Raw genomic sequence first — 114,569 nt, 5'->3', positions numbered from 1 at the left:
TCGCCACCAAACGAAAGATTACGCACCTGATGATGTCACGATCCCAATCGAGGACGGAAAGATACTTGTGTCGGGATCGCGCCTTCTTTTCGTAAGCACCGATAGCAGCAGTATTGACGAAGATTTCAACGATCTACAGGCAATGGAGTTCGCGCCTGAAAACTATCAATCTCCAAATCTTGAATCGGCATTCTTTCCAATCCAGGAGAGCGATGCGTGGAACGGAAATTCCGACACTCAATTCTACCTGTTTGGTTATCCTACGGAGTACCGAAGCGTTGACTACGAGATCCCGCATGTACATCTAAAACAGGTAGTCACCACCGGAAACTACATCGGAGCGAGCCATGCCCGGCATGTGCATCGTATAAAGATCACAGGCAAGACGCCTTTTTCTCAAGACGGCTTGAGTGGCGGCCCCATCTATCATATCGCACGAGACAGGAATTCCTACTTCGTAGGACTTGCTGGAATAATGATACGCGGTGGAAATCAGCACGTTTACTTCATCGACGTCCGGTTTATTTTGTCGCTTCTCCGATCGGCTTGGCCAGCATGATCAGGAGCAAGCACAGCCGGACGAACGTTGCGACACCAAGGTTTATCTCTGAAGCTCGTGTGTTCCCGGATCGCGCCATGTATTTTCAGCCGCAGGTGTGACGCGAGCAGCCGCCACAAACTCCACCGTCGTCCCCGCGAACGCGGGGACCCATAATCCGCGGCGGTCCTTGCTTAGAACGACTGGTCCCACATCTCGCCAACGACATCTTCCTGTGGTTATGGGTCCCGGATCGGCGCGTGCTGCGCACGCTTGTCCGGGACGACAGCGGAGCGCTTGGTGACGGCTCGCCCATCGACGATCCGAAGGGCGGCTTAGCCGAGGGCGTAAGCCGCCGCGCTGTCTCGGGTGGCGATGGCGGATTACGCTGCGCTAATCCGCCCTACTCGTCCGACGCCGGAGCTACACACCGTGCTCCCATCACGCCGCCTGCAACGACCCCAGGAACCTGCTCACCTCCCGCTTCAACCGTCCGCTCTCCGCCGACAGCGACCGTGCTGCCGCCAGCACCTGCGACGACGCTGACCCCGTCTCCGACGCGCCGCGCTGCACGTCGTCGATATTCCGCGACACGCGCTGGGTGCCGTTGGCGGCGTGCTGGACGTTGCGGGAGATTTCCTGGGTGGCGGCGCCCTGCTCTTCCACCGCGGCGGAGACGGCGGCCGAGATTTCCGACAGGCGGCCGATGGTGCTGCCGATCTCCTTGATCGAGCCGACCGACTCCGCGGTGGCGGCCTGGATGCCGGAGACCTGCTGGGCGATCTCGCCGGTGGCCTTGGCGGTCTGCTCGGCCAGCGCCTTGACCTCGGCCGCGACGACCGCGAAGCCGCGGCCGGCTTCGCCCGCGCGCGCCGCCTCGATGGTGGCGTTGAGCGCCAGCAGATTGGTCTGGCCGGCGATGCTACTGATCAGCTCGAGCACGTCGCCGATGCGGGTCGCGGCCTTCGACAGGGTGCCGACGCGCTCGTTGGTGCGGTTGGCCTGCGCCACGGCCTCGCTGGCGATGCGCGCGGATTCCTGCACCTGACGGGAGATCTCGCTGACCGAGGACGACAGCTCCTCGGCGGCGGAGGCCACCGTCTGCACGTTGGATGACGCCTCCTGCGAGGCAGCGGCGACGTCCGTCGACAAATCCTGGCCGCGTGCCGCGGTGCTGGTCAGCGTGCCGGCGGAGGCTTCGAGCTCGCTGGAGGCATGCGACACGGCATCGACGATCTCGCCGACGGCCTGCTCGAACTGGCGGGCGAGCTTCGCCATGTCGTCCCGGCGCTGCTGCTCCTGCCGCGCTTCGGCGTCCGCATGCTCGGCGCGCAGACGCTCGGTCTCGGCCATGCTGTCCTTGAACACCTGGATCGCCGTCGCCATGGCGCCGATCTCGTCGCTGGCGCCGCGGCCGGGAATTTCGACGGCGACATCGCCGCTCGCGAGCCGTCCCATCGCCCGCGTCATCGCCCCCAGCGGGCCGACGATGCTGCGCGCGATCAGGAAGGCGACGAGGCAGCCGAACAGGATGGCGGCGGCGCCGACCAGCATCTGCAGCGAGATGGTGCTGTCGATGGCGCCCTCGGCGCGCGCGCGAGAAGCGTGATAGTCGGCATTCACGCCCGTTTCGGCGGCCTTGAGCGTGTCGATGCTCCGGGCGATCAGCGGCTCGATCGCGTTGGCGTAGATGTCCTCGGACTTCAGTGCCGCGGCGGCGGTGGCCTCGAACGCGGTCTTGTTCAGCTCCAGCGAGGCCTTCACCGGCGCGATCGCGGCCAGCACGCCCGCCGGCGGCGACGCGCTCTCCAGCGTGGCGAGCCGCTGCTCGACATTGTCGACGCCGGCGCGGAAGGCGGAGGCGGACTTGGTGTCGCGCAGCGCCAGGAAGCGCCAGGTCGCGATGCGGACGAGCTGCAGGCGGGCGTCGATGTCGGCGACCGCAGTCATGACCTCCGGTTCTTTCGAGATGCGCGCCGCGATCGACAGCTTGGCGGCCTTGGCGGCGAGGTCCTCGCCGCCCGGCAGCAGCGCGGCGCGGCCGCTCTTCACCTGCTTGACGGCCTCGCTGAGCGCGGCGCGCTGGGTCTGCATCTGCGCGATCTCGCCGGTGAGATCGCCATAGAGCCTGCGCCGCTCCGCGGACAGCGGGCCGGCGGTGGCCGCCTCCAGCAGCGCCGTCGCCGCCGCCTCGCGCTCGGCCGCCTCCTTGAGCGCCGGCTCGTTGGCGTCGTGGATGTAGCGCAGGTTGGCGCGCTGGATCGCCTGCAAATGGTTGGAGATCTGCAGGATGCGCGCGGTCGCGTCCGACAGCGCCGACATGCTCGCGACCTGGTCGCGCACGGCCCACAGGTTCCACACCGCCACGGCCGCCATCACGGCACCGGCGACGATGAGCGCCGCAAAGCCGGCGTAGAGACGCCCCCTGATCTTCAAGCTCATCATGTCCTCGTCCGCTCCCCCAAGAGCGGCAGGCGGGCGAACTGACGTCGCCAGGCGCCTGCCCCGCAGCATCGGCCGCCTGGCTGGCGACTCACAGCTATGCTGTATGCACGATGGGGGATATTTACTAATAGCGGGTTAGACGGCCGCGGCTCGCAGCTGCCGGTGTGACGCGAGCGGCCTCCACCAACTCCGATGTCGTCCCTGCGAACGCAGGGACCCATACTCCGCGGCGGTTGTCGTGAAACAAGACTGGTCCGACATCCCGCACAACAGCATCTCCCTGTGGCTATGGGTCCCTGCGTTCGCAGGGACGACAGCGGAGGGCTGGGCGACGGCTTCGCGTCATGGCGGGGACGACGCTCTCGCCGCCGTCATTCCGGGGCGCGCGTGAGCGCGAGCCCGGAATCCATAGCCACGACTCGCAGTTGGTGGAGCAATACGCCGAAACGGCCCGTCGCCACCACAACCGCTCGTGGTTATGGATTCCGGGCTCATTCGCGTGCCGCGAATGCCCCGGAATGACGGCGGAGATGATGGCTGGCTGTTGTCGTGCGGCGCTGGCCGGCTGATCAGCTCGCCTTGACGCTCACGATGAACGCACTCCGCGGCGGTTGTCGTGAAACAAGACTGGTCCGACATCCCGCACAACAGCATCTCCCTGTGGCTATGGGTCCCTGCGTTCGCAGGGACGACAGCGGAGGGCTGGGCGACGGCTTCGCGTCATGGCGGGGACGACGCTCTCGCCGCCGTCATTCCGGGGCGCGCGTGAGCGCGAGCCCGGAATCCATAGCCACGACTCGCAGTTGGTGGAGCAATACGCCGAAACGGCCCGTCGCCACCACAACCGCTCGTGGTTATGGATTCCGGGCTCATTCGCGTGCCGCGAATGCCCCGGAATGACGGCGGAGATGATGGCTGGCTGTTGTCGTGCGGCGCTAGCCGCCCGATCAGCTCGCCTTCACGCTCACGATGAACGCATCCACCTCGCGCTTCAGCGTCTCGGCCTGTTGCGACAGCTCGCCGGCGGCGTCGCGGGCCTCAGAGGCGAGGCGGCCGGTTTCGGCTGACGTGGAGCTGATCTGGGCGATGTGGTTGGAGACGTCGAGGGTGCCGCGGGCGGCTTCCTGGACGCTCCGGGAGATGTCCTGGGTGGCGTTGCGCTGCTGCGAGGTGTCGACCTCGATGCCGGACATGATGGCGCTGATCTCGCTGAGCGTGGTCGAGATGCCGTCGATGGCGCCGCGGGTCTCGGCGGTGATGCCCTGGATGCTGGCGACGTGCGCCGAGATCTCGTCGGTCGCCTTGCTGGTCTGGTTGGCGAGGTTCTTCACCTCCGACGCGACGACCGAGAAGCCTCGGCCGGCCTCGCCGGCACGGGCGGCCTCGATGGTGGCGTTCAGCGCCAAGAGGTTGGTCTGCGAGGCGATCGCCTGCACGAGCTGGACGACGGCGCCGATCTTCTCGGCGGCGTCCGACAGCGCGTGGATGGTGTTCTTGCTCTTCTCGGCCTGCGAGGCCGCGCCCTCGGCGCGCTGGGTGGCGTCGGAGACGCGGCGGCTGATGGTGCCGATCGAGCTCGTCATCTCCTCGGTCGAGCCGGCCACGGTCTGGACGCTGCGATTGGCGTGGTTGGCGGCGGCCTCGACCGCATTGGCCTTGGCCGAGGTATCGTTGGCGGCGCGCGACAGGGTCTCGGCATTGCTCTTAAGCCGGATGGCCGAGGACGCCACGCTGCTGACGACGCTGGCGACGAGGTCGTTGAAGGAATGGATGCGGCCGTCGAGAAAGCGCGAGCGCTCGCCCTGGCGCTGCGCCTCCTGCAGCTCGCGCGCGGTAAGGCGCTGGCGCTCGATGCCGTTGGTCTTGAACACCTCGAGCGCGCCGGCGAGCTGGCCGATCTCGTTGCTGAGGCCGAGGCCGGGAATCGACGTGTCGTATTTCTGGTCGGCGACGTCGCGCATGGCCGAGACCATCGCGGCGAGCGGGCGCAGGATGCCGTTCTGCACGGCGGCATAGGTCATCAGGCAGACGGCGCTGGCGAACACGGCGATGGCCGCGCAGGCCATCAGGAAGTAGGAGAACGCCGACTGCGCCTGCTGATAGATCAGCATCGCATGATCACGGGCGGGACCGCTGAGATTGGCGAAGTCCGACGACAGGCTGGTGATCTGGTTGTTGAGATAGAGCACCGCGATGAAGCCGGTGCCGCCGCCGATCGCCAACAGCATGAGGAGAGAGGCGACGACGCCTCCCACGAGGAAGCGGATCGTCAGATTGCTGTTGGAGAACATCGGCTTTGCCCGGGTACGTCAGACGGAATGTCAACGCACACTTCCAGACAAAGGTAAAATAAGCTGAAAGCGCGGGTAGGTGCGGAGCACGGGAAAGCACGGGGGTTTTGCGGATCGACGGCGCGTTCTCATTTGCTGCGCACGCTTCTTACTCGCGACAGCCGGCCTTCGCACCACGCGCGCTTTCAGCCCGCCTCTCTCCGTCGTCATGGCCGGGCTTGACCCGGCCATCCACGTCGTCCGGCACTCTGGGATCCACGTGGATGCCCGGGTCAAGCCCGGGCATGACGGAGTAACTAACTGGCAGGGGATCGTGGCGTTAGCGGATCATCACGTCGCCGGCGGCTGCTCGGCGGCCATCAGCGCGGCGAGGCGCGCCTCCTCCTCGGCCGTCAGCTTCGGCGTGCCCTCCGCGCCGCGCTGGCCGCGGCGGCGGACCTGCCACCACAGCGCCAGGCCGCCGCCGAGCAGCAGCGCCGGCGGCAGCAGCCACAGCAGGAGGGTCTGGCGCTCGAAGCGCGGCTTCAGCAGCACGAACTGGCCGTAGCGCGCGACCAGGAAATCCAGCACCTGATTGTCACTGTCACCGGCGGCGAGGCGCTCGCGCACCAGCAGGCGCAGGTCGCGCGCCAGCGGCGCATCGGAATCGTCGATCGACTGGTTCTGGCAGACCATGCAGCGCAGCTCGCGCGACAGCGCGCGGGCGCGCTGCTCCTTGGCGGTGTCCGACATGACCTCGTCGGGCTGCACGGCATGCGCGACCGGTGCGGCAAGCAGCAGCAGCGCGAGCGCGAGGAAGCCGAGACTGCGTCGCATCCGCCCTACTCCGCCGGCTGCAGCGCGCGCGCGGCGCGCGCCGGCCGCGGCGCGCCGACGCGCAGGCGCCGGTCGGACAGCGACAGCAGGCCGCCGAACGCCATCAGCACCGGACCGAACCAGATCAAGAGCACCAGCGGCTTGTGATAGATGCGCACGGCCAGCCCGCCGTCGGCGGTGGCATCGCCGAGCGAGACGTAGAGCTGGCTGACGCCGCGGGTCATCAGCGCGGCTTCCGTCGTCGACATGCCGCGGGTGGCGAAGCTGCGCTTGCTAGGCGTCAGGACGCTGAGCTGCCTGCCGTCCTCGCTGATGACGAAGGTGCTGACGACCTCGCTGAAATTCGGGCCCTGGCGCTGGCTCATGCCGTCGAACTTGATCTGGTAGCCGGCGAGATTGCGGACGTCGCCCGGACGCAGCGTGCTGATCAGCTCGCTGTTCCAGGTGGTCTCGCAGACGATGCCGAGCAGCGCGACGCCAAGGCCGGCATGCGCGAACGCCGTGCCCCACACCGAGCGCGGCAGGCCGGCCGTCCGGTGCAGCGCGGTCCTGAACGGCACGCGGGCCACGCCGCTGCGCTCGACCAGATCGACGACCGAGCCGGTGATGACGAACACGCCGAGACCGATGCCGAGCGGCGCCAGCGCGCTGCCGCCGCGCGCCCAGGCCCAGACGATCGCGATCGTCACCAGCGCCGTGACGCCGGCCGCGAGCAGCCGTTGGGCCGCCGCGACGAGGTCGCCGCGCTTCCACGCCAGCATCGGGCCGAACGGCACCATCAGCAGCAACAGCGCGAACAAGGGGCCGAAGGTGATGTTGTAGAACGGCGCGCCGACCGAGAGCTTGAAGTCGAGCGCCTCCATGATCACCGGGTATAGCGTGCCGAACAGCACGGTGGCGCAGGACACGGTGAGCAGCAGATTGTTCAAGACCAGCGCGCCTTCGCGCGAGATCGGCGCGAACAGCCCGCCCTGCTTCAGCGCGGTGGCGCGGCCGGCGAACAGCGTCAGGCTGCCGCCGATGAACAGCACGAGGATGCCGAGGATGAACACGCCACGCGTCGGATCGCTGGCGAAGGCGTGCACCGAGGTGATGACGCCGGAGCGCACCAGGAAGGTGCCGAGCAGGGACAGCGAGAAGGTCAGGATCGACAGCAGGATGGTCCAGACCTTGAGCGCGTTGCGCTTCTCCATGACGACAGCGGAGTGCAGCAGCGCGGTGCCGGCGAGCCAGGGCATCAGCGAGGCGTTCTCGACCGGGTCCCAGAACCACCAGCCGCCCCAGCCGAGCTCGTAATAGGCCCAGTACGAGCCCATGGCGATGCCGAGCGTCAGAAAGATCCAGGCCATCAGGGTCCACGGCCGCACCCAGCGCGCCCAGGCGGCATCGATGCGGCCTTCGAGCAGGGCTGCGATTGCGAACGAGAACGAGATCGAGAAGCCGACATAGCCGAGATAGAGCATCGGCGGATGCACGGCGAGGCCGATGTCCTGCAGCACCGGATTGAGATCGCGGCCCTCGATCGGCGGGTTGGCGAGCCGCGCGAACGGATTCGATGTGGTCAGGATGAACAGATAGAACGCGGTCGCCACCCAGGCCTGCACCGCGAGCACGCGGGCGCGCAAGGACAGCGGCAGATTGTTGCCGAAGGCCGCGACCATGGCGCCGAACAGCGCCAGGATCGACACCCACAGCAGCATCGAGCCTTCGTGGTTGCCCCACACGCCGGTGATCTTGTAGAGCAGCGGCTTCATCGAGTGCGAGTTCTCGAACACGTTGGCGACGGAGAAATCCGAGGTCACGTGCAACGTGATCAGCGCGATGAAGGAGAGACCGGCGAACAGCAATTGCGCCAGCGCGGCCGAGCGGCCGACATTCATCAGGGCGACGTCACGCTGATACGCGCCGAGCATCGGCACGGTGGACTGAATCAGCGCCAGCGCAAGCGCCAGCACCAGGGCGTAATGTCCGCTCTCTGCAATCACTGCGTCGCTCCTGCCGCGCTCTTGTCAGTGCCCTCGCGCATCGACACCGGGCCCGGTTTGGCGCCGCCTTTCGGCTTGCCGTAATCGTCCTTCCAATGGCCCTGCTTCTTCAGGGCATCGGCCACTTCCTTCGGCATGTAGGTCTCGTCGTGCTTGGCGAGCACGGTATCGGCCTTGAACACGCCGTCGGCATCGAGCGCGCCCTCGGCGACGACGCCCTGCCCTTCGCGGAACAGATCCGGCAGGATGCCCTTGTAGGCGACCGGCAGCTTGGCGCCGCCATCGGCGACCTCGAAGCTGACGGCGAGATCGTCGCCGCGCTTCAGCGAGCCCGGCTGCACCAGGCCGCCGAGCCGGAAGCGCTTGCCCGGGCCGATATGCTTCTCTGCGACCATGGTCGGGGTCGAGAAGAACACGATGGAGTCGCGCAGCGCGTTGAGCACCAGCCCTGCGGCGACCGCGAGCACGAACAGCGCCCCGCCGATGATCGTCAAACGCCTCTGCTTGCGTGTCATCCCTTGATCCCGTTGGCGGCGGAAGCGCCGCTCATCCATCCAAGCCGAAAGTCTTCACGCCCTCGTTGAGCTGCCGCAACCGCTCGGCATCGCCGGACACCGCCTGCCGCGCATCCGACAACGCCCCCTTGGCCTTGTCGAGATCGCCCATCACGACATAGGCGCGCACCAGGCGCAACCAGCCCTCGACGTCGTCGCCATTCTGCTTCAGCCGCGCCGCCAGCCGGTCGACCATGCCGCGGATCATCGTCTCGCGGTCACCGTCGCTCATGCTCTTGGCCGCGGCCATCGCCTCGCTCGGCAGCGCCGGCACCTCGCCGCCGCCGACCCGGCCGAGCGCCGCCGTCACCAGCGGCCGCCACGGCGCATCCGCCGGCGCCTTGCCCAGCATCGCCCGCCAGATGTTGGCCGCATCGTCCTTGCGGCCGTCCTGCTCGGCGGCGAGACCGAGATAGTAGTTCGACTTCGGCTCGTCGGCCTCGAGCGCGTGAGCCCGCTCGAACTCCGCCTTGGCCTCGGCAGTGACGACGCCGCCAGCGGCGGCCGTGATCATCTCGCCGAGATCGGCGCGCTTGGCCGCGCCGTCGCCGGCATAGGTGATCATGTTGCGATAGGCCCGAATCGCGTCATCGGTGCGGCCGAGCCGCGCCAGCACCGGGGCGAGCACGGTCCAGCCGCGGCCGTCGGTCGGGTTCTTCTGCAGGTGCTGCTCGACCTGCGCCACCAGCGTTTCCAGCGGCTGCGTCCCGTTGGGCGGCGCCGCGCGTGCGGTGAGCGGGAAATCCGGCAGTTGCGGCGAGCCGAGCGGCAGGTAGACCGCGAGCGCCACGATCGGCACCCCGATCAGCGCCAGCACGGCCGACGCGCGGCGCAGGCCGAGGCTCGGCTTCCCCGCGGCCTCGCCCTCCTGGTCCGCGGCGGCCAGAAGGCGGCGGCCGATCTCGACCCGCGCGGCTTCCGCCTCGACCTTGCCGATCAGCCCGGTTTCGACGTCGCGCTCGATCTCGGCCAGCTGATCCTTGTAGACGACGACCTCGCGACCGCCAGACGCGGCCCGCGCGCCCAGGCCGAGCGGCAGCAGGACGGCGAAGATCGCCGCGGCCGTCATCACGGCGAACACGAACCAGAGAGTCATCGGACAGAGTTCCAGTCAGCGCCCACCGGCAGGCGCGCCTCGCGCCGCTTTTAACCAGCACCGTTCCCGGCGGCAATTCACATTTGCCGCCGTGGTAGCGCAGCCGTCCGCGCCAAAAAACTCAGGAGGATTACGTAATTAGGGGACCTCGAACTCAGCGCTCTTGGCGAGATAGCTGCCGTGCCCGTTCAGGGCCATAAGGAAATAGGTGCCCGGCCGGACATGGTCGGTGAGCCTGATCCGCAGCGACCCGACCGGGACCGGAGAGGCGATGGTGGTGACGGGATCGGGAAGTGGCGCCCCGCTCGTCTTGTCGACGAGCACGACCTTGGCCTTGATCATGAGGTTGCGATAGGTCGCGCGGACGACGCGGTTCTCGACCTCGACGAAGTTGATGACGGAAATCATGGTCTTGATGAAAATGGATGGAACTTGGCGGAACCTATGCGTGGCCCCGGGGCGAGGTCAACCTGAAATTGCAAAATCAAAAACGTCGACAGACTAGCAGAAAATCTCAACCGGCGCGCGAGGATTTTCGCTCGCCGTTCATCGCGTTCTCGGCCGACCTGCTCATCAATTGGGCGTAGTCGTTGCCGAACAGGACGTGACAGAAGCGGATCGCCGCCGACACCTGCGACTGCCGATAGGCGCGCGCCCGCGCGTCGCCCGAGCGCAGCGACTGCACCAGCGCTTCGGTGGCCTTCTCGACATATTGCTGCAGATCGGAATAGGTCCGCAGCGTCACCTCGTTGATCGCGAGCTCGCTGGCATAGTTGCGGCAGACGGCAACGAACTCGATCAGTGCCGCCACCTCCTCGACCTCGCTGCCATCGACGCCGGCGCCGGCCGGAATGTCCTTGTCGGCGCGCTGGCGCAGGATGCGGCGGACGCGGCCAGGCACGCTGTCGATCTCCGATTGCAGGGCATTGGAGATGTCGGCGCGGATCGCGGTGAGCTGCTTGCCCCAGTTCGAATCCGAGCGCAGGTCGAGCTCGGTGCGCAGGCCGCGAACGCCGTCATGCAGCGTCTTCAGCGTATCGCCGAGATCGGAGAAATGACCGCGCCGGATGTCGGCGCGCAGCACCGAGGCGAGACCGGCGAGATCGTTGAGCGCGATGGTGACGGCGACGCCGAACGGGGTCGCGGCGACCCTGATCTCGTCATCGGAGGCGGCGATCTTGGTGGCGAGACGGATGATCTGCCAGGGCGCGGCGAGCCGCTGCATCACCAGCGACAGTGCGAACGGCAGCATCGAGGGCGTCTGCAGCGACGGCACGTTGATGGCTTCGGTGACGGAGGCAATCTGCGAATCGCCGAGCACGCGGATGATGCCGGGCAGCCGGCCGTTGAGGCCGTCGAGCGCCTCGCGGTTCTGCAGCACCAGCGCGATCGGCAGCAGATCCTCGATCACGCTGGGGGCGCCGATGCGGGCCAGCGCGCGCTGGCGGTCGCCGGTCGCGTTGGGGCCGACGAGGTTCATCAGCGCCTCGGCGGCGGCGCGCTGCAGCTTGCGTGCGGCCATCTCGACCTCGCGCGAACTGTCGCCGGAGACCGACATCGCGGCCTCGAATTCGGCGTAGCGCTCCGGCGCGCCTTCGCGACCGAGCCACTGCCAGACCGGCAGCAGCGAGGCACGGCGGATCTGGCCGGGACGGAGAGGACCGGTGGAATCGGTGAGGAACGGGTCGAGCGGCCGGAACAGCCGACGCGGGCCATCGCCGCTCTGGCGGCGCTCGTCGCGGCCTTGCGGACGGGCGACCTCGATGGCGGGTTGGGGCCGCGCCGGGTCGGCTGCTGGAGCGGGAGCCGGCGGCGCGACGGGCCGCACCACCTTGCGCAGCTGCTCGAGCACCAGGGTCGCCACGGCGACGTCCTGGCCGCGCTCGATGGCGCGCTCGAATTCGCGCATCAGGAGCGACTGCGCGTTCGGCGGCAGCTGCCCGAGATATTCCCTTAACCGCTCGTGAGCTGTCTGACCCATGCGCCGGCGTGCAAATTTCCACGGCGAGAGCGCACATCGCGCACCCCTGCCCGAACCATAGCGTCCGCGATATTAAGAACACCTTTAGGATGGCGAAATTCGCCGCCCCGTCAAACGCCGGGCAGTCGCAGCTCCGCCCGCAGTCCCCCGGTCGGGGCATCGCCCAGGGTCAGGCGGCCGCCATAGAGCGCAGCCAGATCGGTGACGATCGACAGCCCGAGCCCCGACCCCGGCTTGGATTCGTCCAGCCGCTGGCCGCGCCGCAGCACCTGGGCGCGCTCGGCCGCCGAAAGGCCGCGGCCATCGTCATCGACCACGATCCGCAGCATCGGCGAGGCCCCGGACTGGGCCGGCGGCTCCACGGTGAGCTCGACCGAGACCCGCGAAGCCGCCCATTTGCAGGCATTGTCGACCAGATTGCCGACCATCTCCTCGAGATCCTGGCGCTCGCCGCGAAACCGCGCGGCGGGATCGGCGGTCGCCTCGACCACGATGCTGCGGTCGCGGTAGATCTTTTCCATGGTGCGGCGCAGCGCCTCGATGGCCGGCGCCACCTCCGTCACGGTGGACACGATGGTGACGCGCGCGGCGATCCGCGCCCGCTCGAGGTGGTGGGCGACCTGGTCGCGCATGACGTCCGCCTGCTCCATCACCTTGGCCGCGAAGGGGTCCGCCGCATGGGTCGCCGCTTCGTTCACGATGACCGAGAGCGGCGTCTTGATGGCATGGGCGAGATTGCCGACATGCGTGCGCGCCCGCTCGACGATCTCGCGATTGGCGTCGATCAGCGCATTGGTCTCGCGGGCCAGCGGCGCGATCTCCACCGGAAACTCCCCTTCCAGCCGCTCGGCGCGCCCGGACCGGATGTCGGCGATCGATTCGGAGATGCGTTTCAGCGGCGCGAGGCCATAGCGGACCTGGAAGATGGTCGTGAGCAGCAGCACGATCCCGAGCGCGGTGAAGGTGCCGCCGAGGTAGTAGTCGAAGCTGCGGGTCTCGTCGAAGATCTCCGAGGCATCGCCGGCGACGCTGACCAGGAACTTGCCGTCGGAGCCGAGATCCACCGGACGCTCGACCATGCGCAGGTCCTGGTTCTCCGGCCCTTCGACATATCCGATCCGGATCCCGGCCGCCGTCAGCTCGATCCCCTGCTCCTCCAGCTTGGGCAGCTTCTTGTCCCACAGCGAGCGCGAGGCCCGTACCTCCGGCTTCTCGGCGTCGGTACGGGTGATCTGCCAGTACCAGCCGGACAGCGGCAGCTCGAACAGCGGCTCGCCCAAGGACTGGAATTGGCGGTCCGGCGGATCGTCGGGGGTGGCGACCTCGGCGATCAGGGTGCGGAGATAGAGGTTGAGCCGGCGATCGAAGGCGCGCTCGGTCGCATTGCGATACACCGAGGACAGCACGATGCCGGTGATGGCGAGGATGACCACGAGCCACGCGGTCGCGGACAGGAACAACCGGGTGGCAAGTGAACTCTGGCGCATGACCGCAAACTAGCGAAACGGCCGGCGCCCGGCCACCTCGAATGGCTGGCTCCGGAAACGGATCAGGCGCCTGCGGCCGGCGGCGGGGTCAGCAGGTAGCCGAGGCCGCGCACGGTCTGGATGACGTCGCAGTCGAGCTTCTTCCTGATGCGGCCGACGAACACCTCGATGGTGTTCGAGTCGCGGTCGAAGTCCTGGTCGTAGAGATGCTCGACCAGCTCGCTGCGCGAGACGACGCGGCCGGAATGATGCATCAGATAGGACAGCAGGCGGTATTCGTGTGAGGTCATCTTGACGGGGTTGCCCGACACGCTGACCTTGCCAGTGCGGGTGTCGAGGGTGACCGGCCCGCAGGTCAGCTCGCTCTGGGCGTGGCCGGCCGAGCGGCGCAGCAGCGCGCGGATGCGCGCCAGAACCTCTTCCAGGTGGAAGGGCTTGGCCACGTAGTCGTCGGCACCGGCGTCGAAGCCCTGGACCTTGTCGCTCCAGCGGTCGCGCGCGGTGAGAATCAAGACCGGCATCGCCCGGCCATTGCGCCGCCACGCCTCCAGCACCGAAATGCCGTCCATCTTGGGCAGGCCGATGTCCAGCACGACAGCGTCGTAGGGCTCGCTGTCGCCCAGATAGTGCCCTTCCTCCCCATCGAACGCACGGTCCACGACGTAGCCGGCGTCGCTCAGGGCCGTGGTGAGCTGACGGTTGAGATCCGGATCGTCCTCGACAACGAGCAGACGCACGCTTGCCTCCAAAGCTGAACTGCACGATTTCCGCCCTCAAGATGAACCGGAAGGCCGTGAACCGTGCATGAACGGAACCCGAGCGACCAGGTTACTTTTTGGTCATCTCGATCGGGACCGCCGGCAGGGGCCGACAGAATTGGGGCGGATATAAGCTCTGAAAGACGGGCATGAGAAGACCCGCCGCACGGATGGCGGGGCTCGAACGCGGATCTGAGGGACGCGGACGGACGTTACCCGGCCACGCAATGGAGCGGATCGAACGGTCCTCGCGTCAGGTGCGGAAGAACACGAACCAGATCAGGCCAAGGACGAGCAGCGCCAGTCCGGTGGAGATGGCCAGGATCGCCAGGACGGACGGTCCAGGCTCGCCCTGCCGCGCTTCGGTGGGGGTCTCGACGATCTGCGTCGGTCGTCTGGCTGTCATGGTGCCCTCAGCTCACTGTTATTCGAGCGGTGAAGCGCTCTGTCACGCACTCCCGTTGGCAACGTCGGCCGCCAGATGATGTTCCGGGGCGGCGCCCCCTGCGACGGGTTAACGCCGATCCGAGAATCTGCCGGCCAGCTTGTTGAATCCGCAGCCTCGGGTGTTATCCTCGCGGCTGCCGCGAGAACGACGCCCGCAGCAGTCCGGTTCGGAGCAAGCCGTTAGTTCGGAGTTAAGTGGAGTAGGTCATGGCCCCGCGCGCCAATTGGAAGGGTTTTCTGCGCCTGTCGCTCGTGACCTGTCCGGTCGCGCTCTATCCGGCGACGTCGGAGTCCGAGAAGGTCTCCTTCAACCAGATCAACCGCAAGACCGGCCACCGCATCAAATACAGCAGGGTCGATGCCGAGACCGGCGAGGAAGTCGCCAATGACGACATCGTCAAGGGCTACAAGGTCGACACCGACACCTACATCGAGGTCACCAAGGACGAGCTCGAGGACATCGCGCTGGAATCGACGCACACGATCGAGATCGACGAGTTCGTGCCGCGCACCGACATCGACAGCCGCTATCTGATCCGTCCCTATTATCTCGTCCCCGACGGCAAGGTCGGCCACGACGCCTTCGCGGTCATTCGCGAGACCATCCGCAGCATGGACAAGGTCGCGATCGGCCGGGTCGTGCTCACCAATCGCGAGCACATCATCGCGCTGGAGCCGCTCGGCAAGGGCCTGATGGGAACGCTGCTGCGCTACCCTTACGAGGTGCGCAACGAGGAAGAATATTTCGACGACATCCAGGATGTGAAGATCACCAGCGACATGCTGGATCTCGCCAAGCACATCGTCGAGAAGAAATCTGCCGACTTCCAGCCGGAGAACTTCGAGGATCACTACGAGGCCGCGCTGATCGAGCTCATCAACAAGAAGCGCAGCGGCGTGACCATCGCCGCCAAGGCTGCACCGAAGTCGAGCGGCAACGTCATCAACCTGATGGACGCCCTGAAGCGCAGCCTTGCCAGCGAGGGTGACAAGGCGCCCGCCGCTGGCGCCCCCGCGCCGAAGGCCAAGGCCAAGAAGCCGAAGAAGCGCGTCGAAGGCCAGCGCGAGATGCTGCTGCCGATCAGCGGCAAGAAGGCCAAGGACGAGCCGAAGAAGGCCGAGGAGCCGAAGAAGTCGGAGAAGCCGGCACGAACCACCGCACGCTCACGCAAGGCCAGTTGAGGCTTCGATACGGCGAACGACATCTGAACCTTCGCGCGGCGCACGGGTCCCTGTGCATAACGGTCGCTCGACCGCGACTCCCGCGAGTTCCAGCTGTTGCCGTGGGCACGCCATCGCGCGTGGTGTTGCGGGTCATCCACCAAGGACACCGCATCGATCGTCCCCCCAATTGGTGGAAAAAATATCTGCCTAGGTCAGGTAAGTCGATCCTGCGATGGTGGTCCGGCGATCAGGCGCGGATTTGTGATCGTTTCGACATCACTTCGATGCTTGCGGAATGATCACGTCGCACCTAGCTCTGCGGCGCGGGATGGTGATCCGGGCGTAAGCTTCCTGATGGAAGATTGATGTGCCTGATCGGTCGGGACGACGCTGGCGAAGTCGTCCCAGCCGCACGACGCGGCGTATCAGGGGGATGTGGATGTTTCAGCACGATGCGGACCAACGCCGGGCGCAGTACGCCTAGCGATGGCACGGGTTCAGCTGTCCGAGCTCTCCGCTTTCGCAGCCGTCGCGGATTCGTTGAGCTTCACCAAGGCGGCCGCTCATCTCGGCTGCTCCTTGCCGACCATCAGCCAGACCATCAAGAGCCTCGAGGAGCGGCTGGACGTCAGGCTGTTCAACCGGACGACGCGCAGCGTGGCCCTCACCGAGGCCGGCGAGCGCCTGCTGGCGGAGATCCAGCCGATTCTCGAACGGGTCGACCAGGCCATCGAGAGCATCAACGCGTTCCGCGACAAGCCGATGGGTACCCTGCGCCTGACCGTATCCCGTGTGTTCGCCGTGAGAGGGCTCGGGCCCCTGATCAGGTCATTCCTGGCCGAATACCCGGACATCCATATCGAACTGGCTGTCGACGACACCAACAGTGACATCGTGCGCAATCGCTTTGATGCCGGCATCAGATCCGGCCACCGGGTGGAGCGCGACATGAAGGTCATCCGCGTCTTCGACGAGTGCAGCTTCGTTGCGGTTGCCGCCCCCGGCTATCTCGCGGCGCATCCCGCGCCGGCCGTGCCCGAGGATCTCCAGGCCCATAATTGCATCCGACATCGGGTCCCTGCCGACGATACGCTGCAGCCCTGGATCTTCGAAAAGGGCGGCGAGCGCACCGAGATTGCCGTGGACGGCTCCCTTATCGTCAACGACTTCGATCTCGCGCTGAATGCCGCGCTCGACGGCATCGGCGTCGCGTATCTCGTCGAGCCGATGATCGAGTCGCATCTGGCCGACGGACGGCTAATGCGGCTGCTGCCCGGCTGGCGCTACGCGACGCCCGGACTGTTCCTGTACCATCCGAGCCGCCGGCAACCGCCGATGCCGCTGCAGGTCTTTCTCGACTTCGTCAAGCGCTGGCGCAGCGGCGTCACGCTGGACGCAATGTCGCGCGCGGCGGATTACGACGCACGCGGGTTGGTAGCAGCGACGTCACATCGAACGTCGATTCACGTCGAGCCCAACCGTCGCTGAGATCGCGTTGCGAGGCTGGAGAGGTCAATCGCGCGTCGGCAGCGGCGCTGCGAACGCGCCATGATGTACGCAGCTTGCGATGTGCACCGGGATTGTTCGGGATTCCCATCTAACCTATTCACGATTATCACCATTAACAAATCGACACCGCGAGGCCAAAACCGCGGCGTGACTGCGTCGATGCTGGTGCGTGCGAGCAGCGTGTTAACGACGATCGAGTGGGCTTCGAACAAAGCAGAGCGCATTCATCAAATTGAAATTGGCTCATGCACACTTCATTCAACCATTCCGCCGGCCGCGCTGATCGAGCCGTCGTCGGAATCAGAGGTGTGGGAGCGGCAATCTGGCGAAGCCAGGGGCGACACGCGGGGGGCCGTGTGCATCGCCATCAACCGGAGAAACGGGAAATGAAGACGTTGAGGGGCCTGCTACTCGGAACGGGAGCAGTGATATTGTCCGCCGCGGCGGCGCAGGCTGCGGATCTTCCACTGAAGGCCAAAGCCGTCGAATATGTGAAGGTGTGCTCGCTGTACGGCACGGGCTTCTACTACATTCCCGGTACCGACACCTGCATCAAGCTCGGCGGCTATCTGCGCGCCGAGACCGCGCTGTGGACCAACAGCAACTATGGTGGCGCCTATTCAGGCCAGGCCGGCGCCGATAACCGCCTGAGCAACCGCTATCAGACCCGTTCGCGCCAGGATCTGAACATCGATACGCGCACCGCGACCGAATATGGCGTGGTGCGTACCTATTTCGAGACCGTGCTGAACTGGACCTCGGGCTCCTATGGCGGTGCGGGCGCCGGCGCGACGTCCTACACCGGCGACGCCATCTCGGGCGGCATCGTCGGCGTCTACTACGCCTTCATCCAGTTCGCCGGATTCACGATGGGCAAGGCCGTGTCGACCTTCGACGCGCCCTGGACCAACTATCCTGGCAACAATTTCGACGGCCTGGTCGGCGGCAGCGGCTCCAACAACGGCGTCAACCAGTTCACCTACACCGCCGATTTCGGCCAGGGCATCACCGCCGCGGTCTCGCTGGAAGACCAGACGCAGTTCTTCACCACCAACATCTGGAACACCTCGGGCATCACCGCGGCCGGCGTGCTCGGCGGCAATTATGGCTCGAGCAGCTTCGGCGGGACGGTGTCTCCCGACATCATCGGCATGGTTCGCGTCGACCAGGCGTGGGGCATCTTCCAGGCGTCGTTCGCCGCGCATGACAATCATGCCGCCTATTACGGCGCGTCCGAGACCTCGGGTCATCCCTCCGACAAGTGGGGCTGGGCCGCGCAACTGGCGCTGTCGATCAAGAACATCCCGACCGGTCCAGGCGACGTCGTCAACCTGCAGGCGGTCTACACCGACGGCGCGAGCCGCTACAACTTCCAGAGCCTCGCCAACACGACCTATTCGATGTATGGCAGCACGGGCGTAGCCGGCGCCTATCAGAGCATCGGCTTCGCCGGCGTCGGCGACGCGGTGTTCGGCACCGGCACGGGCCTGTCGACCGTGCAGACCTGGGGCATGCGCGGCGCCTTCACCCACAATTGGGATCCGCGCTGGAATACGGCGCTGTATGGCGCCTATGCCCAGGTGCGCTATGGCCAGACGGGATCGAGCCTCATCTGTGCCGGCATCGCCGCCACCGGGATGCTGACCGCGGGCTCGACCTGCAATCCCGACTTCAATCTCGGACAGATCGGCCTCATCACCCGATGGACGCCGGTCAAGGGCCTCACCTTCTCGGCCGACGTGACCTACAGCCACCTCGACCAGAAATATTCGGGCACGGCGATTGCTCCGGCCGTCACGAGCACGGCAAAGCCGGCCGCGATCTACCAGCTCAAGGACCAGGACACGGTGAGCATGCTGCTGCGCGCCCAGCGCAACTTTTGAAGCTGGACTGTTGAACCTCTGACTGCTCGACGAGCTTCCGGCGATGCCCCCGCCGGAAGCTTCGTTCGTGGAGACAGGCGGCGCGTCGCACGCAACAGAATGGGATGGGGCACAATGCAGCAGGCGTCGTGCACAATCACGACGCCTGTGACTTGATCGGCCAATGAGTTGATCACGCGCCGACTTGATCGCGCGGCAATTTGACCGGCGGGCTCTACTTGATCGAGGTGTTGATCGCGGTGAACTTGCTGCTCAGTCCCGAGCCCAGGCCATTGACGGCCGCCAGGATCACGATGCTCAATCCGCCGGCAATGATGGCGTATTCGATCGAGGTCGCGCCAGCCTGATTCTTCAGGAAGCTCGCAATCAACTGCCGCATCTACCTCTCCGGTCGGGCTCGATCATCTGACGCGCCGGAAGGGCGCGCCGAGGCCGGGATGGACGCCCCGCCGGAAACCCTCCGTCATCGGCTTGAACAATCGGTTAACCCGATGAGGTACCTGCGCGGCCCAGATTCGGAGCCGGCATTCCATCGCAGGCCCGCCCTCGCCCGACCTCCGAGATCCGAACCGGAGTGCAAGCAACTGAACTTGCTTCGCTTTATTCTCAGTCCGCGGCCCCCGGCCGGTTGGCGGCAAAGCCGAGCCGCTGAATCCTCGTCCGACACATTCAGAAAAAATTCGGCTTATCCGCCAGATGCCACGTCATGATCTGGGTCAACGGCGATGGCGTGGACCGCCTTAAAGGTTATCCTGGTCGCTATGAGCACAACAGATTCCGCCCGTCCCCAGCTCAAGATCCGCAGCGTCGCGCTCGACACCGGCCGCGAGAACGTGGTCGTGATCTCCCGCCGCTCGAAGGCGTTGCGGCCCGAGGTGTTCCGCGGCTTCAGCCGCGTCGAGCTGCGCTGCAACTCGCGGACGCTGCTGGCGACCCTTCTGATCACCGACGACGACGCACTGGTCGGCCCCGACGAGATCGGCCTGTCGGAACCGGCGATGCGGCGCTTCGCCGAGCCGGCCGGCACGCGGGCGACGGTGTCGCCGGCGACCCCGCCCGAGAGCATGGAAGCGGTGCGCGCCAAGATCCGGGGCGAGACCTTGAGCGACCAGGCGATCGCTGCCGTGATCGAGGACCTCACCCACTACCGCTACTCCGACATGGAGATCGCGGCTTTCCTGATCGGCTCAGCCAGCTTCATGAGCTCCGGCGAGCTGCTGGCGCTGACGCGCGCGATGGCCAATGCCGGCACGCAATTGAAATGGCCCGAGCCGGTGGTGGTCGACAAGCACTGCATCGGCGGCATACCCGGCAACCGCACCTCGATGGTGGTGGTGCCGATCGTCGCCGCCCACGGCCTGACCATTCCAAAAACCTCCTCGCGCGCGATCACCTCGCCAGCCGGCACCGCCGATACGATGGAGGTGCTGGCGCGGGTGAATGTCGGCGCCGACGAAATGAAGTCGATCGTTGCGGCCTGCAATGGCTGCGTGATCTGGGGCGGCCACGTCAATCTGTCGCCGGCCGACGACGTCCTGATCTCGGTCGAGCGCCCGCTCAGCCTCGACACCCGCGAGCAGATGGTCGCCTCGATCCTGTCGAAGAAGCTGGCCGCCGGCTCGACGCATCTGCTGCTCGACCTGCCGGTCGGGCCGACCGCCAAGCTCACCAGCGGCGCGGAGGCGATGCGGCTGCGCAAGCTGTTCGAATTCGTCGGCGACCGTTTCGGGCTCAAGGTCGAGGTGATCACGACCGACGGCCGCCAGCCGATCGGCAACGGCATCGGTCCGGTGCTGGAGGCCCGCGACGTGATGGCGGTGCTGGGCAACGAGCCGTCGGCGCCTGCGGACCTGCGCGAGAAGTCGCTGCGGCTCGCCGCGCATCTGCTCGAATATGATCCGAAGCTGCGCGGCGGCGCCGGCTACAACAGGGCGCGCGAGCTGCTCGACAGCGGCGCGGCGCTCAAGCAGATGCTGAAGATCATCGATGCGCAGGGCCCGCCGGAATGCCGCAGCGAGCTCGGCGATCTCGCCTTCGACGTCAAGGCGGAGCGCGACGGTGTCGTGTCCGCGATCGATTGCCTGCGGCTCAATCGCCTGGCGCGTACCGCCGGCGCGCCGGTGAACAAGGGCTCCGGGATCATGCTGTTCAAGAAGATCGGCGATCGTGTCGACCAGGGTGAACCACTCTATCGCGTGTTCACCTGCGATCCGTCGGAGCATGATCTGGCCGCAGCCGCAGCCGCAGCCAACCACGGCTATGGCTTCGCCGACGGCGCGAATGGTCGTTCGTGATGAACCGTCATCGAGCATCGATCCATCGTCCTCGGGAGACCACCGCATGAGTGTGACCGTTCGCTTCTGCGGTGCCGCGCATACCGTAACCGGGTCCTGCTATCTGGTGCGGAGCGGCAAGAGCCAGTTCCTGATCGATTGCGGCCTGTTCCAGGGCCAGAAGACGCTGAAGGAGCTCAACTACGGCGACTTCCCATTCCGTCCCGCCGACATCGACGCCGTGCTGCTGACGCATGCGCATATCGACCATAGCGGCCTGCTGCCGAAGCTGGTGCGCATGGGCTTCGACGGCAAGATCTTCGCCACGCGCGGCACCATCGATCTCTGCTCATGGATGCTGCCCGATGCCGGCAACATCCAGGAGCAGGAGGTGCTGGCGCTGAACCGCCGCAACATCGCGCGCGGCCGCGGCGAGGTCAGCCCGATCTACACCCAGGCCGACGCCATCGCGGCGCTGCAATACTTCCAAGCCGTCCCCTACGAGACCTGGACCGAGATCATTCCAGGCGTTCGCGCCCGCTACTGGAATGCCGGCCATCTGTTGGGCTCCGCCTCGATCGAGATCGAATTCGCAGGACAAGGCGCCGATGGCGCGGCGCTGCGGCTGCTCGCCTCCGGCGATGTCGGGCCCGACGCCAAGCTGCTGCAGCCGGCCCCGAAAGCGCCGGAGGGTTTCGACTACGTGATCTCGGAGGCGACCTATGGCGACCGGATTCGCGAGCCGACCACGCCGGAGCTGCGCCGCGGCCGTCTGGCCGGCGAGGTGCGCGACGCGGCGGCGGCCAAGGGCGCGCTATTGATCCCGGCCTTCGCGGTCGAGCGGACGCAGGAGCTGATCGTCGATCTGGTCGGCCTGATGGAGCGCGGCGAGATTCCGGCCGCGCCGGTGTTCCTGGACTCGCCGCTGGCGATCCACGCCACCGAGGTGTTTCGCGCGCACACCGAGAGCCTCGACGGCGGCAGCGATGTCGGCCGGCTGTTGTCGTCGTCGCATCTGCGCTTCACCGAGACCGTCGATGAAAGCAAGGCGATCGCCAAGCTGACCGGATTTCACATCGTCATCGCCGCCAGCGGCATGTGCGATGCCGGTCGCATCCGCCATCATCTCAAGCGCTGGCTGTGGAACAACCGCGCCACCGTGCTGCTGGTCGGCTATCAGGCCAACGGCACGCTGGGGCGCTTCCTGCAGGACGGCGTCAAGGCGGTGCGCATCCAGGGCGAGGAGATCAAGGTCGCGGCGCGCATCCGCATGATCGACGACTATTCCGGCCACGCCGACGGCGCCGAGATCGCCCGCTGGATCGCGGCCCGCCGCCCGATCGCGCGCGGCCTTTTTCTGTCCCACGGCGAGGATGCCGCGATCGCGGCGCTGGCCGCGCGCGTCGCCGAGCGCATCGTGCCGACCGCGAAAGTGTTCTCCCCCCTGCTCGACGACGTCTACGAGCTGACGAGCGCGGTGCCGACGCTGCTCGACGTCGCGCGCCGGCGGCGGCTGGCGCCGGAGGCGGTCACCCGGCTGGACTGGCACAACGACATGTCGGGCCTGCTGCTCGACATCCACGAGCGGATCGAGCAAGCCGCCGACGATCGCGCCCGCGGCGTCATCATCCGCCGCCTGCGCCGAGCGCTGGAAGAGTGATGCGAGCGGCGTAGCCGCGAAGGCTGCGCACCTGCGATGTTCGTCGTCGAACGGTCACACTTTGATCGCACCTTGAGGACCATCAGGTGCGGTGCGAAGCTCGCAGACGGCGACGCTCTCGCAGCTTGTGCATATTGAAACACACAACGTGCCGACGGCTGGTCTCCGAGAGCTGTTCTGATAGGCTCGACACGTGGTTCATAACAACGGAACGATCCGGGTGAACCGGGCGCAGGTGGGGAAACGAGGGGCTCTCACATGCATCAACCATCGAAATGGTGGGCGGGACTGATCGCTGTTGCCGTGCTCTGGCTCGCGGCCGTGAGCTTCAAGACGGCTGATGTCGAGGACGACATTGCGCCGCGGGCACGCGCCGCCGTCGCGGCCGCCGTCCCCGACACAGCCGCGGCCCTCAAGGTCACGGTCGCGGGCCGCGACGTTCGCATCGCAGGGCCGGAGTTCAGTCCCGATCAGTCGACGAAACTGGAGGACGCCGCATCGGTCAGCGGCGTCCGGCTCGTCGAGGGCACCTACGACAAGCTGCCGACACCGAAGCCCTATGCCTTCCGCGCCACGCGAAACGGCGGCCAGCTCGTGCTCGAAGGCGCGGTGCCGACGCCCGCCGTTCGGAATGCCGTGCTCAATGCCGTCCGTTCGTCCGGTGGTGAAGTGGTCGATCGCCTCTCCTATGCGCTGGGAGCTCCGGCCGACTTCGCGGCCATCGCGAGCCATGGATCGGTCCAGGCCGCCAAGCTCAATGGCGGCACGTTCGCGCTCGCGGACAAGGCTTATTCGATCGCGGGTGCCGCCGCCTCATCGGACGTCTATGAGGCTGCCGTCGCGGCGACGCGGCAGCTGCCGGGCGGCGCCGTGCTCGACAAGGTGGCGATCCTGCCGCCGGAGGCAAAGCCGTTCATCTGGAGCGCGGTTCGCGAGGGCAACACGCTGGTGATGTCCGGCGTCGTTCCGAATGACGATATCAGGCGCGCGCTCGAGGCCGCCGCGATCAAGGCCTGGCCCGGCGCGTCGGTGATGCATCACATGCAGATCGCGCGTGGCGCGCCTGCTGGCGATTTTGGCGCCTACACGTCCTATGCGCTAGCGGAGCTTACCAGGCTGAGCACGGGCCGCGTCGTCATCTCCGACGCCACCTACGCGATTTCGGGTGAGGCGCCCTCCGCCGCCGCCTACGATGAAACGATGGCCGGGATCGGCAAGCTGCCGACCGGGCTGAGCTTGGCGAAAGCCGAGATTCTGCCGCCGGAAATCAAGCCCTATCGCTGGTCGGCGGAGTTCGACGGCACCAGCTTGAGCCTCACAGGTCTCGCGCCGAGCGGAGCGGCCCGCGATGCGATGCTGGGCTCCGCCAGTGGACAGTTCGACGGCAAGCCGATCAAGAGCCAGATCGGCATCGCCCGCGGCGCCCCGGATGGCGACCTTGCCAAAGCGAGCGCGAGCCTGCTGCAGCAGCTCGCCAGGCTGTCGCAGGGGCGCGCCGAGATCAACGACACCCAGGTGTCGCTCAGGGGCGTCGGACTCGCCAACGTCACCGGCGCAGCCGTGCGCGAGCAACTGGCCGGCGCCCTGCCCGCGCCGTTCGCGCTCGCGTCCATCGACGTCCGCGACGGCCCGGTCTCGCCTTACGCGTTCGGACTGCAGAAGCAGGACGGCCGTGTCATGCTGAGCGGCTACGTGCCTGATGACGCCGCCCGCCGCGATCTCGTCGAGGCCGCCACAACGACCTTCATCACCGAGACGGTCGAGGACGGTCTGAAGATCGGCGACGGTGCGCCAAAGGATTACGTGCAGTCGCTGAAGGCGACGTTCCCGGCGCTGGCGCGGCTGTGGTCCGGCGCGCTGACGGCGAAGGACGCGGCGATCACGGTCGACGGGCTTGCCATCTACGACAAGTCGGCCGAGCAGGTCCGCAAGGAGCTCGCCGAGGCGGTCGGCAGCGGCTTCAAGCTCGACGACGTCAAGATCGGCGTCAAGCCGGAAAGCCCGCCACTCGCGGTCGCGGAGTGCCAGCCGGCGTTCAACGGGCTGCTCGCCAAGGGCCGCATCCGCTTCAGCACCGGCAGCGCCGAGCTGAGCCGCGCCTCGCTGGCGCTGCTCGATCACCTGGTCGAGGTTGCGCAGCGCTGCAAGGATGCCGAGATCGCGATCGAAGGCCACACCGACAATGTCGGCGACGAAGCTGACAACATGGACCTCTCCAAGCGCCGGGCGGCGGCGGTGGTCGGCTACATCGGCGACGCCGGCATCGACACCTCGCGCATGACCTCGGAGGGCTACGGCCAGACCAAGCCGGTCGCCTCCAACGACACGGCCGAAGGCCGCGCGCAGAACCGCCGCATCGAATTCGTCGTCAAGTGAGGCGCTGACATCATGATGTACGACCTTGCGACATTTCCGTTCTGGATCATCCTCGCCGTCGGCATCGGCGGCTTTGTCGGCTGGCGCACCTGGTCGGACGAGCCGCGGCCGGACTGGCTGAGAAGCTGGCTGCTGCCGGCGACGCTCGCCCTCGTCATCGGGATCCTGATGGCGCTGCTGACAGTGCTGCCCGGACGTGCCGGCCTGTGGCTCGAGGTCGGCCTGCTGATGGTCGGCGCCTATGTTCTCGGCTGCCTGATCGGCGGACAGCTCAGGGAATATGTCGGGCTGGGTGACACCAGTGCGATGTCGCCGGGCGGTCCTGGAAACAGCGTCGCGTTCGCCGGCGCAACCGCGGCGGCTCGTCCTTGGGCGGACAGCCCATCCCCGGCTGCGCAAGCCGCAGCCAGCGTCGAGGCCGATCGCCTTGCCACTGAAGCTGCCGCGAAAGCCGAAGCCGAACGTGTTGCGGCCGAAGCCGCTGCAAGGGCGGAGGCCGAGCGTCTAGCCGCCGAAACGGCCGCAAAGGCCGAGGCTGAGCGGCTCGCCGCGGAAGCCACGGCAAGGGCCGAGGCTGATCGTCTGGCGGCTGAAGCCGCAGCGAAGGCCGAAGCCGAACGTCTCGCTGCCGAGGCGGCGGCGAACGCCGAGTCCGAGCGCCTTGCTGCGGAGGCCGCCGCGAAAGCCGAAGCCGACCGCCTTGCTGCGGAAGCAGCCGCGAAAGCAGAGGCCGATCGCGTTGCGGCAGAAGCGGCTGAAAAGGCCGAAGCCGAACGCTTGGCCGCCGAAGCAGCGGCGAAAGCCGAAGCAGACCGTCTTGCGGCAGAGGCCGTTGCGAAAGCCGAGGCGGAAGCCCAGCGTCTCGCGGCCGAAGCGACCGCCAAGGCCGAGGCCGATCGCCTGGCCGCCGAAGCGGCCGCACGCGCGGAAACCGATCGCCTTGCCGCCGACGCCGACGCGGAACGGCTTGCCGCCGAGGTCGCCGCATCATCGGCCCCGGAGAGCCCGGCCTCGGCCGACGACAGACCGCCGGCCCTGTCCGCCCCCGAGGGCGCCGCTGACGATCTCAAGCTGATCAAGGGCATCGGACCCAAGAACGAGCGCGTCCTCAATGACATCGGCGTGCATCATTTCAGCCAGATCGCGGCGTGGTCGCCTGACCATGCGAGCTGGGTCGGCCATCACATGGTCTTTCCCGGCCGGATCGAGCGCGAGCACTGGATCGCGCAGGCCAAGCTGCTCGCGGCCGGCCTCGACACCGCGCATTCCAGCGCGGTGAAGTCCGGCGCGATCACCATCGACGAACATGCCGACGCGCCGCTGAGCGAGGACGAGGCGAGCTACCTCCTGGCCCACCTGCCGGCGCTGATGCCGCCCGTCGAGAACGAGGACGTCCATGGCGGCGCCCGCCCGCTCGGGCTCGTCGCGCCGCGCGGCGGCCAGGCCGACGATCTCAAGCTGATCAAGGGCATCGGCAAGCAGAACGAGGCGCGGCTGCACGGCCTCGGCATCTGGCATTTCGCGCAGATCGCGGCCTGGACCGCCGAGCACGCCAAATGGGTCGGCTCGTATCTGGCGTTCGCAGGACGAATCGAGCGCGAGCAATGGATCAGTCAGGCCAAGGAGCTCGCAGGCGGCGCGACCACGGAATTCGCCCGCCGCGTCGAGGCTGGTCTGGTCAAGTCATCCGCCGACGACGGCTCCCGCGGGCAGGACAACGTCGAGATCGTGCAACCACGCGAGTAGCGGCGCCAACTGGAGCATGATCCGGAAAAATGGAAACCGGTTTTCCGAAAAGATCATGCTCAAACAAAGAGATGAGATCATGATGCGCTTCCGTGGAATCGCATCATGATCTAAACGAATCGTCGGGTATGCAAAGGCGCTGACTTGCCCTCTCGTCACGCGCGATGGTGATGGCGCCGTGCCCACCCTGCTTTCCTACTCGGCGAGCTCGACCGCCTCGCTGCGCGACGGGCCGGCCAGCGGCCGCTCCTCCATCAGCATCATGCAGACCGAGGCGCAGGCCAGCATCGCGGTGGCCGCGGCATAAACGAAGCGGAAGGCATGGATCATGTCGGCTTCCGCGATGCCGCTGACCGCGCCATGGGCGCCCTCCGCCAGCGAAATGTCGGCGCCCAGCGCCATCAGCAGGATGGCGCTGAAGGCCGCGACCGTGAACGAGGACATCATCGAGCGGAAGAAGTTCATGGCGCCGGTGATGGTGCCGATCTGGGAGCGGTCCACCGCGTTCTGCAGCGACACCACCGAGATCGGGAACGCCGTGCCGAGCCCGATGCCGTAGATCGACAGCAGCGCCATCAGCACCCAGAGCGAGGGCGTCGTCACCGTCATGACCGCGGCGGCGATGGTGCCGATGATCGTGCCCACGATGGCGACGCGCTTGTAGTGCTTGACCCGGGCCATGGTGCGGCCGGCAACCGCGGCGCCGAGGGTCGAGATCGCCGCGATCGGAATCAGGCCGAGACCGGCCTGGCTCGGGGTCAAATGATAGACCAGCTCGTAATAGAGCGGTAGATGGACCGTGAGCCCGATCAGGGCGCCGAGTGCGCAGCCGCTCGCCAGCATGCCGTAGGGCACCACCGTTCCGCCCATCAGCGACAGCGGCAGGAACGGCTCATCGGCCCGCTTGGCGTGCCAGACGAAGGCCAAGCCGAGCGCCACCGCGCTGCCGATCATCGCCAGCAGGGTCGGCGACAGCCAGGCCAACTTGTGGCCACCCCAGGTCAGCACCAGCATGAACACGACGGCCGAGGCCATCAGCAGCAGGCCGCCGGCCCAGTCGACCTTGCGCAGCCGGTGGTAGACCGGCAGCCGGCCCATCTTGGGCAGCAGCAATGCGAGCGCCGCGATCGCGAGCGGGACATTGATCCAGAAGATCATCGACCAGTGCAGATGGTCGGCGAAGAAGCCGCCGATCACCGGCCCGAGCAGGCCGGCGAGCAGCCAGACCCCGCTGAAATAGGCCTGGTACTGGCCGCGCTCGCGCGGGCTGACGACGTCGGAGATCACGGTCTGGACCACCGGCATGATGCCGCCGCCGCCGAGCCCCTGCAGGCCGCGGGCGAGGATCAGCACCGGCATGTTCGGCGCCAGCGCGCAGACCACCGAGCCGACCACGAACAGGCTGAGCGCGGTGATGATCATCGAGCGGCGGCCATAGATGTCGCAGAGCGTGCCGAACACCGGCGCCACCGCGGTCGACGCCAGCAGGTAGGCGGTGATCACCCAGGAGAGATTGGTGACGTCCTGAAACTCGCGGCCGATGGTCGGCAGCGCGGTCGCCACGATGGTCTGGTCGAGCGCGGCCAGGAACATCGTCAGCAGCAGGCTCATCAGGATGGTGCGCACCTCGGCCTGGGTCAGCGGCACCGGCGGCGCAAGCGACGGCGCATCCTCGATCGCCTGAACCTGCGGCGGAATGGCCGGCAGCTCGGCGGCGATCTCTTCGGGCAGGGATTGGGACGCGGCAGGGTAATGCGTCTGCCGATCAAACTTGTTCATGGGATGAATGCCGTGCCCGGGCGCGACGACGCCGCGCGGATTCGCTGTCTGGCGAACTACTTAAGGCATAATTTTCCCGTGCGGCAGCGGGTCGGGTGCATGGGTGCATTCCGACAGCACGGGAACGGTCGCATCATCGTGACTTGCTGCGGGTGCGAGGTGATCGCGCTATTTCGGCCGTCGCTTCAACTTGGCCCGCTTCGGCAGCAGCACCGGCCACTGCACGATGTGGTCCTCGAGCTGGTCGTCCGGAACGTCGTCCTCGGTGCCCTCGACCCGGCCGCGCACCGAGACGCCGGCTTCATGGACCGTCTGAGGATCGCCCGAGATCAGGGGATGCCACCAGTAGAGATCGCGCCCCTCAGCCACGAGGCGGTAGCCGCAGCTCGGTGGCAGCCAGGTCAGCGTGCGGACGTTCTCAGGTGTCAGGCGAACGCAATCCGACACCTGTTCGGAACGATTCGGGTAGTCCTTGCAGGCACATAGCCCGGCATCCAAGAGCTTGCAGGAAATGTGGGTGAAGTAGATGTCGCCGGTATCCTCGTCTTCCAGCTTCTCCAGGCAGCAGCGCCCGCAGCCATCGCAGAGGCTCTCCCATTCCACCTCGGACATCTCTTCCAAGATCTTGGTTTTCCAGAACATTCCCTCCTGGCCCGAGGGACGTTTGAGCGGTGCGGTCATCGGGCGATTCTCAAAGAGGGCGTGAGGTGGCCGCCATCTAGGTGCCCGGCCCCGAGCCGCGCAAGGGGCTTTGCCGATTACGGCGGCACGTTAGCTTTGTGCATCAAATTATGAGCGGAACCATTGGTTTGTGACCCCCGCTCGGCTAGATAGATGATTGAGTCACTCCGGCGGCGGCGCCGGCAATGCGGCTTGGGGTCAGGTGCTCGGGTTCGGGCGGCTGACTGTGCAGTGCCATGGGTTTGCCGCAACAATCGCGCAAGACCCTTCGATGGCCCCCAGCCCCACTTGCTGAGTGCTTTCGAAGCCAGCTGACACGCTTTCGAAACGACCAGGGTTCCCGTGCGGCAGATCATTCCAGACGATTGGAAGAAGCGGATCAACAATTTCCGCCTGGATCTCGACGCCCGCTTCGATTCGGCGCTGTTCTCCTCCCTGCGCGGCACCCGCGAGCTGTATGAGCGCTATTCGGCGTTCATGGACCGCTTCTATGTCGGCGGCTGGAAGCGCTGGGTGTTCGTCGAGCCGTTCTCGGAGGCGGCCACGATCGGGCTCGGCGGCCTGGTGCTGATGCTGGCGCTCGCGATCCCCGCCTTCCGGGAAACTGCCGATGAGGACTGGCTGAAGAAGTCCGACCTCGCCGTGACCTTCCTCGACCGCTATGGCAACCCGATCGGCAGCCGCGGCATCAAGCACAATGATTCGATTCCGCTGGAGGACTTCCCGGACAATCTGATCAAGGCGACGCTCGCCACCGAGGACCGCCGCTTCTACGACCATTTCGGCATCGACATTGCCGGCACGGCGCGCGCCCTCGTCACCAACGCCCAGGCCGGCGGCGTCCGCCAGGGCGGCTCCTCGATCAGCCAGCAGCTCGCCAAGAACCTGTTCCTGTCCAACGAGCGCACCATCGAGCGCAAGGTCAACGAGGCGTTCCTGGCGATCTGGCTGGAAACCCGGCTGACCAAGAACGAGATCCTCAAGCTCTATCTCGACCGCGCCTATATGGGCGGCGGCACCTTCGGCGTCGACGGCGCGGCACACTTCTATTTCAACAAGTCGGTGCGCGACATCAACCTCGCCGAAGCCGCGATGCTGGCCGGGCTGTTCAAGGCGCCGACCAAGTTCGCCCCCCACATCAACCTGCCCGCCGCCCGCGCCCGCGCCAACGTCGTGCTCGACAATCTGGTCGATGCCGGGTTCATGACCGAGGGCCAAGTGTTCGGCGCCCGCCGCAACCCGGCCTTCGCAGTCGACCGCCGCGACGAAAGCTCGCCGAACTACTTCCTCGACTATGCCTTCGACGAGATGCGCAAGCTGGTCGACACGTTCCCGAAGTCTTACACCGAGCGCGTCTTCGTGGTGCGGACCTCGATCGACATGACCGTGCAGCATGCGGCCGACGAGGCGATCGAGAACCAGTTGCGCCAGTTCGGCCGCGACTATCACGCGACCCAGGCGGCAACCGTCGTCTCCGACCTCGACGGCGGCATCCGCGCCATGGTCGGCGGCCGCGACTATGGTGCCAGCCAGTTCAACCGCGCAGTCGACGCCTACCGGCAGCCGGGATCGTCGTTCAAGCCTTACGTCTACACCACCGCGCTGCTGAACGGCTTCAAGCCGACCTCGATCGTGGTCGACGGCCCGGTCTGCATCGGCAACTGGTGCCCGCAGAATTATGGCCATTCCTATTCCGGCTCGGTGACGCTGACGCAGGCGATCACCCGCTCGATCAACGTCGTCCCGGTCAAGCTGTCGATCGCGCTCGGCGGCAAGGAGGGTCCGAAGGCCGGCCGCGCCAAGATCATCGAGGTCGCGCGGCGCTTCGGGCTCAAGGCGCCGCTGCCCGACACGCCGTCGATGCCGATCGGCTCCGACGAGGTCACGGTGCTGGAGCATGCGGTCGCCTATGCGACCTTCCCGAACAAGGGCAAGGCGGTGACGCCGCATTCCGTGCTGGAGGTCCGCACCGGCGCCGGCGACCTGGTCTGGCGCTGGGACCGTGACGGGCCGAAGCCGAAGCAGGCAATCCCGGCCTCGGTTGCTGCCGACATGGCGGGCATGATGAGCCACGTGGTCAGCGAAGGCACCGCACGCCGCGCCGCACTCGACGGCATTCCAACCGCCGGCAAGACCGGCACCACCAACGCCTATCGGGACGCCTGGTTCGTCGGCTACACCGGCAACTTCACCTGCGCGGTCTGGTACGGCAATGACGACTATTCGCCGACCAACCGTATGACCGGCGGCTCGCTGCCGGCGCAGACGTGGCACGACATCATGGTCGCCGCGCATCAGGGCGTCGAGGTCAAGGAGCTGCCCGGCGTCGGCATGGGCGAAAAGCTGCCGCAGTCGGCGTCCGCCGCGATGGCACAGGCCGGCCAGCCGAAGACGCTGGAGATCAAGCCCGGTCCGCCGCCGATCCTGACCCGCCGCGGCGCCGAGGTGCTGGTTCAGGTCGAGAAGATGCTGGACGATGCGGCGCGCCTCGCCGAGAAGGCCGCGCCTGCCGATCCGCGCAAGCCCGGCAAGCCGGTCTCGTCGAGCGCGCTGGCCTTCCCTGAGAACTACGCCGCGGCAACGGCCGACGGCGTGACCATCCCTGCCCTGCGCAAGAACTGACGTCAGCGATCCCCGTGCGGCTGCTCTTCATCACCTTGGTTACGCTCCTGATCGCCACCGGCGTCGGCATCGGCGCGACGTGGATGACGACGACCCGCGGCACCGAGTTTGGTACGCTGACGATCGGCGCCTGGACGGCGCGTCCGAAAACCGGCACGGCCGATGTCGACCCCTATGCGCGCGCGACCATCACCCGCAATGGCGAATTGCCGATCGGCACCGGCGACGGCGTGGCCTTCACCGCCACCACGGACGACAAGAGGAAGCCGCTCGACGGGCGCTGCGACATCCTGGTCAGCGGCGTCACGCCACCCGCCCGCTTCTGGACGCTCACGCTCTACGACCGCAAGGGCCACCTCGTCGCCAACACGCTGCAGCGCTACGGCTTCACCAGCCAGGAGCTGGTGCGAGGTGCCGATGGCTCCTTCGAGATTCGTGTCGCCGCGCGCTCGCGCTCCGGCAACTGGCTGCCGACCGGCGGCATCGAGCGCTACGCGCTGATGCTGCGGCTCTACGACACGCCGGTCGGCGTCGCGACCCGCACGCAGCGCGACGCGCCGATGCCGTCGATCACGACAGTAGGTTGCCCATCATGATCCGGCTGCTGTTCACGGTCGTGGTCGGCGTGCTGCTCGGCGGCGTGGTCCATCTCGTCAGCGTGCTGGCGCTGCCGCGGATCTCGACCCAGGACGCCTACTCCCGGCTGACGCCGATGACCAAGCTGAACGCCGTGACGCAGTTGCCATTGGCCGATCCCGGCAATTCACCGATGCCGTTCATGGATCCGGCGTTCGCCATGGCGATCTGCCGCTATGATCTGTCCGACGGACCGCTCAAGCTCACGGTTCCGGTGAGCCAGGCCTATACGTCGGTGTCGTTCTACACGCGCAACGAGATCGCCTACTACGCCATCAACGACCGCTCCGCCGGCAAGCGCGTGATCGAGCTCAACCTGATGACCGAGGCGCAGCACGAAGACCTGCCCGAGGACGAGGAGATCACGGCCGCCGACCGGCTGATCATCGATTCGCCGACGACGACCGGGTTGATCGTGCTGAAGGCCCTGGCCGCCGAGCCCGGTCTCATGCCGCAGGCGCAGGCCTCCCTTGCAGCGGCAAGCTGCGGCGTACAGACCGAGGCACCGGCCAAGGCCGAGAAGCCGCGCGGCAAACGATAAGTCAATACGACGTCCTGGATGAATTCGACAACACTCTCTTCATCCTTGGTGGCATAGTCGTTGTCGCGCGCCGCTGCTATGATGGATCAGGACGGCGGCGCTTCGCTCAACATCAGGTCATGCCTCTCGAAATCGAACGGAAGTTTCTCGTCAAGTCCGATGCTTGGCGGGATCAGGCGACGCACAGTGAACGCCTTCGCGACGGCCTTGTCGCACGTCAGGACGGCCTCAAGGTCCGCGTTCGCTGCTATGGCAACCGGACGACGCTGTGCGTGAAGAGCGGCCGCCGCGGCCTGACCCGAGATGAATTCGAGTACGATATTCCCGCGGACCACGCCGCGATGCTGTTCGCGCATTGCGACGGACGCATCCTCGAGAAGACGCGTCACTATGTGCCGGCCGAAAGCGGCGTCTGGGAAGTCGACGTCTACCACGACGCGCTCGAAGGCGTCGTCATCGCCGAGATCGAGCTGCCGACCGAGACGACCATCGTGACCCTTCCCGACTGGGTCGGCGACGAGGTCACCGGCGACCCGCGCTACAGCAAGGCCAACATGCTGACGGAGCGCTCGCGGGCGGCGAAAGTCCGGGAGCTGCGGCGCGCGCGCCTTGCAGGGCTGTGATGCACGCACGGGCCGTTGCGGCTTGACCCCTGTCAAATCACCCGTCGAGGGCACACCTTAAACAGCGCGGACTTGGCGGTCTGAACGATCGCGCATGGAGTTTGCACGATGAGTTCATCGCAGGTGATGTCACAGGCGCTGCGCGCCAAGATCATGTCGGCCGACGAGGCGGCCGCGCTGGTCGAGCCCGGCAACCATGTCGGCATGAGCGGCTTCACCGGGTCGGGCTACCCGAAGGCGGTGCCGCTCGCGCTGGCGCGCCGGATCGAAGCCGCGCATGCGCGCGGCGAGCCGTTCCGCGTCGGCGTGTGGACCGGGGCGAGCACCGCGCCCGAGCTCGACGGCGCGCTCGCCCGGGCTGATGGCATCGACCTGCGCCTGCCCTATCAGTCCGATCCAGCGACACGACAGCGCATCAACGCCGGCAGCATCGACTATATCGATCTGCATCTCAGCCATGTCGCACAGTTCGTGTGGTTCGGTTTTCTCGGCCATCTCGACGTCGCCGTGATCGAATGCGCCGGCATCCTGCCAGACGGGCGGCTGATCCCCTCGACCTCGATCGGCAACAACAAGACCTGGCTCGATCTGGCTGACCGCGTCATCATCGAAGTCAATTCGTGGATGAACCCGGCGCTGCTCGGCATGCACGACGTCTATTACGGCACCCGCCTGCCACCGCATCGCAAGCCGATCCCGATCCTGGCGCCCGGCGACCGCATCGGCGAGACCACCTATCGCTGCAATCCGGACAAGGTCATCGCGGTCGTCGAGACCCACGCGCCCGACCGCAACACGAGCTTCGCCGCCCCCGACGACGTCTCCGGCGCGATCGCCGGGCACATCCTGGAGTTCTTCGCGCACGAGGTGAAGCAGGGCCGCCTGCCCCGCAACCTGCTGCCGCTGCAATCGGGCGTCGGCAACGTCGCGAACGCCGTGATGGCCGGGCTCGACGACGGGCCGTTCCCGCATCTCACCGCCTACACCGAGGTGCTGCAGGACGGCATGCTGAACCTGATCCGCTCGGGGCGGATGGATCTCGCCTCCGCGACGGCATTGTCGCTGAGCTCGGAAGCTGCGATCGAATTCAACCGCGAGATCGAGTTCCTGCGCGACCGTATCGTGCTGCGGCCGCAGGAGATCTCCAACCACCCCGAGGTGATCCGCCGGCTCGGCGTCATCGCCATGAACGGCATGATCGAGGCCGACATCTACGGCAACGTCAACTCGACCCACGTGCGCGGCAGCAGCATCATGAACGGCATCGGCGGCTCCGGGGACTTCGCCCGCAACGCCTATCTGTCGATCTTCATGACGCCCTCGACGGCGAAGAATGGGACGATCTCCTGCATCGTGCCGATGGTCACCCATGTCGACCACACCGAGCACGACGTGCAGGTTCTGGTGACCGAGCGCGGCCTCGCCGATCTGCGCGGCCTGTCGCCCAAACAGCGCGCCCGCACCATCATCGATCAGGCGGCGCATCCAAAATTCCGGCCGGCGCTGGCGGATTATTTCGAACGCGCCTGCCGCGATTCGACCGGCAAGCACACGCCGCATCTGCTCGAGGAGGCGTTCCGCCTGCTCAGGCCGGAATGAGCGCTGCGGCCCGATCACCGCAGCGGCACGCCTCGTAGGCGACGGGATCGTGGCTGTTCACGATCGTGACCCGGTCGCCATGGTCGCATTTCAAGCACCGCAGCCGCTCCTGGTTGGCGACACGCATCGTGCGATCCTGATCGCCCTTGCGCTGGAACAGCCCGAGTAGCAGCGGCATGCGTGGCCGCGCGTCGAGCTGGCCGTGGAAGAAATAGGCATCGCCGGCGTGCAGCAGCCATTTGTCGCCGCGTCGCACGGCGACGCCGCAATGGCCGCGCGTATGGCCCGGCAGAGGAACGATCAGGATGTCGCCGCTGCGATCCACGGCAGCGCGGACACCGCGAAAGCCGAACCAGTCCTCGCCGTCGTCGCCGTAGAACTGCCAGTCGGGACGATGCCGCCATTGGCCGGCGACATAGCGACCGCGCGGCGGCGCCGGCGACCCCTCGACGGCCATCGCATGCTCCCCGCGATGAACGTGCACCTTGGCCTTCGGGAAATCGCCGATGCCGCCGGCGTGGTCCCGGTCGAGATGCGTGAGCAGGATGTGCCTGACGTCGTCGGGCGAGAAGCCCAATGCCTTTACCTGCTGCAGCGCCGTCTCCGACGCATCGAGAAGCGGCGCAGCCTGCCTCACCCAGCGTGCCCCCAATCGTGCGGGCGCGGCGATGTCACCGGTGCCGATGCCGGTGTCGACGAGGACCAGGCCGTCATCGCTTTCGATCAGCAGGCAGTGGCAGACGAGGCGGGCGCGCGCGAACAGGCCGCCGCTGCCGCTCACCAGCCGACCGCCGCGTGGACACATCGTGCCGGTGTTGAGGTGGTGGACGCGCATCGATCTTCTCCTTCATTGCCGATATCGGGCGCATCCTTGCGGGCCGGGCAGAGATAAGTAAAATATTGATCAGTGATACGCATCATAGGCTGCTCCTATGGATATCCGCGAGCTCCGCTATTTCTCCGCCGTGTTCGAGGAACGCAGCCTGACCAGGGCAGCGGCGCGCTGCTTCGTCTCGCAGCCATCGATTTCGCTGGCGATCGCCAACCTCGAGGCCGAGCTCGGCACCGAGCTGTTCCTCCGCCACCGCAAGGGTGTCGTGCCGCTGGAGGCGGCCGAGCGCCTGCAGCCGATCGCGCGCCGGATCGTCGGCGAAGCCGATGCCGCCCGCAACCTGTTCCGGCACGGCGCGCCGAAGCAGGCGCTCAAGCTCGGGCTCATGCGCACCCTCGACGGCCGGCGCGTGACCGCGCTGCTCAAGCCGCTCACGGCGCGCGAGGATCTCAGGCTTCACATCGTCGGTCCGACCGAGCGGGCCGACGGACGCATCGTCTCAAAAAGCCTGGTCGGCGACGGCGAGCATTTCCTGCCGCTGTGGAGCGAGCGCTATGTCGCGGCTTTGCCGCTTGCGCATCCGCTCACGCTGAAGCCGCGCCTGCGCGCGGCCGACCTCGCCGACGTCGCCATGATCGACCGCTGCCATTGCGAGCACAGCGCGCTGGCGCGACGCAGCGGCGGGCCGCGCGAGATCGCCGCCATCGCCGAAACCGAGGATTGGGCCCTGGCGCTGGTCGCAGCCGGCGTCGGCGTCGCGATCGTTCCCGAAGGCGTCGTGCACGGCCGAAGCGACGTTGCGGTCCGCGAGATCGAGATGACGTTGAAGCGCCAGGTCGGACTCGCCTACTCCGCCGCGCGTGCTCCATCCGAGGCGCTGAAGATCTTGATCGCGACGCTGCGCGCGGCAGCGCCGCAGAAGCTCCGTGCGACAGCAGGGCGGCAAAAGGGAGCACCGACCAAGCGAGGCCGGCGCCGGAGCAAGGTCGCGCCGGGCTAGCCCCGCGTCGTCAGCGGCCGTTCGATCAGGGGCCGCGCGGCGACCGGCGGATTGGCGGTCTGAGCCGCCAGTTCGTGGATCAGGCGATCGGCCTCGGCGGCCATGCCGTCGGGCGCCTGCAGCACCAGGCGCTCCAAGGCCCAGCGGTAGGACGAGACGCGCTGCTCCAGGCTGATCTGCACCCATTGCACGATCAGCGAGTTCTCCTGCATGCGCGCGACGGCATCGGCTTGCTCGCGCGGCGAGAGCTCGGTCATGTATTTCATGCTGGCATCGCGCTTGCGATCGAGATCGATGACGCGGATGGCCGACGCGAAGAACGGCTCGAAGCGGGTGATGTCGTCGCGCACGTCGTCGATCAGCTGGGTGTAGCGCGAGGCGTGCGAGCGATGCGGCTCGTCGATCAAGGCCCGCCCATAGGCTGTGCGGTCGAACACGACCTTCTGGCGCCACGGCGAGGCCGACGGCTGATAGTCGCCGAACACGCTCTTCCAGGCAGGGCGCGAATGCGGTGGCTCGATCAGCGGATAAGCGAGATCGCGCAGCTGGCGCTCATTGTCGGTCAGTTGGAACTGCGACGGCCTGACGCCGACGCTGGCGGTGGCTTCCGCCCCGATCCATTTGTGCATGTCGTCATTGCGCATGTCGGCGCGGGTGCGGCCGAAATCGCCGCCGCTGCAGGCGCCGAGCAGTCCGCCGACGAGAACGAGTGCGAACACCGGCCGCGCGCGCCGGACCGGATTCACGATGGCCGGCATTCCCGTTTCCCCCGACCTGTCAGCGGCGACGGCGACGGCGGCTTGGCGCTGTGCCCTCGCGGGGCCCGCTATCGTCGGTCGTGGTCTCGCGCTCGATCCGAACGACGGGAAGAATCAGGATCGTTCCCATGCCCTCCTGCGGCGCGCCGGTCACGGCAGGCCGCGCGCGACGCGCAACGTCCGCCGGGAATTCAATGATGGTCGCCATGTCCACTCTCTTTCGTGCCCGAAGTTCTTACCCCCTGAAAACTCCCCGTCGCCCGAACTTCGCAGGCAAGAGGGCACGCAGAACTGACGATCACGAATGCCGGCGCATGAAGCTGCACGTTGGCATTCGGCGCGGCGAAGATCAGGCTGGCCGCGTGACGCGGCCAAGGCGAGATCATCGAACGGATCGATTAAGATCAGGACGTGGTTAAGAGGATATTAATGCGCGGGCCGCCCGACACGGATCGCGTGCACCGGCGGGAGAGAAGGCAAGCCAGCGTTGCGCCTTTGTCTCACCGGGTCATTTCGGCCCATCTTCACCGATTGTTTTCCTTAACGCCGCATTAAAACAACTCCGCTCTAATCGGCGCAACGATTGCCGAAGTTGCGTACCCCGACATGACAAGATCATCGCTGTTCCCCGGCTTCGACGGGTTGCTCACGCTCTCGCGCCGCGAGGGCGTCGACATCAAGCCCACTCTGCTGCGCGTCCTGACCGACCTCTATGTCCAGGCGAGCGCGCATTCCGCCGACGAGGAGCGGCAGTTCGTCGAATTGGCCTCCCGTCTGGTCGACGACGTCGACGATGCAACCCGTGCGGCGGTGCGTGCGCGGCTGGCGATCTATCCAGCGACGCCGATCGAGATCCTGAACAAGCTGGGCTTGCGCCCGGCGCAGAGCGAGCCGGCGCCGCCGCTCGCCGGCCCCATTCCCGCATCGCTTCGCTCGTCGCCTCCGATCCCGCCGCGCGACGACGCGGCGTCCGGATTGTCGATGCAGCCGAAGGATGCCGCCGAGCTCAGCGAGATGTTCATGCGCGCCGCCTCGCACGAACGCATCGCCATCCTGCAGAACCTCGCCACCACGCCGCTGAGGCCCGCCGCGCCGACGCCGTTGCACCGCGCGGTGCATGCGATCGAGGCGCTGGAGATGGCCGCGTTCAACGCCGACGTCGAGACGTTCACGATCGAGCTCGGCGAGAGCCTGATCCTGCCCTCACGCATGACCCACGAGGTTGTCAACGATCCCCATGGCGAGCCGCTGGCCTGCGCCGCAAAGGCGCTCGGCATGCCGGCGCCGGTGTTCGAGCGCGTACTGCTGTTCCTCAAGCCCGAGATGGGCCAGTCCGTCCAGACCGTGTTTCGGCTGTCACGCTTCTACGAACGGCTCAGCGAGCGCGCGGCGCTGATCATGCTGGCGGCCTGGCGCGGCTCCGGAATGGCCGCGATCAGGGCCAAGCATCGCACGGCGCTCTATGACGACGAACGTCAGCACGTCCGTGGCAGCACGGCGCGGGCCGGCACCGCGACGAGGCCGATCGTGCGCACGGGGACCGATGGCTTCAAGCGCTGACGCGCGATCGCTGTCCCGAATCTTAGCGATGATCAGGGACGCTCGCGCACGAGATCGAGAAAATGACGGCCCTGCCTGTCCTCGGTCTCGATGATCCAGGCGTCGGGATCGAAGCGCAGCTCCTTGACGAGCCGCTCCTCGATCTGCGCTTCCGCGATCGGTTGCGGCGATATCGGTACGAAGAAGCGGTCGATCGGCTGGCTGTCGTCATAGACGGTCTGCGGGGCGGGGACATAGAGCTGGGCCGTGCCATCCATCATCGCGACCTTGACGAAGACCGCGCCGGCTTCCTCCGCGCCACGGTGGCGGATCGCGCTGAACGCGCCGGCCGACTGGCAACGCCGCAGATAGGCGCTCACCCAGATGCTGCTCTTCAATCGCATGATGGTTCGATGCAGGTGCAAGCGCGCTGCACGTCGCAGCCGCCCCTGCTCTATTCGATCGGATGACCGATGACAATCGCAAGCTCGCGCACCAGGCGGTCCGACACCTGGCCCGTTACCGGCAGCTTGCGCTCGCGCTCGAACTTCTGGATCGCGGCCAGGGTGTCGGAGCCGACCATCCCCGTCGGCTTCAACTGGCCATAGCCGTATTCGGTCAGCGCACGCTGGACCGCGGCGACACGACGGACATTGCCGCCCTGCTGCGTCGGCTGCGGACGCGGCACGTTGCCCTGACCGCCGCTGACCGAGCGGACGAGATCGGCCAGGGGATCGGCATATTTCTGATCCGGACGCGGCTCGGTGGCGCGCTGCTCGACCGCCCTCTGCTCCGCCGCCCTGGTTTCGGCGGGCCGCGTCTCGATCACCTTCGGATCCAAAGGCGAGATGTCCATCGGCCGGGGCCGCGGCAGCGGATTGGAGCTCGTCAGATGGGGCGGAATGGTCACAATCGACCCGAACATCGGCGCCGGATGCGGTCCCGATTGCAGGAACAAGGCATTGACGATGATGGCGCTGCCAGCCGCGCAGGCCAGCAGGCCCGCAAACAGATCCTTCGGACTGTAGAGCATGGCCCGCAGCAGCCAGCCGCGCCCCTCCGCCACGTCGACGACGGCCGCAGCGGCGCGCTTGCGACGGCGCGGCGGCGCCGGATCATCCTCTGCAGCTCGTCTAGGCACTCTTCTTCACCTGCATGACCTGCCCTGGCTGGGCGGAGCGCGAGGGTGACAGCGGCGTGACGGTGGCGCCCGCAGCGGCCTCGGCCACGAAGTTGATCGGCAGCGCGATCGTGACCGTGGTCCCCTCGTCGATCTTGCTTTCTATCGACATTTCGCCGCCGTGCAAGGTCACGAGGCTCTTGACGATCGAGAGCCCGAGGCCGGTTCCCTCGTGACGGCGCTGGTAGGTCTTGCCGGCCTGGAAGAACGGATCGCCGATGCGCTTGAGATCATCGGCGGCGATGCCGACGCCGGTGTCGGTGATTCGCAGCAGCAGGCGCGCGCCGTCGACGCCAGCCGAGACTGTGACATGGCCGCCGCGCTCGGTGAACTTGATGGCATTGGAGACGAGGTTGAGCACGATCTGCTTGAAGGCGCGCGGATCACCGGTGACCATCGGCAGGTCCTGCGGCACGTCGGCCGACAGATCGACACCGTTCTCGCGCGCCCGCAGCGCCAGCAGGTTGCAGCAATTGATAAGCGCCACTCGCGGCGCAAACGGCTCCGGCGTCAGCTCGAAATTGCCGGACTCCATCTTCGACATGTCGAGGATGCCGTTCACGACCGACAGCAGATGCTGGCCGGAATCATTGATGAGCTGCGCATATTCGCGGCGCCGCGCCGCGTTCAGCACCAGCACCTGCTCCTGCATCAGCATCTCGGAGAAGCCGATGATGGCGTTCAAGGGCGTGCGCAGCTCGTGGCTCATGGTGGCGAGGAATCGCGTCTTCGCGGCGTCGGCGCGCTCGGCGGCGCTGCGCGCCAATTCGAGCGCCTGCTCCTGCAGCTTGCGATCGGTGACGTCGCGCATGACCGCGACCACCTCCTGCTCCGACCCGCCCGGCGCCACGCCGATGCGGTCGAGCGGGCGGCAACGCATTTCGACCCAGATGAAATCGACCGGATGATGAAAGCCGCGGCCCTCGCCCGGCGCATCGCGACGCAGGCGGAACTCGACACTCGAGGCTTCGCTGCCGCCCGCCGCTTCCGACAGCGCCGTGAGATAGGCCGGCCGGTCGGCGACATGGACCCGTTCGAACAGGCCGTGGCCGTGCAGCTGCGCGACCGGCGCGCCGAGCAGCGTCTCGGCCGCCGGCGAGATGAACATGACCGCGCCGTTGCGGCGGTGACGGGAGATCACGTCGCTCATATTGCGCGCGAGCAGGCGATAGCGCTCCTCCTCCATCGACAGCAGCGTCACGCTGGTGCGCGCGAGCGTGTCGGCGGCAAACGCGAGCACGGCCGCATAGAGCGTGGCTGAGGCGACGCCGAACGCGAGCAGCCCGGTGCGCAAGGCGGGGTTGGTCTCGGGCTTCGGCAGCCAGCCGAATTGACCGATGAGGATCAGCAGCAGCGCGCAGCACAGTGCGAGCCCCGCGGAGAACACGACGACGCGGCGCGAGGCCGAGAACGAGGCTTCCAGGGGGACGACGATCAGCCACACCGCGGCAAAGGATTCGATGCCGCCGGTCTCGATCGACACCGCCATGATCAGCGCCGACAGTGCCAGCGACGACAGCGCGCAGGCGCTCTCGTAGCGGCCGGTGCGCGACAGATACCAGGACAGCAGAATGGGCGCGATCAGCCAGGACAGCGCGCCGACCTCGAGCGCGCTCGGCGCACCGCGCATCGCGAGAAAGGCAGGAAACACGGCGAAGGCGGCGAGGCTGCCCAGCAGGCGCGGCGCGATGAAGGCGCGATGACGCGCGCGCGTCATCGCATCAGTTCGAGCCGATGGATGCAATAACGCATCGAGACAATCGCGGATGATACTCAACACACTCACGGCTCTCGCGCCTCGGCCTGTCGGTGGTTCTCACAAAGAGAACGCGCCGGGACGCCCCCTGTCGTCGGAAGTCACCGTGTCAGACTCGCATTAAGCGAACGCTAAGGGCCAGACTGCGGTGAGCCCGCCATTCGGCCGGGATGGTGAATGCATCGTTTCCGGCCGGGCCTGCGGTTGCGAAAGCGGCGCGATCTACAGCCGGTTGCACGGCGCGTGCGCCCGGCGCCAATGAAAAATTTACTCCGAAAAAAATCCAGCGCCCGACTTCGCGAAATCTCAACCAATTAAGCCCAATGCAAGCAGTCGCGACATAGAACAATCAGCTGCGATCCCGTTGCGCGACTTGAGCACGCGAGATCAGCAGCACGGTCGGGGTTGCGTGATGTTCTTTCTGCTTCGGATGGCATTCTGGCTCGGACTCGTGCTGGTGCTGCTGCCGCGCGAGAAGAGCCCGGATGCCGACAAGCTGCCGCAGATCAATGCGCACGAAGCGGTGCAGGCCGCGACCGCGGCCGTCTCCGACATGAGCCAGTTCTGCAAGCGCCAGCCGCAGGCCTGCGAGGTCGGCGGCCAGGCCGCGACCGTAATCGGCCACCGCGCCCAGGAAGGCGCGCGCAAGATCTACCAGATCATCACCGACAAGTCCGACGCCGCGGAGAAGCCGGCCGGCGCCGACAAGTTCATCGGCCCGGTGAAGCCGGCCAGTCTCGACAAGCGCGGCAACGATCACACCGGCTCGATCGACGCCCCCGTGCTCGAGGAGATTCCGCCGGGTGACGCGCCGGCCGATACGCTCTCGGCCGACGATCTCGCCGCCGAATGGCATCTGCCGCCGACGCCCTGAAGCGGCGGAACCGACTGTCGCTTTCGTCCTCCCGAACGCCTATATGAAGGCCGACATCGGGACCGAAGAGCATCATGACGATCGACGACATCCGCGACAATTTCGCCCTGCTCGACGACTGGGACGACCGCTACCGCTACGTGATCGAGCTCGGCCGCACCCTGGCGCCGATGCCCGAGGACGAGCACTCCGCCGCGAACAAGGTGCAGGGCTGCGCCAGCCAGGTCTGGCTGTCGAAGCACGTCGATCACAGCGGCGCCGTGCCCGTGCTGAACTATCTCGGCGACAGCGACGCCCATATCGTTCGTGGTCTGATCGCAATTCTGCTGACGCTGTATTCCGGGCGGACACCGCAGGAGATCATGACCATCGATGCGCCCGCGGTGTTCGACGAACTCGGGTTCCGCGAGCACCTGACGCCGCAGCGCTCCAACGGCCTGCGCTCGATGGTCGAGCGCATCCGCGCCGACGCCCGCGAGGCGCTCGCCACGGCGTCCTGATCGGTTCGGCTACTTCTCCCGCTCGGGCCGCTGCTGGCCCAGGCCCATCTTCTTGGCGAGCTGCGAGCGGGTGACCGCGTAGTTCGGTGCCACCATCGGATAGTCCGGCGGCAGGTTCCATTTGTCGCGGTATTGTTCCGGCGTCATGTTGTACTGCGTGCGCAGATGTCGCCGCAGCGACTTGAAGCGCTTGCCGTCCTCGAGACAGACCAGATAGTCCGGGTGAATCGATTTCTTCACCGGGACCGCTGGCCGCGCCGGCTCCGGCGCGGGCTCGCTTCGTCCCGCTGCGACCCGCGTCAGCGCCGCATGCACCTGGCTGATCAGAGAGGGAATCTCCGCCGCCGGTGTCGGGTTGTTGCTGAGATAGGCCGACACGATGTCGGCCGTCAGATCGATAAAGCTCTTGCCGACCGCTTCGGTCATCGAACCCTCATCCCGCTCCGCCCTGCGACCGTCGATCGCAAAGTATCCCTCGATCGCAAGTATCACTCGCGCCGAGTGGCAGCGTTGTCTCGCGATTCTGCAAGCAATATGGGCAAATGACTGGCAAAATAACAAGATAGTGAGGACTTCTTCTTGAGAAGTCTGTCACCCGCCAAGTACTGTGTACAGTACGCCCGCCGAATTCAACCTGACCGTGTGATCCGGCCGCGTCAGGTCCGGCCTTCGAGATGGGTGCGCAGCTCGTCGATCGACGCAAAGCGCATCATCCCTTCGGGCATCTGCGCCTCGATCGAGCCGTCGGAATAGAGCGAATAGGCCATCCCATCCACCACGCCCGACTTGACGATGCTGACGGCCGGCGCGTCCAGGTCCTTCGGCTCAGGCGGCGGCGGGGTTGGCTCGGGTTCGACGAAGGCCGGGGCGGCCCGCGCCAAGCGCCGCGGGAACGGCGGGCGCAGAGGCTCCGGCGTCCGCTCCGGTCGAGACCAGCCGTCCGACGGGCCCGACTCGGTCACGGCAGGCTCGTCCAGCGGCACGGGCGGCGGTGCGCTGAGGGGCGGTGACCGGAAATCCGTCGGCAACGGCTCGGCGCCGCGCTTCTCCGCGCGCTCCCGTTCCCGCCGCGACGACGACGCAAACAGCAGGTTGCGCTTGGGCCGCTCGGCGGGTTCGGCTGGCGGCTCGTCCGGCGCCGGCAAGGGCTCGGAGGCGCGCAGCGAGCCTGACAAAGGAGACGAGGACAGAGGCGACGACGACAACCCCGAGGACAGAGGAGACGACAGGTCCGGCATGCGGGGACGCGGACGTGGCGAGCCTCCCTCGCGCCAGACGTCCTCCGTCGGCGGCACCGGGGCGGTCTCGAAGTCGGTCTTGCTGGCGCCGAGCGGGAGCTGCAGAGGCTTGGCCTCGGACTCGGCGTCCGGACGCGACCTCAGCCGGCTCGAAATCACCTTCAGCTCGCTGAGGACGGCCGCCAGTCCGAACAGGATCAGCCCGCTGCAGACGCCAAGGGTCCCCGACAGGATCAGCGTATTGCCGACGCTGAACTCCTTGACCGGAATTCCCCAGGCGATCGCCCCGAGCCCGGCCAACACGGCGAGGGCTCCGGCGGCCAACATTGCACTCATCATCGAACTCATCCCCTAATGCGCCGGTTCCGGACGGTGTCCCGACCGAAATCACATTAGATAGCTGCGGTTGCGCGCGTCCTTGAATCCGGTTTCTAGTCCAAATCCGCGACAATTTGCAGCGGAAGTTCGGCCAATCCTGCTGAAGTTCTCGTCCGCCGTGCAGCCATCGTCATGATGCCGCCACAATATACATCGGCCAACCCTCGGCATTCATTGAGGTTCCTCCCGGGCTCTTCCGGCTCCTGTGGTTCAGCGGGCGTTCATTTGACTGTGCCAATATGGCGCTCAGCAGCCGAAATTCGGGTCCCCGCTGCGCTGCGAGAAGCATACCTTCCCATAATTCCGACACCTCGGAAGCCGGGACGCGCTATACGGTGGCGGGGAACACAGGCCTGAAACGCGGAAGCGGGGTCGCCAGGGGACGCCGGGTCACACTCAGCCATGACAACGATAACCACTTCGGTTCTTGAGACCCCGACGCGGCGGTCCCTCGAGCGGACGTATGACGATCTTGCACTGTTCGTGCTTGCCGCGGTCGCGGTGGTGGCCGGACTGACCTTCCGGGATTACGGCCTCGGCTGGGACGATTACACCCATGCCGAATATGCCGATCTGTTGCTGCGCATGTACGGCTCCGGTTTCAGGGACCAGGCGGCGCTGTCGTTCGCCAACCTGTATATGTACGGTGGCGGCTTCGACATGGTTGCAGCCCTGCTGCACAAGATCCTGCCGCTGGAATTGTTCGAGACGCGCCGGCTGGTCGGGGCCGTCGTCGGGCTGATCGGCCTTGGCGTGACCTGGCGCCTGGCGCGTCGCATCGGCGGTCCGGTGGCCGGCCTCGCCGCGCTGCTGCTGCTGGCGCTGTGCCCGATCTTCTACGGCCACATGTTCATGAACCCGAAGGACGCCCCCTTCGCGGTCGCCATGGTGGTGCTGCTGATGGGTCTCGTGCGCCTTGCCGAGGAGTACCCCTACCCCTCGCCGCGCACCATCCTGATCCTCGGCCTCGGCGCCGGCTTTTCGATCGGCTCCCGCATCCTGGGCGGCATGGCTGTCGTCTATGCGATGGTCGGCTTCATGCCGCTGTTCTTGGAGGAGTACCGCACGCAAGGGCCGCGCGAGACGATCCGCCGCTTCGCCCACGTGCTCTATGTGCTGATCCCCGGCCTGATCCTGGGCTACCTGATCATGGGGCTGATCTGGCCCTGGTCGATCATCGAACCGGCCAACCCGTTCCGGGCCCTGACCTATTTCTCGCACTTCTTCGAGAAGCCGTGGAAGGAGATGTTCGACGGGGCGCTGGTCTCGGTGCCGGACATGCCCTGGTCGTATTTGCCGACGCTGTTCGCGCTGCAACTGCCCGAACTGATGATCGCGCTGTTCGTCGCCGGCGTCGTGGCCTCGATCATGTCGCTGTCGCGGCCCGACGTGCCGGCGCGCCGGAAGAGCATCCTGCTGATGCTGACGCTGGCGGCGACGCTGCCGATCCTGATCGCGATCGTCAAACGCCCGGCGCTCTACAACGGCATCCGCCACTTCGTGTTCGTGATCCCGCCGATGGCGCTGCTCGGCGGCATCGCCTTCTCCTGGCTGCTGTCGTGGCTCAACGCCGACGAGCGCCGCAGCTGGCAGCCGGTGGCGATCGCCGCGTTCTGCTTCGGCCTGCTGCTGCCGCTGGCCGAGATGATCCGGCTGCATCCCTATCAGTACACCCACTTCAACTTCATCGCCGGCACGGTGCGCGAGGCCGACACCCGATTCATGCTCGACTATTGGGGGCTGGCGCTGAAGCAGGCCTCCGACGGGCTGAAGGAGCAGCTCGACGAGCGCCAGGAGGTGCCGCCGATCGGGCACAAATGGAAGGTCGCGGTCTGCGGCCCGCAGCGGCCGGCCCAGGTCGCGCTCGGCCCCGATTTCACCATCGGCTGGGACAGCCACGCGGCCGACTTCGCCATGACCCTCGGCGAGTTCTACTGCAAGGGACTGACTGCCCCTGTCATGGTCGAGATCAAGCGCGACGACGTCGTGTTCGCCCGGGTCTACGACATCCGCGGCCGCAGCATCTCCAGCCTGCTGTCGATCCCGGCGCCGTGAGCGGCCTGCTCAGCCAAACGACATGACTGCTGCCCTGCCCCGCGCCTTGCCGCGCGGCGGCGTGCCGCTTAGGCTCCGATGAACTCTTGGAAATCGGAGAATGCCATGTCGCCAGCCGAAGCGCGCCTCAAGGAAGTGCCGTCGAACATGACCGAGGCCGAATGGTCGCAGCGGGTCAATCTCGCCGCCGCCTACCGCCTGGTGGCGCTGTTCGGCTGGGACGACCTGGTGGACACTCACATCTCGGCCCGCGTGCCCGGCCCCGAGCATCACTTCCTGATCAACCCCTACGGCCTGCTGTTCGAGGAGATCACCGCCTCCAGCCTGATCAAGGTCGACCTCTACGGCAATCAGTTGTCCGAGAGCGAGTACAGCATCAATCCCGCCGGCTTCACCATCCATTCCGCGATCCATGAGGTCCGCGAGGATGCCGGCTGCGTGATCCATCTGCACACGCTCGACGGCGTCGCGGTGTCGAGCTGCGCCGACGGCCTGCTGCCGCTCAACCAGATCGCGCAATACGTGACCCACGACCTCGCCTATCACGACTACGAGGGCGTGGCGCTGGACCATGACGAGCGGCCGCGGCTGCAGCGCGACCTCGGCAGCAAGAACCACATGCTTTTGCGCAATCACGGCACCCTGACGGTCGGCCGCTCGGTCGCCTCCGCCTTCGAGCGCATGTATCACTTGGAGCGTGCCTGCTCGATCCAGGTCCGCACGCGCACGCTCGGTCCCTCGGCCTATCCCGTGCGCGACGAGGTCATCGACAGGAATGCGAAGCTGTTCGACAACGAGGATCGCGTCGAGCTGCGCTCCACCCAGCTGGTCTGGCCGCCGCTGCTGCGCCGGCTCGATCGCCTCAATCCGGGCTACCGCAATTGATTGTCGCCCGCTGATCGGCTAGTCTGAACCCATCACCCTCTACGCTTTTCGGAATGAAACGCCGCCCAATTCCGGGCGGCGTTTTTATTCGTGCGATGACGTGCCCCGTCAGCAGCATCCTGCCCGAGCCATGCCCTGCCGCTCGGACGGGCCGTGCAGTTGCTGCAATTCCTCGGCCAGCCGCCGCTCGACGAAGCGCCGCTCGTGCTCGGCAAGGCGGGTGGCGAGCAGCTTGCGATAGCGCCGCACATTGGCCTCGCGCGAGAACCGCAGGCGGGCGGCGGGCCGCATCCTGCCGCTCGCGGCGCTGTCCATCGCGGCGCCATCGGCTTCGACATCGACGCGCGGAACGATGCGCATGGCCGCCCCGCCGCGTGGGCGCGGCGGCTGATCCTCGCGGTCGAGCTGACGCAGCGCGCCGAGCACGTCGGCCAGATAAAGCGGCCTGGCGATGCCCGGGATCTTGCGCAGGCCCGGCTGCGACTCGACGGCATACATGTCCGACGCCCAGGACGACAGGATCAGCCGCTTCTCGGCCAGTGACAGCTTGCGGTCATTCAGCAGGTCCGCCGGCGACTCGTAGTGCGAGACCGAATGGAATCCGGCACTGCCCGCGGTGATCGAAAAACGGTGCTCGCTCATGGCGTCTCTCCTCTTCCACTCCTTTCACCAGAGACAGATGCTGCAACGGCGCGGGCGACACGCCGCCCGCGCCGTAGCTCGAACAAGGCGTCAGGCCGCCTTCTGCTGCGCGATCTTCTCGACCGGCGCCGTGCCGATGGCGATGCGGCGCGGCTTCATCGCCTCGGGAATCTCGCGCACGAGCTCGATCCGCAGCAGGCCGTTGTCGAACGCCGCGTTGGTCACCTGCACATAGTCGGCGAGATTGAACTGCCGCTTGAACGGCCGCGACGAGATGCCCTGATAGAGGTATTCGCGGGTCTCCTTGTCGCCCTTGCGTCCTTCCACCGTGAGCACGTTGTGCTCGGCGGTGATGGACAGTTCGTCCGGAGCGAAGCCCGCCAGCGCCAGCGAAATCTGGTAGCGGTCGTCGCCGATCCGCTCGATGTTGTACGGGGGATAGTGGTCCTCGACCGCGCGCTGGGTCTCGTCGAGCAGGTCGAACAGACGGTCGAAGCCGATGGTCGAACGCCACAGCGGAGAGAAGTCGTAGGTCCTCATAGCCAAGTCCTCCTAGGAGCAAGATGGATACGAAGGAGCGCCGAGCCGATGCGGACTTCAAAGTCCCGGAGATGTCCGAGTACCAAGAGACTTCTGAGTACCAGACAACCGGTCAGCGCCCAGATTTCGACCGGGCCCTGATGGCACCCGGCGCCGCCGAAGCGGCAGCAGACGAATTAGAAAAGCCGGCATCCATTTCAAGAGGAACGGATCGATTTTTTTGTCGCAGCCTTTTTTTCGCAGCGCAACACCCGTCAGGCGGCCACGGCGGACAGCCGCTGCAGCCGCATCGTCGCCTCCCGGAGCACGCTGACCAGCCGGTCGCGCTCGCGCTGATCGATGTCGCCACGCGACAACACGGCCTGGCAGTGCGCCACCACGCGTTGCTCGCTCTCGATCAAAAACCGCGTCAAGCGACGGGGATCGCCCATGCTCATGACGGAGGTCGGGTTGGGCGGCGGATGATCGTATTGCCAGGCTGGCATGATCGGGCCTGCGAGCTCGCGCTGCTGATGAGACCGGGCGGCGCGACAGCGCTCAACCACACCTCCCGTCGACCGTCGGCCCGATCACAGCCGGCTCACTGAACGCAATTGTGGCCGGTTCTGGACGAACTGCGATCGTCAACCTGATTGATAGCTGCCCGTTGTGGCCGATCCACGACCGCACAGGGCAGCGATCAGTTGTTTGTAGATATTTCCTTCAGGCAGCCGGGGCTGGCTGCGGCCAGCCCCGGCTTCACCAGATCAGAAGTCCATCGACGGCGCGGCCGCGGCGGCGTCCGCCTTCTTCGGCTTGTCGGCCACCAGCGCCTCGGTGGTGATCAGCAGCGAGGCGACCGAGGCCGCATCCTGCAGCGCGGTACGGACCACCTTGGCGGGGTCGATCACGCCGGCCTGCACCAGATCCTGGTACTCGCCGGTCGCGGCGTTGAAGCCCCAGCCATAGGCATCCTTTTCCAGGAGCTTGCCGACCACCAGCGAGCCGTCCTCGCCGGCGTTCTGCACGATCTGCCGCACCGGCACCTGGATGGCGCGCCGGACGATGTCGACGCCGGCCTTCTGGTCGGCGTTAACAGTCTTGACGCCGTCGAGCACCTTGGTGGCGCGCAGCAGCGCGACGCCGCCGCCGGGCAGGATGCCCTCCTCCACCGCGGCGCGGGTGGCGTGCAGCGCATCGTCGACGCGGTCCTTGCGCTCCTTGACCTCGACCTCGGTGGCGCCGCCGACCCGGATCACCGCGACGCCGCCGGCGAGCTTGGCGAGCCGCTCCTGCAGCTTCTCGCGGTCGTAGTCGGAGGTGGTCTCCTCGATCTGCAGCCTGATCTGCTGGGTGCGCGCCTCGATGTCCTTCCTGGCGCCGGCGCCGTCGACGATCGTGGTGTTCTCCTTGTCGACCACGACCTTCTTGGCGCGGCCGAGCATCGACAAGGTGACGTTCTCCAGCTTGATGCCGAGATCCTCGGAGATGGTCGTGCCGCCGGTGAGGATCGCGATGTCCTCCAGCATGGCCTTGCGGCGATCGCCGAAGCCCGGCGCCTTGACGGCGGCGATCTTCAGGCCGCCGCGCAGCTTGTTGACGACCAGGGTGGCCAGCGCCTCGCCTTCGACATCCTCGGCGACGATCAGCAGCGGCTTGCCGGACTGCACCACGGCTTCGAGCAGCGGCAGCATGGTCTGCAGACCCGACAGTTTCTTCTCGTGGATCAGGATGTAGGGATCCTCGAGCTCGACCCGCATCTTCTCGGAATTGGTGACGAAGTACGGCGAGACGTAGCCGCGGTCGAACTGCATGCCTTCGACCACCTCGAGCTCGGTGTCGAGGCTCTTGGCCTCCTCGACCGTGATCACGCCCTCATTGCCGACCTTCTGCATGGCCTCGGCGAGGAAGCGGCCGATCTCGTTGTCGCCATTGGCCGAGATGGTGCCGACCTGCGCGATCTCGTCATTGCTGGTGATCTTCTTGGCGTGCGACTTGAGATCCTTGACGATCGCGTCGACGGCGAGATCAATGCCGCGCTTCAGATCCATCGGGTTCATGCCGGCGGCGACCGACTTCGCGCCTTCCTTGACGATGGCCTGGGCGAGCACGGTGGCGGTGGTGGTGCCGTCGCCGGCGAGATCGGCGGTCTTCGAGGCCACCTCGCGCACCATCTGCGCGCCCATGTTCTCGAACTTGTCCTCCAGCTCGATCTCCTTGGCGACCGTCACGCCGTCCTTGGTGATGCGCGGCGCGCCGAACGATTTCTCGATCACGACGTTGCGGCCCTTGGGACCGAGCGTGACCTTCACGGCATTGGCGAGGATGTCGACGCCGCGCAGCATGCGATCGCGCGCGTCGGTCGAAAACTTCACGTCCTTGGCAGCCATGTTCGTCGTCTCCTTTCTCTCGATGACTGTCAGTTGAGGGAATCACGCAGCCTTCTTGGCCGCGACGGGCGTGTCGATGATGCCGAGCAGATCGCTCTCCTTCACGATCAGGAGATCCTTGCCGTCGATCTTGACCTCGGTGCCCGACCATTTCCCGAACAGCACGCGGTCGCCGGGCTTGACCTCGAGCGGCACCAATTGCCCCTGCTCATTCCGCGCGCCAGGACCCGCGGCAACGATCTCGCCCTCCTGCGGCTTCTCCTTGGCGGTGTCGGGAATGATGATGCCGCCCTTGGTCTTCTCCTCGGCATCGATACGGCGCACGAGCACGCGGTCGTGCAATGGACGGAAATGCATGCACATCCTCCTTTACAGATCAGCGATGTCATAAGCCTCGGGTCCCATCAGGCCCCCGAGCGAGCAACGACCTAGGAAAGCCGAACTTTTCGTTCAAGAGGGTCACGTAAATTTTTTGGCACTCTCGGGGAACGATTGCCAGTGCGGCTCTTGAACCGGGCCGGCCGCTTTCCCAGTTCTGTCGTCGCCAAAAAATCCTGATCGCGCTTGTTGGGGATCACGATGCAGCTTCCGCCTTTTCTCCGGGCCGTCCTGGCGCCTGCCATTCTGCTTTGCCTGATGACCGGGCCTGCCTTGGCCCAAATTCCCGATCTCAAGCTAGGCCGGGTGCCGACGCTGGCCCCGCTGGTCAAGGAAGTGACGCCCGCCGTCGTCAACATCTCGGTCGAAGGCAAGGTCCGCCAGGACAATCCGCTCTACCAGGACCCGCTGTTTCGCGAGTTTTTCGACGTCCCCAAGCAGGTCGAGAAGCAGATCAGCGCCACCGGCTCGGGCGTCATCGTCGATGCGCAGCGCGGCTACGTCATGACCGCCAATCACGTCGTCGAGCACGTCACGACAGCGCAGATCCGCACCAAGGATGGCCGCAAATTCGCCGCCCGCCTGGTCGGGCGCGATCCCGCCACTGATATCGCGCTGCTGCAGATCAGGGACCCCATCGACCTCAAGGCCATCGCGCTTGGCGACAGTGATGCGCTTGAGGTCGGCGACTTCGTGATCGCCGTCGGCAACCCGTTCGGTCTTGGCCAGACCGTCACCTCGGGTCTCGTGAGCGCGCTCGGGCGAACCGGCCTCGGCAAGCAGGGCTACGAGGATTTCATCCAGACCGACGCGGCGATCAATCCCGGAAATTCCGGCGGCGCGCTGATCAATCTGCGCGGCGAGCTGGTCGGCATCAACACCGCGATCATCTCGCCCGGCGGCGGCAATGTCGGCATCGGCTTCGCCGTCCCGATCAACATGGCGCGGCGGGTGATGGAGCAGCTCGTCGCCAACGGCCGCGTCGATCGCGGCCGCATCGGCGTGACCCTGCTCGACCTGGATGCGCCGGCCGATGGCCGGATTCAGGGCGCGCGCGTCGCCGACGTCACCGTGGGCTCGCCGGCCGAACGCGCGGGACTGCGCAAGGGCGACATCATCGTGAAGGCGAACGACATGCCGGTGCGCAGCGCCACGCAGGTGCGTAACCTGATCGGCCTCACACCGGTCGGGCAGCGCGTCCGTCTCGTGTTCGAGCGCGACCGCGCGCTCGGCAACGCGACGGTGGAGGTCGCGCCAGTCACCGAAGAACGTGCGCGCGCGAGAACCTCGGGCTGAGAATTCAACTTCTGTTCGCTGTTAGCTGCGCATACCACGTGGAGTAAATTTTTACCGTGCATCAAGCATGCAGCGAGACGCCGATACCTCTCTAAACGCCTGTTAAGTGCTATCGCGCTTATTGCAACCCCGCGGAGGTATTGAAATGCGGGGTGATGGTTTGGCGTTCAGTTTGCCACGCTGGCGCGTGACGCGCTGGCTGGCCGACCCGGGATATCCGGTGTCATCAGATATCCGCCGTGCATTGACGCGTGAGCTCTACGGCTGCTGGTCGGTGTTCGCCGGCGGCGCCATCAACACCGTTGCTGTCGCCGCAGCGCTCGCACTGCGTACGCCGAGCCCGCTCTTCATCACCTGGTTCGTGCTCGAAGTCGCGATCTGCCTGTCGCGGCTGATCGTGATGATCATTGCCTACCGCCGCGCCCGCGAGCGGCTGGCGACGCCGACCGACATCCACATCCTGCTGTCGGTGACCTGGAGCGCCAGCGTCGGTTTCGGCGTCGGCATCAGCCTCGCGTCCGGCGACTGGGTGGCCGCGTCACTGACCTGCATCTCCTCGGCCGCCATGGTGGGCGGCATCTGCTTTCGCAATTTCAGCGCGCCGCGCCTGGTCGGCACGATGATCCTGTTCAGCATCGGCCCCGTCATCCCCGGCGTCGCGACGTCGCATGAGCCGTTGTTGTTCGCGATGTATCTGCAGATGCCGGTCTACTTCCTCGCCATGACCGGCGCGGCGTTCCGGCTCAACAAGATGCTGGTGGCGGTCATGCAGGCCAAGCGCGAGAGCGACGAGCGGGCGCGGCTCGATCCACTCACGGGCCTGTCCAACCGCGCCGGCCTGGTCGATGCGCTGCAGAGCAGGCTCGACGCCGGCGGCGATCGGAGCTTCGCCGTCCTGTATCTCGATCTCGATGGCTTCAAGCCGGTCAACGACACCTTCGGTCACGCCGCAGGCGACGAGCTGCTGAAGATCGTCGGCCGGACGCTGCGGCAGACCGCCTCTCGCGGCGACGTCATCGCCCGGATCGGCGGCGACGAGTTCGTGGTGCTCGCCGGCGATGATGCGCTCGACCACGCGCTGGCGCTCGGCGAGCGCATCATCGAGGTGATGACCTCGCCGATGGCCCTGCCGGGCGGCGCGCATGTCCAGATCGGCATCAGCATCGGCATCGCCGTCGCGCCCGAGCACGGCACCGATCCGGAAGCCCTGCTGTTCGCGGCGGACGCCGCATTGTATGAAGCCAAGTCGAGCGGGAAATCCTGCTGGCGATTGGCTTCGGCCGAAGCCAATCTCGCAGCGCTGCGCAAGATCGCCGGCGGCGATCTTGCGGCGAAGTCGGTCGCCAGCGCGGCGTGAGTTCAGCCTCGTGCAAACAATCAGCGCCGTCGCGGTCGTAGCCCGGACGAGCGCCTGCACTACCGTGGCATCTCCGCGAGCGCGGCGAGGATGCGGGCCCAGGAGCGGATGCCCTTGTGATAGCTCTTGAGGTCGTATTTCTCATTCGGCGAATGGATGTTGTCGTCGTCGAGACCGAAGCCGACCAGCAGTGAATCGAGACCGAGCGTCTTCTTGAAGTCCGTGACGATCGGGATCGAGGCGCCCGAGCCCATCAGGACGGTCTCCTTGCCCCACTCCTCGGTCAACGCCTGCCTGGCAGCCGCCAACGGCTTCATGGTCCAGTCGAGCGCGATCGCAGCGCCCGCCGAATGATCGCCGAACTCGACCGAGCAGTCGCCGGGGATGCGCGCCGACACGTAGTCGCGGAAGGCCTTGCGGATCTTCAGCGGGTCCTGGCCCTCGACGAGACGGAACGAGACCTTCGCATGCGCCAGCGACGGAATCACCGTCTTTGAACCCTCGCCGATATAGCCGCCCCAGATGCCGTTGATGTCGCAGGTCGGCCGCGACGAGATTTGCTCGATCAGCAGACGATCCTTCTCGCCGGCGGGGATCGACAGCCCGATCGGCTTGAGGAAGCTCTCGGGCGTCAGGTTGAGCTTCTTCCACTGCTCCAGGACCTCCGGCGGCACATCCTTCACGCCGTCATAGAAGCCGGGGATGGTGATGCGCCCGTCGGCGTCGAACAGGCCGCCGAGGATCTCGGTCAGCACGCGGATCGGATTGCGCGCGCCGCCGCCGAACACGCCGGAATGCAGATCGCGATTGGCGGCCTTGATCTTCACCTCTTCATAGAGGAGACCGCGCAGCGAGGTCGTGATCGCCGGCGTGTTCGGATCCCACATGCCGGTGTCGCAGACCAGCGCGAAGTCGGCCTTGAACTCGTCCTTGTTCGCTTCGAGGAATGGCACGAAGTTCTTCGAGCCGACCTCCTCCTCGCCCTCGATCAGCATGGTGATGTCGAGCGGCAGCGATCCCGTCACCTTCTTCCAGGCGCGGCAGGCCTCGACGAAGGTCATCAGCTGGCCCTTGTCGTCCTCGGCGCCGCGCGCGACGATGATCTTGCGGCCGTCGGCATGGTCGGCGACCACGGGCTCGAACGGCGGCCGATGCCACAGCTCGAGCGGATCGACCGGCTGCACGTCGTAATGGCCGTAGAACAGGACATGTGGCTTGGCCGCGCCATGGCCGTTGCTCTTGCCGACCACGGCCGGATGGCCGGCGGTCGGCCGCACTTCGGCGGCGAAACCGAGCGTCGCAAGATCCTTGGCAAGATGGTCGGCTGCTGCCTTGCAATCCCCAGCGAAGGCCGGATCGGCCGAGATCGACTTGATCCGGATCAGCGCAAACAGCCGCTCCAGGCTGTTGTCGAAGTCGGCGTCGATGTGGTCGAGAACGGATTGAAGCTGCGCATTGGCCATGGCCACCGGATCCTTCGCATGTAACGGCTATCGGCCCGCTTGTAGCTCCGTTGCGCGGTCCGGGCCAGCCTCATGCAAAGGCAGCAAATGCCGCCTGCCCCCAGTCGGCGCAAATGACGTGACAAGGCCATCACGCCGACCGGGAACACGACACCATATCAACGCCGCAGCAGTCCACCTAGCGCGCCACGCACGAGGGAGCGGCCGATCGAACTGCCCAAGGAGCCGCCGACCTGCTTGCCGAGATCGGCCGCGATCCCGCCCACCACCTTGTCGGAGACCGAGCGGGCGACGTTGCGCGCGATCACCTGCGTGGTCGAGAGCTGGCCGCGCTTGACGTTGGTGCCGAAGATCGTCGCGGCGATGTCGCCGATCTTGCCGAGCACGCTGCCGGAGGAGGCTTCCGTCGTCGCGGCGGTTCCGCTGATCCGCTTCTGCAGCAGCTCGTAGGCGGACTCGGCGTCGATCGCGGTGTCGTATTTGCCCTTGACCGGGCTCGCGGCGATGATCGCCTTGCGCTCCTCCGGCGTGACGGGTCCGATGCGCGCCGACGGCGGCCGGATCAGGACGCGCTCCACCATCGCCGGCGTGCCGTTGCCCTCCAGGAACGACACCAGCGCCTCGCCCTTGCCGAGTTCGGTGATCACCTTGGCGGTGTCCAGCTTGGGATTGGGGCGGAAGGTGTCGGCGGCCGCGGCCACCGCCTTCTGATCGCGCGGCGTGAAGGCGCGCAGCGCGTGCTGCACGCGATTGCCCAATTGCCCGAGCACCCGGTCCGGAACATCGAGCGGATTCTGCGTGACGAAATAGACGCCGACACCCTTCGACCGGATCAGCCGCACCACCTGCTCGATCTTGTCCATCAGCGCCTTCGGCGCATCGTTGAACAACAGATGCGCCTCGTCGAAGAAGAACACCAGCTTGGGTTTGGCGAGATCGCCGACCTCCGGCAGCTCCTCGAACAGCTCGGACAGCATCCACAGCAGGAACGTCGCGTAGAGTCGCGGGCTCTCCAGCAACCTGTCGGCAACGAGGATGTTGATCATGCCGCGGCCGTCGCGGTCGGTCTTCATGAAGTCGGTGAGCGCCAGCGCCGGCTCGCCGAAGAACTTCGTGCCGCCCTGGTTCTCGAGCACGAGCAACTGCCGCTGGATCGTGCCAACGGTCGCGCGCGTGACATTGCCGAACGACTGCGCCGCCTTCCGGATCGGCGCCAGCGGATCGGCCTCCGCATCCGCCCCCTTCTTGCCGGCCTCCGGAATGATCGCGTCGAGCAGCGCGCGCAGATCCTTCATGTCGATCAGGGCGAGGCCGTTCTCGTCGGCCACGCGGAACGCGACGTTGAGCACGCCTTCCTGAACATCATTGAGATCGAGCATCCGCGCCAGCAGCAGCGGTCCCATCTCGGTAACGGTGGCGCGCACCGGATGGCCCTGCTCCCCGAACACATCCCAAAATACCGTCGAGAACTGATCGGGCTGATAGGTGAGGCCGAGCTCGGTGGCGCGCTTGAGGATGAAGTCCTTCGCTTCGCCGGTCTGCGAGATGCCCGAGAGATCACCCTTGATGTCGGAGGCGAAGACCGGAACACCGGCACGGGCAAAACCCTCGGCCATCACCTGTAGCGAGACTGTCTTGCCGGTGCCGGTCGCGCCGGTGACCAGTCCATGGCGATTGGCAAGCGCAAGCGTCAACCAGGCCGGCTGCTCTCCGGCACCCACGAAGATCTTGTCGTCGGTATCAGCCACGGGTTTTCCGGATGGTGCCATGATGATCCATCTTTCGAGAGAGAATGTTTCGCATCACACGTGGTGCGGAGCATCGCGCGCGATAACATAGTTGAGTTTCGCGAGTTGGAACCAGCGTAAGGGTGCCTCACCTCTTCGCACGGCACGCACTCTTCTTAGCATTGGTGCTGCGCGATGCGCACGTTTGATCCGTGGATTCAACATCCGGTCTTGCATCGCTGCAACAGTTCATCGTCGATCGCGAATCGATTCGCGCACCGAGCCGGCTCCTCGCTTGTAATTCACGGATCGTCCGATCAAGATGAATTCAGCGAGAGGACATCCGGTCGTGGGGGACCGGATGAGACGGGGTTCACATGAACGAGTTGATTGAGCCGCTGGCCAGAACGGCCGGCATCAGTAAAGTCGTGGCTGAAATCATCGGCATCGGGCCTGACTTCCTTAGCGGCAATGGACGGCAATGGCAGGCGCCGCAGCCGTCAGCCGGTGAACTTTTTGCGTTCGGCCGCGACCAAATCGAAGCCGATCAGTTGGCACGATCGCGACAGGCACACCCGGCCTGAGCCCGGTTGCCCCAAGCCCGACCGCCCGGGCCATATCACCTGAAGCACCTTCGCGCGCGCCGAGTATCATGACATATCCGATCACCGAACTCGAAGGCATGACGACCTTCTATGCCGCCAAGCTGAAAGCTTTGGGCATCCGGACCACCGACACATTTCTCGAAGCCGCCCGGACCGTGAAAGGGCGTAAGGCGCTGGCCGCCAAGACCGGCATCAGCGAGCAGCAACTGCTCGATTGGGCAAACGCCGCCGATTACATGCGCATTCCCGGCATGGGCAAGGCCAAGGTCTGCCTCGTCCGCGCAGCCGGGGTGACCACCGTGCGCGAGCTGGCGCACCGCAATCCCGCCCGGCTGGCGCAGAACATCAAGGAAGTGAACACCCGGCGAAAACTGGTTCGGATCCTGCCGTCGGAGAAGTCGGTCGGCCAGCTCATCGAAAGGGCGCGCCGGCTGGAGCCGAAGATCAGCTATTGACCAGCCTCTAGATTGACCGTGCTTGTGCGGTGCGACACCTTGACTTGAGGGTGGCAACCGCGCAAAGCGGCGCCTATGAGCGCCATTTCGCCGCACTCCGCCCCGGACCTCGCGTCGAGCCACCCGCTGCTGCGGAGCTGGCTTTCGCGTCCATTCCCGGCGGTGATGGGCATTCTCAACGTCACACCGGATTCGTTCTCGGACGGCGGCCGTTTCGATGCACCGGAACGCGCCATTGCGCAGGCCGAGCGCTTGATCGCGGCCGGCGCCGACATCATCGACATCGGTGCCGAGTCCACCCGGCCCTACAAGGGCGCGGTGCCGGTCACGGCCGAGGAGGAACTGGCGCGCCTGCAGCCGATCCTGCCCGCGGTCGTCGCACTCGGCGTGCCCGTGTCGATCGACAGCATGAAATCTCAAGTTGCAGGCTACGCGCTGGACCATGGTGCTGCGATCGCCAATGATGTGTGGGGTCTGCAGCGCGATCCCGCGATGGCCGATGTCGTCGCCGCGCATGGCGCGCCGATCGTGGTGATGCACAACCGTGCTGCCGTCGATCCGGAGATCGACATCGTCGCCGACATGATCGGCTTCTTCACGCGCTCGCTCGACATCGCGGCCAAGGCCGGCATTCCCCGTGGGAACATCGTGCTCGATCCAGGCATCGGCTTCGGCAAGACGGCGGAGCAGAGCATGATTGCGCTGGCCCGGCTCGATGCATTCGCATGCTTCGGGCTGCCGCTGCTGGTCGGCGCGTCGCGAAAACGTTTCATCAGCACCGTGGTGGCGTCGGAGCCGCAGGAGCGGCTCGGCGGCTCGATCGCGGCGCATCTGATTGCGGCTCGGCGCGGTGCTGCAATCATCCGGGCGCATGACGTCGCCGAAACGGTTCAGGCCGTACGCGTGGCCGCGGCAATCGAGGCACTGCGATGACCGATACGATCTTCATCAAGGGCGTTCTCATCCACGCGCGTCATGGCGTGATGGAGCATGAGAGCGAGGTCGGCCAGCGCTTCGTGATCGACCTCGAGCTCTACACCGACCTTTCGGACTCCTCGCGCAGCGACCGCCTCGCCGACACCGTGTCCTATTCCGACGTGGTGGAGACGGCGACGGCGGCGTTCAAGGACTCCAACTACCGCCTGCTCGAACGCGCGGCCGGCGCGGTGGCCGATGCGATCCTGTCGACCTTCGCCCGCATTCGCGCCGTCAAGGTCACGGTGCACAAGCCGCATGCGCCGATCGCCGCCATCTTCGAGGATGTCGGCGTGGTGCTGATGCGCTCGCGGCATCCATGACGGCGATGGCGAGCGCGCTGGTTGCTCTCGGCGGCAATGTCGGCGACGTCAGGGCGACGTTCCGGCGCGCCATTCCGGAGATCTGTGCGCGCGCGTCGGCGGCGCTTATCGCGCGCTCGTCCGACTACATCACGCCGCCATGGGGCGAGGAGCAGCAGCCGCCCTTCATCAATGCCTGCATCGAGATCGCGACCGCGATGCCTCCACGGCCGCTGCTCGGCGTTCTGCACGCGGTCGAGCGCATGTTCGGCCGCAATCGCGCGCAGGAGACGCGGTGGGGTCCGCGGACGCTCGACCTCGATCTGATCGCCTATGACGATTTCGCGATCGACACCCCCGATCTCACGCTGCCGCACCCTCGGCTGTTCGAACGCGGCTTCGTGCTGGTACCGCTGGCCGAGATCGTGCCGGCGCGACAGATTGCCGGCCGCCGCGTCGATGAGGCCGTGCTCGCCGTTTCGCGCGACGGAATCCGGCCGTTGCCGTCAGCCGAATAGCTGACATCTCCGGCCAAACAACCGTTTGGCTTGGCCGTCCTGACGTGGCATTTTGCGCCACAACAATCGCGATAACAGACGCCCGGGAGACGCGATCCGCATGACGACCGAGACCGACAATCTGCGACTGGCCGCCGATTTTGCGCCGGCCGGCGAGGCGGACTGGCGCAAGCTGGTCGATGGCGTGCTGAAGGGCGCGGCCTTCGAGAAGCTGGTCGGCAAGACCTATGACGGGCTCGAGATCCAGCCGATCTATCCGCGCGCCAAGCATGCCGCGCCGGTCGCCGGCCGCGCGCCATCGGCGCCTTGGCAGATCATGCAGCGCGTCGATCATCCCGATCCGACCAAGGCCAATGCGCAGGCGCTGATCGACCTCGAGAATGGCGCGACCGGCTTGTCGCTGGTGTTTGCCGGGTCGAATGCCGCGCACGGCTTCGGCCTCGCCGCCAGCCCCGACGCAGTGGCGCGCGCGCTCGATGGCGTGCATCTCGATGCTGCGATTGCAATCGAATTGCACCTCGGCGACTCGCTCTCGCCCGCCTCGCTTCTCGCCGACACCGTCAAGCAGCGCGGCATCAAGGCCGTGGTCTGCGACATCCGGTTCGGCCTCGATCCGATCGGGCATGCGGCCGCTCGCGGCGCAAGCTCGCATGAGGCATCGACGCTCGGCGGCAACTCGGGCGCGCTGGTCAAGCAACTGCACGCGGCCGGCTTCAAGGGCCCGTTCTTCGCCGCGGACGGCCGGGTCGTGCACGACGCCGGCGGATCGGAGGCGCAGGAGCTCGCTTTCGTGCTCGCCTCCGCCGTCGCCTATCTGCGGGCGCTCGAAGCCGAAGGCATCGCGCTCGAGACCGCGCGCGGCATGATCTATGGCCGGCTCGCCGCCGACACCGATCAGTTTCTCACGCTGGCGAAATTCCGCAGCCTGCGGCGGCTGTGGGCGCGCATCGAGGAGGCCTGCGGCCTGGCGCCAAAGCCGCTCTTCATCTCGGGCGAGACGGCGTGGCGCATGCTCACCCGGCGCGATCCTTACGTGAACATGCTGCGCGCCACCATCGCGACGTTCGCGGCCGGATTGGGCGGCGCCAATGCCGTGACGGTGCTGCCGCACACGGCCGCACTCGGCCTGCCCGACGCGTTCGCGCGCCGTGTCGCCCGCAACACGCAATTGGTGCTGCTGGAGGAAAGCAATCTCGCCCGCGTCGCCGATCCCGCCGCCGGTGCCGGCGGCATCGAGGCGCTGACCAGCGAGTTGTGCAGCGCCGCCTGGGCACTGTTCCAGGAGATCGAGAAGGCCGGCGGCGTCGTTGCGGCGTTGCAGGCGGGCCTCATCCAGACCAAGGTCGCCGCGGTGAAGCAGGCGCGCGATGCCAACATCGCCAAGCGGCGCGACGTGCTGACCGGCGCCAGTGAGTTTCCGAATCTCAACGAGGCCGAAGTCGCCGTGGAAGCGGTCGCCCCTCTGGCCGCGCCGCTGGCGGCCAAGGCTGCGCTCAGCTTCGCACCGCTCACGCCGATCCGCCTCGCTGAAGGATTTGAGCGGCTGCGTGACCGCTCCGACAGCCTGCTGAAGAGCCAGGGACAGCGCCCCTCGGTCTTCCTCGCCAATCTCGGCACCGCCGCCGACTTCACCGCCCGCGCGACCTTCGTCCGCAGCTTCTTCGAGGCCGGCGGCATCGCCGCGATCGACGGCCAGGGCGGCGCGGATCCGGCCGCGCTCGCAGATGCATACCGCGCCTCCGGCGCCGCGATCGCCTGCCTCTGCTCGTCGGACAAGGTCTATGCCGAGGCCGCGGTTCCGGCGGCCAAGGCCCTTCAGGCCGCGGGCGCACGACATATCTATCTGGCAGGCCGGGGCGGCGAGCGGGAAGCTGCGTTGCGTGAAGCAGGCATCGGCAGCTTCGTGTTCGCCGGCGGCGACGCGCTGAAGACGCTCGAGGACGCCTATACGCATCTGGAGTGAGCATGACCGACGACACCAAGCCTCTCCTGACCGGCGGCTGCCAATGCGGTGCCGTCCGCTTCGCGTTCAAGACCACGCCGAACAAGGTCAGCATCTGTCATTGCCGGATGTGCCAGAAAGCCTCCGGCGCGCCGTTCGCCTCGTTCGCTGAGATCGACCGCGAGCACTTCGCCTGGACGCGCGGTCAGCCCGCCGCGTTCCGTTCATCCACGATCGCCGAGCGCTTCTTCTGTCCCGCCTGCGGCACGCCGCTCGGCTTCGGGCGTATTGATGGGCCGCGGATCGAGATCATGACCGGCAGCTTCGACCGGCCGGACCGGGTGGTGCCGACGCGACAATATGGCTCGGAGTCGCGACTTGGCTGGGTGGTCGCGATCGCCAATCTGCCGAGCCAGACGACACAACAGAACTATGGACCGGAGAAGATGGCGTCCATCGTCAGTCATCAGCATCCGGATCATGACTGAGCGCGCGACATGCGAGCGTCCGAGGACCACCTCATGATCAACTGGCTGGCCGCGCTCATCGAAACTGCGGTCCACGGCCTCTGGACGCGCAGCATGACAACGGATCCACGCAATGATCCGGTCTACAAGAAGAACATCCAAGAGCTGATCGAGAGAAACCGCAGGTTTGAGGACGCCAGGGAATGACCCGGATTCCGAATTTCGCCGACATCGCGTTCGCGCCGATCGCAGCCCCCGCGCCCGCAGGCGCTGCCGAGCCGTGGCTGACGCCGGAAGGCATCCCGGTGAAATCAGCCTACGGCGAGGCCGATCTCGCCGGCATCGACTTCCTCGACACCTGGCCCGGCATCGCGCCCTATCTGCGCGGCCCCTACCCGACCATGTATGTCAACCAGCCATGGACCGTCCGGCAATATGCCGGCTTCTCCACGGCCGAGGATTCCAACGCCTTCTACCGGCGCAACCTCGCCGCCGGCCAGAAGGGCCTCTCGGTCGCCTTCGATCTCGCCACCCATCGCGGCTATGATTCCGATCATCCGCGCGTCGGCGGCGACGTCGGCATGGCCGGCGTCGCAATCGACTCGATCTACGACATGCGCACCCTGTTCGCCGGCATTCCGCTCGACCAGATGAGCGTGTCGATGACCATGAACGGCGCCGTGCTGCCGATCCTGGCGCTGTTCGTCGTCGCCGCCGAAGAGCAGGGCGTGCCGCCGGAGAAGCTGTCGGGCACCATTCAGAACGACATTCTGAAAGAGTTCATGGTGCGCAACACCTACATCTATCCGCCCTCGCCCTCGATGCGGATCATCTCCGACATTTTCGCCTTCACCTCGCAGAAGATGCCGAAGTTCAATTCCATTTCCATCTCCGGCTATCACATGCAGGAAGCCGGCGCGACGCAGGATCTCGAGCTCGCCTATACGCTCGCCGACGGCGTCGAATATCTGCGCGCCGGCATCGCCGCCGGACTCGACGTCGACCGCTTCGCGCCGCGGCTGTCGTTCTTCTGGGCGATCGGCATGAACTTCTTCATGGAGGTCGCCAAGCTCCGCGCGGCGCGCCTGCTGTGGGCGAAGCTCTTGAAGCCCTTCAATCCGAAAGACCCGCGCTCGCTGTCCTTGCGCACACACAGCCAGACCTCGGGCTGGTCGCTGACCGCGCAGGACGTCTACAACAACGTCGTGCGCACCGCGGTCGAGGCGATGGCGGCGACGCAAGGCCATACGCAGTCGCTGCACACCAACGCGCTCGACGAGGCGCTGGCGCTGCCGACCGACTTCTCCGCCCGCATTGCCCGCAACACCCAACTGTTCCTGCAGCAGGAGAGCGGCACCACCCGGATCATCGATCCCTGGGGCGGCTCGTATTATGTCGAGCGCCTCACCCGTGACCTCGCCGCCAAGGCCTGGGGCCACATCCAGGAGATCGAGGAGCTCGGCGGCATGGCCAAGGCGATCGAGGCCGGCGTGCCGAAGCTGCGCATCGAGGAGGCCTCGGCCAAGACCCAGGCCCGCATCGACACCGGCCGGCAGTCGGTGATCGGCGTCAACAAGTACAAGCCGACCGACGAGCCGCCGCTCGACGTGCTCAAGGTCGACAATTCCACCGTGCGCCGGCTGCAGATCGACAAGCTGTCGCGGCTCAAATCCGAGCGAAGGCAGGCCGAGGTCGATGCGGCGCTGGCGGCGCTCACGCGCTCGGCCGGCGACGGCAACGGCAACCTGCTGGCGCTCGCGATCGACGCGGCGCGCGCCAAGGCCACCGTCGGCGAGATTTCCGACGCGCTGGAGAAGGTGTTCGGCCGCCATCGCGCCGAGATCAAGTCCATCACCGGCGTCTACAAGCGGGAGATCGCCGCCATGTCCGGCAAAGCCGAGAAGCTGCAGGCGCTGATCGAGGCGTTCGAGGAGGCTGAGGGCCGCCGGCCACGCATCCTGGTCGCCAAGATCGGCCAGGACGGCCACGACCGCGGCCAGAAGGTGATCGCGTCGGCCTTCGCCGACATCGGTTTCGACGTCGACATCGGACCTTTGTTCGCCACCGCCGACGAGGCGGCGCGGCAGGCGGTGGAGAACGACGTGCACATTCTCGGCGTCTCATCGCTGGCGGCCGCGCATCTCACCGCGGTGCCGGAGCTGAAGGCCGCGCTCAAGAAGCAGGGCCGCGAGGACATCATGATCATCGTCGGCGGCGTCGTGCCGCCGCAGGATTATGATGCGCTGTACAAGGCCGGCGCCGAGGCGATCTTCCCGCCGGGCACCGTCATCGCCGACGCCGCCGAGGAGCTGATCCAAAAGCTCAATGCGCGGCTGGGGCACAGCGAGGCGGCGGAGTAGTCCGACTGCGTCACACCCCACCGTCATTCCGGGGCAAGGCCAAAGGCCTTGAACCCGGAATCTCGACATTGTCTTGCGTCCATTCCCGAGAGCGTCGAGCTATTGACGCGCTGTAATCCATCGCCGCGCGTTCGATCTGGGCACGATCGAACCTTTGCGGTACGTGCGCGCACAGACAACCAAACCCGGATCACAAGCCTCATGTATTCTACCAAACTGCTTGTCGCCGCCCTGTTCGGCCTGCTCACCCTCTCGCCGGCGATCGCCGCCGAAGCCAAGCCCGATGCGTCGATCAAGACCAAGGCCGCCGAGGCCAGCGTCACGCTGAGTGCCGACATCAAGGCCGATCCGGCGCTCGCCGCGAATTGCCTCGCCGAAGGCCGCAAGTGGATGGACAAGCAGGCCGCGGACGCCGCCAAGGACTACAAGGCGGACAAGGAACTGTTCCGCGACGGCCCTTACACCTATGGCCGCGACTATTCGGTGCGTTCGATGGTCGCCGATCGCTATGTCAGCGTGCTGCGCAACGACTACATGGACACGCATGGCGCCCATCCCAACCGGACGGTCGACACCATCCTCTGGGACAAGGCCGCCGCCAAGCGCATCTCGATCCGCCCGTTCTTCAACGAGACCGCCGACAACGGTCCGACCATGACCGCGATCAGCAAGGCGATCATCGCCTCGCTGCGAGCAGAGAAGAAGGCGCGCGACGCCGGCGACACTGACGAGTGGTGGTTGAAGAGCGTCGAGCCGAAGCTGCTCGGCATTGGCGCCGTCACGCTCGCGCCCTCGACGCTGGCCGGCAAGAGCTCGGGCCTCACCTTCCACTATCCGCCCTACGCCGTTGGCGCCTACGCGGAAGGCGACTATGTCGCCTTCGTGCCCTGGGAAACGCTGAAGCCCTATCTCAGCGCGGAGGGGCAGGCGATCTTCGGCGGCGCGAGGCCGAAGGGGGATGCGGAGGAGAACTAGCTGGCCGGGCCGCTCGCATCCGCTATAACGGGCGCATGTCCTCTCGTTCTCCTTCGCCAAATACCACGGCCTTGGCCGACGATATCAGCGCCGGCAGCCGCGCGGCGCTGGCGCGCGCGATCACGCTGGTCGAGAGCCGCCGCGCCGACCATCAGGCCGCCGCGCGCGAACTGGTGCAGGCGCTGCTGCCACGGACGGGGCACGCGATCCGCGTCGGCATCACCGGCTCGCCCGGCGTCGGCAAGTCCACCACGATCGATGCTCTCGGCATGTTCCTGATCGGACAGGGCCACAAGGTCGCGGTGCTCGCGGTCGACCCCTCGTCGGCGCGCACGGGCGGTTCGATCCTCGGCGACAAGACGCGGATGGCGCGATTGTCCCATCACGAGCACGCCTTCATCCGCCCCTCGCCCTCGTCGGGCACGCTCGGCGGCGTCGCCGCCAAGACGCGCGAGGCGATGCTGCTGTGCGAGGCCGCAGGCTTCGACGTGATCCTGGTCGAGACGGTCGGCATCGGCCAGTCCGAAACCGCGGTCTGCGACATGACCGATTTCTTCCTCGCGCTGATGCTGCCCGGCGGCGGCGACGAGCTGCAGGGCATCAAGAAGGGCCTGGTCGAGCTCGCCGACATGATCGCGATCAACAAGGCCGATGGCGACAACGTCAAGCGCGCCAACATCACCGCCGCCGACTATCGCGGCGCGCTGCATCTGCTCAGCCCCCGCTCCGAGCACTGGCATCCGCCGGTCGTGACCTATTCGGCGATATCAGGCACGGGCATCGCCGAGCTGTGGCAGAAGGTCCTGGATCATCGCAAGGCGATGATCGCCTCTGGGGAGTTCGCCGCGCGGCGGCGCGACCAGCAGGTGAAATGGATGTGGACCATGCTGGAGCAGCGCCTGATGGCGCGGCTGCGCACCGATCCATCCATCCGCGCGAAGGTGAAGAAGCTGGAGAGCGACGTCGCCGAGGGCCGCGTCGCGCCGGCGCTCGCCGCCGAGCAGCTCGCGGAGATGCTGACATGAGCGAGCGGCCGCGCGTCCTGATCACCGGATTCGGCCCGTTTCCCGGCGCGCCGTCCAATCCGACCATGCCGCTGGTGAAGCGGTTGTCAGAGCTGCGGCGGCCAGCGCTGGATGACGTCGCCATCAGCAGCCACATTTTTCACGTGACCTATGCGACCGTGGATCGCGAGCTGCCCGCGCTGATCGCCGAGCGGCGCCCGCATGCGCTCATGATGTTCGGCCTCGCCGGGCGAACGTCCTATCTGCGGATCGAGACGCGCGCCCGCAACACGATCACCACGACCTTCCCGGATGCCGACCGCCACGTCGCGCGCAAGGGCGTGATCGTCCCCGGTGCACATCCGATGCCGTTCGGCCCGCACATGGCGCGGCTGCTGCGCGCGGCGCGCGCCACCGGCATCGATGCCCGGGCCTCGCGCGATGCCGGCAGCTATCTCTGCAACTATCTGAGCTGGCGCGCGATCGAGGCGACCAAGGCCGCCGAAGGGCCGCGGCTCGCCGCCTTCATCCACATTCCTCCCTTGCCGCGTGCCGGCACGGCGTTGCCGCACGGCAGTTCGCGCATCACGCTGGAGGGGCTCGTCGATGCCGGCGAAGCGATGCTGACGGAGCTGGTCAAGCTCGTGCGACAGGCGTCCTGTCGCACGAGCTGACGCCGATGGTGGTATGACCGCTGACGGTCAGCGCGGGATATCAGATGCTCCAGCGGCGCCGACCGCCAAATCCCCCACCGATCAAGCGCAGCAGGAGCAACAGGACCACGGCGCCGATGAAGGCGTTGATGATCGCGGCGACCAGTCCGACACCCAGATGAATGCCGAGCTGCGGCAACAGCCAGTTGCCGATGAAGGCACCGAGGAGGCCGACGATCAGGTCGCCGATCAGGCCGAAGCCGCCGCCTTCCATGACGCGGCCCGCGAGCCAGCCCGCGACAATGCCCACGAACAGAATAACCAGTAGACTCTCATTTGACAGATGCATGACCCTCTCCTCGCCGATCCATTGCGGGAACAATGTCCCCGAGTCCCATTGGTTCCCTCAGGCGACGCTCACCGGTTCGCCGGGCAACCCACCGCCGGCGGCGATCTGACGTGAAGATTTAACCCTACCGCCAACAATCCCGGGCGCAGGCGCTCATCCTCAGCATCAGCATTGAGGCTTTCGGCTTAAGTCGTGGCCGCACATCATCTTTTATCTTTTGCGCGAGACACTGACCATGGATGTCAATCGCCGCCGCATTCTGGCTGGATCGGCTGCCGGCGCCGCCGGGGCATTGGCCCTGCCGGCGGATGCCGCGCAGGCCGCCCCCCTGATCTCCGCACTCGGCCGCGACGCCACGCAATATGGCGTCAAGCCCAACAGTCCCGACGACCAGACCCGCGCGCTGCAGCGTGCGATCGACGAGGCCGCGCGCGCCCAGGTGCCGCTGGCGCTGCCGCCGGGCACCTACAGGACCTCGATGCTGCGGCTTGCCAGGGGCAGCCAGATGGTCGGCGTCCGGGGTGCCACCAAGCTCGTGTTCACCGGTGGCGGCCCGTCGATGCTGTCAGCAGAAGGCGCTGACGGCCTCGGCATCAGCGGCGTCGCGCTCGACGGCGGCGGCATTGCCCTGCCCCAGCGGCGCGGCCTGCTTCACGTTGCAGCCGGCAACGATGTCAGGATCGATGATTGCGAGATCACCCGCTCCGGCGGCAGCGGCATCTGGCTCGAGCAGGTTTCCGGCGACGTCAGCGGCAACGTCCTCACCGACATCGCGGTCACCGCGATCGTGTCGTTCGATGCCCTCGGGCTGATCGTGTCGCGCAATACCATCAAGGGGACGCGCGACAACGGCATCGAGATCCTGCGCACCGCGATCGGCGACGACGGCACGATGGTGCTCGACAACAGCATCACGGACATCAAGGCCGGCCCCGGCGGCTCGGGCCAGTACGGCAACGCCATCAACGCCTTTCGCGCCGGCAACGTGATCGTGCGCGGCAACCGCATCAGGAATTGCGACTACTCGGCGGTGCGCGGCAACTCGGCCTCCAACATCCAGATCGTCGGCAACAGCGTCAGCGACGTGCGCGAGGTCGCGCTCTACTCGGAGTTCGCATTCGAGGGCGCCGTCATCTCAGGCAATACGGTGGACGGCGCCGCGTTCGGCGTGTCCGTGTGCAACTTCAACGAAGGCGGCCGCATCGCGGTGGTCCAGGGCAACATCATCCGCAATCTGATCCCGAAGCGGCCGGTCGGCACAGCACCCGACGACGATGCCGGCATCGGCATCTATGTCGAGGCGGACTCCGCGGTGACCGGCAACGTGGTCGAGAATGCCCCGTCCTACGGCATCGTCGCCGGCTGGGGCCGATATCTCAGGGACGTGGCGATCTCCGGCAACGTCATTCGCAATGCGCTCGCGGGCGTCGGCGTGTCCGTCGTTCCGGGCGCGGGCACGGCGCTCGTCAGCAACAACATGATCTCCGGCACCCCGCGCGGCGCGGTGATCGGACTCGATCACATCAAGCCGGTGACATCGGACCTGACGCAGGACGGGACGCAGCGATTTGCCCATCTGACTGTCAACGGCAACGCCGTCAGCTGGTAACAGACTAATAAGCGACCGCCAGCGCTGGATAGCGGCGCTCGATGGCATCGAGATCGACCACCGGCTCGTCATACTCGGCGTCGGATTGAATGCCGATGCTCAAGGCCTGCTCCAGGGCGAACATGTCGATGCGGGGCGGCGCGACGGCCGGCTCCGGCGCGATGGCATCTTCGGCCACATAGTCGGGTTCGATGACGTCGTCCGGTTCCAGATCATCCGCGGCCAGCTCGATCTCGGGCTCGACGATGATCTCGGACTCCGCAAGGATGGTTTCGAGCGAGGGCGGCAGCGCAATGGGGCGCCGCTCGATGGGATGATTTTCATGCAGACGGAGTTTGATCGGCTCAGGCTCGGCGGGACGCGCGGGCACCGGTGGCGCAGCCACAACGGCAGCCGGCCTCTGGCTGGGCACGATGCTCACCTGCTCGGGCTCGGCGCGGGATAGCGCCTGCCAGGTCTGCACCGCGGCTTTGGCCTGGCGGATATCGTCGAGGAGAGACTGCTCGGTGTAGTAGCGGCGCCAGCGGCCGCTCTGGAACAGCTCGGTCAGATGGTCGAGCCGCCGTTCGGCAAGCGCGCACCAGCGTGCAGCCAGTTCGCGGCTGCAAGCCACGTCCGGTCGATGTGTCATGGGGGAGCCCGTGAGATAAGGGGACGGACGCACTCGGCACGAATCAACGCAACGTGACGGGAATATTTTGTGGAAAAGGTTAACAAAGTCTAGCTAATGCCATGTTGTTTGGCGGCCAAACCGTAGTCGTGCGGAAATTTTGTCCGTGTTCTTTCGGGCTTTGGCCAGGCGCGGAGCGCGAGCGCGGCCAACGGCATCCCGAGACAACCCAAGGATGTTCGCCTCGGGGCGCGCGAAACACTGCCGGATATCGACGTTGCCGGGCTTCGACCTCGCCCAAAATGAAAGACCCGTCCGGGGGGACAACCGGACGGGTCGAGCCATATGGGCGCTTGGGGTGGATGGGCGCTCGCGCCGTATATAGCCTTGGGGAGGGGATCACCGCTCCCACATGCTTTCTGTCGTGACCGCCCCGCTGCACGTTCAAAGCGAGCGGGAGAATTTCGGAACGTTCACGAAAACGTTGGCGTCATTGCTGCGCCGGCCGAAGCGCGTCGCCGGCCGGAGAGGCCTCGGTCACCGCGGCCGGCGCCGGGCGCAACTCGCGGGCCGCCGCGGGCTCCGTTTGCAGCCCCGCAGAAGGCACAGCAGCAGCAGGCGCCCCCTGCGGCGAGACCACGGCCTGGACCGCCGCCAACGCATCCGCCTGCCCTGCCCCGAACAGATCGTCGCGTCCGGGCGTCCCGAGATCGCGCGCGGTCCCGGTCAGCACGGTCCGCACCATCTCCGGCTTCAGCGTCGGATTGCGCTCCAGCACCAGCGCCGCAAGCCCGCTGACATAGGCCGCGGAAAACGAGGTGCCCGAGATGATCTGATATTTTCCGTCCGGCGCCGGCAGAAAAATCTCGGCGCCGGGCGCGGCCAGCGCAATGTAATTGCCGCGGTTCGACGCCGGCAGCAACTGGTCCCGGTCATCGGTCGCACTGACGGCGATGACGTTGGGATTGCCCGCAGGATACAGCGGCGGCGACTTGGCCCCGGCATTGCCGGCCGCAGCGACCATCACGACGCCCTTGGAAGCGACGGCCGCGATCGCGCGCTCGATCACCGCATCCTTCGGGCCGGCGAAGCTCATGTTGACGATCTGCGCGCCGTGCAGAACCGCGTAGTCCAGCGCCTTCAGGATCACATAGGAGCTGCTCTCCGGCCCGCCGCCTTTCTTGGCCATGCCGAAGGCGCGGATGGCGATGATGCGTGCATAGGGCGCGCTGCCCATCAACCGCTTGTGCGACACGATCACGCCGGCGATGCCCGTGCCGTGCACATGCGGCCCCTCGTCACCGCCGAGTGCGTCGAACGCGTCGAACGACGCGTCGGCGAATTCCGGGTGCTTGAGATCGACCGCGGAATCGATCACTGCGATGGTGACGTTGGAGCCCTGGGCCAGCTTGTGCGCTTCGGGCAGCCGCAGCTTCGCCAGCGCGTATTGCGCGGGATCGCCCTCGGCGGGCGGTGCGTTCTGCTGCTGCAGCGTGTAGCGGTAGTTCGGCTGCACCGAACGCACCCTGGCATCTGCCGCGAGCGCACGGCTGACCGCCTGCACCGAGCGGCGATCGGTGATCCGGAACAGACCGATGGTGGCGCCGATCAGCGGAAAGCGCTGCGAGCTGATGCGCTGCAGGCCATGGCGGCGCGCCAGCGCGTCGGCCTGATCGGCCGAGAGCCCGTCATCGATTTCGGCGACGATCTCGTTGGCGATGGTCCGCGGGTCGACCGCGGCCGCAGCTTTCGGCTCGCCCCGCTGCGTCACCTTGGCGGACCTGCCTTTGTCCAGTCTTCCTTGGGACCGCCGGCCCTGCCCGTCCGCCGTCACCGGCCGGCGGTCGAGACATTCACCCGAGGCGCTGCGATCCGCCGGGTCGCAGGAGGTCTGCAGGTTCGGTGCAAATCGCGCATTGGGCAAGGTCGGGCGCACGGTCATCGCCGTCGGCGGCGGCGCACGCATCGCGGTGCCCGGGTTGATGCTCGGCACCCGGCTCGGGATGTTGATGTTGGGCGAACGCATCATCGCCTGGGCATGGGCACTGAGGTCGCCACCTGCGAAAGCAGGCATTGCGACGACAATCAGCATCGCGACCGATCTGGCGAACTGGAGCGGCGAAGTAGTCGACATGGAGCCTCCGAATGACGTTCGGACGGCGCGGGCCTATTGCGCGGCCACCGCGAGGCTGACGATCTTCTCGCGCGCCAGACGGCCGATCAGGCTGTCGGCCTCGGCCTTCGACAACGGCCGGTCGCCGAGTTGCAGCTTGAACAGGCCGCCCTTGGCGCCCTCGACGATCGAGGCCTGGTAGCTGTCGAGCAGCGCCGAGATGTCGGCCATGCGCGCATCCGGCGCGAACCGCACCAGCGCATAGGCGGGCGCGGTCGATCCGGCGACCTGCGGTCCAAGGCCGCGGATCAGCGGTGCGGCCGGGGCCGGTGCTTCGGCCATCCGCGAACGCGTCATGCTCTCGGGCGCCCGCTCCGCCGGGGCCGGCGCAGCGGCGCTCGGCGGCGGCGGCGCGGCCATCGGCCTGCTCGCGGGCTCGGGCGCCGCGGTCTTGTCCTGGACCGAGGCGGTCTGATAGGTCGCAGTCTGCGAGCGCATCAGCACGGCGCCGATCACGCCGGCCTGCGCCAGCACCAGCAGCGCGCCGAGGCTGACGGTCCACGCCAGGGTCCGCGGCGACAGGCTGTCGAAGAAATCCATCAGCCGCGCGCTGAAGCCGCGCGGCGCGGCAGACTTCTGCACCGGATCCGCCTCGATCGCCGCGAACAGCTTCTGCATCGCACGCATCGACGGCGCGCCGAGGCTTTCGTTCAGCGCGATGGTCTCGGCATACTCCTTCTGGATCTCCGCATACTGCCTGGCGAGATCGGCATCGTTGGCAAGAGCCTCCTCGACCCGGCGCATGTCGCGCGCGCTCAGCGTGCCGGCGGCGTACCACGGCAGCAGGAGTTCGATCTCTCCGGGCTCTTGCTCCAGCATCTTGCTCAAAGCCATCATGGCCAGCCTCTCTCAATGCCGGCCGCTTTCAGGAGTTCGGCCAATTTCTTGCGCGCATAGAACAGGCGCGTCTTGACGGTGTTTTCCGGAATTCCGACGATCTCGGCCACCTCCTCCACGGACTTCTCGTGGTAGTAGACGAGATCGACGATCTCCCGGTGATCAGGCGAAAGCGCCGTCAGGCACTTGCGCAATGCTTCGCCGGTATTCTTCTTCTGGACCGCGACCTCCGGATCGTCGGAGGTATCCTCGATCGCGTTCGCGGCCTCGTCTTCCAGCTCAACGTCCTTCCGGCGCCGAAGGGCCGACAGGGCCTTGAACCGCGTGATCGCCAGGAGCCAGGTGGAGACGGCAGAACGGCCTTCGAACTTGCCGGCCTGACGCCACACGTCGAGAAAGACCTCGCTGATGAGGTCTTCCGCGACCTGCTCGTCCCGCACGAGCCGGAGCCCGAAACGGTACACCCTGACATGGTGCCGTCCGTACAGCACCTGCATGGCGAGCCGGTCGCCTTGAGCGATCCGGGCAATCAGGGTTTCATCTGACGCCGCTGCTGTCACGCTCAATGGCCGTCTCGCAAGATTGGTCTGGAGGATTGACGTCGCGGTTCGAACACAACCGCAAAAATCTTCAAAATACCGGAAAGATACGTCCCGAAATGTGAGTTGGCGCACAGACTTGCAGATTTCGCTGCAGCGCCCAGGTCGATCGTGACCAGCGGGTTCCCGCCTACCATGTTCCGCCCGTTCCCGCCAACTGCACGCCCTGAAAGCCGTAGATTCCCCGTCGCAGCACGACGCCGGCGGCCTCTTCGTCCATGCCCATAGATACCAAAGTTAAATGCTTTCCCACGTAGATTTTAAGCCAACGACGAAGAATCGCGAGCACATGGGCACGACGGCACCGCCTATTCCCAGTCCGAATGTCGCTGAGGCCGGGGACGCGCAACCGTCTCCGGCCAGCGACCTGCGCGCGCGTCGTGCCGGGCGGCGCCGGCAGATGCTGGCGCTGGTCGCCGGATGCTACCTGATCGACGCCGTCATCCTGCTGATCTACGCCGAGGCGGGAACCGTCCCGGTCACGATCGCGCCAGCCTACGCAGCGACCGGCATTCTGACCGTCGCGCTGTGGACCGCCCTGTCGGAGAGCGGCTTCAACGACCGTTTCCGCGACCACTACCTCGTGGTGCCGCAATCGCTCGCCAGCATGATGATCACGGTCGCGTTCTGCTACATCGCGCCCGAAGTCAGCATCCTCTTCCTGTGCACGCTGTACATCGTCGTCGCCTTTGCCTCGCTGCGGGCGACGCCGCGCCAGAGCGCGATCTGCTGGACGTTCCTCGCGATCGGGCTGGCGGGATTGTTCCTGCTCACCGACAAGCCGCTCGGCATGCCGCACGACAGCGGCCTCGAGCGGCTCGCGACGCTCCTGGTCTTCCTCCTCACCATCGCCGGCTGCATGTTCCTCGGCATCTTCTCCAGCGCGCTGCGCGAGACGCTGTACCAGCGCGGACAGAAGCTCAAGGAAGCCTATCGCCGCATCGAGGAGCTGGCCGAGATCGACGAGCTCACCGGCGCGCTGAACCGGCGCTCGATCATGGATGTGCTGGACGAGGAGATGGCGCAGGCGCGGCAGGGCGGCCAGCCCTGCTCGGTCGTGCTGATCGATCTCGACTGGTTCAAGCGCATCAACGACACGCATGGTCATCCGACCGGCGACGACGTGCTGCGCACCTTCGCCATCACCATCTTCGCCAACATTCGCGGCAGCGACCGCTTCGGCCGCTACGGCGGCGAGGAATTCCTGCTGGTGCTGCCGGGCGCACCGGCCGACGCCGCGGCGCGGCTCGCCGAACGATTGCGCCAGATCATCGCCGGCCTCGACTGGAGTGCGTTTTCGACCGGCCTGCAGGTCACGTTCTCGGCCGGCGTAGCCACCCCGCGCGGCGACGAGACCGCCGATTCGCTGCTCGCCCGGGCCGATCGTGCGCTCTACGACTCGAAGGCGCAGGGCCGCAATCGCGTCACCAGCGCCTGCGCCGTCCCGGCATGACCCCGAAACCCGCCCCGAACGAAAGCCTGCTCGATGAGCTCGAGGACACGCTCGCGCACGGCACCGTCGCCCGGCGGGTCGAGACCCTGCGCAAGGTGACGGACCTGTTCGTCGACGGCGCGACGGACTTCGCCGATGATCAGGTCGCGCTGTTCGACGACGTATTCGAATGCCTGATCGAGCACATCGAGATCTCGGCCCGCGCGCTGCTCGCGCGGCGGCTGGCGCCGCTGGCGTCGGCGCCGCCGCGGACGCTCTACCGGCTGGCCGATGACGACGCCATCGATGTCGCAGGCCCCGTGCTGTCGAAGTCCGAACGGCTCGACGAGGCCGCGCTGATCCGCACAGCCGAGACCAAGAGCCAGGCGCATCTGCTCGCGATCTCGCTCCGGCGCGTGCTCAGCCGCGCCGTCACCGACATCCTGCTCAGGCGCGGCAACGACGAGGTCGTTCACAGCACCGTCAGCAATCCCGGCGCCGACGTCTCGGAGGCCAGCCTCGACACGCTGGCCGATCGCGCCGCGCTGGACGAAAACCTCGCCGCGTGCCTCGCCATGCGGCCCAATCTGCCGCGCCATCTCTATCTGAAGCTGGTCGCCAAGGCATCGGCCACGGTCCGCGCGCGGCTCGAGGCGGCAAACCCGAAGCTCGCGCAGGAGGTCTCCTCGGCGGTGCGGACGGCAGGCAGGCGGGCGCGATCGAGCGCGGTGGCGCTGACCAGCCAGACCGAGATCGCGCACGCGCTGGTGCGCTCGCTGCATGCCGAGGGCCGGCTCGACGACCGTCTCGTCGTGCAGTTTACCGAGCAGCGCAGGTTCGACGAGGCCAATGCCGCCGTGGCGGCCATGGCCAACGTGCCGGTCGCGGTCGCCGAGAGCATCATGATCGAAAGCCGCGCCGAGGGCGTGATGATCCTCGCCAAGGTCGCAGGCCTGTCATGGCCAACGGTGAAGTCGATCATCCTGATGCGCGATGGGCTCGCCACCACCGCGACGACCGATCTCGACGCCTGCAAGGCCACCTATGAGCGGCTCCGGCGGTCCACCGCGCAGCAGGTGCTGCGCTTCCATCGCGTCCAGGACGCCGCGACGCCGGTGCAGGCGTAGCCGCCCCCCCGGTCAATAGCGCAGCACCCTCGCGCCGATGAGCGCGCCGAGCCCGGCCACGATCAGCGCGGCCACCGTGTACCAGGTGGCCACGAACAGCGGCGAATCGTCGGTGCAATGCGCGGCATAGAGCGTTGCCGCCATGCCCGCCGAGACCAGCCCGGCGATCGCGCCCGTCATCGCCGGACGCGACGGCGCGCCATGGCGCAGGCCGAACAGCGCGGCGGCCAGCAGCGGCAGCGACAGCACGGGAATGGCGCTCATGCAAACCATCGAATTGTGGCCGACCAGCCGCGCCATCATCGGCGTGCGCTGCGGCAGCATCATTTCCGCCACCATGCCGCCGACGAGGACGAGGATCGGCGCGATCAGGAGCCAGCTCCAGCCCTGCAGCGAAGCTTCAGGGCGCGACAGATGCAGGCTGATGATCAGCGCCGGGATCGCCAGCGCCGTGGTGACGACGAACTTCAGGTCGAAGAACGGATTGCGCACCGCGAGCCAGATGTCCGGCCGGACGCCGAGGCCGATGAGCAGCATTGCGGTCGAGACCGGCGTTGCCGCCATCAGGGCCAGCGCCAGCACGATGCCGACCGGCTGCGCGCGCTGCGCATTGTCGGCCGCGAGGGTGCGGATGAGCTGATCGGTGTCCATGGTCAGGTATCCCGTAGCTTGGCCGTGAGGCTTGCGAGCGCCCGGTGCAGCGCCACCCGCACCGCGCCCTCGCTCATGGAGAACTTCTCCGCGGTCTGCTTGATCGAGGCAGCCTCGACTGCGATCGACTGCAGCACGTCGCGCTGACGCTGCGGCAGGGTCTTCAGCTGCGCCTCGACCTCGCCGGCCGAGACGGTGGGCGCCGGCGGCTCGTCGGCCAGCGTCTCCGAGAAATCGTCGATGTCGACGAACACCCGCCGGCCGCGCCGGCGCAGCATGTCGATCAGCTTGTTGCGCGCGATCGCGAACAGCCAGGGCGCGAACGGCGCGTCGACGTCCCAGGTGTGCCGCTTGAGATGAACCGCCAACAGAATTTCCTGCACGATGTCCTCGGCCTGGTCGGGGGGCTGACCGGCGCGCGCCAGCCCGCGCCGTGATGCTGCGCGCAACACCGGCGTGATCGCCCTCAGCAGGCGATGATAGGCCTCGTCGTCACCGGCGACGGCCTGGCGCATCCAGCCCGTCCACTCGTCGTCACGCTCGCGCAACTCCGCTCCACCCCCAGCAATTCGCCCGAATCGTCAGCTTGTTACTCTCGCGACATCCTGATCACTAATTCGTGATGCGGACATTGGCCTCGGAACCATCCGAGTTACGCCACACCGAGAGCACGCCACCGGGCAAGTCTTGGAACCGCTCCATAGCACCGAATCGAAAGGTGCATGATCAGGTTTAATGGGCCGCGCCGCAAAGTGCGGCGCCGCCCAGCTTTTGCCGTGAGCGGCAGGAAGATACCCATTTTCTGCCCCGTTCTCGACATCTGTCGGGGTCTCACTCCGGCCTGGGCTGGCGGGATGGGGAGAGAGCCGACGATGACGATCCAAGCCAGTGGACGTTCAGCATTGATCATTGCCGCCGCGTTCGTTCTGGGCCTCGTTGGCACTGGATTCGCCCGCGCGGCCGAACAGCAGAGCTACAGTCCGTTCTTGCCGGTAGGCTCCGAGAGCGCTCCGGCGGCGAAGCAGGACGGATTCCCGGCGCCGATGCCGGTCGAAGCCCAGGCTCAGGCCGCACCCGCGGCGGAATCGGCCGACGCCGCGCCGAGCGATGCGCCAGCGGCCTCGGACGTCACCGTGAACATGGTCACGGTCAGCAATGACGACAGCTCCGGCTGGGACAAGGCCTCGATCATCGGCAAGATCTTCATCGCCTGCGGCACCCTGCTCACCCTGGGCTCGGCGGCACGGATGTTCATGATCTGAGGCGCCGCGCGGCGCCGCACCTACTTGATGCGCATCGATCCAGCGGGCACATTGCCCGCTGTTTTGATTTCTCGGGGTGGGATCATGAGCGTTTACGAGCACATCATCGTCGAAGGCAAAGGCGCGGTCGGAATCATCACCCTGAACCGGCCGAAGATGCTCAACGCGCTATCGTTCGGCGTCTTCCGCGAGATCGCCGCCGCCGTGGATGATCTCGAGGCCGACGACGCCATCGGCTGCATCGTGATCACCGGCAGCGAGAAGGCGTTCGCCGCGGGCGCCGACATCAAGGAGATGCAGCCCAAGAGCTTCATCGACATGTTCTCGAGCGACTTCACCGCGATCGGCGGCGACCGCGTCGCGCGCTGCCGCAAGCCGACGATTGCGGCGGTCGCCGGCTACGCGCTCGGCGGCGGCTGCGAGCTCGCGATGATGTGCGACTTCATCATCGCTGCCGACACCGCGAAATTCGGCCAGCCCGAGATCACGCTCGGCACCATTCCGGGCATCGGCGGCACCCAGCGCCTGACGCGCGCGATCGGCAAGGCCAAGGCGATGGACCTCTGCCTCACCGGCCGCATGATGGATGCGGCCGAGGCCGAACGCTCCGGCCTCGTCAGCCGCATCGTGCCGGCCGACAGGCTGATCGATGAGGTGATGGCTGCGGCCGAGAAGATCGCATCGATGTCGCGCCCGGCAGCGGCGATGGCCAAGGAGGCCGTCAACCGCGCCTTCGAGACCCCGCTGTCCGAAGGCATGAATGTCGAGCGCAACCTGTTCCACGCCACCTTCGCGCTCGAAGACCGCGCCGAGGGCATGGCTGCGTTCATCGAGAAGCGCAAGCCGGTGAACAAGAACCGCTGAGATTGCTGCGGGTCACTCGCAGCTGAACGAATCGATCTGCCTCTCATGTCGACGGGTGCACCTCACCCGCTTACCAAGCGCGTATCCGCGCGCCGGGCCGCAGCACCGCGGCAAACGGTCTGTGGCGAGCACGCCACAACAAACCATGGAAAAGCCCGCCGGATTCCACATCGGCGGTTTGTGTGTGGCCGCCATCCGCCCTAAACAGGTAAACAACTGGTTAAGACAGTGAGACGCGGCGGAGTCGGATGGTGGGTCGAGCCAAAGAATTTGGCGTCGGCAAGATGCGTGTGCGAAGGATCGGCCTCGGCCTGACCCTCGCGGGCAGCCTTGTCGTCGTGTGCTCGCCCGCGCGCGCCGAGGATCTCGCCGCCGCGCTCGCGAAAGCCTATCAGACCAATCCGGCGCTGAATGCGGAGCGCGCGCGCCAGCGCGCCACCGACGAGAACGTGCCGCAGGCGCTCGCCGGCTATCGTCCGCAACTGATCGCGAGCCTCGGCGCCGGCCTGCAGGCGGTGCGCAATCTGCTGCCCAACAACACGATCCAGACCGCGACATTGAAGCCCTGGACCATCGGCGTCACCGTTACGCAGACGCTGTTCAACGGCTTCCGGACCGCCAACAGCGTCCGCATGGCCGAGCTGCAGGTGCAGTCGGGCCGCGAGGCGCTGCGCAATGTCGGCCAGGGCGTGCTGCTCGACGCCGTCACCGCCTACACCAACGTGCTCGCCAACCAGTCGCTGGTCGAGGCACAGCGCTCCAACGTCGCCTTCCTGCGCGAGACGCTCTCGGTCACGCAGCGCCGTCTCAATGCCGGCGACGTCACGCCGACCGACGCCTCGCAGGCCGAGGCGCGGCTGTCGCGCGGGCTGTCCGATCTCAACGCCGCCGAGGTCAACCTCGCCATCAGCCAGGCGACCTATGCCCAGGTCATCGGCATGGCGCCGGGCCAGCTGCGCGCGGCCGACCCGATCGATCGCCTGCTGCCGCGCAGCCGCGAGGACGCGATCGCGCTCGGCAACAAGGAAAATCCGGCCGTGGCCGCGGCGAGCTTCGACGTCGACGTGGCCTCGACCTCGATCAAGGTCGCCGAGGGCGCGCTGCTGCCGAGCGTGACCCTGCAGGGCGGTGTCAGCCGCAGCCGCGATTCGGATCAGACGCTGGGCACCTTCGGCACCGACCAGGCCTCGATCGTCGGCAGCATCACCGCGCCGATCTATGACGGCGGCACGGCGGCGTCGCAGACCCGCCAGAGCAAGGAGCTCGCGGCGCAGAGCCGCCTCGTGCTCGACCAGGTCCGCAACCAGGCGCGAACTGCGGTGGTCAGCGCCTGGGTTGCCAACGAGGGTGCCAAGGTCGCCGTCAGCGCCTCCGAGGCCGAGGTGAAGGCCGCCACCATCGCGCTGCAAGGCGTGTCGCGCGAGGCCCAGGGCGGCCAGCGCACCACCGTCGACGTGCTCAACTCGCAGGCCGATCTGATCCAGGCCAAGGCACGGCTGATCGGCGCGCAGCGCGACCGCGTCATCGCCTCCTATACGCTGCTCAGCGCGATCGGCCGGCTCGACGTCAAGAACCTCAATCTGAATACGCCGGACTATCTGCCCGAGGTGCACTACCACCAGGTGCGCGACGCCTGGCACGGCCTGCGCACGCCCTCCGGACAGTAGTGCGAGCGGTCATCGCTCAAGGCCGACGACCTTGCTTTGCCGATATTGCCGGATAGTCTGACGCACGACCGACTCCGGGGCTGTCATGACGGCATTGCGTTACCTGTTGCTTGTTCTCGTTCTCATCAGTTCAGGCAGCACCGCCGCGCTGGCGGACAAGCGCGTCGCGCTGATCATCGGCAACTCCGCCTACAAGACTGTCGCCAGGCTATCGAACCCGGCCAACGATGCGAAGCTCGTCGGCGACATGTTCCGCAACGCCGGCTTCGAGCGCGTCGACGTCAGGCTCGATCTCGGCGTGCAGGAGATGCGCCGGGCCTTGCGCGAGTTCGGGGCGCGGGCGCGCGAGGCCGAGGTCGCGGTGATCTACTACGCCGGCCACGGCATCGAGCTCGACGGCACCAACTATCTGATCCCGACCGATGCCGCGCTGGAGGCGGACAGCGACGTTCTCGACGAGGCGATCGCGCTGGAGCGCGTGCTGTTCGCGATCGAGCCGGCCAAGCAGTTGCGCCTCGTCGTGCTCGACGCCTGTCGCGACAATCCGTTCGCCAAGACGATGAAGCGCAGCGTCGCCTCGCGCAGCATCGGACGCGGCCTCGCCAAGGTCGAGCCGTCGAGCCCGAACACGATGATCGCATTCTCGGCCAAGGCCGGGTCGACCGCCGCCGACGGCGACGCCAGCAACAGCCCGTTCGCAACGGCGCTGGTGGCGCATCTGCCAAAGCCCGGCCTCGATCTGCGCCGCGCGTTCGGCTTCGTCCGCGACGACGTGCTGAAGGCGACCGGCTATCGCCAGGAGCCCTATGTCTACGGATCGCTCGGCGGCAACGACGTGGCGCTGGTGCCGGTCGTGCAAGCTCCGAGCGCGGCGGCCGATTCCGACGCGGCGATGCGGCGCGACTACGAGCTCGCCGAGCGCATCGGCAGCGAGGCGGCGTTCGATGCCTTCATCGAGAAGTATCCAAGCGGATTCTACGCCGCGCTCGCCAGGGCGCAGCGCGCCAAGCTCGCGCCCGCGGCAGCCAACGTCGCCGCGCCCGCCACGACCGACGTCACGCGCAGCCCGCCCGAAGCGTCAGGGCAACGTGCGGACAAGCCGCCCGCGGCGTCCGAGCCAGCCAAGCCCGCGATGGTCGCGGCGTTGCCGCCGCCCGCGGACAAGGTCGCGCCGCCGGACCCGGCACGCGAGCTTGCCAGCGAACTGCGGCGCGTCGGCTGCAGCACCTCCGACAGCGACGGCACCTGGGATCTCAACGCGCGCCGGGCGCTGGAGCGCTTCAACAAGCAGGCTGGCACCCGGTTCGATACCAAGCTCGCCAGCCTCGACGCGCTCGACGCCGTCAAGGCGAAGACGGCCCGTGTCTGCCCGGTGCTCTGCCCCAAAGGCCAGCGCGCCGACGGCGATGCTTGCGTCGCTATCGCCTGCCCCGCCGGTCAGGCGCGCGACGGGGATGGCGATTGCGTGAGGCGCAAGGACGAGCCGGTCGCGAAGAAGCCGGACGAGGCGCTCAGGCGCGACGAGCCGGCGCGCAAGAAGGAGCCGGCGGTGGCGGCGCGCTCCGAGCCGGAGCCGAAGCGCGTCAGCGGCGGCGGCCGCTGCACCAGCATCAGCCAGCGCTGCGCGATCGAGATCGGCGGCCGCTGCAATCCCGCCACCGGCCATTGGGAATACGGCCGCAACGGCGCCGGCGGCAACACGATGTCGTTCAACAATTGCATCGGCCGGATGATGGCCGGGCGGCGGTGAGCCGCGTCAGGCAATCACCAAACCGGCAGTTGCCGGATCGAGCCGCCGCACGTCGCGCAGCCGCGGATTGCCCTGCGTCTCGCCCGAGCTTACGCTGCCCGGATGAACGGTGGTCGACATGTCTCAACGGGATCGAGAGTTTTGCAATCAGGCGCTCGCCTATCTGAAGCGCGCGCTTCCGAAGGACGAATCGGATCCGGCGAAGATCGAGCTTTCTCTTGAGGACTCGCCGGTTCTGACCGATCTGAACAATGGGCTGATGGCTGCCTACCTCGTCGACGCGGCTGATCGCTACCAATACGTTCAGAACGGGCATCTGGCCCGCGCTGATCTTACACAAGCCGAGCTGCACCGCCTGGGCGTTGCGAACCTGTTGGCCCTGTTCGAACGGCGATCGCTCCGGATCGAAGCTTTCGGAAACTGCTTCGCGGTCCTGTGCGGCGGCGATTTCGAGGCATCCGCCTTGCTGATTGATACGTTCTGGGACGAAGGGCTGGCTGCTCTCGCCCCAAACGGCTTCATCGCAGCCGTCCCATGTCGCGACATCCTCGCGTTCTGCGACGCTGCGAATCCGTACGGTCTGGAGGAACTGCGTCAGCTCATCGAGCGAGCGCGCAATGCCGACCACCCCATCTCATCAGCGCTCTATCGGCGGAGTGCGGCAGCATGGGAGCTATATCTCGATTGACCGCTCGGCCGGACGCGGCAGGCACAAGGAAGGGACACATGCTGTTCATGGTGATCGAACGTTTCAAGGACCGCGATCCGATTCCGGTCTACCGCCGCGTGCGCGATCCCGGCATCACGTTTCCCGAAGGGCTCAAATATCTCGGCAGCTGGATCGAGCCGAACTTCGACCGCTGCTTCCAGCTGATGGAATGCGACGACGCCCGCCTGCTGCAGCAATGGGTTCTCGCCAACGCCCGCGACACCGGCATGACCTTCGAGATCGTGCCGGTGGTGACCAGCGCGGAGACGCGCGAGGTGGTGGCGCCCTTTTTGGATGAGAATCCACTCGCGGGCGGACGATGCTCGACATCCTGACGCAGGTGCTCGCCGCATGCATCGTCTCCTACGCGATCGCTGTTCTAATGCCGTCGTGGCGGGCGTTGCTCGTGGCGACGCTGATCGTCGTGCTGCTGACTGCGTTCGACGGGATACGGCATTGGTGGTCGCCAGCGTCGGATCGTTGTCACAGCACCTGTACACTCAACGATCTGCTCGCCATTCCGCTGCTGCCGATTGCGAGAGCAGGCTTCTTGACCGGAGCAGCGATCCGCGCACTGACCTTCCTTCCGCATGCCCAAAGACTGTCGTCGCGGGCGATCATCATGATCTTGGTTGCCGGAGGGCCCATCGCCATCGCAATCGTCTTGTTCGCGCCGGATGTTGTTTTCTGGCACCCGCCCCGGCTGGGCTAGGCTCAGTCGATCGACACGGCCCTGCCCGAATTCGCTACCCCTCGAACGAAAACAGCTCGATCGGGTCGCTGAAGCCGCGTACCGGAAATTCGCCGACGCGCTCCAGCGCGAACGGGCCCTCGACGAGCTCGGCAAACGCACGCGACATCAGCACGGGACGGCCGACCTGCTTGGTCAGCGCCTCCATGCGCGAGGCCATGTTGACCGCGGGTCCGATCACCGTGAAATCCAGACGTGTCTGCGAGCCGATGTTGCCGTACATCACGTCACCGACATGGATGCCGATGCCGTAGCGGAGCGGCGCCCGGCCGCTCTCGGCGTTGCGTGCGTTCAGCTCCGCCATCGCCTGCCTGGCGCCAGTCACGGCATGCAGCAGGTTGGCACAGGCTGCGGGCTCGGTGAGCGGAAAGATCGCGAGCAGGCCGTCGCCGATGAACTTCAGGATCTCGCCGCCGTGCTGCGTGATCGGTTCCACCATCGCGTCGAAATAGCCGTTGAGCAGATCGATGACATCGTCGCGCGGCCAGTTGTCGGAGATCCTGGTGAAGTCTCTGAGGTCGCAGATCATGATCGCCGCGCGCACCGTCGTGCCGCTGCCGCGCCGCGTCGCTCCCGCCAGGACCATCTCGGCCGCATGCGGCCCGACATAGGTCTCCAGCAACGTCCGCGCCAGGCGGTTCTTGATGCGAATCTCGCTCACCAGCGCCAGCACCGGCAGCAGCCGCTGCAGCGCGTCGATGTCGGCCTGGTCGAAGCCACCGTGGCGATCGGTCGCGAACGTCACGAAATGCCGCTTGCCGAGCGTGTGATACATCGGCCAGGCGACGTAGTCGGTCAGGCCCTGCGCCCGCATCTCGTCATAGATCGCATGCTGACGGCCGAGCCTGGGATCGCGCGCCAGATCTTCGCGAATCTCCTCGGCACCGCCGTAGATTTCGGCGCCGGGGCTGCCGATGAATTCGGACCGCTCGCGGACGTCGTAGTCGATGCGGGCGATCTCGGCCCCTTGCATGCCGTCGCTCCACAGCATCCGGGCGCCGAGCCATTGCGGATGGTTGATCTGAACGTGCAGCGAGGCGCGCTTGAGCGGAATGCCGGCGCGCTGCAGCCGGATGCACATCTGCGCGAAGATGTTGTCGATGAAGCGCTCGTCGCGGGTGCCGTTGGTGAGCCAGTCCACGACCTCGTCGCCCAGGCGCTGGCCAGGAGCGAGATGGACGTCTGTTGCGGTCATGGCGATCTCCTGGCGGCTCGGCGTCGCGGTCCAGGAGATGTCGTGCCGCAATGCGAAAGAGTCAATCGACGTCATCGCATCGCGGCCCACCCGGACGGGCAGGATGCGCCGGCTCCTCATCGGTTCGGTGAGCCGGGCGCGCCTCGCGCGATGGGGCGGATGCTGCACACCCGCCCCATCGGCTCACATCACAGGATCAGAAGTGCACCACCGTCCGCAGGCCGAGAACCACCGCATTGCCGGTTTTGACACCGGCGCCATTGAAGCCCCGCCCGCCCGGATTGATGACATACTGGGCGTCGAACTTCAGGTTCATCCAGCCGGTCGCCTGCCAGCCATACCAGGCCTCGATCGGCACCTCGTTGCCGCCCGCATTCGGCGTCAGCGCCGCCGAGTTGACATGCGTGGTGCCGACCGCGAAGCCGACCTCGTCGTCGGGACGGAACGAGAAGGTGCCGGTGTGCTTGACGCCCCAGGAGATCTGGTAGTCCTGATACGCGGTGCGGTGATCGGCGACGCTGGTGTTGAGGAAGGTGTACCAGCCCTGCGCCTTGGGACCCTCGACCGTCAACCGCTGCAGGATCGATTCGTAGAAGCCGTAGCGGCCGCGCTGGCTGCTGAGGTTCTGATCGCCGACGCCGGGGCCGCCGGCATACACGCCGGTGATGCCGGGCAGACCGCCGTCGATGGTCGAGGCGCTGTCATACCAGCCGCCGACGCGCCAGGTGCCGTTGAGCGGACCGCTCGGTTCATACACCACCTCGACCGGCACCAAGACGCCTGCGGCCGGATTCGAGCGCGGAATGCCCGGCGCGAGATAGACGCCCGCGTCCGACGTCGTCAGATAGTTCGGATTGGCGTCGTAGACGCCGACCGACAGCTTCCATTCCTTGGTGAAGTTGTAGTGCACGACGCCGGCCCACTGGCTCACCGGCCAGTTGTAGATGTAGCCGCCCTGGATGTTGCCCGGCTGGCCGCCGCAGAAGGTCAGGTTGATGAACTCGCACTGGCCGAAGAAGAAGTCGGAGCCGACCGGCAGCCGGCCGCCCTTGAGCACGAGGCGGTCGTCGAACAGCTTCTGCTGATAGTAGAACTCGGTGAGGCGCAGGATGTTGCCGCGGCCGAACACCTCGTTGGTCAGCTGCAGCGCCGGAATGCCGGCCTCGCTGTTGAGATTCTTGCCGAAGCGATCGACCAGCGTCACGCCGATCATGCCGCCCTGGATGCCGGCGAGCTTGGCCATGTCGAACTTGGCCTCGAACCACAATTGCCCGGCATTGGCCGCGGTGTTGCGCGAGCCACCCGACAGATTGGTGACGGCTTCGTCGCCGAGCGTGAGCGCGAGCGAGATGCCCTGCTCCTTCAGCCTGGTCCGGCCGAGATCGCCGAACAGATACGGCCGCGTCCAGAAATCATCGACACCCGCATAGGGAATCGGCGGCGCCTTCATCGGCAGATCGGCCGCGACCGCACCACCGCCACCCAACAAACAAGACAAAGCAACCCCTACGCCGCACATGCGCGCGGTCGTCGCAAACCCACTCATTTTTCCTGCTCCTCGCAGCGTCCCCAGGCTCTGGATGTTGTTCTGTCGCGCCCGGCCCAGAGCCTCCGTCCCGGCACGCGCTTCCCCACGGCTCAATCCCCGGCCGCCGCCCATTCGAGGGGCGATTTCGTCAACCTGAGATTGGATGGCAATCCTAGCAAGCGCCGAGGCGCCTTTGAATAGTCATATTATATTTGGGAGTCGGTATAACCGTAACTGTGACATGAGCGTCACATGCCGCACTGCGGAATATCTGCTGTTCAGGTCCGACCACGTGAAGCCGTCCGTATGTCGCTACGCTCACGAGCGGCTCGCCTGGAAGCACGATGTCTCCGCGCGTCATTGGAGAGGAGCTGCGAGTTCGAGAGCTCTCGGGCCGAGGCAACTTCCTAGCGAGGCTGCGCATCTTGAACGAGGGCATTCCACTCATCGCGAACGGCGTCCCGAAGCAGACCAGGAGGGATCGCGCCCACGTTCTCTGGCGCAAGATGACTAGGCTGTGGGCTGCATGTCTCGATCAGGAAATTGACGGCATCGTCTGTTGTCTCAACCCCAGCGGCTTTGGCCGTCGGTGCATACGTGCGGACGCAGGCTTTGAGGTTAGAGACCACTTGACGCAGTCTGTCGTTCTCAGCCCGTGCTGATACTAACAGCGCAGCGGCAACAAGCAGCAATGCAATTGCCGTTCTCAAGGCATCGATCCCCATGACATCCAGCCCATCAGAATTGCATCGGCAGTTGTGCGGTTTAAGTGTGTAAACACCAGTTACGCGTCAGCCGAGGGTCAGCCAGCTTCGGGTCAAAAACTGCCTTGTGGCGTCACTGCCAGCTTATTTCCAGTTGCACCCTGATAGCGTAAACTTCCGCCGCGGACCGAAAGGCCCGAGACGGGCCAGAAGCGCCCTTGGTCTCCGGGTGAAGTCGAGGCATGATCCGGCCGTGAGGAACGCGTCGGACTTGCACTTGTCGTTGTGGAAACAGGCGCTCGGCGCCGTGCCGGATCATGTCTGGGATCGGACGAACCTGCAATCGCTCGTGCTGGCCGACAATCGCCTGGTGGAGCTCTCGGACAGGGTCGGCGAGCTGCGCGCCCTGAGAACGCTGGACCTGGGCCATAACCTGTTGCGGCAGATTCCGGCTGCGCTAGGCGAACTCGTCGGCCTGAGCGACTTCCTGTACTTGCACGACAACGCGCTGAAAGAGCTTCCGCCGTCGTTGGGGCGACTTACCCGGCTGCGCTACCTCAACATCAGTGCAAACGAATTCGAGAGGCTGCCCGACGCGGTTACCGAGATGTCGGGACTTCTCGAACTTCGCGTGACCGACAATCGCCTGACGACTCTGCCGACGACCATTTCCAAGCTGACGCGGCTGCGTGAGCTGCATCTCAGGAACAACAGCTTGACCCATTTGCCGGAAGAGATCGGTTCAATGGTGGAGCTGCGGCAGATCGACTTGAGAGGGAACCCTGTCGCCGCATTGCCGGAAGCGCTGCTCAAGCTTCCACGCCTCGAAAAGCTCGATCTGCGCTGGGTGACGACGATTTCCCACCCGGACTGGTTCGCTGAGCTCAAGGAGCGAGGTTGCGCGATTTACCTGTAACGCTTGCGTTTGCAACGTCCGCAACGGTCACAAGCCGCCGTCTCGAACGTTTGAGCGCCAGGGCCATTGTGCCGCAGACGGCCGCCGACTTGCTGCGCCGGGCGAGTCGGAGCGATCGGGCCAAATTCGGTCGTGACCTGTCGTCGTTGATTTGCCCGACGAGCAGCGTCCCGGCCGTTCATGCAACGAAATTGGTCTCGGCCACCCCAAATCGGCCTTTGCCGGAACGGCGCATTTCATCAGCAGCTTCAACGCCATCGCCCGTTTCAAGAGCTTCGTGCAAAAATAAACCACTTCCGAAAATCAGCAAATCATGTCTATTCTCTCCACGTTCCGGTCTGGATGAGGGGCGTACGCGTCGTCACGAAACGTTGGGCCGGCAATGCGGTGGACGTGAGGGCATCAGCGCGCTTCATGCGCGGACGATTGATGCGCTCGCGGACGTGAAGTCGCGTGGTCCTGACACCCCGAAGCTGGTGTCCCCGCGGCGGCGAGCGAGAAGCGCGTCGTCGCGCACGGTGGCCAACAAGCCCGGTGCACCGAGGAGATCGCGTATAAGCGTTAAAACCGCCGCGCAGGGAATGCCGGATGAACCGGCTTTGCCTGTGGTACCTGCCGCCTGCATTTTTTTCCGCAGGCGGGCCATGGGTGAGGCCCTCACCCGGCATTCCCTGCGCCCTCATCACTCTCGAGGGCGGACGTCTTCCGCATCTCCTGGGTGCAATCGCGCCGCGGGATGGTGTGCGCGCGCCCGGCTGTTTGACTCGTTGGAAGATGGAATGAGACGCGCGCCTGCCGTCGCCAACGACGTACGGAATCCGCGCGCAGCCCCTACTCGTCCGTCTGGTCGTCGTGCTCGGCCTGCGACAGCTCGGCAAGGGCGAGGTCGCCGGAATCGGCCATGCGCGCCTTGGCGATGGTCCGGACATGCGCGGCGAGCGCCGGCATCCGCGCGATCAGCGCATGGAAATCCTGCGCGTCGAGCACCAGCAGCCGGGTCTTGCGCGTCGCCGTCACGGTGCCCGAGCGCTTGGTCCGGTGCAGCAGCGCGATCTCGCCGAAGAACGTGCCGTCGGCGAGCTTGACGCATTGCGTCGGCAGCTCGATCTCGACCTCGCCGGCAGTGATGAAATACATCGAGGAGGCGGCATCGCCGCGCCGCACCAGCACCTCGCCGGATTCGATCGTGCGCGCGCGCAGCAGCCGCATGATGTCGGCGATTTCGGACGCCGAAAGATGCGAGAACAGCGGCACCCGCGCCAGCATGCCCCAGGTGACGACGAAGTCGCGCCGCTTGATCTCCTCGGCGAACGCGGTGGAGATGATCGCGACCGGCAGCGCGATCATGGCGAAGCCCCAGATGATCGCGAACACCGTGATGATGCGGCCGAGCGGCGTCACCGGCACGACATCGCCATAGCCGACGGTGCCGAGCGTCACGATCGCCCACCACATCGCGTGCGGGATGGTGCCGAACTTGTCGGGCTGGACGTCGCGCTCGACCGCATAGAGCAGCGAGGCGAACAGCAGCACCGCGCCGGCCAGGATGACGAGGCAGCCGATCAGGATGCGCCGCTCGGCCTGCACCGCCGACAGCAGCGAGCGCAGCGCCGGCGAATAGCGCACCAGCTTGAGGAACGGCAGCACGATGCACACCGCTTCCAGGCTGCGGTCGCCGAGCACGAGCGCAATCGCGGCCGGCACGAAGGACAGGAGATCGATCAGGCCGAGCGCTGACAAGGCGTAGGCGAGCCGCTCCCGGTGCGGCGACTGGCGCCGCGGCATGTGCCCCGCCACGCTCCAGAGCCGAGCGACATACTCCGCGGCAAACACGATCAGCGAACAGACCTTGATCGCTCGCAGCAATCCGCCAATGGCGGCCGCGATGTCCGGGTCGGAGGCCAGCACCACCGCCAGCACGTCGAGCGTGATGACGAGCACGATGAACTGGACGACGCGCGAGCCGTGCGTGCTCGGCAGATGGTCGTGCTCGAGCAGCTCGTACAGCCGGTCGCGCAGATCGGGATCGCGAACGCTCTCGCCCGGCCCGAGCGTCGGCACGGTCAGCCTGCCTTGCTGATCGCGCTCTCGATCGCGGCCAGCGCAGCCTCCGCCTTGGAGCCGTCGGGACCGCCGGCCTGGGCCATGTCGGGACGGCCGCCGCCGCCCTTGCCGCCGAGCGCCTCGGACGCAGCCCGCACGAGGTCGACCGCATTGAAACGCGAAGTGAGATCGGCGGTGACGCCGACCACGACCCCGGCCTTGCCGTCCTCCGAGGTTGCGACGAGCGCGACCACGCCGGAGCCGAGCTGCTTCTTGGCGTCGTCGGCCAGCGACTTCAGATCCTTCATCTCGATGCCGGTGACCGCGCGCGCCATCAGCTTCACGCCGCCGACGTCGCGGACGCCGGCAGCAGGCGAGCCATTGCCGATCGAGGTGCCGCTGCCCATCGCGAGCTTCTTGCGCGCGTCCGACAGCTCGCGCTCAAGCTTCTTGCGCTCCTCCATCAGCGCGGTGATGCGCGCCGGCACGTCCTCGACCGTGGTGCGCAGCTCGGCCGCCGCCGCCTTGGCGAGCGAGAGGTTGTGGTTGGCATGCGCACGGGCGCCGCGCGCCGTCAGCGCCTCGATGCGGCGGACACCGGACGCCACCGCACTCTCCGAGGTGACCGCGATCAGGCCGATGTCGCCGGTGCGCCTGACATGGGTGCCGCCGCACAGCTCGACCGACCAGCCCAATGTATTAGAACCTTGGGCGTTATTGCCGTGATCACGCGCGGCGTTGCCCATCGAGACGACGCGGACCTCGTCGCCATATTTCTCGCCGAACAGCGCGCGGGCGCCGGCCTCGCGGGCATCGTCGAGCCCCATCAGGCGGGTCGTAACCTCGGCATTCTCGAGCACGACGTCGTTGGCGATGTCCTCGACGCGGGCGAGCTCTTCCGGGGTGATCGGCTTCGGATGGACGAAGTCGAAGCGCAGGCGGTCCGGAGAAACCAGCGAGCCGCGCTGGGCGATGTGGTCGCCGAGCACCTGGCGCAGCGCCTCGTGCAGGATGTGGGTCGCCGAGTGGTTGGCGCGGATCGCCGAGCGCCTGGTGTGGTCGACGTCGAGCTGCAGCACCGCGCCGAGCTTGAGCGTGCCCTGCTCCACGGTGCCGATGTGCGCGAACAGGTCGCCAGCCTTCTTCTGGGTGTCGGTGATGCGCACGCGGACGCCGTCGCCGGTCATGAGGCCGGTGTCGCCGACCTGGCCGCCGGACTCGCCGTAGAACGGGGTCTGGTTCAGGACGATGACGCCGCTCTCGCCGGCCTTGAGGCTGTCGACCTCGGCACCGTTCTTGACCAGCGCGGTGACCGCGCCTTCGGCGGTCTCGGTCTCATAGCCGAGGAACTCAGTGGCGCCGAGCTTCTCGCGCAGCGGGAACCAGACGGTCTCGGTCGCAGCCTCGCCGCTTCCGGCCCAGGCCGCACGCGCCTTGGCACGCTGGCGGTCCATGGCGTCGGTGAAGGAGGCCTGGTCGACGCTGATGCCGCGCGACTTCAGCGCGTCCTGGGTGAGATCGAGCGGGAAGCCGTAGGTGTCGTACAGGGTGAAGGCGACGTCGCCGTCGAACATGTCACCCTTCGAGAGCGAGGCCGACTTCTCGTCGAGGATGGCCAGCCCGCGCTCCAGCGTCTTGCGGAAGCGGGTCTCTTCGAGCCGCAGCGTCTCCTTGATGAGCGCCTCGGCACGGATCAGCTCCGGATAGGCCTGGCCCATCTCGCGCGAGAGCGTGCCGACCAGCTTGTGCATCAAGGGCTCGCGGGCACCGAGCAACTGCGCGTGGCGCATCGCGCGGCGCATGATCCGGCGCAGCACATAGCCGCGGCCCTCGTTCGAGGGCAGCACGCCGTCCGAGATCAGGAACGACGAGGCGCGCAAATGGTCGGCGATGACGCGGAGCGACGCCTTCTGCGGGCCCTGCGGGTCGGCATTGGTGAGGTCGGCGATGGCGCGGATCAGGGCGACGAACAGGTCGATGTCGTAATTGTCGTGCTTGCCCTGCAGCACCGCGGCAACGCGCTCCAGGCCGGCGCCGGTGTCGATCGACGGCTTCGGCAGCGGATTGCGCACCCCGCCTTCGAGCTGCTCGTATTGCATGAACACGAGGTTCCAGATCTCGATGAAGCGATCGCCATCGGCCTCCGGCGAGCCGGGCGGGCCGCCCCAGATCTTGTCGCCGTGGTCGTAGAAGATCTCCGAGCACGGGCCGCACGGGCCGGTGTCGCCCATCTGCCAGAAATTGTCCGAGCCGGCGATCCGGATGATGCGCGATTCCGGCAGGCCGGCAATCTTCTTCCAGAGCCCGAACGCTTCGTCGTCATCGATGTAGACGGTCGCGGTCAGCTTGTCCTTCGGGAGGCCGAACTCCTTGGTGACGAGCTTCCAGGCGAGCTCGATGGCGTTCTCCTTGAAATAGTCGCCGAAGGAGAAGTTGCCGAGCATCTCGAAGAAGGTGTGGTGCCGGGCGGTGTAGCCGACATTGTCGAGATCGTTGTGCTTGCCGCCGGCGCGCACGCATTTCTGCGACGTCGTGGCGCGGTTGTAGGGCCGCTTCTCGACGCCGGTGAAGACGTTCTTGAACTGCACCATGCCGGCGTTCGTGAACATCAGGGTCGGGTCGTTGCGCGGCACGAGCGGCGAGGACGGCACGATCTCATGGCCGTTCGCAGCGAAGAAATTGAGGAAGGTCGACCTGATCTCGTTGACGCCGCTCATAGCAATCCAATCGAAGAAGTCCGGGAATTCGGCGGCAATGCTTTTAGACAAGGCGACTTCGCGTGTCCAGAAACTGTGCAGAAACATCATGGGCTTGCTGCACGGCTCCTAAAGCTGGTTGAAAGCCGCCGTGACGCGTTGACAGCTTGCGCGGGCTGGTGTTTGGTCCCGGACATAGACGACAGTCGCGTCGGGAGAGACTGGCCTTTGAGGTTCTGGTTGAACGTCAAGGGTCGGCGCCGAAGGAGCAACCGCCCCGGAAACTCTCAGGCAAAAGGACCCTCGCGACTGCAACTGCATCTGGAAAGAGACGCTTGTCCGGTTTTGACCGGGACGCGTCCGCCGACGGGATAATACTCTCAGGCACAGCGACAGATGGGGCTTCGGTGGCGTTTTTCGGGACTGGTCCCGAGGAACCGCGCGAGGATCCCTGATCGATGGCTGAACCGGCTGCCCCCCCTTTTTTGAAGCGAACGCCGCTCCATGCGCTGCATGTCAGCCTTGGCGGCAAGATGGTGCCCTTCGCGGGCTATGAGATGCCGGTGCAGTACGCGCCCGGCGTGCTCAAGGAACACCTCCATACCCGCAGCGCGGCCGGGCTGTTCGACGTGTCCCACATGGGGCAGGTCGCGCTGGTGCCGAAATCCGGCAAGGTCGCCGACGCCGCAGCCGCGCTCGAGCGGCTGGTGCCTCAGGACGTCATCGGCATTCCCCCGGGCCGGCAGCGCTATGCCCAGTTCACCAATGCCGAGGGCGGCATTCTCGATGACCTGATGGTGGCGAATTTCGGCGAGCACCTGGTGCTGGTGGTCAACGCCGCCTGCAAGGACGCCGACATCGAGCTGCTGCGCGACGGGCTGTCCGACCTCTGCGAGGTGCAGCCGCTGACCGACCGGGCACTCCTGGCGTTGCAGGGGCCGAAGGCCGCGAGCGTGCTGGCGAAATTCTGCGCTGATGCCGAGGGCATGCGTTTCATGGATTCCGGCCCGCGCACGGTCGACGGGCTCGCCTGCTACGTCTCGCGCTCCGGCTACACCGGCGAGGACGGCTACGAGATCTCCGTTCCCGCCGACAAGGCCGAGCAGCTCGCCGAAGCGCTGCTGTCGGACAAGGACGTGCTGCCGATCGGGCTGGGCGCCCGCGACAGCCTGCGGCTCGAGGCTGGGCTCTGTCTCTATGGCCACGACATCGACACGACGACGACCCCGGTCGAGGCCGCGCTGGAGTGGTCGGTGCAGAAGGTCCGCCGCAGCGGCGGCGCGCGCGCCGGCGGCTTCCCCGGCGCTGACAAGATCCTTGCCCAGTTCGATGGCGGTGCGACACGCCGCCGCGTCGGCTTGAGGCCCGAGGGCCGCGCGCCGGTGCGCGAGGGAGCTGCGCTGTTCGCGTCGGCCGATTCAGCCGAGCCGGTCGGCCAGGTCACCTCTGGTGGCTTCGGCCCGACGCTGAATGCTCCGGTCGCGATGGGTTACGTGCCGACCACTCTCTCTGCGCTCGACACCCCGTTGTTCGCCGATGTGCGCGGCCAACGCCTGCCGCTGCGCGTCGCCGCCATGCCCTTCGTTCCCAACACCTACAAGCGCTGAAGGACGTCCATGACCACGCTCTACACCTCCGACCATGAATGGCTCAGCATCGATGGCGACACAGCCACCATTGGCATCACCGACTATGCGCAGGCCCAACTCGGCGACGTCGTGTTCGTGGAGCTGCCGCAGGTCGGCCGCGCGCTGAAGAAGTCGGAAGCCGCCGCCGTGGTCGAATCGGTCAAGGCCGCCTCCGACGTCTACGCGCCGATCACCGGCGAGGTGGTCGAGGTCAACCAGGCGATCGTCGACGAGCCGGCGCTCGTCAACACCGACGCCGGCGGCAAGGCCTGGTTCTTCAAGCTCAAGATCGCCGACCGGGGCGAACTCGGCGGCCTGATGGATGAGGCCGCCTACAAGGCGCATACGGCGTGAGACGCGCGGTGCGTAGCCCGCATGAGCGGAGCGATGCGGGACCGGCGGTCCCGGGTCGCTGCGCTCGCCCGGGCTACGGTCTGCCGATCTCGCCGTCGCTGTTTACTGGATGCCCCGCCGTCGCGGGGCATGACGAGGCATAGAGGATTTGCTCATGACCACGCCGCTCAAGCCGCTCGATGATGCCGCCACCAGCTTCGCCCGCCGCCATATCGGTCCCTCGCCGCGCGACGTCGCGGCGATGCTGGAGACCGTCGGCGCCAAGAGCGTGGCGGAGCTGATGGCGCAGACGCTACCCGGCACGATCCGGCAGACGGCGCCGCTCACCCTCGAGCCGGCGCTGAGCGAGCCCGAAGCATTGTCACACATGCGCGCACTCGCCGCACGGAATCAGGTCTTCACCTCGCTGATCGGCCAGGGATATTCCGGCACGCTCATGCCGGCGGTGATCCAGCGCAACATCCTGGAGAACCCGGCTTGGTACACGGCCTACACTCCCTATCAGCCGGAGATCAGCCAGGGCCGGCTGGAGGCGCTATTCAACTTCCAGACCATGATCTGCGATCTCACCGGGCTCGACGTCGCCAACGCCTCGCTGCTCGACGAGGCCACGGCGGCGGCGGAAGCGATGGCTCTGGCCGAGCGTTCGGCGCGGGCGAAGACCAAGGCGTTCTTCGTCGATCGGAACGTGCATCCGCAGACGCTGGCGGTGCTGCGCACCCGCGCGGAGCCGCTCGGCTGGCAGCTGATCGTCGGCGACCCCGCCGAGGATCTGGACGGCACCGAGGTGTTCGGCGGCCTGCTGCAATATCCGGACACGACGGGCGCGCTGCGCGATCCGCGCGCCGCGATTGCCAAGCTGCATGACAAGGGCGCGCTCGCGATCCTCGCCGCCGACCTGCTGGCGGTGACCGTGATTGCCTCGCCGGGGGAACTCGGCGCCGACATCGCGATCGGCTCGGCGCAGCGCTTCGGCGTGCCGATGGGCTATGGCGGACCGCATGCGGCCTACATGGCGGTGCGCGATGCGCTGAAGCGGTCGCTGCCCGGCCGCATCGTCGGCCTCTCCGTCGATTCACGCGGGGCTCCCGCCTATCGGCTGGCGCTGCAGACCCGCGAGCAGCACATCCGCCGCGAGAAGGCGACCTCGAACATCTGCACGGCGCAGGTGCTGCTGGCGGTGATTGCCGCGATGTACGCGGTCTATCATGGCCCCGACGGGCTGAAGGCGATCGCCCGCACCGCGCATCGGCGGACCGCGGTGCTGGCTGCAGGGCTGCGCAAGCTCGGCTTTGCGCCGGAAAGCGAGGCCTTCTTCGACACGGTCACCGTCGAGGCCGGCGCCAAGTCCGAGTCGATCATCGCCCGCGCGGAAGGCGAGCGGATCAATCTCGGGCGCGACGGCAGCAGGCTGCGGATCGCGCTCGATGAGACCACGACGGCCGATGTCGTCGAAGCCGTCTGGCGCGCTTTCGGCGGCGAGCTCTCCTACACGACGATCGAGGCGGAAGCGCGCGAGGCTCTGCCGGCCGAGCTCAAGCGGCAGCGGCCGTTCCTGACCCATCCGGTGTTCCACGCGCATCGCTCCGAGACCGAGATGCTGCGCTATCTGCGCAAGCTCGCGGACCGCGACCTCGCGCTCGATCGCGCGATGATTCCGCTCGGCTCCTGCACGATGAAGCTCAACGCGACGACCGAGATGATTCCACTGACGTGGCCGGAATTCGCCAGCCTGCACCCGTTCGTGCCGCGCGCGCAGGCCGCCGGCTATCATACGATGTTCGCCGATCTGACCGACTGGTTGTGCCGGATCTCCGGCTATGACGCGGTGTCGCTGCAGCCGAACTCGGGCGCGCAGGGCGAATATGCCGGCCTCCTGGCGATCCGCGGCTACTACGCCGCCCGCGGCGAGGGCCATCGCACCATCTGCCTGATTCCTTCCTCCGCCCACGGCACCAACCCGGCCTCGGCGCACATGGCCGGCATGGAGGTGGTCGTGGTCGGCTGCGATGCAGGCGGCAATGTCGATCTCGCCGATCTCAAGGCCAAGGCGGAAGCGCATAGCGCCAAGCTCGCCGCCATCATGATCACCTATCCCTCGACGCATGGCGTGTTCGAGGAGCACATCCGCGACATCTGCGACATCGTCCATGCCCACGGCGGACAGGTCTATCTCGACGGCGCCAACCTCAATGCGCAGGTCGGCCTCGCCAGACCCGGCGATTACGGCGCCGATGTCAGCCATTTCAACCTGCACAAGACCTTCTGCATTCCGCATGGCGGCGGCGGCCCGGGCATGGGCCCGATCGGCGTGAAGGCGCATCTGGCGCCCTTCCTGCCCGGTCACCCTGTGACCGACGGCGCGAGCGCGCATCCGATCGGGCCGGTCTCGGCCGCCCCCTACGGCTCGGCCTCGATCCTGACCATCTCCTACATCTACATGCTGCTGATGGGCGGCGACGGCCTGACCCGCGCCACCGAGATTGCGATCCTCAACGCCAACTACGTCGCGGCGCGGCTCGATGCGCATTTTCCGGTGCTCTACCGCAACGAGCGCGGCCGCGTCGCGCATGAATGCATCATCGACCCGCGGCCGCTCAAGCAGAGCAGCGGCGTCACCGTCGACGACATCGCCAAGCGGCTGATCGACTACGGCTTCCACGCGCCGACCATGAGCTTCCCGGTGGCGGGCACCTTGATGATCGAGCCGACGGAATCGGAGTCCAAGGCGGAGCTCGACCGCTTCTGCGACGCCATGATCGCGATCCGGAAGGAGATCGCCGAGGTCGAACAGGGCCGCTTCGGAATCGAGGCCTCGCCGCTGCGCCACGCGCCGCACACGGTGCACGACATCGCCGACGACGATTGGAACAGGGCCTACCGGCGCAGCGAGGGCTGCTTCCCCGCGGGCACCTCGCGCACCGACAAGTACTGGTGTCCGGTCGGCCGCGTCGACAACGTCTACGGCGACCGCAATCTGGTGTGCTCATGCCCGCCGGTGGCGGACTACGCCCAGGCGGCGGAGTAAGCCTCCTCACGCATGTTCCAGTGGATCGGGCGCCACGGCTCGCGACAATCAATGACGTGAGGCGTGTCGGGATCCGGAGCGATGAGCACCGCATGCCAACGCCAGAGATTGGCGTTGATCAATTCGGTGCCGCCCCACCAGCGCCGGATCGGATTATGGCTGCTGAAATCCTCCTCGCCGGCCAGGATCGCCTTGCCGAGCGGCGTCAGCGACAGCGTGCTCGCCTTGTAGCGCTCGAGGCGTTCACGGCTGTCGTGCATCTCGACCGAGAACGGCCGTTCGGCGAGGCCCGAAATTGCCGGCGCCGGCGCCAGTGCCAGACCGTCGAGCAACGCGCCTCCCTCCCAATAGTCATAGACGCGGCGTTGAAAGCGATCCCGATGATGCGGCAACAGGTCGAATGGGTGCTGATAGCCGGCTGACAGCAATTCGAGGATTCTCAGCTCCGATGCTCCCAGGCCCGTCGCAACACCAGGAAGCTCATCGAGCATCTCCTGCACGCAGCGGCGAAGCTGCGGCAGTGCACTGAGATCCTGCTTCAACAGATCGAACCAGGCTTGCGGCGTGGGCGCCCGAAACACCTGCCATGCCAGATGGCCCAAATCGAGATGCTCACGCGCAAGCTCTACGCCGGCAATGGCCCGACCGGCGAGTCGCCCGGCCGGGGCATCGGATAGCGGGACATCGACATGCCGCAATACGATCTTCGTCGCGATCTCCGCGTGATGGCGCAGATAGTCCAAGAGCCAGATCAGCACCAACTGGTCGTTCGGACGGGTCCCCATCCACAGCTCGACGCTATCGCAACGGTCGACAAGTTCGAGAAAACTCTGACGCCGCCCGCCGACCGCCATGAAGTCGCCACGCGAGGCGAAATCCAACCAATGCCCGCGCTTCGGTCGCGCGGTGCGCTGGACGAGATAAGCCGATAACTCGGCATCTGATGGCAACGGTCCCCATACGAAACGATGGAGAATTGGCACCACCAGGTCGGCAAAGCCGCCTCTCCGAAGCGCTCCGGCGCTGGGATCATCGGCCGCTAGAATCAAACGCGTCATGCTGTTGGCTCCGGCACGACCTGATTGGCTCAAGACGCTATCAACACGCTCGCGATCGGCTCCCGGCGCCCAGGACTGGCGTCGGAAATGTCGGTGCCGCCGCGCGGATCCGGTCCGCTCGCCCGCGCACGCGCTTTCGACTATTCGCGCTGAAGATCGTATCCGGCGCTCGGAATTCAGGCTCACTGCATTCGATCATGCAGCAACCCCAGATTTCGGCAGAACACCACACATCTGCAAACGGGCGCCGGAACGTCGGCAACGCAACGTCCACGGCACCCGCCGCCGTCTTACCTCTACTCCTCCGTCGGCTCCTCGCCGTCGGCGTCGGCGTCGCGCTCGGCGTTGCCGGCCAGGATCTGCTCGGCGATCAGGCCGGAGTTCTGGCGGATCGCGGCTTCGATCTTGGCGGTCATGTCCGGATTGGCCTTGAGGAACGATTTCGAATTCTCACGTCCCTGCCCGAGACGCTGGCTATCGTAGGAGAACCAGGCGCCGGACTTCTCGACGATGCCGGCCTTGACGCCGAGATCGAGGATCTCGCCCATCTTGGAGACGCCCTCGCCATACATGATGTCGAACTCGACCTGCTTGAACGGCGGCGCCAGCTTGTTCTTCACCACCTTCACACGGGTGGAATTGCCGATCACCTCGTCGCGCTCCTTGATCGCGCCGATGCGGCGGATGTCGAGGCGGACCGAAGCATAGAACTTCAGCGCATTGCCGCCGGTGGTGGTCTCCGGCGAGCCGTACATCACACCGATCTTCATGCGGATCTGGTTGATGAAGATCACCATCGTGTTGGACTTGTTGATCGAGGCCGTCAGCTTGCGCAGAGCCTGGCTCATCAGGCGGGCCTGCAGGCCCGGCAGCGACTCGCCCATCTCGCCTTCGAGTTCGGCCTTCGGCACCAGCGCCGCCACGGAGTCGACCACCAGCACGTCGACCGCACCGGAACGCACCAGGGTGTCGCAGATCTCCAGCGCCTGCTCACCCGTATCCGGCTGCGAGATCAGAAGCTCGTCGATGTTCACGCCGAGCTTGCGCGCATACACCGGATCGAGCGCATGCTCGGCATCGATGAAGGCGCAGATGCCGCCCTTCTTCTGCGCTTCCGCCACCGTGTGCAGCGCCAGCGTGGTCTTGCCCGAGGATTCCGGCCCGTAGATCTCGACGATGCGGCCCTTCGGCAGACCGCCGATGCCGAGCGCGATGTCGAGCCCGAGCGAGCCGCTGGACACCGTATCGACATCCATCGAACGGTCGTTCTTGCCCAGCTTCATCACCGAGCCCTTGCCGAACTGACGCTCGATCTGGGACAGCGCAGCGGAGAGCGCCTTACTCTTATCCATGGAGGAACCTTCGACGATACGCAGGGCGGTGGCGGACATTGGCGCTCCTTATGGCGGGGATTCGCGGGATGGACAAACGGTTAACGAGGTCGGCCAGCAATCTTGAGGCGAATGTACTCCATCCGTTCTTTGTTCGCAATATGTTCTTCTCGACATTCACACCTCTCTTTCACAAACCCCTGACAACCCGCGGGAGACACGCCTGCCGCTCGAAGGCCGAGGGCCGGCGCGCAGTGCACCGAGCACCAGCGAGGGAGCGCTGCCCGATCAGCGCGCCCGGAAGCGAAGTACGGCATGCGGGATGCTGGATGACGGCGACTGCGAAGGGATCCCGATCCGGCTGGAGGCGGAAGCCATGCGCGCGAGCGGCGCAGCCGCCGACCGGCGATCACGCGGATTAAAACCAAACTGTCCGAGCGCTCCAACCTCATCGCCCGCACCAGCGGCAGACGCCGACCCAACTATAAATTGTTATTGTCGTCTCGGCCGTGTCCCATCATCCTGCTGGTCCTTCTCTGTGAGCCTCGCAGACTGCTTCCAATTTTCGGAACCAGCATGACCGGATCCAACAACGAACAGACCCTCACGCTGTGGCGCCCTGTCGGCCCAAAGGAGCTTGCCTTGATCGAGGCGTCGGGCATGCGTGCGTTTCCGCCGCGCCTTCCGGAGCAGCCGATCTTCTACCCGGTGCTGACCGAGGACTATGCCGTGAAGATCGCACGGGACTGGAACGTGCCGGCGAGCGGAGCCGGCCACGTGCTGCGCTTTGCGATCCTGCGAGGCTTCATCGACACCTACGAGGTGCGCGAGGCCGGCGGCCGCAAGCATCGCGAGTACTGGATTCCCAGCGAAGACCTCGTCGACTTCAACGCCGCAATCGTTGGACCGATCGTGCTCGTCAGGTCTTTTCCTTGAAACTACCAACTCCTACACGCGTGCGTAGATCGCACATTCCGTGGTTCTCCTGAGAGGAACGAAGTTCCATCGCCTCTTCTGCTTTTGTTCGGCTCGTCGTGCGTGCAGGCGCACGATTTCGATGCAGACGCGCAGCCGTGCGCAAGGGGCGGCCGGCCATCAGGTTCCGCATCACGTGGCGTGCAAGCACTCGACGGCCACCATATGACGGACGACAGATGAAGCGACGAACCTCGGACGCCCCCGTGTCGGACCCTGCCCAAGGATGCGTTAGCGCGCCATTCGCGCAGCTCCTCATGCCGGCCCGAGGAATGGCCCGGACAAAACCCGCGTGATCCGCATCACGCGCGCCGGCGCTCACGACATCTTCAGGCCACAAACCATTGTCATAAACTTTGGGTTGCGTTATAGAATCGTGGTTGTCGTACGTCTGAGCAGATTTTTGATCAGCCCCGGATTTGTTTGTTCGTTGCGATGATGGTCGCCGCACATCGTCTAGTGTATCGCCTTTGGTGTGCCGTCGACCGATCCCTTGCAGCCTGCCAGCTCCCGCACTTGCAGGCTCCGTCACACGTAGGCGCACGGCCCTGAAACCATCCGCGCCGAAAGAAAGCCCCGGACGACGTCCGGGGCTTTCGACGTTGATAGCTCCGCTCGGGATGCATCTCCCTCCGTCATTGTCGTGATGTCGGGGAACGGATCGCGTGCGTTGCGCTTCATATTGGCGATGACAACAAATGACGTGACGTGCCCGTCCTGCAGGGCCGGCCTTCAAAGGATCGAGCTTCACTCGCAGCAAGACGCGGCGGGAGAGAGGCGTTGTCCGGCCTGCGATGAACTCTTGGAGATGGTCGACGGCGCGACGCAGATCGCCTACCGACTGACAGTCGTGCCGGAACGGATCTTCGACCATAGCTAGGTGCGCGTCCCACGGCGGTTGATCGAGATTGCAACCTTGATCTGACGCAAGGCATGCCTACAGATTTCGCACTAGTTTAATTATGTCACTGCCGAACTGCCCTCGCTGGGAAGCTACGACGTTGACGCCGAGCCTCGGACCGCAGCGGTCCGAGGCTCATTCGTTGGCGCGCAATTCGTCCGGTTGCGCCGCACATCACCCATGGCAATCAGCCTAACGGAAGCGAACAGCGCGACCGACCGTATTTTACCGGAATTGATCCGAGTGGGTTTTGCGCTTCCATTTGTGGTGCGTACATCAAACCCAGCGGCCTGGGGCGGTCAGGGCTCACCGGTTTTGGCAATGCCGCTCTATTTCTTTCGTATCCGCAACGGCCACTTCTCAGGCGCGTCCGAGTATGGGACCGAGTGCGCCGACCGCAACGCAGCCTGGAAAGAGATGACCACCGTCTGTGCCGACATGGCCAGCAGCATCTCGCGCAAGCTCGCCGAAAACTCCGAATGGCAGATGGAGCTGCTCGACGAGGCAAGGCAGCCGGTCTTCCGCATCCGGATCGTCGCCGAGTCGCTGGATCAGGCCTGACGGCTCGCCACACCTCTTGTGGATCGCCGCAGGTAAAAAGACACAATCTAAGATTGTTGACAGCGAGGTTGCTGCGCGTCATTTCGGCAGCCGAACTTGATCGAGATCAAAATGCCTGTCTGCATCTTGGCAGACATTTAAATTTGTATGGGTAATCTGATCTTCAAATGTCCGCGAACGGGGATGAACGTGCAGCATTGGCTGGAAGAGCCGAAGCCAGGCGATCCCACGTGCTCCTATGAAACCGTGGTCTGCAAGGCCTGCACGCGGCTTCATTTCATCAATCGCGATACACGCAAGCTTCTCGGCGAAAAGGAATGAGGCGCTCGCCGCAATCGTTCAATCGGCGCTGGGAAGCCGCCGCATCGTGAACTCGATGGCCCCATCGGGAAGCTCGCGCCAGCTTTCGACGGCGCTCATGTAGCCGGCCTTGGGATAGCGGGTCAGATAGTCGCGGGCCTTGGCGCGCGCTTGCTCGCGCGGCAGCGTGAACGTGTCGCGAACGTAGCCGTCGCGAGCCTGCGGGGCGCCCTTCTGGCGCCGGGCCGCCATCCGGCTGGCAATGTCCCGGGGGCGCATCCCCATCGACGAACTCCAACGCGCTGCCACACCATCAATATAGACGGGGCCGCGAAGAATCCGAGTCCGCAATCGGCAAGCGGGCCCGGGAGGGTCAGAGCCCGCCCGACCCGAGCGCGATAAATCTCAGTTGGTGCTGCCGACAGCCTTCGGCTTCTTGGCCGCGGTGGTCTTCATGGCAGGCGCCGCCTTGGGCTGCTCCGCCGCCCGGACGTTGCCCCAGGGATCGGTGCTCGTCTTGGCGTCAGGAATCTTGCGCATGGTGTCCCTGTAGGCCTGCTCCCGCGCCGCTTCGGCCTCTTTCTCCTCGGGCGACTTGGAGGGACCGTCGGCGAGAAGGTTGATGTTGGGCATCTGCGCCATTGCGGGAACCGCCCAGCCGGCCAGCACGGCGACCGCCATCGTCACGATCAGCTTCTTCATTGGTTACTCCCCGGTATAGGCGCCTTATACCATCGCTTCGCCATGCGCCAAGCCCGCGGCACTGTGCCGGAACGGTGGAGCGCAGGTCGGGATGTTCACGGCCGCATCGTCTGCGCGCACCTGCCGTCTGTTCCACGGCGGGCCATCATCATAGTTTTCCAACTCCGGCCTTTTCAAGCCGCCGCTCTGCGGCAACATTCCGGCGGCTCCGCCGATCGCGGCGAGGCAAGTCGATGCCAAGACACGTCGATGACACGATCATGGAAGGACCTCCGCGCGTGCCGAACGAGACCCTGAACTTCACCACCGACGACGCGAGGCGCATCCTCGATGACGTGTTCGCGCCCTGGATCAAGGATCTTGGCTTGATCGTCGAGGACATCGCGCCGTCTCCGCAGGGCGAAGCCGGCGCCATCCTGCGCATGCCGTTTTCGCCGCGGCTCTGCCGCGACAATGGCGTCGTCTGCGGCCAGGCGCTGATGGCTTTTGCCGATACCGCGATGGTGATCGGGATGGTCACCGCCAGCGGCGGCTACCGGCCGATGACCACTGTCGACCAGACCACGCATTTCATGCGCGCCATTGCCTCCGCCGACGTGATGGCCGATGCGCGCGTGGTGCGGATGGGCCGCACCATGAGCTTCGGCCGGGTCACACTGACCAGCGCCGGCGATGGCAAGCCAGTGGCCATGGTGTCGAGCGCCTTCGCGATGCTCTGATCCGCGGCCTGGCCGGGTTAACGAAACGTGAAGGCGAGGGCCCGGGCTTCGCACGCCGGATTCATCTGATCGAAACGCGAGCCTGATTTATTTTAGGTGCTTTTGACGCGAAAGGTGACGCCGTCCGGCACCGGAATACAGGCCATGAGCGAGACGAGTGACAAGCGCATTGCACCGAGGCATCGGGTGCTGAAGCAGGGCAGGCTGGCATTCGACGGCGGCGGCGCGGTCGATTGCATGGTCCGCAACATGTCCGACACCGGCGCCAGGGTCGAGGTGGTCAGTCCGGTCGGTCTGCCCGAAGCCTTCACGCTGGTGATCCCGGCCGACAAATTCACGCGGCGCTGCCACGCAGTCTGGAGCCACGACAAGCGGATCGGCGTGGCATTCGACTGATAGCGGCGCGGCGGGCTAGACCCACCGCAGGCGCCCTCGCCACAACGCCACCAACAGGCCGGCCAGCACCCCGGCCGCGAGCAGGGAGCCGGCAGCGAACCGTCCGCCCGGACGATCAATCGTCCGTGACCACAGCGAGGGCCCTTCGCCATCGCGCGCCAGCCGAAACGCCACGACGCTGTCGCCGAGCGACGTTCCCGCCTCCGAATGGCCGCCGGCTGCGGTCACCACGAATTGCTCGCCCTTCCATTCATAGGTCATCGGATTGGCGACGCCCGGCGCGGGCAACCGGCCCTGCCAGAGCTCCTGACCTGAGACAGCATCAAAGGCGCGCAGATAGGCGTCCATTGCGCCGGTGAAGACGAGGCCGCCGGCTGTGACCACGACGCCGTTGACGAGCGGCGTGCCCCATTTGAACGCCAGCCCGAGCGGTGCGCGATCCTCGGTGGTGCCGACGGTCGAGCGCCACAGGATCTTGCCGGCCTTGAGATCGACCGCGACCATTTCGCCCCATGGCGGCCGGTTGCACAACAGGCCGAGCTTGGACATGGCGACCACCCGCATCACCGCGAACGGCGACCCGCGCTGCAGCCCGACATCGACACCACGCGGCGGCGTCATCCCGTCAGCTTCCGCACGCGGGATCAGCCGGACGATGTGGATGGCACGGCTGACATTGGCGTAGAGGATCTGATGGACGGGATCGAACGCCGCCCCGCCCCAGTTCACGCCGCCGCCGGTCATCGGAAACAGCAACGTGCCCTGGATCGTGGGCGGCGTGTACAAACCCTCATTGCGCAATGGCGCGAGCTGATCGTCGCAGGAGGAATCCAGGACGCCCGGCACGGCCCTGAAAATATCATCCGCTGCGAAGCGCTGATCGAGCAGCGGCGGCACATGGGTCGGGAATGGCTGCGTCGGTGATAGAACCTCACCCTCGGCGGCGCCTTGCGGCACTGCGCGCTCCTCCACCGGCCAGACCGGCGCGCCGGTGTCGCGGTCGAGCACGAACACGAAGCCCTGCTTGGTCGGCTGTATGACGACGTCACGCGCCCCCTGCCCGGCATCGATTCGGGCCAACGTCGGCTGCGCCGGCAGATCGTAATCCCAGACGTCGTGGTGCGTGGTCTGAAACGACCAGGCCAGTTCGCCGCTTTCAATCCGCAAAGCGACCACGGAATCGGCATGCCGGTTGTCACCCGGACGCGCACCGCCGAAGAAATCCGGACTGGGCGACGAGGTCGGAAGGAAGACGAGGCCGCGCGTCTCGTCGACCGACATCGGCGCCCAGACGTTCGCATGTCCCGCCGCGATGCCGTCATGGATCAACGGATCGAAACTCCAACGCAGCGCGCCGGTGCGCGCATCGAAACCGCGGACCGTGCCTTTGGGCGCATCGACCCGCACATTGTCGCCGATCGATGAGCCGACCACCACGACACCCCCGCCCACCACCGGCGCCGAGGTGATCTGGAACTCGCCCGGCCATAGCAGATCCTTGGAAATGTCGATCCGCGCTTCGCCGTCCGATCCAAAGCCGGCGCAGGGCTGTCCCGTTTGCGCGTCGAGGGCGATCAGGCGAGCATCGACCGTGCCCATGAACAGCCTGCTGCGGCATGCCGCGCCGGCCGGCGCCCGCTCGTCCACCCAATGGGCAACGCCGCGGCAGGCATAGCGATTGGCCGGGCGCCGCCCGTCACCGACCTTGGGATCGAAACGCCAGCGCTGCACGCCGGTGCCGGGATCGAGCGCGACCACCTCATTGAACGGCGTGCAGAACACCAGGCTGTCCTCGACCAGGATCGGCGTCGCCTCGAACTTGGTCCGCAAGGCTGCCGCGGGCGGCCGGCTCTGCAGATCCCCGGTGTGATAGTCCCAGGCAGGCACCAGCCGATCGACATTGGAAGGCGTGATCTGCGCCAGCGGCGAGAACCGCGTTCCACCGGCATCGCCGCCCCAGTGCTGCCAGCCAAGGGCCGGCACGACCGTCAACTGGCTCCCGACGAGGACCGCGCAAACACCTGCTCGACGCAATGACATGACCCTTCCCTCCCGCAGACTGCATCCGAAGCGACGCACCGGGACGATGAAAGCAGCCTTCGCGGGCGGATCGAGCAGGATGGGACGGGCGGCGGCATCCGCGGGACGAGTGGTGAGGAGCGATGACGAATGGCAGAACCGAGAGGATGACCCCAACGAACGTCCCCCGCCAAACATCAGTGGCCGCCCTTGCGGGCGGCCACATCGATGCGCAGACGTCAGCCAGCTTCAGTAGCCATAGCCGCGCCGTGTCGGATAGTTCTGAGGTGCCCGCCCATAGCCACCGCCATAGCCGCCGCCGATGCCGATCCCGATACTGACCGGCGGCGCCACGCGCACCGGCGGTCCATAATACGCGCGCGGCGGAGGCGGTGGCGCGTAGACGACGACATCGTCGTCAGGGTCGCGTCGGGGCGTGCGGCCGGCGCGCTTGGGAGGGTCCTCGTCGCGCTTCCTCGCCGGCTTCTCTTCGACCCGCTTCGGCGTCTCAGACTTCCGAGCCGGCGGAGGCGTCTGCGAGCATGGGCAGGTCGGGCCTGCCGCGGCTACGGCCGGCACGACCGGCAGGGTTGCCGAAGCGGCGGCCGGGATCGCCGCATTGGCGGCCGCCACCACCGGCGTCACCACGGGCCGGTTGCGCAGGCGCTCGATCAGCTTGCGCGCGGTCGGGGTCAGGTCGCTGTTCGGATAGCGGTCGAGAAAGCCCTGATAGGACGCCACCGTATTGATCAGCACCGCCTCGTTCCAGGCTGCCATCCTGTTGTGGAGGTCGAGCCATTCGCGCGCCTGCGGGCCATAGGGCGGCGCGGTGTAGAGCGTCACGAAGGCCTCATACGCCTCGACGCTGCCGTCGCCGACGATGATTTCGTTGGCGGCCTCGATCGGCTTGCCCTCCAGGCTGCGCTTCCATTCGTCGACGCTGCGCTTGGCGACGACCGGCCGCGGGCCGGCATTGGCAGCGCCTCCATCCGCCGACCCGACGAAGCGAAAATCCTCCGTCAAGGACGACGAATCCCACGGCGTCTGCCGGCCCTCGGTGACCTTGTTCACCGCAACGCGCACGCGCTTGAACGCCTGCTCGATGGGAAGGCCCGGCTCCCGCGCCGCCTGCAGCAGTGCCGTGGTATAGGGGCTGTTGGCGCCGGTGCCATCCTCGGCTTCCGCGCCGGGCGAGGTCGAGTAGGACAGGAAGGTGCCCGGCGCTCCCGTCTTTGTGTCGACCAGCGCAAGGCCACGGCCCGCGTTCTGGCTGATGGCGGGAAACGGATTGTTGCGGCAGGCATCGAGCAGCAGGATTCGCATCCGGCTCGGCACCGAATTGAGCGTGTTCAGGAGATCGTTGAGACGCACGGCCTGCAGCGGAATGTCGGCTTCACGTCGCGGATCGACGTCCACGGGTACGAGATAGTTCTCGCCGTCGATCTGCAGTCCGTGGCCGGCATAGAACACCAGCGCCACCGTGTCGGGTCCCTTGGCCGCGATCTTGGCGGCGAAGTCGCCGACCTCCCTGTTGAGGTCCCGCTGCGACAGATCGGCGGCGGTCGTCACGTCGAACCCCGCTTCACCCAGCATCTTCGCCATTGCCTTGGCATCGTTGGCGGGATTCGGCAGCGGCGTCACCGAACGATAGGCCGACTGCCCGATCACCAGCGCCAGCCTGCTGCTTTCAGCCAATGCGGGAGCAAGGCCGGCAAACAGGCCGCCGGCGAGCAATGCAGCCCTGAGAGCGTGCCGAAACATGGGATATCCAATCTGCTCATGGCGTGCCTGTTGGTCGAGCCGGTTCGCGGCCCGGTTCATCCCGACGAGCACAATCCGGTGAGCACGATGCCGGACGGCCGGCGCCGTTCGCGCGCGCATGACTGCCGCCGGCCGCGACCGGACATCGTTGCTGCACGAGTTTCCCGCAGCAATGCCGCGATCTCTCGCTAGCGTGCGCGCCGCAATGGGGGACGATGCGGCATGCGGCGGATTGCGTCACGCGTGGGGCTGCTCGCGGGGCTGCTCTCGGCCCTGCTCCTGATCGGCTGCGCCGCCGACAGCAATGCGCGCCTGCCGGCCTTCATGCGGGCCAAGGCGCCCGAGCCGCCGCAGCCCGAAGCCGCGCCAGATGTCGCGCTTCTCGTGCGCAAGAATCTCGACATGATCTTCGTCGCAACGACGCTGCCACGTGATGTCGAGGCCACATCCGCCCGACATGCCGATGCCGGCGATACATGGACCGCCTGCGTGCGGGCTCAGATCATATCCGCCAGTGGAACCGCGCTCCGGCGCCAGACCTATCGGCTCTTGATCAGGCACAACGAGATCATCGACCGGCGGCGCGCGGCGGCCGGCGACGACTGTGTTTCTGAAGATTACAAAGCCGTCCTGCCGACGAAGTAATTCCCTGCGAAGGCGAGTTGGATCCGCCACGTCGGCTGGAACTCGTCCTGTCGGTGGGCGTGCAGGAACGGGCTACCGCACCGGTCGCCGATTGTTAGTTCTTAGCTAACGCAAATCCGCAACCGCACAGCGAACGAATGGCTCAAATTTAACAATTCCTGCGGAACATCGCGGCCTAAACGCGGAATGACCCTGGACCTGGTTTTCCATGAACGTTCACCTCGTCGGCGATGACACGGCCAAGCTCGCTATGCTTCGCAGCATGCTGGCCGAACGCTGCTCGCTCACATCTGAACTGATCGGTGATGCCGACTTCAAAGGCGGCGACATCGACGCGATCGTCGTGGCCGCCGATCTGCGCCACGTCGACAACATCACCGCATTGAAGGAGATCTCGGAGCGGCTCTCGCGTATTCCGCGGCGGATCTTCCTGACCAACAACAAATCCCGTCTGTCGACGGTCCAGGCCTATGCGCTCGGTGCGACAAGTGTATTGTCGAGCACGCCGAGCCGCAATCAGTTGCTCGGAAAGCTGCTCGATGTGCGTCCCGGTTCTGCGGCCAAGAGCATCGCGGTCGACGACCGACAGGCCGCATTTGCCGGCGCGTCCTGCATCGCCTCGATGTTTGCAGCCGTGCTGGGCGGTGCAGCGATCGATGTCGAGGAGACCCGGCGGGCGGGCAAGCGGATCGCCGACTGTATAGCGGAAAACGGTCTGTCCGATTGGCTTGCCACCGTTCGCCGCCATCACGAAGGCACCTATCAACACTGCCTGCTCGTGACCGGCATCACCGTGGATTTCGGCTTGAGCCTTGGCGTCCACAGTTCGGATCTGGAGCGTCTCTACATGGCCGCGATGTTCCACGACATCGGCAAGGCCAAGATCCCGCTCACCATTCTCGACAAGCCGGGCCGGCTCGACGTCAAGGAACGCACGCTGGTGGAAACCCATCCGGTGGCCGGTTACGATGCACTGAAGGACAACGCAGCGATCACCGACGAAGTGCTGAAGGCGGTGCGCAACCATCACGAATTTCTCGACGGCAGCGGCTATCCCGATGGGCTGATGGCCGACAGCATCCCGGACCTGACGCGCATCCTCACCATCTCCGACATCTTCTCGGCGCTGATCGAATATCGCAGCTACAAGCCGGTGATGACGCGCGAGAAGGCCTACGAGATCCTCCAGGGGATGGAGGGCAAGCTCGAGAAGCCGCTGATCGGCGCCTTCCGCGAGGTGGCGCTGATCCGCTGACCGCATCAGGCGACGTGCTGAACCGGCCGTTAACGCATCGATTCGAATTGTCTGCCAACGGCAAGTGTCTCTTGTCAGCTTTGCGCTAGTGTCGCCTGCGGTGTGGGTTGTCCGCGCCGCGAGGGGACCATCGGGACGTGGCCGAGATCATCGATCGCGCGATTGCGACTGCTTCATCGACGGCAAGGAACCAGCAGGCCGGTCCGCTCGAACACGTGCGCGCCGCTGACCTGGTGCCGCTCGAGACCGTTTCACCGCAGGCATGGCAGGATCTGGCGGAGCATGCGCGCGAGCCGAACGGCTATTACCTGCCCGGTTGGGAGCGCGCGGTGAACGCAACGGCGCGCGGCCGCACCGGAACATCGGCGCTGTGCGCATGGGATGACGATCGGCCCTCGCGTCTCATCGGCCTGATGCCCACGACCTCTCTATGGCATGCCTGCAGGCTTCCCCTGCCCGCGCTCGCCAGCGGCCATCCCTACGGCACGCTGTGCACGCCGCTGCTCGACAGAAGGAGCGCGGAGCGGGCTGCGGCGCAACTGCTCGACGCTGCGCGACGAACAGGCGCGCGCGCCCTGCTGCTGCGAGACATGTCGCTGGCAGGCTCCGTGATGCAGGCGTTCGAGGCGGCGCTTCGTCGCGTGGATCTGCGCCCGCGCGTGCTGCAATCCTATGACCGGGCCCTGCTCGATGCGAGCGGGGACGCCGACACGGTGCTGCATGATGCGCTCGGCGCCAAAAAGCTGAAGGAGTTGCGCCGCCTGCGTCATCGGCTGGCCGAGCATGGCGACGTCCGCTTCGAGGTCGCGCGCTCTCCCGGCGACGTTTCCACTGCGCTGGAGACTTTTCTGGTGTTGGAGGCGAGCGGTTGGAAGGGGCGTCGCGGCACTGCGCTGATCCAGCACGACGGCGACGCGGCGTTCATCCGACGCGCTGCACCGGCGCTGGCACAGCACGAGGCCTGCGAGATCATCAGCCTCATCGCGGGCGACACCACCGTCGCCGCAGGCGTCGTATTGCGGCATCAGGATCGCGCCTTTTTCTTCAAGCTCGGCGTCGACGAGCGCTTCGCGAAATACTCGCCCGGTGTCCAGCTGACGCTCGACCTGACGCGGCACCTTTGCGCGGATCCGAAGATCAACGCCGCCGACTCCACCGCCGGTCCCGACCATCCCATGATCAACCCGATCTGGCGCGAACGCCTTGCCATCGGCGACGTGATTATCCCGCTCTATACGCGCGATCCGGTCGTCGAGCTTATTCACGGCGCATTGACTGCGCGACGCGAAGGCCTCGCCGTGGCACGCCGCGCCGTGCACGCGGTCCGCGCCATCCGAAAGCGCCGGCCGACTACTCAGCCGCCTCGGCGTTGACCTCCGCCGACACCTGCCGGATGGCGCGCGCCAGCATCTGCGGATCCTGCGCGCCGGAGACGGCGTATTTCTGCGCGAAGACGTAGGTCGGCACTCCGGAGATGCCCTTCTCTGCGGCCTCCTGCGCCTGGGCCGAGACCAGCGCCACATCCTCGTCGGTCGCCAGCATCTTGCGGACCACCTCGGCATCGAGCCCGCACTCCGCTGCGGCCTGTACCAGCACCTCGACATCGGTCAGATCGCCGCCGTCGCGGAAATACAACTCCATCAGCCGCTGCTTCATCTCGGGCGCCTTGCCGATCTCGCCGGCCCAGCGGATCAGGCGATGACAATCGATCGTGTTGGGCTGACGGGCGACACGATCGGGATGATAGCTCAGCCCCTCCTGCTCCGCGGCCGCGACCACGCGGCCTGCGATGCCCTTGTAGGCTTCAACCGATCCGAACTTGGTCGTGAGGTACTGCTCGCGGCTGATGCCCTCGCGCGGCACCCAGGGATTGAGGAAGAACGGCCGAAAGTTCACCTCGACCGGCACGTCAGGCACGAGCTTCAGCGCCTCCTCGATGCGCTTCTTGCCGATGTAGCACCAGGGACAGACGACATCGGAGACGACATCGATGATCAGCGGCTTCAAGGTGCTCATGTGCGTGCCTCCGGGTTCCCATGGCTGCGCCCAAGATAAACCCGCGCACGGCCAACACAAGCGGGGTCACGGCGAGGTAACCATCTCCTTCAGCCTGAGCGCGGTGAGCTCATCGGCCGGAAAGAAGGTCTCCAACGCCAGCTCCGACAGCGTGATATCGACCGGCGTGCCGAACACCATCGTCGTCGAGAAGAAGCTCAGCACATCATCGCCGACCCGAAGCCGCAACGGGATCGCGACGCTGTCGGCCGCGAGCGGCGCCGATCGCGCGGGGATCGGATAGGACTTCAGCTCCTCATAAAGCTTGAGCAAGCCGGCATCGGCGGTTGCCTCGCATTGCCGGTGCAGTCTCTCCAGCAGATGGCCGGCCCATTCGGCAAGGTTCACCGTCCGCGCCGCCAACCCCTCCGGATGCAGCGCCACGCGCAGCACATTCAGGGGCGGCGCAAGCAGCCGCTCGGAGACACCTGACAGCAGCGGCGCGATCATCCGGTTCGCCGCGACCAGGTTCCAGTGCCGGTCGATCGCGAGCGCAGGGTTGGGCTCGTGGGCCTTGAGCACGAGGTTCATCGCCTCGCGCGCTTGCTTGAGCGCCGGATCATCCAGCGGGCGCTGCTGGAAGGCGGGCGCGTAGCCAGCCGCCACCAGCAGAACGTTGCGTTCGCGCAGGGGCACGTCCAGTCGCTCCGCCAGTTTGAGGACCATGTCGCGCGACGGCGCGGCGCGGCCGGTTTCCACGAAGCTCAGATGGCGCGCCGAGATCTCGGCATCGAGCGCGAGATCGAGCTGGGACAGATGCCGCCGCTGCCGCCATTGCCGCAGGTGCTCGCCGACATGAACGGGTCTGGCGCGGTCGGCGCGCGCCGAAGCAAGCTGTGCATTCATGAGCCAAGACCTAACACGCTGACGTCAGCACCTCCATGACCTGCCAGGTA

104 protein-coding genes and 1 riboswitch (1 of these 105 cut by a window edge) are annotated in these 114,569 nt (G+C 66.4%); of the genes, 55 read left to right on the top strand and 49 right to left on the bottom strand.

All coding sequences use genetic code 11. The annotated features are described in order from the left end of the window. Positions 1 to 559, top strand: the 3' portion of a protein-coding gene (locus QW861_RS29810; RefSeq protein WP_316193841.1) for a hypothetical protein. Its footprint begins 143 nt before the window's first position; only the last 559 of its 702 coding nucleotides appear in the window; the start codon falls outside the window, past its left edge; it ends in the stop codon at positions 557 to 559. A gap of 420 nt (positions 560 to 979) precedes the next feature. On the opposite strand, the gene QW861_RS29805 is transcribed toward QW861_RS29810, so the two are convergent. From QW861_RS29805 to QW861_RS29755, 11 genes are all read right to left on the bottom strand, one after another. Then, positions 980 to 2,983 (bottom strand): methyl-accepting chemotaxis protein, encoded by a 2,004-nt coding sequence (locus tag QW861_RS29805; protein ID WP_316193840.1) that lies wholly within the window; start codon positions 2,981 to 2,983, stop codon positions 980 to 982. 947 nt (positions 2,984 to 3,930) lie between these two features. After that, on the bottom strand, positions 3,931 to 5,274 hold the full coding sequence (locus tag QW861_RS29800) for a HAMP domain-containing methyl-accepting chemotaxis protein (RefSeq protein ID WP_316171134.1): 1,344 nt from the start codon (positions 5,272 to 5,274) through the stop codon (positions 3,931 to 3,933). A 330-nt stretch (positions 5,275 to 5,604) separates the two neighbouring features. Further along, entirely contained in the window at positions 5,605 to 6,090 is a 486-nt protein-coding gene (locus QW861_RS29795) for a cytochrome c-type biogenesis protein (protein ID WP_316193839.1), read from the bottom strand. A gap of 5 nt (positions 6,091 to 6,095) precedes the next feature. Beyond that, entirely contained in the window at positions 6,096 to 8,075 is a 1,980-nt protein-coding gene (locus QW861_RS29790) for a heme lyase CcmF/NrfE family subunit (protein WP_316193838.1), read from the bottom strand. Further along, on the bottom strand, positions 8,072 to 8,590 hold the full coding sequence (gene ccmE, locus QW861_RS29785; protein ID WP_315753052.1) for a cytochrome c maturation protein CcmE: 519 nt from the start codon (positions 8,588 to 8,590) through the stop codon (positions 8,072 to 8,074). Before ccmE ends, QW861_RS29790 begins: the two co-directional genes overlap by 4 nt. A gap of 31 nt (positions 8,591 to 8,621) precedes the next feature. Further along, entirely contained in the window at positions 8,622 to 9,725 is a 1,104-nt protein-coding gene (gene ccmI, locus QW861_RS29780; RefSeq protein WP_315716146.1) for a c-type cytochrome biogenesis protein CcmI, read from the bottom strand. 138 nt (positions 9,726 to 9,863) lie between these two features. After that, positions 9,864 to 10,133, bottom strand: a complete 270-nt coding sequence (locus QW861_RS29775) for a hypothetical protein (RefSeq protein WP_315716145.1) — start codon at positions 10,131 to 10,133, stop codon at positions 9,864 to 9,866. 106 nt (positions 10,134 to 10,239) lie between these two features. Beyond that, positions 10,240 to 11,706, bottom strand: coding sequence for a hypothetical protein (locus tag QW861_RS29770; protein WP_315753053.1), 1,467 nt, complete (start codon positions 11,704 to 11,706; stop codon positions 10,240 to 10,242). Between the two features lie 110 nt (positions 11,707 to 11,816). Next, the gene (locus tag QW861_RS29765; protein ID WP_315716143.1) at positions 11,817 to 13,193 is read right to left on the bottom strand and encodes a sensor histidine kinase; all 1,377 of its coding nucleotides are present in this window, start codon (positions 13,191 to 13,193) and stop codon (positions 11,817 to 11,819) included. Between the two features lie 62 nt (positions 13,194 to 13,255). Further along, positions 13,256 to 13,930, bottom strand: a complete 675-nt coding sequence (locus tag QW861_RS29760) for a response regulator transcription factor (RefSeq protein ID WP_006614547.1) — start codon at positions 13,928 to 13,930, stop codon at positions 13,256 to 13,258. Between the two features lie 274 nt (positions 13,931 to 14,204). Next, positions 14,205 to 14,357: a hypothetical protein gene (locus QW861_RS29755; RefSeq protein ID WP_315753054.1), complete on the bottom strand. Its 153-nt coding sequence runs from the start codon at positions 14,355 to 14,357 to the stop codon at positions 14,205 to 14,207. A gap of 248 nt (positions 14,358 to 14,605) precedes the next feature. On the opposite strand from QW861_RS29755, the gene QW861_RS29750 reads away from it, so the two are divergent. From QW861_RS29750 to QW861_RS29735, 4 genes are all read left to right on the top strand, one after another. Beyond that, positions 14,606 to 15,580: a Ku protein gene (locus QW861_RS29750; RefSeq protein WP_315753055.1), complete on the top strand. Its 975-nt coding sequence runs from the start codon at positions 14,606 to 14,608 to the stop codon at positions 15,578 to 15,580. 468 nt (positions 15,581 to 16,048) lie between these two features. Then, entirely contained in the window at positions 16,049 to 17,050 is a 1,002-nt protein-coding gene (locus tag QW861_RS29745; protein ID WP_315753057.1) for a LysR family transcriptional regulator, read from the top strand. Between the two features lie 60 nt (positions 17,051 to 17,110). Next, positions 17,111 to 17,461, top strand: a complete 351-nt coding sequence (locus QW861_RS29740; protein WP_315753058.1) for a hypothetical protein — start codon at positions 17,111 to 17,113, stop codon at positions 17,459 to 17,461. Next, positions 17,458 to 18,954, top strand: coding sequence for a porin (locus QW861_RS29735; RefSeq protein ID WP_315753059.1), 1,497 nt, complete (start codon positions 17,458 to 17,460; stop codon positions 18,952 to 18,954). The genes QW861_RS29740 and QW861_RS29735 overlap by 4 nt, the downstream gene beginning before the upstream one ends. A 214-nt stretch (positions 18,955 to 19,168) precedes the next feature. On the opposite strand, the gene QW861_RS29730 is transcribed toward QW861_RS29735, so the two are convergent. After that, a complete protein-coding gene (locus tag QW861_RS29730) occupies positions 19,169 to 19,333 on the bottom strand; it encodes a Flp family type IVb pilin (RefSeq protein ID WP_315716136.1) in 165 nt (54 codons plus the stop codon). A 382-nt stretch (positions 19,334 to 19,715) separates the two neighbouring features. Between QW861_RS29730 and QW861_RS29725 the strand changes: the two genes are divergently transcribed. From QW861_RS29725 to QW861_RS29710, 4 genes are all read left to right on the top strand, one after another. Continuing rightward, on the top strand, positions 19,716 to 21,248 hold the full coding sequence (locus QW861_RS29725; protein WP_315753061.1) for a thymidine phosphorylase family protein: 1,533 nt from the start codon (positions 19,716 to 19,718) through the stop codon (positions 21,246 to 21,248). Positions 21,249 to 21,294: 46 nt separating this feature from the next. Next, entirely contained in the window at positions 21,295 to 22,887 is a 1,593-nt protein-coding gene (locus QW861_RS29720) for an MBL fold metallo-hydrolase (protein ID WP_315753062.1), read from the top strand. A gap of 258 nt (positions 22,888 to 23,145) precedes the next feature. Continuing rightward, on the top strand, positions 23,146 to 25,263 hold the full coding sequence (locus QW861_RS29715) for an OmpA family protein (RefSeq protein WP_315753063.1): 2,118 nt from the start codon (positions 23,146 to 23,148) through the stop codon (positions 25,261 to 25,263). 12 nt (positions 25,264 to 25,275) lie between these two features. Further along, on the top strand, positions 25,276 to 27,009 hold the full coding sequence (locus tag QW861_RS29710; RefSeq protein WP_315753064.1) for a cell envelope biogenesis protein TolA: 1,734 nt from the start codon (positions 25,276 to 25,278) through the stop codon (positions 27,007 to 27,009). A 195-nt stretch (positions 27,010 to 27,204) separates the two neighbouring features. Here QW861_RS29710 and QW861_RS29705 read toward each other — a convergent pair whose 3' ends face one another. After that, entirely contained in the window at positions 27,205 to 28,788 is a 1,584-nt protein-coding gene (locus QW861_RS29705; protein WP_315753065.1) for an MDR family MFS transporter, read from the bottom strand. Between the two features lie 168 nt (positions 28,789 to 28,956). Then, the gene (locus QW861_RS29700) at positions 28,957 to 29,469 is read right to left on the bottom strand and encodes a YcgN family cysteine cluster protein (protein WP_315753066.1); all 513 of its coding nucleotides are present in this window, start codon (positions 29,467 to 29,469) and stop codon (positions 28,957 to 28,959) included. 342 nt (positions 29,470 to 29,811) lie between these two features. Here QW861_RS29700 and QW861_RS29695 point away from each other — a divergent pair, with 342 nt between their 5' ends. The 5 genes from QW861_RS29695 to QW861_RS29675 all read left to right on the top strand — a co-directional run bounded on the left by QW861_RS29695 (position 29,812) and on the right by QW861_RS29675 (position 35,490). After that, on the top strand, positions 29,812 to 32,091 hold the full coding sequence (locus QW861_RS29695; protein WP_315753067.1) for a PBP1A family penicillin-binding protein: 2,280 nt from the start codon (positions 29,812 to 29,814) through the stop codon (positions 32,089 to 32,091). Between the two features lie 14 nt (positions 32,092 to 32,105). Next, positions 32,106 to 32,687, top strand: coding sequence for a DUF1214 domain-containing protein (locus tag QW861_RS29690; RefSeq protein ID WP_315716128.1), 582 nt, complete (start codon positions 32,106 to 32,108; stop codon positions 32,685 to 32,687). Beyond that, on the top strand, positions 32,684 to 33,268 hold the full coding sequence (locus QW861_RS29685) for a DUF1254 domain-containing protein (protein ID WP_315716127.1): 585 nt from the start codon (positions 32,684 to 32,686) through the stop codon (positions 33,266 to 33,268). Before QW861_RS29690 ends, QW861_RS29685 begins: the two co-directional genes overlap by 4 nt. A 119-nt stretch (positions 33,269 to 33,387) precedes the next feature. Further along, entirely contained in the window at positions 33,388 to 33,891 is a 504-nt protein-coding gene (locus QW861_RS29680) for a CYTH domain-containing protein (protein WP_315753068.1), read from the top strand. Positions 33,892 to 33,999: 108 nt separating this feature from the next. After that, positions 34,000 to 35,490 (top strand): acetyl-CoA hydrolase/transferase family protein, encoded by a 1,491-nt coding sequence (locus tag QW861_RS29675; RefSeq protein WP_315753069.1) that lies wholly within the window; start codon positions 34,000 to 34,002, stop codon positions 35,488 to 35,490. Here the strand turns inward: QW861_RS29675 and QW861_RS29670 are convergent. Next, a complete protein-coding gene (locus QW861_RS29670) occupies positions 35,477 to 36,325 on the bottom strand; it encodes an MBL fold metallo-hydrolase (RefSeq protein WP_316193837.1) in 849 nt (282 codons plus the stop codon). The two genes, QW861_RS29675 and QW861_RS29670, sit on opposite strands and share 14 nt — an antisense overlap. A gap of 97 nt (positions 36,326 to 36,422) precedes the next feature. On the opposite strand from QW861_RS29670, the gene QW861_RS29665 reads away from it, so the two are divergent. Next, the gene (locus QW861_RS29665; protein WP_316193836.1) at positions 36,423 to 37,322 is read left to right on the top strand and encodes a LysR family transcriptional regulator; all 900 of its coding nucleotides are present in this window, start codon (positions 36,423 to 36,425) and stop codon (positions 37,320 to 37,322) included. On the opposite strand, the gene QW861_RS29660 is transcribed toward QW861_RS29665, so the two are convergent. After that, positions 37,319 to 38,080: a hypothetical protein gene (locus QW861_RS29660; protein ID WP_316193835.1), complete on the bottom strand. Its 762-nt coding sequence runs from the start codon at positions 38,078 to 38,080 to the stop codon at positions 37,319 to 37,321. The genes QW861_RS29665 and QW861_RS29660 overlap by 4 nt on opposite strands. Before the next feature lie 19 nt (positions 38,081 to 38,099). After that, the gene (locus QW861_RS29655; protein WP_315716121.1) at positions 38,100 to 38,288 is read right to left on the bottom strand and encodes a hypothetical protein; all 189 of its coding nucleotides are present in this window, start codon (positions 38,286 to 38,288) and stop codon (positions 38,100 to 38,102) included. 398 nt (positions 38,289 to 38,686) lie between these two features. Here QW861_RS29655 and QW861_RS29650 point away from each other — a divergent pair, with 398 nt between their 5' ends. Beyond that, on the top strand, positions 38,687 to 39,640 hold the full coding sequence (locus tag QW861_RS29650) for a DUF2336 domain-containing protein (protein WP_315716120.1): 954 nt from the start codon (positions 38,687 to 38,689) through the stop codon (positions 39,638 to 39,640). A gap of 32 nt (positions 39,641 to 39,672) precedes the next feature. Here the strand turns inward: QW861_RS29650 and QW861_RS29645 are convergent, their stop codons facing one another. Genes QW861_RS29645 through QW861_RS29635 form a run of 3 tightly spaced genes read right to left on the bottom strand, consistent with a single transcriptional unit; the run spans position 39,673 to position 42,516 of the window. Continuing rightward, positions 39,673 to 40,023, bottom strand: a complete 351-nt coding sequence (locus tag QW861_RS29645; RefSeq protein WP_315716119.1) for a DUF1491 family protein — start codon at positions 40,021 to 40,023, stop codon at positions 39,673 to 39,675. 50 nt (positions 40,024 to 40,073) lie between these two features. Next, positions 40,074 to 40,760: a peptidoglycan-binding domain-containing protein gene (locus tag QW861_RS29640; RefSeq protein ID WP_315716118.1), complete on the bottom strand. Its 687-nt coding sequence runs from the start codon at positions 40,758 to 40,760 to the stop codon at positions 40,074 to 40,076. Beyond that, entirely contained in the window at positions 40,753 to 42,516 is a 1,764-nt protein-coding gene (locus tag QW861_RS29635) for a PAS domain-containing sensor histidine kinase (protein ID WP_315753073.1), read from the bottom strand. Before QW861_RS29635 ends, QW861_RS29640 begins: the two co-directional genes overlap by 8 nt. Before the next feature lie 451 nt (positions 42,517 to 42,967). Between QW861_RS29635 and QW861_RS29630 the strand changes: the two genes are divergently transcribed. Both QW861_RS29630 and QW861_RS29625 read left to right on the top strand, forming a co-directional pair. Then, a complete protein-coding gene (locus tag QW861_RS29630) occupies positions 42,968 to 43,429 on the top strand; it encodes a DUF5330 domain-containing protein (protein ID WP_315753074.1) in 462 nt (153 codons plus the stop codon). A gap of 74 nt (positions 43,430 to 43,503) precedes the next feature. After that, positions 43,504 to 43,929 carry a SufE family protein gene (locus QW861_RS29625; protein WP_315753075.1) on the top strand — a complete coding sequence of 142 codons (426 nt, stop codon included), beginning with the start codon at positions 43,504 to 43,506 and terminating at the stop codon, positions 43,927 to 43,929. 9 nt (positions 43,930 to 43,938) lie between these two features. Here QW861_RS29625 and QW861_RS29620 read toward each other — a convergent pair whose 3' ends face one another. Then, positions 43,939 to 44,355 carry a MucR family transcriptional regulator gene (locus QW861_RS29620; protein WP_315716114.1) on the bottom strand — a complete coding sequence of 139 codons (417 nt, stop codon included), beginning with the start codon at positions 44,353 to 44,355 and terminating at the stop codon, positions 43,939 to 43,941. A gap of 230 nt (positions 44,356 to 44,585) precedes the next feature. After that, a complete protein-coding gene (locus QW861_RS29615; RefSeq protein ID WP_315753076.1) occupies positions 44,586 to 45,506 on the bottom strand; it encodes a hypothetical protein in 921 nt (306 codons plus the stop codon). Positions 45,507 to 45,947: 441 nt separating this feature from the next. Between QW861_RS29615 and QW861_RS29610 the strand changes: the two genes are divergently transcribed. Continuing rightward, the gene (locus QW861_RS29610) at positions 45,948 to 47,600 is read left to right on the top strand and encodes a glycosyltransferase family 39 protein (protein ID WP_315753077.1); all 1,653 of its coding nucleotides are present in this window, start codon (positions 45,948 to 45,950) and stop codon (positions 47,598 to 47,600) included. 105 nt (positions 47,601 to 47,705) lie between these two features. Then, entirely contained in the window at positions 47,706 to 48,485 is a 780-nt protein-coding gene (locus QW861_RS29605) for a class II aldolase/adducin family protein (RefSeq protein ID WP_315716111.1), read from the top strand. A gap of 108 nt (positions 48,486 to 48,593) precedes the next feature. Here QW861_RS29605 and QW861_RS29600 read toward each other — a convergent pair whose 3' ends face one another. The 5 genes from QW861_RS29600 to groES form a co-directional block, all read right to left on the bottom strand. Further along, positions 48,594 to 49,127 carry a hypothetical protein gene (locus QW861_RS29600; RefSeq protein ID WP_315716110.1) on the bottom strand — a complete coding sequence of 178 codons (534 nt, stop codon included), beginning with the start codon at positions 49,125 to 49,127 and terminating at the stop codon, positions 48,594 to 48,596. Between the two features lie 90 nt (positions 49,128 to 49,217). Next, complete coding sequence (locus tag QW861_RS29595; protein WP_315716109.1) at positions 49,218 to 49,667, bottom strand: Hsp20 family protein; 450 nt, start codon at positions 49,665 to 49,667, stop codon at positions 49,218 to 49,220. A 254-nt stretch (positions 49,668 to 49,921) separates the two neighbouring features. Next, positions 49,922 to 50,152 (bottom strand): hypothetical protein, encoded by a 231-nt coding sequence (locus tag QW861_RS29590; protein ID WP_315716108.1) that lies wholly within the window; start codon positions 50,150 to 50,152, stop codon positions 49,922 to 49,924. A 261-nt stretch (positions 50,153 to 50,413) separates the two neighbouring features. Then, positions 50,414 to 52,036, bottom strand: a complete 1,623-nt coding sequence (gene groL, locus QW861_RS29585) for a chaperonin GroEL (RefSeq protein WP_315716107.1) — start codon at positions 52,034 to 52,036, stop codon at positions 50,414 to 50,416. A 42-nt stretch (positions 52,037 to 52,078) separates the two neighbouring features. Beyond that, a complete protein-coding gene (groES, locus tag QW861_RS29580) occupies positions 52,079 to 52,393 on the bottom strand; it encodes a co-chaperone GroES (protein ID WP_315753078.1) in 315 nt (104 codons plus the stop codon). A 222-nt stretch (positions 52,394 to 52,615) separates the two neighbouring features. On the opposite strand from groES, the gene QW861_RS29575 reads away from it, so the two are divergent. Together QW861_RS29575 and QW861_RS29570 are read left to right on the top strand one after the other, a co-directional pair. Further along, complete coding sequence (locus QW861_RS29575) at positions 52,616 to 53,710, top strand: trypsin-like peptidase domain-containing protein (protein WP_315753079.1); 1,095 nt, start codon at positions 52,616 to 52,618, stop codon at positions 53,708 to 53,710. Between the two features lie 145 nt (positions 53,711 to 53,855). Then, positions 53,856 to 55,067 carry a GGDEF domain-containing protein gene (locus QW861_RS29570; protein ID WP_315753080.1) on the top strand — a complete coding sequence of 404 codons (1,212 nt, stop codon included), beginning with the start codon at positions 53,856 to 53,858 and terminating at the stop codon, positions 55,065 to 55,067. 59 nt (positions 55,068 to 55,126) lie between these two features. Here QW861_RS29570 and QW861_RS29565 read toward each other — a convergent pair whose 3' ends face one another. Continuing rightward, on the bottom strand, positions 55,127 to 56,530 hold the full coding sequence (locus tag QW861_RS29565; protein WP_315753081.1) for a M20/M25/M40 family metallo-hydrolase: 1,404 nt from the start codon (positions 56,528 to 56,530) through the stop codon (positions 55,127 to 55,129). Positions 56,531 to 56,688: 158 nt separating this feature from the next. After that, the gene (locus QW861_RS29560; RefSeq protein ID WP_315716102.1) at positions 56,689 to 58,299 is read right to left on the bottom strand and encodes a helicase HerA-like domain-containing protein; all 1,611 of its coding nucleotides are present in this window, start codon (positions 58,297 to 58,299) and stop codon (positions 56,689 to 56,691) included. A gap of 335 nt (positions 58,300 to 58,634) precedes the next feature. Here QW861_RS29560 and QW861_RS29555 point away from each other — a divergent pair, with 335 nt between their 5' ends. The 12 genes from QW861_RS29555 (at position 58,635) to QW861_RS29500 (ending at position 68,534) form a co-directional block, all read left to right on the top strand. Then, positions 58,635 to 58,841, top strand: coding sequence for a hypothetical protein (locus QW861_RS29555; protein WP_316167043.1), 207 nt, complete (start codon positions 58,635 to 58,637; stop codon positions 58,839 to 58,841). Between the two features lie 68 nt (positions 58,842 to 58,909). Then, positions 58,910 to 59,317: a DUF4332 domain-containing protein gene (locus QW861_RS29550; RefSeq protein ID WP_315716100.1), complete on the top strand. Its 408-nt coding sequence runs from the start codon at positions 58,910 to 58,912 to the stop codon at positions 59,315 to 59,317. A gap of 75 nt (positions 59,318 to 59,392) precedes the next feature. Next, a complete protein-coding gene (folP, locus tag QW861_RS29545) occupies positions 59,393 to 60,250 on the top strand; it encodes a dihydropteroate synthase (protein ID WP_316167045.1) in 858 nt (285 codons plus the stop codon). Then, positions 60,247 to 60,615, top strand: a complete 369-nt coding sequence (gene folB / locus QW861_RS29540; protein ID WP_315828249.1) for a dihydroneopterin aldolase — start codon at positions 60,247 to 60,249, stop codon at positions 60,613 to 60,615. The genes folP and folB overlap by 4 nt, the downstream gene beginning before the upstream one ends. A gap of 5 nt (positions 60,616 to 60,620) precedes the next feature. After that, positions 60,621 to 61,112, top strand: a complete 492-nt coding sequence (gene folK, locus QW861_RS29535; protein ID WP_315716198.1) for a 2-amino-4-hydroxy-6-hydroxymethyldihydropteridine diphosphokinase — start codon at positions 60,621 to 60,623, stop codon at positions 61,110 to 61,112. 100 nt (positions 61,113 to 61,212) lie between these two features. Then, entirely contained in the window at positions 61,213 to 63,075 is a 1,863-nt protein-coding gene (locus tag QW861_RS29530; RefSeq protein WP_316193834.1) for a methylmalonyl-CoA mutase subunit beta, read from the top strand. A 2-nt stretch (positions 63,076 to 63,077) separates the two neighbouring features. Then, positions 63,078 to 63,542 (top strand): GFA family protein, encoded by a 465-nt coding sequence (locus QW861_RS29525; RefSeq protein WP_315753087.1) that lies wholly within the window; start codon positions 63,078 to 63,080, stop codon positions 63,540 to 63,542. A 33-nt stretch (positions 63,543 to 63,575) separates the two neighbouring features. Beyond that, positions 63,576 to 63,728, top strand: a complete 153-nt coding sequence (locus QW861_RS29520; RefSeq protein ID WP_315753088.1) for a hypothetical protein — start codon at positions 63,576 to 63,578, stop codon at positions 63,726 to 63,728. After that, entirely contained in the window at positions 63,725 to 65,881 is a 2,157-nt protein-coding gene (gene scpA / locus QW861_RS29515) for a methylmalonyl-CoA mutase (RefSeq protein WP_315753089.1), read from the top strand. Before QW861_RS29520 ends, scpA begins: the two co-directional genes overlap by 4 nt. 201 nt (positions 65,882 to 66,082) lie before the next feature. Next, on the top strand, positions 66,083 to 66,856 hold the full coding sequence (locus QW861_RS29510) for an RsiV family protein (protein ID WP_315828247.1): 774 nt from the start codon (positions 66,083 to 66,085) through the stop codon (positions 66,854 to 66,856). Positions 66,857 to 66,891: 35 nt separating this feature from the next. Beyond that, positions 66,892 to 67,881 carry a methylmalonyl Co-A mutase-associated GTPase MeaB gene (gene meaB / locus QW861_RS29505; protein ID WP_316193833.1) on the top strand — a complete coding sequence of 330 codons (990 nt, stop codon included), beginning with the start codon at positions 66,892 to 66,894 and terminating at the stop codon, positions 67,879 to 67,881. After that, positions 67,878 to 68,534 carry a pyroglutamyl-peptidase I gene (locus QW861_RS29500; protein WP_315828246.1) on the top strand — a complete coding sequence of 219 codons (657 nt, stop codon included), beginning with the start codon at positions 67,878 to 67,880 and terminating at the stop codon, positions 68,532 to 68,534. Before meaB ends, QW861_RS29500 begins: the two co-directional genes overlap by 4 nt. 40 nt (positions 68,535 to 68,574) lie before the next feature. Here QW861_RS29500 and QW861_RS29495 read toward each other — a convergent pair whose 3' ends face one another. After that, positions 68,575 to 68,862, bottom strand: a complete 288-nt coding sequence (locus QW861_RS29495; protein WP_315716090.1) for a GlsB/YeaQ/YmgE family stress response membrane protein — start codon at positions 68,860 to 68,862, stop codon at positions 68,575 to 68,577. Positions 68,863 to 69,097: 235 nt separating this feature from the next. Between QW861_RS29495 and QW861_RS29490 the strand changes: the two genes are divergently transcribed. After that, positions 69,098 to 70,471 carry a TIGR03808 family TAT-translocated repetitive protein gene (locus QW861_RS29490; RefSeq protein ID WP_316193832.1) on the top strand — a complete coding sequence of 458 codons (1,374 nt, stop codon included), beginning with the start codon at positions 69,098 to 69,100 and terminating at the stop codon, positions 70,469 to 70,471. A gap of 4 nt (positions 70,472 to 70,475) precedes the next feature. On the opposite strand, the gene QW861_RS29485 is transcribed toward QW861_RS29490, so the two are convergent. The 4 genes from QW861_RS29485 to QW861_RS29470 form a co-directional block, all read right to left on the bottom strand. Then, entirely contained in the window at positions 70,476 to 71,135 is a 660-nt protein-coding gene (locus QW861_RS29485) for a TIGR03809 family protein (protein WP_410051257.1), read from the bottom strand. Positions 71,136 to 71,571: 436 nt separating this feature from the next. Continuing rightward, positions 71,572 to 73,215 (bottom strand): S8 family serine peptidase, encoded by a 1,644-nt coding sequence (locus QW861_RS29480; RefSeq protein ID WP_316193831.1) that lies wholly within the window; start codon positions 73,213 to 73,215, stop codon positions 71,572 to 71,574. Positions 73,216 to 73,248: 33 nt separating this feature from the next. After that, positions 73,249 to 74,091 carry a hypothetical protein gene (locus QW861_RS29475; RefSeq protein ID WP_316193830.1) on the bottom strand — a complete coding sequence of 281 codons (843 nt, stop codon included), beginning with the start codon at positions 74,089 to 74,091 and terminating at the stop codon, positions 73,249 to 73,251. After that, the gene (locus QW861_RS29470; RefSeq protein WP_008961196.1) at positions 74,088 to 74,657 is read right to left on the bottom strand and encodes a sigma-70 family RNA polymerase sigma factor; all 570 of its coding nucleotides are present in this window, start codon (positions 74,655 to 74,657) and stop codon (positions 74,088 to 74,090) included. The genes QW861_RS29475 and QW861_RS29470 overlap by 4 nt, the downstream gene beginning before the upstream one ends. 322 nt (positions 74,658 to 74,979) lie before the next feature. Between QW861_RS29470 and QW861_RS29465 the strand changes: the two genes are divergently transcribed. After that, positions 74,980 to 76,143 carry a GGDEF domain-containing protein gene (locus tag QW861_RS29465; RefSeq protein WP_315753094.1) on the top strand — a complete coding sequence of 388 codons (1,164 nt, stop codon included), beginning with the start codon at positions 74,980 to 74,982 and terminating at the stop codon, positions 76,141 to 76,143. Beyond that, complete coding sequence (locus QW861_RS29460; RefSeq protein ID WP_316193829.1) at positions 76,140 to 77,249, top strand: DUF2336 domain-containing protein; 1,110 nt, start codon at positions 76,140 to 76,142, stop codon at positions 77,247 to 77,249. The genes QW861_RS29465 and QW861_RS29460 overlap by 4 nt, the downstream gene beginning before the upstream one ends. Positions 77,250 to 77,261: 12 nt before the next feature. Here QW861_RS29460 and QW861_RS29455 read toward each other — a convergent pair whose 3' ends face one another. Together QW861_RS29455 and QW861_RS29450 are read right to left on the bottom strand one after the other, a co-directional pair. Continuing rightward, positions 77,262 to 77,900: a DUF1109 domain-containing protein gene (locus QW861_RS29455; protein ID WP_315716083.1), complete on the bottom strand. Its 639-nt coding sequence runs from the start codon at positions 77,898 to 77,900 to the stop codon at positions 77,262 to 77,264. A 2-nt stretch (positions 77,901 to 77,902) separates the two neighbouring features. Beyond that, complete coding sequence (locus QW861_RS29450) at positions 77,903 to 78,448, bottom strand: sigma-70 family RNA polymerase sigma factor (protein ID WP_315716082.1); 546 nt, start codon at positions 78,446 to 78,448, stop codon at positions 77,903 to 77,905. A 324-nt stretch (positions 78,449 to 78,772) separates the two neighbouring features. Here QW861_RS29450 and QW861_RS29445 point away from each other — a divergent pair, with 324 nt between their 5' ends. The 7 genes from QW861_RS29445 (at position 78,773) to QW861_RS29415 (ending at position 84,864) form a co-directional block, all read left to right on the top strand. Further along, positions 78,773 to 79,162 (top strand): hypothetical protein, encoded by a 390-nt coding sequence (locus tag QW861_RS29445; RefSeq protein WP_315753098.1) that lies wholly within the window; start codon positions 78,773 to 78,775, stop codon positions 79,160 to 79,162. A gap of 84 nt (positions 79,163 to 79,246) precedes the next feature. Then, the gene (locus tag QW861_RS29440) at positions 79,247 to 80,026 is read left to right on the top strand and encodes an enoyl-CoA hydratase (protein WP_316193828.1); all 780 of its coding nucleotides are present in this window, start codon (positions 79,247 to 79,249) and stop codon (positions 80,024 to 80,026) included. Positions 80,027 to 80,274: 248 nt separating this feature from the next. Further along, complete coding sequence (locus QW861_RS29435) at positions 80,275 to 81,693, top strand: TolC family outer membrane protein (protein WP_315753100.1); 1,419 nt, start codon at positions 80,275 to 80,277, stop codon at positions 81,691 to 81,693. Between the two features lie 85 nt (positions 81,694 to 81,778). After that, positions 81,779 to 83,443 carry a caspase family protein gene (locus QW861_RS29430; RefSeq protein ID WP_315828240.1) on the top strand — a complete coding sequence of 555 codons (1,665 nt, stop codon included), beginning with the start codon at positions 81,779 to 81,781 and terminating at the stop codon, positions 83,441 to 83,443. A 109-nt stretch (positions 83,444 to 83,552) separates the two neighbouring features. Then, positions 83,553 to 84,131, top strand: coding sequence for a hypothetical protein (locus QW861_RS29425; protein WP_315828239.1), 579 nt, complete (start codon positions 83,553 to 83,555; stop codon positions 84,129 to 84,131). A gap of 38 nt (positions 84,132 to 84,169) precedes the next feature. Beyond that, a complete protein-coding gene (locus QW861_RS29420) occupies positions 84,170 to 84,487 on the top strand; it encodes a DUF3303 domain-containing protein (protein ID WP_315828238.1) in 318 nt (105 codons plus the stop codon). Beyond that, positions 84,472 to 84,864, top strand: coding sequence for a hypothetical protein (locus QW861_RS29415; RefSeq protein ID WP_315716076.1), 393 nt, complete (start codon positions 84,472 to 84,474; stop codon positions 84,862 to 84,864). Before QW861_RS29420 ends, QW861_RS29415 begins: the two co-directional genes overlap by 16 nt. A 34-nt stretch (positions 84,865 to 84,898) precedes the next feature. On the opposite strand, the gene QW861_RS29410 is transcribed toward QW861_RS29415, so the two are convergent. After that, complete coding sequence (locus tag QW861_RS29410; protein WP_315753104.1) at positions 84,899 to 86,098, bottom strand: adenylate/guanylate cyclase domain-containing protein; 1,200 nt, start codon at positions 86,096 to 86,098, stop codon at positions 84,899 to 84,901. Positions 86,099 to 86,294: 196 nt separating this feature from the next. After that, positions 86,295 to 87,644, bottom strand: coding sequence for a carbohydrate porin (locus QW861_RS29405; RefSeq protein ID WP_315828237.1), 1,350 nt, complete (start codon positions 87,642 to 87,644; stop codon positions 86,295 to 86,297). 963 nt (positions 87,645 to 88,607) lie between these two features. Between QW861_RS29405 and QW861_RS29400 the strand changes: the two genes are divergently transcribed. Continuing rightward, on the top strand, positions 88,608 to 89,246 hold the full coding sequence (locus QW861_RS29400; protein ID WP_315716071.1) for a leucine-rich repeat domain-containing protein: 639 nt from the start codon (positions 88,608 to 88,610) through the stop codon (positions 89,244 to 89,246). A 178-nt stretch (positions 89,247 to 89,424) separates the two neighbouring features. Here QW861_RS29400 and QW861_RS29395 read toward each other — a convergent pair whose 3' ends face one another. From QW861_RS29395 to alaS, 3 genes are all read right to left on the bottom strand, one after another. Beyond that, the gene (locus QW861_RS29395; RefSeq protein ID WP_315828236.1) at positions 89,425 to 89,556 is read right to left on the bottom strand and encodes a hypothetical protein; all 132 of its coding nucleotides are present in this window, start codon (positions 89,554 to 89,556) and stop codon (positions 89,425 to 89,427) included. Positions 89,557 to 90,077: 521 nt separating this feature from the next. Then, positions 90,078 to 91,307 (bottom strand): cyclic nucleotide-gated ion channel, encoded by a 1,230-nt coding sequence (locus QW861_RS29390; protein WP_315828235.1) that lies wholly within the window; start codon positions 91,305 to 91,307, stop codon positions 90,078 to 90,080. 2 nt (positions 91,308 to 91,309) lie between these two features. Further along, positions 91,310 to 94,006, bottom strand: coding sequence for an alanine--tRNA ligase (gene alaS, locus QW861_RS29385; protein WP_316193847.1), 2,697 nt, complete (start codon positions 94,004 to 94,006; stop codon positions 91,310 to 91,312). A 181-nt stretch (positions 94,007 to 94,187) separates the two neighbouring features. Then, a riboswitch (glycine riboswitch) is annotated at positions 94,188 to 94,298 on the top strand. 145 nt (positions 94,299 to 94,443) lie between these two features. On the opposite strand from alaS, the gene gcvT reads away from it, so the two are divergent. The 3 genes from gcvT to gcvP all read left to right on the top strand — a co-directional run bounded on the left by gcvT (position 94,444) and on the right by gcvP (position 98,995). Beyond that, entirely contained in the window at positions 94,444 to 95,592 is a 1,149-nt protein-coding gene (gcvT, locus tag QW861_RS29380) for a glycine cleavage system aminomethyltransferase GcvT (protein WP_316193827.1), read from the top strand. Positions 95,593 to 95,601: 9 nt separating this feature from the next. Then, the gene (gcvH, locus tag QW861_RS29375; RefSeq protein ID WP_315716067.1) at positions 95,602 to 95,967 is read left to right on the top strand and encodes a glycine cleavage system protein GcvH; all 366 of its coding nucleotides are present in this window, start codon (positions 95,602 to 95,604) and stop codon (positions 95,965 to 95,967) included. 154 nt (positions 95,968 to 96,121) lie between these two features. Then, positions 96,122 to 98,995, top strand: a complete 2,874-nt coding sequence (gene gcvP, locus QW861_RS29370) for an aminomethyl-transferring glycine dehydrogenase (protein ID WP_315753108.1) — start codon at positions 96,122 to 96,124, stop codon at positions 98,993 to 98,995. On the opposite strand, the gene QW861_RS29365 is transcribed toward gcvP, so the two are convergent. Both QW861_RS29365 and recA read right to left on the bottom strand, forming a co-directional pair. After that, positions 98,974 to 100,086 carry a DUF1835 domain-containing protein gene (locus QW861_RS29365; RefSeq protein WP_316193826.1) on the bottom strand — a complete coding sequence of 371 codons (1,113 nt, stop codon included), beginning with the start codon at positions 100,084 to 100,086 and terminating at the stop codon, positions 98,974 to 98,976. The genes gcvP and QW861_RS29365 overlap by 22 nt on opposite strands. A gap of 263 nt (positions 100,087 to 100,349) precedes the next feature. Further along, positions 100,350 to 101,444, bottom strand: a complete 1,095-nt coding sequence (gene recA, locus QW861_RS29360; RefSeq protein WP_315716064.1) for a recombinase RecA — start codon at positions 101,442 to 101,444, stop codon at positions 100,350 to 100,352. A 582-nt stretch (positions 101,445 to 102,026) separates the two neighbouring features. Here recA and QW861_RS29355 point away from each other — a divergent pair. Further along, entirely contained in the window at positions 102,027 to 102,320 is a 294-nt protein-coding gene (locus QW861_RS29355) for a hypothetical protein (RefSeq protein ID WP_315753150.1), read from the top strand. A gap of 1,261 nt (positions 102,321 to 103,581) precedes the next feature. Beyond that, complete coding sequence (locus QW861_RS29350; protein WP_012045383.1) at positions 103,582 to 103,821, top strand: DUF6894 family protein; 240 nt, start codon at positions 103,582 to 103,584, stop codon at positions 103,819 to 103,821. Positions 103,822 to 104,160: 339 nt separating this feature from the next. Here the strand turns inward: QW861_RS29350 and QW861_RS29345 are convergent, their stop codons facing one another. Then, complete coding sequence (locus QW861_RS29345; RefSeq protein ID WP_315716063.1) at positions 104,161 to 104,406, bottom strand: hypothetical protein; 246 nt, start codon at positions 104,404 to 104,406, stop codon at positions 104,161 to 104,163. A gap of 120 nt (positions 104,407 to 104,526) precedes the next feature. Further along, complete coding sequence (locus QW861_RS29340) at positions 104,527 to 104,823, bottom strand: hypothetical protein (protein WP_315716062.1); 297 nt, start codon at positions 104,821 to 104,823, stop codon at positions 104,527 to 104,529. A 260-nt stretch (positions 104,824 to 105,083) separates the two neighbouring features. Between QW861_RS29340 and QW861_RS29335 the strand changes: the two genes are divergently transcribed. Together QW861_RS29335 and QW861_RS29330 are read left to right on the top strand one after the other, a co-directional pair. After that, on the top strand, positions 105,084 to 105,542 hold the full coding sequence (locus tag QW861_RS29335) for a PaaI family thioesterase (RefSeq protein WP_409977944.1): 459 nt from the start codon (positions 105,084 to 105,086) through the stop codon (positions 105,540 to 105,542). A 144-nt stretch (positions 105,543 to 105,686) separates the two neighbouring features. Beyond that, a complete protein-coding gene (locus QW861_RS29330; protein ID WP_315716061.1) occupies positions 105,687 to 105,938 on the top strand; it encodes a PilZ domain-containing protein in 252 nt (83 codons plus the stop codon). A 15-nt stretch (positions 105,939 to 105,953) separates the two neighbouring features. On the opposite strand, the gene QW861_RS29325 is transcribed toward QW861_RS29330, so the two are convergent. Both QW861_RS29325 and QW861_RS29320 read right to left on the bottom strand, forming a co-directional pair. Further along, the gene (locus QW861_RS29325) at positions 105,954 to 107,978 is read right to left on the bottom strand and encodes a pyrroloquinoline quinone-dependent dehydrogenase (protein ID WP_315753110.1); all 2,025 of its coding nucleotides are present in this window, start codon (positions 107,976 to 107,978) and stop codon (positions 105,954 to 105,956) included. Positions 107,979 to 108,206: 228 nt separating this feature from the next. After that, a complete protein-coding gene (locus QW861_RS29320) occupies positions 108,207 to 109,718 on the bottom strand; it encodes a caspase family protein (RefSeq protein WP_315753111.1) in 1,512 nt (503 codons plus the stop codon). A 222-nt stretch (positions 109,719 to 109,940) separates the two neighbouring features. Between QW861_RS29320 and QW861_RS29315 the strand changes: the two genes are divergently transcribed. From QW861_RS29315 to QW861_RS29305, 3 genes are all read left to right on the top strand, one after another. Next, positions 109,941 to 110,363 (top strand): hypothetical protein, encoded by a 423-nt coding sequence (locus QW861_RS29315; protein ID WP_315753112.1) that lies wholly within the window; start codon positions 109,941 to 109,943, stop codon positions 110,361 to 110,363. Between the two features lie 208 nt (positions 110,364 to 110,571). Then, positions 110,572 to 111,618: an HD-GYP domain-containing protein gene (locus QW861_RS29310; RefSeq protein WP_315753113.1), complete on the top strand. Its 1,047-nt coding sequence runs from the start codon at positions 110,572 to 110,574 to the stop codon at positions 111,616 to 111,618. Between the two features lie 137 nt (positions 111,619 to 111,755). Continuing rightward, positions 111,756 to 112,991 (top strand): GNAT family N-acetyltransferase, encoded by a 1,236-nt coding sequence (locus QW861_RS29305; protein ID WP_315753114.1) that lies wholly within the window; start codon positions 111,756 to 111,758, stop codon positions 112,989 to 112,991. Here the strand turns inward: QW861_RS29305 and QW861_RS29300 are convergent. After that, on the bottom strand, positions 112,969 to 113,634 hold the full coding sequence (locus tag QW861_RS29300; protein WP_315716055.1) for a DsbA family oxidoreductase: 666 nt from the start codon (positions 113,632 to 113,634) through the stop codon (positions 112,969 to 112,971). The genes QW861_RS29305 and QW861_RS29300 overlap by 23 nt on opposite strands. 66 nt (positions 113,635 to 113,700) lie before the next feature. Then, a complete protein-coding gene (locus tag QW861_RS29295; protein ID WP_315716054.1) occupies positions 113,701 to 114,519 on the bottom strand; it encodes a helix-turn-helix transcriptional regulator in 819 nt (272 codons plus the stop codon). Between the last annotated feature and the right edge of the window lie 50 nt (positions 114,520 to 114,569).

The organism is Bradyrhizobium sp. SZCCHNRI1029 (assembly GCF_032487555.1).
GTDB lineage: Bacteria > Pseudomonadota > Alphaproteobacteria > Rhizobiales > Xanthobacteraceae > Bradyrhizobium.
The sequence above is the reverse complement of the archived record's forward strand: the minus strand, read 5'-3'. Positions and strand labels throughout refer to the sequence as shown.

Excerpts from the sequence above, each read along its gene's own strand:
- QW861_RS29805 (WP_316193840.1), bottom strand. The coding sequence starts at position 2,983 with ATGATGAGCTTGAAGATCAGGGGGCGTCTCTACGCCGGCTTTGCGGCG.
- QW861_RS29800 (WP_316171134.1), bottom strand. The coding sequence starts at position 5,274 with ATGTTCTCCAACAGCAATCTGACGATCCGCTTCCTCGTGGGAGGCGTC.
- QW861_RS29795 (WP_316193839.1), bottom strand. The coding sequence starts at position 6,090 with ATGCGACGCAGTCTCGGCTTCCTCGCGCTCGCGCTGCTGCTGCTTGCC.
- ccmE (WP_315753052.1), bottom strand. The coding sequence starts at position 8,590 with ATGACACGCAAGCAGAGGCGTTTGACGATCATCGGCGGGGCGCTGTTC.
- ccmI (WP_315716146.1), bottom strand. The coding sequence starts at position 9,725 with ATGACTCTCTGGTTCGTGTTCGCCGTGATGACGGCCGCGGCGATCTTC.
- QW861_RS29775 (WP_315716145.1), bottom strand. The coding sequence starts at position 10,133 with ATGATTTCCGTCATCAACTTCGTCGAGGTCGAGAACCGCGTCGTCCGC.
- QW861_RS29770 (WP_315753053.1), bottom strand. The coding sequence starts at position 11,706 with ATGGGTCAGACAGCTCACGAGCGGTTAAGGGAATATCTCGGGCAGCTG.
- QW861_RS29765 (WP_315716143.1), bottom strand. The coding sequence starts at position 13,193 with ATGCGCCAGAGTTCACTTGCCACCCGGTTGTTCCTGTCCGCGACCGCG.
- QW861_RS29755 (WP_315753054.1), bottom strand. The coding sequence starts at position 14,357 with ATGACAGCCAGACGACCGACGCAGATCGTCGAGACCCCCACCGAAGCG.
- QW861_RS29750 (WP_315753055.1), top strand. The coding sequence starts at position 14,606 with ATGGCCCCGCGCGCCAATTGGAAGGGTTTTCTGCGCCTGTCGCTCGTG.
- QW861_RS29745 (WP_315753057.1), top strand. The coding sequence starts at position 16,049 with ATGGCACGGGTTCAGCTGTCCGAGCTCTCCGCTTTCGCAGCCGTCGCG.
- QW861_RS29740 (WP_315753058.1), top strand. The coding sequence starts at position 17,111 with ATGATGTACGCAGCTTGCGATGTGCACCGGGATTGTTCGGGATTCCCA.
- QW861_RS29735 (WP_315753059.1), top strand. The coding sequence starts at position 17,458 with ATGAAGACGTTGAGGGGCCTGCTACTCGGAACGGGAGCAGTGATATTG.
- QW861_RS29730 (WP_315716136.1), bottom strand. The coding sequence starts at position 19,333 with ATGCGGCAGTTGATTGCGAGCTTCCTGAAGAATCAGGCTGGCGCGACC.
- QW861_RS29725 (WP_315753061.1), top strand. The coding sequence starts at position 19,716 with ATGAGCACAACAGATTCCGCCCGTCCCCAGCTCAAGATCCGCAGCGTC.
- QW861_RS29720 (WP_315753062.1), top strand. The coding sequence starts at position 21,295 with ATGAGTGTGACCGTTCGCTTCTGCGGTGCCGCGCATACCGTAACCGGG.
- QW861_RS29715 (WP_315753063.1), top strand. The coding sequence starts at position 23,146 with ATGCATCAACCATCGAAATGGTGGGCGGGACTGATCGCTGTTGCCGTG.
- QW861_RS29710 (WP_315753064.1), top strand. The coding sequence starts at position 25,276 with ATGATGTACGACCTTGCGACATTTCCGTTCTGGATCATCCTCGCCGTC.
- QW861_RS29705 (WP_315753065.1), bottom strand. The coding sequence starts at position 28,788 with ATGAACAAGTTTGATCGGCAGACGCATTACCCTGCCGCGTCCCAATCC.
- QW861_RS29700 (WP_315753066.1), bottom strand. The coding sequence starts at position 29,469 with ATGACCGCACCGCTCAAACGTCCCTCGGGCCAGGAGGGAATGTTCTGG.
- QW861_RS29685 (WP_315716127.1), top strand. The coding sequence starts at position 32,684 with ATGATCCGGCTGCTGTTCACGGTCGTGGTCGGCGTGCTGCTCGGCGGC.
- QW861_RS29680 (WP_315753068.1), top strand. The coding sequence starts at position 33,388 with ATGCCTCTCGAAATCGAACGGAAGTTTCTCGTCAAGTCCGATGCTTGG.
- QW861_RS29675 (WP_315753069.1), top strand. The coding sequence starts at position 34,000 with ATGAGTTCATCGCAGGTGATGTCACAGGCGCTGCGCGCCAAGATCATG.
- QW861_RS29670 (WP_316193837.1), bottom strand. The coding sequence starts at position 36,325 with ATGCGCGTCCACCACCTCAACACCGGCACGATGTGTCCACGCGGCGGT.
- QW861_RS29665 (WP_316193836.1), top strand. The coding sequence starts at position 36,423 with ATGGATATCCGCGAGCTCCGCTATTTCTCCGCCGTGTTCGAGGAACGC.
- QW861_RS29660 (WP_316193835.1), bottom strand. The coding sequence starts at position 38,080 with ATGCCGGCCATCGTGAATCCGGTCCGGCGCGCGCGGCCGGTGTTCGCA.
- QW861_RS29655 (WP_315716121.1), bottom strand. The coding sequence starts at position 38,288 with ATGGCGACCATCATTGAATTCCCGGCGGACGTTGCGCGTCGCGCGCGG.
- QW861_RS29650 (WP_315716120.1), top strand. The coding sequence starts at position 38,687 with ATGACAAGATCATCGCTGTTCCCCGGCTTCGACGGGTTGCTCACGCTC.
- QW861_RS29645 (WP_315716119.1), bottom strand. The coding sequence starts at position 40,023 with ATGCGATTGAAGAGCAGCATCTGGGTGAGCGCCTATCTGCGGCGTTGC.
- QW861_RS29635 (WP_315753073.1), bottom strand. The coding sequence starts at position 42,516 with ATGACGCGCGCGCGTCATCGCGCCTTCATCGCGCCGCGCCTGCTGGGC.
- QW861_RS29630 (WP_315753074.1), top strand. The coding sequence starts at position 42,968 with ATGTTCTTTCTGCTTCGGATGGCATTCTGGCTCGGACTCGTGCTGGTG.
- QW861_RS29625 (WP_315753075.1), top strand. The coding sequence starts at position 43,504 with ATGACGATCGACGACATCCGCGACAATTTCGCCCTGCTCGACGACTGG.
- QW861_RS29620 (WP_315716114.1), bottom strand. The coding sequence starts at position 44,355 with ATGACCGAAGCGGTCGGCAAGAGCTTTATCGATCTGACGGCCGACATC.
- QW861_RS29615 (WP_315753076.1), bottom strand. The coding sequence starts at position 45,506 with ATGATGAGTGCAATGTTGGCCGCCGGAGCCCTCGCCGTGTTGGCCGGG.
- QW861_RS29610 (WP_315753077.1), top strand. The coding sequence starts at position 45,948 with ATGACAACGATAACCACTTCGGTTCTTGAGACCCCGACGCGGCGGTCC.
- QW861_RS29605 (WP_315716111.1), top strand. The coding sequence starts at position 47,706 with ATGTCGCCAGCCGAAGCGCGCCTCAAGGAAGTGCCGTCGAACATGACC.
- QW861_RS29600 (WP_315716110.1), bottom strand. The coding sequence starts at position 49,127 with ATGAGCGAGCACCGTTTTTCGATCACCGCGGGCAGTGCCGGATTCCAT.
- QW861_RS29595 (WP_315716109.1), bottom strand. The coding sequence starts at position 49,667 with ATGAGGACCTACGACTTCTCTCCGCTGTGGCGTTCGACCATCGGCTTC.
- QW861_RS29590 (WP_315716108.1), bottom strand. The coding sequence starts at position 50,152 with ATGCCAGCCTGGCAATACGATCATCCGCCGCCCAACCCGACCTCCGTC.
- groL (WP_315716107.1), bottom strand. The coding sequence starts at position 52,036 with ATGGCTGCCAAGGACGTGAAGTTTTCGACCGACGCGCGCGATCGCATG.
- groES (WP_315753078.1), bottom strand. The coding sequence starts at position 52,393 with ATGCATTTCCGTCCATTGCACGACCGCGTGCTCGTGCGCCGTATCGAT.
- QW861_RS29575 (WP_315753079.1), top strand. The coding sequence starts at position 52,616 with ATGCAGCTTCCGCCTTTTCTCCGGGCCGTCCTGGCGCCTGCCATTCTG.
- QW861_RS29570 (WP_315753080.1), top strand. The coding sequence starts at position 53,856 with ATGCGGGGTGATGGTTTGGCGTTCAGTTTGCCACGCTGGCGCGTGACG.
- QW861_RS29565 (WP_315753081.1), bottom strand. The coding sequence starts at position 56,530 with ATGGCCAATGCGCAGCTTCAATCCGTTCTCGACCACATCGACGCCGAC.
- QW861_RS29560 (WP_315716102.1), bottom strand. The coding sequence starts at position 58,299 with ATGGCACCATCCGGAAAACCCGTGGCTGATACCGACGACAAGATCTTC.
- QW861_RS29555 (WP_316167043.1), top strand. The coding sequence starts at position 58,635 with ATGAACGAGTTGATTGAGCCGCTGGCCAGAACGGCCGGCATCAGTAAA.
- QW861_RS29550 (WP_315716100.1), top strand. The coding sequence starts at position 58,910 with ATGACATATCCGATCACCGAACTCGAAGGCATGACGACCTTCTATGCC.
- folP (WP_316167045.1), top strand. The coding sequence starts at position 59,393 with ATGAGCGCCATTTCGCCGCACTCCGCCCCGGACCTCGCGTCGAGCCAC.
- folB (WP_315828249.1), top strand. The coding sequence starts at position 60,247 with ATGACCGATACGATCTTCATCAAGGGCGTTCTCATCCACGCGCGTCAT.
- folK (WP_315716198.1), top strand. The coding sequence starts at position 60,621 with ATGGCGAGCGCGCTGGTTGCTCTCGGCGGCAATGTCGGCGACGTCAGG.
- QW861_RS29530 (WP_316193834.1), top strand. The coding sequence starts at position 61,213 with ATGACGACCGAGACCGACAATCTGCGACTGGCCGCCGATTTTGCGCCG.
- QW861_RS29525 (WP_315753087.1), top strand. The coding sequence starts at position 63,078 with ATGACCGACGACACCAAGCCTCTCCTGACCGGCGGCTGCCAATGCGGT.
- QW861_RS29520 (WP_315753088.1), top strand. The coding sequence starts at position 63,576 with ATGATCAACTGGCTGGCCGCGCTCATCGAAACTGCGGTCCACGGCCTC.
- scpA (WP_315753089.1), top strand. The coding sequence starts at position 63,725 with ATGACCCGGATTCCGAATTTCGCCGACATCGCGTTCGCGCCGATCGCA.
- QW861_RS29510 (WP_315828247.1), top strand. The coding sequence starts at position 66,083 with ATGTATTCTACCAAACTGCTTGTCGCCGCCCTGTTCGGCCTGCTCACC.
- meaB (WP_316193833.1), top strand. The coding sequence starts at position 66,892 with ATGTCCTCTCGTTCTCCTTCGCCAAATACCACGGCCTTGGCCGACGAT.
- QW861_RS29500 (WP_315828246.1), top strand. The coding sequence starts at position 67,878 with ATGAGCGAGCGGCCGCGCGTCCTGATCACCGGATTCGGCCCGTTTCCC.
- QW861_RS29495 (WP_315716090.1), bottom strand. The coding sequence starts at position 68,862 with ATGCATCTGTCAAATGAGAGTCTACTGGTTATTCTGTTCGTGGGCATT.
- QW861_RS29490 (WP_316193832.1), top strand. The coding sequence starts at position 69,098 with ATGGATGTCAATCGCCGCCGCATTCTGGCTGGATCGGCTGCCGGCGCC.
- QW861_RS29480 (WP_316193831.1), bottom strand. The coding sequence starts at position 73,215 with ATGTCGACTACTTCGCCGCTCCAGTTCGCCAGATCGGTCGCGATGCTG.
- QW861_RS29475 (WP_316193830.1), bottom strand. The coding sequence starts at position 74,091 with ATGATGGCTTTGAGCAAGATGCTGGAGCAAGAGCCCGGAGAGATCGAA.
- QW861_RS29465 (WP_315753094.1), top strand. The coding sequence starts at position 74,980 with ATGGGCACGACGGCACCGCCTATTCCCAGTCCGAATGTCGCTGAGGCC.
- QW861_RS29460 (WP_316193829.1), top strand. The coding sequence starts at position 76,140 with ATGACCCCGAAACCCGCCCCGAACGAAAGCCTGCTCGATGAGCTCGAG.
- QW861_RS29455 (WP_315716083.1), bottom strand. The coding sequence starts at position 77,900 with ATGGACACCGATCAGCTCATCCGCACCCTCGCGGCCGACAATGCGCAG.
- QW861_RS29445 (WP_315753098.1), top strand. The coding sequence starts at position 78,773 with ATGACGATCCAAGCCAGTGGACGTTCAGCATTGATCATTGCCGCCGCG.
- QW861_RS29440 (WP_316193828.1), top strand. The coding sequence starts at position 79,247 with ATGAGCGTTTACGAGCACATCATCGTCGAAGGCAAAGGCGCGGTCGGA.
- QW861_RS29435 (WP_315753100.1), top strand. The coding sequence starts at position 80,275 with ATGGTGGGTCGAGCCAAAGAATTTGGCGTCGGCAAGATGCGTGTGCGA.
- QW861_RS29430 (WP_315828240.1), top strand. The coding sequence starts at position 81,779 with ATGACGGCATTGCGTTACCTGTTGCTTGTTCTCGTTCTCATCAGTTCA.
- QW861_RS29420 (WP_315828238.1), top strand. The coding sequence starts at position 84,170 with ATGCTGTTCATGGTGATCGAACGTTTCAAGGACCGCGATCCGATTCCG.
- QW861_RS29415 (WP_315716076.1), top strand. The coding sequence starts at position 84,472 with ATGCTCGACATCCTGACGCAGGTGCTCGCCGCATGCATCGTCTCCTAC.
- QW861_RS29410 (WP_315753104.1), bottom strand. The coding sequence starts at position 86,098 with ATGACCGCAACAGACGTCCATCTCGCTCCTGGCCAGCGCCTGGGCGAC.
- QW861_RS29405 (WP_315828237.1), bottom strand. The coding sequence starts at position 87,644 with ATGAGTGGGTTTGCGACGACCGCGCGCATGTGCGGCGTAGGGGTTGCT.
- alaS (WP_316193847.1), bottom strand. The coding sequence starts at position 94,006 with ATGAGCGGCGTCAACGAGATCAGGTCGACCTTCCTCAATTTCTTCGCT.
- gcvT (WP_316193827.1), top strand. The coding sequence starts at position 94,444 with ATGGCTGAACCGGCTGCCCCCCCTTTTTTGAAGCGAACGCCGCTCCAT.
- gcvH (WP_315716067.1), top strand. The coding sequence starts at position 95,602 with ATGACCACGCTCTACACCTCCGACCATGAATGGCTCAGCATCGATGGC.
- gcvP (WP_315753108.1), top strand. The coding sequence starts at position 96,122 with ATGACCACGCCGCTCAAGCCGCTCGATGATGCCGCCACCAGCTTCGCC.
- recA (WP_315716064.1), bottom strand. The coding sequence starts at position 101,444 with ATGTCCGCCACCGCCCTGCGTATCGTCGAAGGTTCCTCCATGGATAAG.
- QW861_RS29350 (WP_012045383.1), top strand. The coding sequence starts at position 103,582 with ATGCCGCTCTATTTCTTTCGTATCCGCAACGGCCACTTCTCAGGCGCG.
- QW861_RS29345 (WP_315716063.1), bottom strand. The coding sequence starts at position 104,406 with ATGGGGATGCGCCCCCGGGACATTGCCAGCCGGATGGCGGCCCGGCGC.
- QW861_RS29340 (WP_315716062.1), bottom strand. The coding sequence starts at position 104,823 with ATGAAGAAGCTGATCGTGACGATGGCGGTCGCCGTGCTGGCCGGCTGG.
- QW861_RS29335 (WP_409977944.1), top strand. The coding sequence starts at position 105,084 with ATGGAAGGACCTCCGCGCGTGCCGAACGAGACCCTGAACTTCACCACC.
- QW861_RS29330 (WP_315716061.1), top strand. The coding sequence starts at position 105,687 with ATGAGCGAGACGAGTGACAAGCGCATTGCACCGAGGCATCGGGTGCTG.
- QW861_RS29325 (WP_315753110.1), bottom strand. The coding sequence starts at position 107,978 with ATGTCATTGCGTCGAGCAGGTGTTTGCGCGGTCCTCGTCGGGAGCCAG.
- QW861_RS29320 (WP_315753111.1), bottom strand. The coding sequence starts at position 109,718 with ATGTTTCGGCACGCTCTCAGGGCTGCATTGCTCGCCGGCGGCCTGTTT.
- QW861_RS29315 (WP_315753112.1), top strand. The coding sequence starts at position 109,941 with ATGCGGCGGATTGCGTCACGCGTGGGGCTGCTCGCGGGGCTGCTCTCG.
- QW861_RS29310 (WP_315753113.1), top strand. The coding sequence starts at position 110,572 with ATGAACGTTCACCTCGTCGGCGATGACACGGCCAAGCTCGCTATGCTT.
- QW861_RS29300 (WP_315716055.1), bottom strand. The coding sequence starts at position 113,634 with ATGAGCACCTTGAAGCCGCTGATCATCGATGTCGTCTCCGATGTCGTC.
- QW861_RS29295 (WP_315716054.1), bottom strand. The coding sequence starts at position 114,519 with ATGAATGCACAGCTTGCTTCGGCGCGCGCCGACCGCGCCAGACCCGTT.